Below are 115,343 nucleotides of genomic sequence, written 5' to 3' on the forward strand. Positions count from 1 at the left end.
TGAACACTGCCAGTAAATGTGGCTTAACACCTCAGTTCGAAGGATTGGAGAGCATGTATAAGAAGTACAAGGATAAAGGTCTGGTAATTTTAGGTTTTCCTTGTAATCAGTTTGCAAACCAAGAGCCGGGTGATGAAAAATCTATTTCGGAAGGATGCATGATTAACTATGGAGTTACCTTTCCAATGTTCTCAAAAATAGATGTTAATGGAGATGATGCTCATCCGCTTTATAAATATCTGAAAAGTGAATTGAAAGGAACATTTGGCAACAAGATCAAATGGAATTTTACAAAGTTTTTAGTTGATAAAAATGGTAAGCCTTTAAAGCGATTTGCTCCCACAACAAAGCCGGAAAAGATTGAGAAATATCTGGATGACATTCTTAATTAATGAAAATGAATAGGCAGGAGGCTAAAAAAATTGCAACTTTGTGATTTAGTCTCCTGCGATATAATTATGAAATACGATCAGTTAAAACTCGAAAATCAACTTTGTTTCCCTGTTTATGCAGCGTCGCGATTGATAACACGGGAATATCAACCCTACCTGGATGAGTTGGAAATAACCTATCCTCAATACCTGGTGTTAATGATTTTATGGGAAAAGGATGAAATGCCTGTTAATGATATTGCCAAGAAGCTGATATTAAATACCAATACCATTACTCCCTTGTTAAAGCGAATGGAGACTCAGGGATTGGTTAATCGTGAAAGGTCAAAGGAAGATGAGCGTAAAGTAATCGTGAAACTTACAGAAATAGGAAACGAGTTAAAAGAAAAAGCAGTATTGATTCCTGAGAGGCTGGCATCCCAGTTATTAGAAGGACCTATGGGAGTTGAAGAACTTATTCGACTCAAAGAAGACTTAGGTAAGATCATTAATCATTTATTGAGGAAGTAGTATTTTCAGCTGCGCGAATACCTAACTGACATGAATAAAAAACTGCTTTTCATTCTGCTTTCCATCATTCTTTATTGGGTGCTTATCAGGTTTGTTCCATACGGAAGTCTGATGCTTTATCCCATTACATTGCTGGTTACTATTTTTCATGAAACAGGTCATGCCTTGTTTGCGCTGATTACAGGAGGAAGTGTTCATGGAATACAAATAAATAATGATGGCTCGGGTTACGCAATGGTTGCCGGAGGTTGGGCTATACTGGTTATACCGGGCGGATACATTGGAAGTGCACTTTGGGGTAATCTGATATTGTTTGTCGCTTTGTATAAAGAGAAGTATATTAAATGGGTTTTGTATTTGATAATGGCTGTTTTGACATTCAGCGCAATTGTGTGGTTTAACAGCATTGGATCAACCGTTTTATTGTTGGTGTTTGCAGCACTTTTCTTCTGGTTGTCGAAGGCTTCCAAAACAATTCAGGTATACACTTTACTGGCTATTGGAGCCACCACATTGTTTTACATTTTCCTGGATTTTAACGGTGGACCTTCATCCGATTTAGCTCAGTTTACAAAGTTGCTCCCTTTTTTGCCTCAGTTTGTATGGGCTGTTGCTTGGTTGGTTGCGGTTTCATACATTACCTATTTAACGATTAGGAGAAGCTGGAAATAATTAAATATTACAAGGCTGAACACACATCAACTTGTCGCTTCAATCTGTTTACTTTCCTATGCTCTGTTACTATCTTTGTAGTTGAGAAGTTATTTGATTGTATGAGTCATTGTAACGGCAATGGTTGGGTTGTTTGATCTGGTGTATCGTTTGTGAATCAGTCTAAACTTGCTTAAGACAATTGCGATGATACTTGTTTCAACAGATGTTGCATTTTACTTTAAAAATGAGACAATGACAGCATTTTATATTTTCACAGGCCTTGTACTTTTTGGTATATTCTTTGCCTTTTTCTATCTGAAAAAGCATCAGCATCACACAGGTGAACACGATTAAGTTTGTTTACTTTAACAGGAACAGGGCATCTGAAAAATGCCTTGTTTGGTTTTTATAAAAACTATAAAAATTCAGATTGATTTCGAATAGATACTGGCCGAACACTTGCAAGGATTTCCGCAAACGGGACAGTCATACCCTTTTAAAATGCTCTCTTCTTTCCAATAGTCAGCAATTTCATATTCCAATTTAAAATCTAATTGATCTAAGATATTTTTGATTGCCTGATCATCATTGTGTTTCCAGATGATTGTTTTAATTGTTTGTACTTTCAATTGCTTCAGTTGAATACAGGCATCTCCAAATATATTAGTCCCTAAGCCTTTTTGGCGGAAATGTTTATGAATAGCCAATGTTTTAATGATGCCTGTTTTTGAATCATTTTCTTGATCAGCATATGAAAAATAAAAGCCTGCGATTGTATTTTGTTGAGTGGCAACCCTCAGAATTGAGTGATTGACAAAAAGATATTCGCTAAAAGAATTAAAATATCCATTGCCAAATTCATCGTCACATATTGTTTTGATTACAGGAATATCGTTTGGATTTGCATCCCGGATAATGAATTCAGACATCTCGATTGGATTATTCTTTCGAATAAAAGTAAAAAAAATCTCCCATTGACCAACGGGAGATTTTGTAGAAGTATATTTACTTCATCTTATATTTGCCAACACCCGAACCATTTGGATTGATGTAATCATCGGGCATTGCCATTGGTACGAATGGATTATCTCCTGTATTAATCACCTGAATAATCATTAGGTCGGGCCAGTAATACGACTCTTTACCAACTTCTTTTCCTTCTTCGTTATACCAATACCCGTCTATCAATTCGTAGTTGCTGTTTCGGGCGACCAATTTACGCACCTGCGACCATTTTTGATCTTTGGTATTCATTGAATAATGGAAAACTATCCAGGCGTCGGAATTAACCCAGGTTTCTGGATAAATACCATCTTTACCCAGCAAATCGGTGTTCCATTTCATTTTTAATTTACAGTCGAGTAGTTCTGGTAGCATCAAAAATCCGAAATAATCATACTTTTTAATGACTTGTTCCCAAAATTCAGGTCCTTCACCCTTGTAAACCATTGTTTTATAATGTTCCATTTCAGCAAAGGCAGGATCCCCAAATATGGCATTGATAAGATAACCATCGAATAACTGGGCCTGATAGTTAAAACCCCATTCGTCAACACCGGTTAATAGGGTGTTTGATTTAAGTTCAGCCTGATTGGGAATTGGTTGAATTTCATTCTTTTCACAGGCAAAGAATAGCATTAAGAGAACAAAAATAGCGGCAAAATAATTGAATTTTTTCATGACGTTTTGATTTAAAAAGATATGGATCAAAGTTCGTCACAAGAATGTTTCGCAGCTGTTGAATAATGTTGCAATACATGTTAAAATTGTTGCATCTATTAGACAAATAGTGCTTTGCAAATCAAATGTTTCGTTTCTTATAATTGGCGAGGTTCACTCCAATATCTTTAGCTATTTCGTTAAAGCGGGGGTGGCTGTATAAACTTTGGAAATTGGGTTTGATAATGATAAAAGGTAAGTCGAGGTGTTTGTATTGATAAGCAAATTCGATATAATCCATTGCTCCTTCAGGATCACCAACAAAAAGATGAACCATTGCTATGATAGAAGGATTGGAACAATACAGTTTTTCACCGGATGTGGTTTTATCTAACCAAAAACGGATGCTGTTATGAAAGGATTCGGTTTGGTAGTATTTAACCAGTTCGGGGTTGCCAATAATGCGGTGCAATTCGCTCCATGCCTCAATGGCCTTGGCTGTATCGCCCATCATATAATAGGCATATCCAAGTCCATCCCAGGCAAATCCGTAATCGCTGAACATTTTAATGGCATTTTGGTATTGTTCAATGGCTTCAGTATATCTTCCGGCTAATACGTAGGCATTTGCCACCGTACTTAATGTTCGGGGATTCAGAGGATCCAGCTCTTCAGCTTTTTTGGCCATTTCAATACATTTATCCAATTCTCCTTTTACCGAATAGTAATAATGTAAGGCTATGTATCCGGTTGAATTATTGGGGTTTAACCGTAATCCCTTATCAACCATTTCTTTCATGCCTTCCCAATTGTAATCGAATTTACCCAGAATATTACCTTTAGTGATGTATGCTTCGGCTAAAGATCCGTCTATTTCGATGGCTTTATCCAGCGCCTTGTCAATGGCGGCTCTGCCGTTTTGCCTGTTTTTAAGTTTCTCGTCATTGTTTCGAATAAACTTATTCAGGCTGATATAACATTCTGCCAATAAGCTGTAGGCAGGAGCATAACCCGAATCAATGGTCATCGATTGCTCAAGAAACTCGATGGCATCTCTGATTGATTGAGGTTTTTGAGTCAGCCATAAATGATGTGCTTTCAGGTAAAGATCGTAAACCCTTGGGTTTATTTGCGGAGCTTTTTTTGAATCATCAACAACCAGTTTCATTTCATTGGCAATGGCATTCGATATGTCGTTCGAAAGATGAATCATGTTCAGTGAACTTTCTTCATATTTATTGGCTCATAAATGTTTTTCCTTAGGAAATGGTTCTATCAACTGAACTGTAACGCGCATACTGTCACCATTGTAAACAATGGAGCCTTCCAGCAGAAGGTTAACGCCCAGCTGTTCTGCAATTTTGGAGTAGGGCATTACAGAATCCTGAAACATCATAGCTGAGCCTCTGGATATGACCCGCAGACTTTTAATTTTTGATAATTCCAGAATAATTGCATCGGTAAGGCCAACAGCAATGTGCTCGCGTTGAGCATTCTCCGAAAGATCCAACAACGGCATAACTGCAATGGATCGGTCTGATAATGAAGCTGCCTGAATAGATGTATTGCTATTCTTACGAATCAGAAATAGAAACAGAACAACGATAAATATTAAAACAAGAGGTAATGCAATCTTAAGTACATTATTAACTTTACCTTTTACCGGTTTTTCTGTTGATGCTTCTTTTTCAGGAACTATTTTTTGATATTCACCAGGGGCATAACCATAATGATCGTGGAAGCATTTATTAAAGTATGAAGGGCTGCTGAATCCAACTTTAAAAGCCACCTCCGAAACCGTATAACGATCTTCCTGTAGCAGCTTTAAAGCTTCTTCGAGTCGTATGTTTCTGATGATCTGATTGGCCGAATGATTGGAAATGGATTTTAGTTTTCTGAAAAGTTGAGAGCGACTCAAACCCATAGCATGAGCGAGGTCGGCAACCCCAAATGAATCATCTTCAAGATGATCAAGAATGATTGCTTTTACTTTGTTTAAAAACTTATCATCAGGCATATTTTCCCGTACACTTTCAACCTTACTCAAATTACAACTTTTTTAATTAAAAAGTAAGATCATTTTGAAATCAAAGGAAAACCCTGTTTTATTTAATATGGTTCTGAATAGTTTTACTGGCTGAAACGGGTTGTATCCCGATCGGGCATAAAAATCCCCAATACCTATAAGTGATTAACGTATGTGTATTGGGGATGGAGTTTTTTTATTTAAGGTATCAGAATTTGATATCAAATTTCCAGTGAGTTGCCAGCTTCACAGCTTCTTCTTTTGTTAACTGTATGACAGCTCCATGTTTTGGTGAAGTAAAATTGGTGGTTTTCATTTCACCTTCGTTGAAGTGACCTGAATCGCTAAAAGTGTTGAAGTCTGTTGTTTCGCAAAATCCAAAGTTGTGAGGATTAATGCTATAGATATCATACATCAAAACCCATTTATCTTCGCCAATACGTTTCCACATATTGGGTGCTTCGCATGAACCTGGTTCCAAATCAATCCATTCGTCACTGTATACATAACCACTGTTTATGCTATTTGAAAAGGCGTGTTTTATTCCGATTGGTCTTTCTTGTGCCACATAGGTCATACAGAACCTTCCATCGGGCATTGGGCAAATATCGGCATCTAATACCTGTACTTCCGGATTCGGATAATCAAACAATAATTTAGGCAACGTTGTAATTTCAGTGAAATCGTCGTTGGTATAGGCATAGTACAGTTTGGTTAGCCCGTGACCCATACGCATCGTAAAATACAGCATCATTTTATCAGTTGCTTCATCGTAAATGGTTTGCGGAGCCCAGGCACAACCAACATCTTCTAATTCAGGAAATACCTTATCAAGGTGTATATTACTGTGTGTCCAGTTGATAAGATCGAATGATTTCATCAGAACAAAACCACGATTGTTCCCCCAGTCATACTCTTCCTGTGGTCTTTCCCACTGAGTGTCGCGATATCCGGCTTCCTTTGCAAATATGTGCAAATCAGTCATAGCTACGTAAAAGGCTCCATCCTTGCCACGGGTTATATGTGGGTCGCGAATTCCTTTTTGATCAGCAATGGTATCACCTCCAACAACAGGTTGCCCGTTATTGATATCAGTGAATGTATAACCATCGGTGCTTAGGGCAAAATGTAAACTGTGTGTATTGTCTTTAAAATAAGTAAGTAAATATGCTTTCATGGCATCTTCTGTACTCTTTGACGAGCCTGTCTGACCGCATCCAAATACGAAAAGTGTCAATCCTATTAAAAATGCATTCGCTATCCGGGTATTTTTCATCACAAGGTGGATTTTATAGTTATGTTGTTTTGAAATTTGCGTTCAGGCAAAAATAGCATATGAATATAACTGATTGATGATTATGAAAGTGTTTTTACTGTCAATCATTCGGTAAATTCTGACATTAATCCACCATAATATTATAAGCTCCCTTGATGATTATTTTATCAACATTTGGATTTTCTATCACCTCCACATAATCTTTTGTGATTCTACCTTCTTGTAAATGAATTTTTTGAAATAAATAACTACTATCCGTTTCCTGCTCAAGGGAAAGAATGTAGCTTTGATCATCTGCCTGAATAACAGCATCGACCGGCAGTGCTGAAACGGTATCTGAGCTTAGAATAATTTCTCCTTCAACATATTGGTTGTTGATGTATTTATTGAGATATTCAGCCTCGATACTTGCATAACATTCAATAGATTTTGAATCCGGATCTACTGTTTTTCCAACAAAATCAAGATTGGCAAAGGCAATTTCCTGTAGGTTTCCACTGGCGTGAAATTCAACTTTTTGTCCTTTATGAACAGATGCAATATCTTTCTCGAAGACAATGAGCTGCAAACGTAACTGCTCGTTATCAACAATGGAAGTCAGGTCTTCCTGTTGATCAGTGTACTCTCCAACCACTGCTTTGATATCAGTTATAAATCCTTTGATAGGTGCGGTAATCGTATAGGATGTATACAATGAACCTTTGGCGATTCGATCTACATTCAGACCAATGTTTTCAAGCTTCATTTTTATCGCATTGTTCATTGCCAGTTCTGATTGATAGGCACTTTGAGCTGTAACAAATTCTTTTTCTGTTCCGATGTTTTCTTTATATAACAGACTAACCCGGTTGAAATCGACCTTTAATTGATTAAGTCGGGCACTCGATTCAGCAAATTCTTTTTGCAAATCGATAAATGGATTTCCACCAATCACAAACAAAGGATCACCTTTTTTAACTTCCTGACCAACATTAACCTTTATTTGCTGAACAATACCTTCAACAGGCAGTCCAACCTTTGCCCAACCATTGGTACTGGGTTTGATATAACCTGAAAAATAGAGTTTAGCAGGAAAGGCAATTTGAGCAATGGTCCCAAGCTCCATTTGTTCCGCTTCGAACTGTTGTTTACTTATTTCAATCAGATTGTTGTCTGTGGATTCCTCTTCTGTTTTTGTATGATTACATGAGCTGATAAAAAGAGAAATAAGAAGGATATATGCTGTTGCTTTCATATGATTAGTAGTTAGAGTAATATTTCATTTCAAGACTGATTCGGTTATAGTTAAATACATTTTCGAAGAAGTTCATTTGAATATTAATAGCTTCTTCGAGGTTGGCGGATAATTCATAAAAACTAACACCGCCCAGCTGGTATGCCTTCAAAGCTGTTCGCATCATTTCATCAGCTAAGGGCTTTTCAACCTGATTGTAATTATCAATCAGCGTGGCATATCTTTTTTGTTCTCCATTCATCTTCTCCAGTTCATTTCTGATCAGGTCCATTTGATTTGAGAATCTCAGTGATTGTGATTGTTCTGTTAGTTTGGCTGCCTTTATATTGGCAGAATGATTTCCAAAGAATAAAGGGATAGCTAATCCTACTTCAAAACCCTGATAATTCTGAGCATTCTCATATGAATTTGACCCAATAAAATAATTGAACGTGATATCGGGGAGCATCTTGTTTTTTTCAACTTTTACCAACGATTGAGCATGCTGATTTTGGAGCTCATACCATTTAAAAAGCAGGAGAGAATCACTAACCGATATGGTAGAAACGACCAACTCTGAACTTACAGGTATAGTAAAATCTTCGTTGTAATTCATCACCACTTTTAACCGTTTCAATGTATTATTGATGGATAAGTTCAGGTTATTCTCAGTTACCATTGCCCTGTTTTTCTTTGCTTTGATATTCAGCAAATCCAATTGGCTGATATCCTTAACTTCATATCGCCGTTCATTGAACTGTTCCAGTTTAATTAAAACCGAATCGAGTTGCCTGTAAATATTCAATTGACTTTGCAGCATCTGAAGTTCGTAATAAAGCAACGACAATTCTTTTTGAAGTGTGCTTTTCTGAATTGACATTTCTGTTTCGGCAATATCAACTTCCAGCCTGCGCATTTTACCTTGAGATACATACAATCCCGGAAAATCAATGCGTTGCTCAACACCCCAGACTTTTAGAGGATAACCATTCTCGGCTATGTTATTTTCATCGGTGCTATACGCTATGGTTGTTTTGTCGGGCGAGAAGGCTGTTCCCTTCATCACGTTGGCCTTTTCCACTTCCAGCTCGCTAGCTTTGACTTGTTTGTTGTTATTGATGGCAATTTCAATAATCTGATCCAGTTTCAATTCCTGTTTTTGTGCCGATAATGAAGTGGAGGACAGCAACATTAAACCAATAAGAACAGCTGTTCCTTTTGAACGTATCACCTTAAACGGGAAGAATTGTATTCTTTCGACATTATAAAAAATCTCGAACAAAAGGGGAAGAGCAATCAGGGTCAAAAGGGTAGAGGTGATAAGTCCACCAATAACTACAGTTGCCAATGGTCGCTGAACTTCAGCACCCGCACCTGTTGAGATAGCCATTGGCAGAAAACCCATGGCGGCTGCTCCGGCGGTTAATAAAACAGGCCGCAACCTGTCTTTTGTACCTCTGACAATAATATTTTTGATGTTACCACCATTCTCATGCAGAAGCTCTTTCAGATGTTCGATTAAAACAATTCCGTTTAACACGGCTATACCAAACAAGGCAATAAAACCAACACCTGCCGAAACACTAAAAGGCATTCCCCGAAGCCATAGCAAGAAAACTCCCCCTACAGTTGCTAATGGAATAGCCGTAAAAATCATTATTGCATCTTTCAATGATTTGAAGGCAAAATGCAGGAAAATAAAAATCAGCAGGAGTGATACAGGAACCGCCAGCATCAAACGGTTGGTAGCATTTTGAAGGTTTTCAAACTGTCCTCCGTATTCGATGTAATTGCCGGGTGTTAATTTAATATTCTGATCAATCAGAATCTGAATATCTTCAATCACCGATTGTAAATCGCGGTTTCGCACATTGACAGCCACAACTACACGTCGGCGCGTATTCTCGCGCGAGATCTTGGCCGGACCTTTGGTGTATTCAATGTCGGCAAGCTCTGCGAGGGGTATCTGATGTCCCGATGAGACAGGAACCATCAAACGACGAATATCAGCTATATCGGTACGACTTTGGTCTTGCAGTCGAACCACCATATCAAAGCGTTTTTCACCCTCGAAAACAACTCCTGAAATCTGACCGCCAAAAGCCGTTGATAAATAGGCATTAAGGGTAGCAATGTCGACACCGTAATAGGCTATCTTATCCCGTTTGTAATCCACCTTAATCTGTGGCAGACCTGTGGTTTTTTCGAGAATAATATCTCCTGCACCAGGTACATCAGCAATCAGTTTTTTTATTTCATTGGCTTTTTCGTTGATATAATCCAGGTCTTCACCGTAAATTTTAATTGCAATATCGGATCGAACACCGGTAATAAGCTCATTAAAACGCATTTCAATGGGTTGGGTAAATTCGTATTCTATTCCGGGAATGATAGATAGCGCTTCTTTGAATTTCTCAGCCAGTTCTTCTTTATCACTTGCAGCAACCCAATCACTTTTTGGATTGAGTTTGATAATCATATCCACCTCTTCCATCGACATGGGGTCGGTTGGTACTTCAGCGGCTCCAATACGTGAAACAATCTGATCCACTTCATCAGGAAACTCTTTCATGAGTATTTGCTCCATTCGGGTGGTGGTTTCAACTGTTTTGGATAAAGATGTACCGGTTTTCAAAACGGGTTGAATCACAAAGTCTCCTTCATCCAGAGTAGGTACAAACTCACCGCCAATTCGGGTAAAAATAACCCCGGTTGCAATCAATGAAAGAATCGCTAATCCCAGTACAATTTTTTTGTTTCGGCAAGCCCAAAGTATAGAAGGCTCATAGGCTATATGTAGCCTTTTCATCAAACGTTTTGAAATCGTTTTCTTGTTCTCATCCACCGGTTTTAGAAATAATGATGATGCTACCGGTAACCAGGTTAATCCCATTATCATGGCTCCGATGATGGCAAATGAGAAGGCCAATGCCATTGGGTGGAACATCTTACCTTCAACACCTTGAAGCGACAGGATAGGAATAAAAACAATCAGAATAATGATTTGTCCAAAGATGGCTGATTTCATCATTTTGGAAGCACCTTCATTGGCAATCTGATCCATTTGCTTTTGTCTTTCATCACTGTTTGATAGATTGGTGCCCAGAAGATTCATCTTCAGGGCTATGTATTCCACAATGATGACTGCGCCATCAATGATGATACCAAAGTCAAGAGCTCCCAGGCTCATCAGGTTGGCATCTATTCCAAAGATGTACATCATTGAAATGGTGAAGAAAAGCGCCAGAGGAATCATGGAAGCAATCACCAACGCTGATCGCCAGTTACCCAACAAAAGAATAACAGTGAATAGAACAATGATGGCTCCCAGAATAAGGTTTTCGGCCACGGTTGTTGAAGTCTTTCCGATTAATTCGCCACGTTCCAGAATTGGATTGATAAATACACCTTCGGGTAAACCGCCCTGTATTTCTTCCACACGATCATGTACAGCTTTAATTACTTCTTTTGAATCGGCATTCTTCAGCATCATTATCTGCCCCAGAATGGTTTCTCCTTTACCATTAGCTGTGATGGCACCAAAACGGTTGGCATAGCCAAAATGAACTTTTGCAACATCTTTAATCAGAACAGGGTGACCAGCCTTATTGGCGATCACAATTTTTTCAATGTCAGGTATGGATTTTACCTGTCCATCACCACGGATAAAGTAACTCTGATTGGTTTTTTCGATGTAAGCACCTCCGGAAATGCTGTTATTGGATTCGAGAGCATTGAAGACTTCCATCAAGGTGAGATCCATACTTTTCAGCAATGATGGATTAATGGCTACCTCATATTGTTTAAGATAACCACCCCAGCTGTTCACTTCAACAACACCGTTAATTCCCGACAAGCGTCGTTTTACTATCCAGTCCTGAATTGTTCTCAGATCCATGGGAGAGTAGCGATCTTCATAACCGGGTTTTACATCCAGAATATATTGGTAAATCTCTCCCAGTCCGGTTGAAATAGGTCCCATATCAGGAGCTCCGTATGCTTCGGGTATGTTGGTTGCTGCTACTTTAATTTTCTCGGCAATCAATTGGCGGGGCAGATAAGTGCCTAATTTATCTTCAAATACAACCGTAACCAATGAAATACCAAATTTGGATACTGAACGTATCTCTTCAACACCCGGCAGGTTCGCCATCTCCATTTCAACAGGCGCTGTAATAAACTGCTCTATTTCCTGAGTTGAAAGATTTCCGGAAGTAGTAATGATCTGAACCTGATTATTGGTAATATCAGGCACCGTCCCTACAGGAATTTTTAGTACTGAAAACAAGCCAAAGCCAACAACAGTTAGGGTAAAAAGGATGACAATAAGTTTGTTTTTAACGCTGAAATCAATGATTTTTTCCAACATTTCTTACGGTTTAGGTTGTTCATATTAATAAATTGCCAGGTGATTAAGGTGCTTATGAGTTATCATTATAACCTTTTACATCTATGTAATACAAGTGGTAATCGCGGTAAAGCCTATTTATTCAATAGGGTTAATCTTTAATAACAATGGTCATTCACTATTGTTTTGATTCTTCTTTCACAGTCTAAATCTTTATCTGTTTGTTTGTCAATTTATTTGTAAGTGGCAATGTGATAGTAAAGCAACTTCCTTCATTTTCTTTACTTCTAATGCTTATGGATCCGTCATTATATTTTATAAAATCAGACGATAGTAGTAATCCTAAACCAGAACCTTTCTCATTATCAGTTCCTATTCTACTCGTATTCTGATCGATCTTAAACAGTTGTTCAATCAGTGATTCATCCATTCCAATTCCATTATCCTCAATAGCTAAACTGGCTGTTGAATCGGTTTCCTTACCTGAGATTGTAATAGATCCTCCTTTGGGAGTGTATTTAATAGCATTGCTAAACAGGTTTGAAATGACAACACCAATGGTTTTTTGATCAACCAAAACAATAATATTGTCATCTAAATTAAGTTTAACATTGATGGTTTTTAAATATGCAGCATTTAAATATGGAGATATGCTTTGTTCAACGATATCTTTAAGTTTTGTGGGTTGCTTTTCTATTCTAATTCCATTCATTTGTGATGAAGCCCAATATAGCAGGTTGTTGAGATATGCCAACGTTGATACGGTAGCTTCTTCGATAATATTTATTCTTGCCTCAATGTCTTTCTTATTGTAATCGTTGAGGTTTATCTTTAGTTCTTCCATTAAGCTGACAACACTGGAAAACGGGCTTCTTAAATCGTGAGCAATAATGGAAAAGAACTTGTTTTTTGATTGATCTGTTTCTTCCAGTCTCTTCAAAGCAACGTCTAATTGTTGGTTAATTTCATTAAGTCGCTTATTCTGTTTCTGGGTTTTATCTTTCTCAATAACTAAATTTCTTTGTAAGTAAAATTCGTTAAATCGTTTGTTTTCATTGGAAATGCTTAAGATGATAATTCCAATAAAAACAGTCACGAGACCTGCAACTTCGGCAAAGTGATATGTGTCGAATCGTAACATTGAATAAATAAGGGTGACAACTGCCAGTATCGCACCCACTGTACCAAACAATAAAATAGATCTGTATCCTTTAATAAAGAAATGTGAGGCAATTATAAATAAGATACAAGAAATAATACCTTTAAAATTGTAGTTCGGACCCACTACAACTAGTCCAAATCCCATTAATAACAGACCTATACAATGAATGTTATTGATAGAAACAACCAACTGAATATTGTTTCTAAGTTTCGATATGGTAACAATAAGAATTAAGGTACATGTTAAGATTCCCGGAAGCCTTAGTACTGCAAATTGGGGTACATTCCAAATATAAAAATCTCCAATAATATAAAAGATAAATACCAGATACATAAAAGGTATAAGAATCCTGTTATACCTTAATATGGATTGATGCAACTCCATTTTGTATTCATAATCCAATTTTTCATTATGAAGTACATCAGTTTTTAATTTTAATAACTGAAGGAGTCTCATACAGAATATATTTTGTGTACAGGTTATTAGTGTTTCTGCTATATTTAGCCTATTGAAGCACCACAACTAATTTAGCAAATTTAGTCGATATTTTTGATTACTGTTTTTCTTTTGATAATGATCAATTATGATTATGAAATAACGTTTCAATCTTATTGACTATTTGTTACAAATGCTATTTTTTTACTGTCGGGCGACCACGAAGGCACATTCATTGTTCCCTGACCTCCATAAATGTATGCAATGACTTTTGGAGTGCCTCCTTCATAAGGCATTAAACGGATCAGGCAATGTTTGTAAAATGGATGATCACCGGGATCAATGTCTTTTGGGAAGGAAATAAATACAATCCATTTCATATCGGGACTGACATGAGGAAACCAGTCATTGTATTCATCATGTGTCAGTTGAACCTTGTTTTTGCCGTCTGGGTCCATTCGCCAAAGTTTCATTTTACCTGTACGGGAAGAATTAAAGAAGATATATTTACCATCCGGGCTGAATTCTGAACCATCATCCAGTGTTTTTTGATTGGTTAATTGTTTTTCCTTTCCTGTTCTCACGTTCACTGAGTATATGTCGTACTGACCATTTCGATCACCGGTAAAAATCATGGATTTCTTATCTGGAGACCAACCGTGCAGATACGAAGCCCCAACACCTTCTTTCGTCACCTTTACCGGAACTGAATCGCCTTTCGCTGGCAGATAATAAATGCTGGAAGCCCATCCGTCGTCATTATTATGATGGCTGATGCCAAGTAATTCACCGTCGAAGGTCAATACATGATCGTTGTTATTATTGTTGGCAAAACCAGTATTCAATGGTTCAATCAAATTATCTTCAAGATCATAAGTAAACAGCAAACCTTTTGAATTATAAATCAGTTTTTCACCATCGGGAGTCCAGTTTGGTGCCTGAATGGAGTGAGCCGAATAGTAAAGGACCTGTCTTAAACCGGTTTCAATATTCAAAAGCTCAAGGTTACTTCCGATGTATTCACTGTAGGCTGTAATGTTTTCTGGAGCCGGCTTTATAATTCGTACATTACGATAAGAAGCTGCTTCAATAACTTCGGTATTATGTGAACACATAAACAAGCCAACATAAACCTCTTTATCAAGTTCCAGCTCTTCAATTTGAACGGTAGTAAATTCTTCTCCAAAACGTGCCGTTGACATGATGAACAGGTTGCCTCGTCGTTCGAGTTGAATAACATCCGGTGCCTCATCCGGTGATTGTACTTCTTCAGTGTCATTTCCTGGTGCCCGACGGTATTGTAACGAGGTGAGTCCGTCGCCATGAACAGTAGCGCTTACATGTGCAGAATTACTGTTGAGGTTATTGCGGACCGACCAACCTGTTTTGCGGTGGGGATCAACTCCATCTCCTAAAAAGTTCACTTCGGCACGAAGGATAAAATCGCCTTGCAAGGTGGTCCATAAATATTGAAAATGATCGTTTGTTGACCACATGTTTTCACCAGAGCCAGCAATTATATACAACTGTTTATCAGCTCTGTATTGAGCAATCCCTTTGTTTTTATCAATGCCGATATCTGTATGATTATCGAATAGACCGATTTTATTTTGAGCAAGCATAACGACGGGATTTACTAAGAGACTTAGTATTACAAACAAAACAGCTGATTTCATTGGATTCAGTTATATGATTTTGTCTAAATTACTGAAATTTATTGAGGTAACTTATAGCAGTGTTAGAATTATTTCCTTGGACAGATGTAGGTGTGCACGTATTTTTAAGTAGGATATAATATGAATTTTATATGGACTAATACATTAAAAACTTGGTATACTTTCCTTTCTTATTGTTTGGCGTTTAAAAGGTGGGTTAAAATTTTATTCCAGCACTTATTGAAAAACGGTCATAATCACCTATTGCCATATCATATTTTAAATACCAACTATTACTAAATGCTATTGGGAATTCATACATTGCACCTATCATTGGAGCAAAAAGGTTTAGATTACCACTTTTGTATGAAGTAAGGTTGGAATATCCCATCATAACATCATATTCAGTTACATAACAAGTGCCCATTCCGAGTAAAATAGATGTACGTCTAAAAGCTTTATAGCCAAGGTACATTTCGATGCAAGTCGCACTAACATCCCATTCAACATGAGTACTCCTACTTCCGTCTATACCTGTGTCTTCATGTTGATCTTTCGGAGCAAAAGAAAAGTCTAACCCGATAATAAATCGCTCATTATATTCATAAAGAAAACCCAAATCAATTGCACCTTTTGTATAATTATCATGCTCGCCTTGAAATGAATTGACACCTAGACCTAAATCAAATCCGCCTTGATGTTCAATTCTTGAATTATGATTTTCTTCATCGGGTTGGCAATAAGCAATTTGAAAACTGCAAAGCGTAACAATTAATATAGCTAGGTTTTTCATTAGATTTTTTATTTAAATAATAAGATCGCATTAAGATAATCATATTATTTATTCTTTACCAACTACCTCCTGCACCACCACCACTAAAACCTCCCCCGCCGAAACCACCACCAAAACCGCCAAAGCCTCCGCCAAAACCACTTCCTGAAGCTGCGGCGTAGAGAACAATATGTGGAGAATAGGTGTATAGGCCAGTTGAAGAATCGTATGATTTATTAATATCTAATTTTAACAGTGCATTTAATGCAAATAAAGAAACGTTTACTCCTCCCAGATACTTTTTGTTTTTTCTTAGTGAGAATTGAAGAGATTCTGTAAACGAAATTAAAAAGCTAATCATAAAATAAACAACCGTAGAGGAAACCAGGCAAGCTATTAGCATGCCAATTATACCATAATAAATATAACCAACACCTGTTATTAAGAGCACTAGTAACAGCAAATATGAAAGAATTATGAGAAAAAACGGATCGATCATTTCCCAAAATAGTTTGTACCTGCTACGGCCATTTAATAAATAGCAAAACATTTGGTTATCGATCTTATCGGAGTATTTGAAGAGATTGCCTTTCGAAATGGAGTTATATCGTTTGATTAACGCCTTGAATTTAGAATATTTCTTATTGAAACGTTGCTCCATTAACTCGACCTGATCAATTAAATTTTTCTCATCATAGGCTTCTTTAACATAGAAATGTGAATACTGCTCAGAAACCTGGCGATTTTTAACATAGAATAGATAAAAAGTTGGAAGCATTAACAGAATTAAAGCAAGTATATAAATCACTTCTTTGGGAAAGAGTTTTTCAATAAAATCTTTGATTTTACTTTTTTTTAGAGTAAGAAGCAATTGAATCAATGGCCTTATCAAGACCTTCATAGAATTCATTTTGCTTTAAGTGAGGTAATAGATCAGAGTTGATTATTTGCTGAGCATCATTATTGGCAACAACATTTTCCAGTCCTGTGCCAACCGCAATATATACTTCACCTTTTTCATTGGGATATTTGGGTTTTATCATTATTAAAATGCCATTGTCTTTGTATTTCTGACCAACACCCCACTGATTGGCAAGCCTATGAGTAAACACCGAAGGTTTTAATCCTTCCAGATTTTTAACTGTTACAATAGCAATTTGCATTGAACCTGAATACTCAATTTCCTTTACTTTCTTTTCTAACAATTCAATTTGATCTTCCTGAAGCAAATAGGCATAATCGTTTATAAAATGGTCAGGAGTTGGTCTGTCAAAAATGGAATTGGCATAAAGATTACCAATAGAAAATAATAAAAGACAAGAAAGGATATACTTAGTTATTATAGAATGAAATTTCATCGGATAATTCGTTTATGTCGTTTTTTTCAATAGGAAAGAATTCAATTAATTTATCGCCAATTTTTTGTATGGCCTGAATTATTCCGATATCAAACTCTCCTTTTTTAAAATGATTAAGAATATCAGCAACTTCATTTTGCCAATAATCATCCGATGTAACTTCATTAATTCCCTGGTCGCCTATTATGGCAACTTTCTTATCATCTAAAGCAAGATAGATTAACACTCCGTTTCTTCGTTCCGTTTCATGCATTTGAAGTACATGAAACACTTCCGTTGCTCGGTTAATTAATTCTGTTTCACAATGATTTTCAATATGAACTCTTATCTCACCACTGGTTTTGCATTCAGATTCATGTATAGCGTTTTGAATAGCAATCTTTTGCTGCTTATTGAAGAATTTAACAGGGTTCATTTTTTGTATGAGTGATAGGTTTATTGTTGATTAATCAGTATAAATCTATCTAACATATTTTTACTTTCCAAACAAGTTAAGTCAATTGGCTTAAATAATCATTAAGAGAATTGTTATTGCGTAAATTACTCAGTTCTACCTAATGCGGACTTTGTATTAAATGTCACTTCATTCTTTTTATCCTTATTGATTATTACAAGATATCTGAATTGATCATCTTCTTTTTGCTTGCTTTTTGTTTTCAGCTCAATGGTTTTTCGTTCGTAGGGTTTTAATGTTGGAATGGTTCCTGTTGCAACTTCAATCATCTCTTTGTTATTGGATAAAAACACTTTAACAGACGCTTTAGCTGAGTTTACCTGTCCGAAATTTTCTATATCAATACTCATACCTGAATCGCTGTAAACTGGTTTACGTGCCGATAAAGCAGCCTCTATGTTTTCAACACCGGGTAGTTTGCTGTATCCAAATAATAGCTTTCCTTGTTTGTCTTTACCTAATAGTTTTCCTGCAAAGTTATCATCAGAAAAGCCATTGCCCTGACCATCAAATGTAAGGATGGCACCATCGTTAAGTGGCTGAATATTTTTGAGTTTACAACCCATGCCAATATCAATCACTTCAGGAGCACCAAAACGCACCGATTCAAGGTCAATATCAGTATTTGGATCAAATCCTTTTTCAGTCTGAATCAACAGTTTGATTTCCTTTGTTTTTGTTGTAATTGGTTTTTTATTTTGAACCGTTAATAATTTGCCAACCGATAAAGGAATCGTGATAAGCTTGGAGCTGTGATTATCATTGGGGAGATCCATATATTTTAGCGTATCAATCACTGCAAAATTGGCTTGCGCTGCTCTTCCATATTCGTCCTGCATTACTTTGATGCGTTCGTATTTGAACCAGTCTTCCTTGGTTCCATCAGCATAACTTGCAATACCCGGCAAATAAGCTTCACCCGAATCAACTTTCCAATGAATACCATCTTTCGATCGCAGATACCAGGCAATACGTCCTAACCAATCGTTCACTATCAGATGATATTGCACGTTGGTTTTCCAGATCAAAGGATCTTCAAAGCGACCGTCAACGGGAGGGTAGACTCTCGAATCAGTAATCTGATTCCATGCCGAAAGACCATCTTTACTCACCCATACGCCTCCACCACGGCAAATCATAATAAAAGATCCATCTTCTCTTTTGGCAAAAGTAAGGTTGGATAAGCCTTCTATAATTCCCCTATCGCGCGTATCAAATGTAAATTCTTTGCGCTCCCATGGACCGTTGATATCATCTGAAATATAATATCCACCAATCACATAAATCACATATTTACCACTATTGGTGATGTACCACTCAGGGTTATGTCCTTTACCAATCTCCTGAACCACTTTGAAAGGTCCGCATGAATGATCAGAAACCGCATGTACCACATTGGAATTTCCCCATTCCATGTGTCCCCTTGGAGAATTTTCTGCCCAACGACAAACAAATAAATGGTACTTGCCATCCGGACCTAATCGGGTATTGCCACCCCAGTAGCTCCATTCATCTTCTTCGATACCATTGGCAGTGTCACGAGGTATGACACAATCGGCACCCCATGTTGCAGTTGTCATGCCTCCAAGATGGGGCATAGGAAGAAAGCGATCCATAAAACGACCACCTAAAACCAGCTTTTCCCATCCATCAGGACGTTTTCTTTCTGTTACCTGAGAATGTACAAATGTGGCACTCAAGGTAAGTGCCAAAGTGAAGAAGAAGATTGCTTTATTCATTTAATCCGGAATTAATTGTCTGAATTTTCTGATGTACTGTAAAAATGTTTATTAAATATCAACTTACATAGTGTTTTGATAAAAAAAGAGTGAATCAGAAACAAACTGATCAGTATTTATTTACAGTTTTGTATAAACTAACTTTAAATGATAAAAATATACTTCAAAAAACACCAGGGAGTTAATAAAAACTAAATTTGCATTCTCAGCTAAAACATTTAAAAGCTCTAAATCCTTTAAAAGAGTAGTAATTGCTAACAAATTACAATGTTTTTGAATTTTAATCCCATAAGATTCATCACGACAAAATAAACAAACCTATGGCTCGACTCAAATTTCCATATCTCAACCACCTTCGTATCAAACTTTGGCGAAATCCGGATATGCTTTATTCTACAAAGGTGACGATAGCAATGGCTGTTTTGGTTATTCCTTTTGTGATTTTGGGTTTCCCATACTTTGGTTCTACCCTGGCATTGGGTGTTGTGGCTGGAGGATTGGCCGAAACAGATGACCATCCCAAAGGTCGGATCAAGGCATTGTTATTAACCTGGCTAAGTTTTCTTATCACCACCTTTTCAGTAGTTCTATTGCGACCCTATCCAATTGTTTTTGGAGTCGGCTTCGTGTTGGCAACCATCACATTTGTGTTGATTGGAGGGATGAGTGAACGATATCGGGGGCTTTCATATGGAGCCATTCTGGTGAGTATTTATGCCATGTTGGGTATGCATTACAGTCCTCAATGGTATTGGGAGCCCATTTTGCTGACGGGAGGAGCCGTTTTTTATGGATTGTTTTCATTACTGTTACTATATTTTAAGCCTTTTCGCTTACTTGATGAGCGATTAGCAAGAGGGTATTCTGCCTTGGCAGATTACCTGGATGCAAAAGCAAAGCTTTTTCCGGGTAATGACGAAGACGAAAGTGTTGTTGGTGGTCACCTCGCGATTCTTAATGTTCAGGTGGTGAATCTTTTGGAGAAATGTAAGGAGGTACTGAACAGCTATGGTGATGAAGTTAATGATGCAAAGGTGTTGATGCCCTATCTTCAGAAGTTTATGCTTCTGCAGAGTTTACATGAAAGAGCAGCATCGTCACAAGAGCGTTATGAAAAATTAGGTAAGAAGATTGAGTACAAAGAAATTCTCGAAGGGTTTGGTGAACTGTTGCATCAGCTGGCTCATGCCTGTCGCTTGGTTTCTAAAAATCTGCTTACCGGGGAAGCCTACAATCACCCTGTTTCTATTGGCTGGCTGGTGAGTGCTTTGGAATTTGAAATTGATAAGATGGCTGAGGAGGACAAGCAACTGTTAATTCTTCTTTTCCATAATCTGACCCGTTCGCATCAATCGCTGGAACATTTTAATGAGCCGGAAAAAAGTACCTCGCCTCCTCGTTTACGTCAGGATACACGAACGCTTTTTCAGCGTATTAAAGATCAGTTGAGTTTTCAGCATCCTCGTTTACGTTATGCAATTCGTTTGAGTGCCTGTTTTGCAATCGGATATTTTATTGCTACTTATTTTCAAATAGAAAAAGGAGAGTGGATTGTTCTTACGGCTTTATTTGTTAATCAACCCACTTACAGCGAAACACGCCGACGGTTGTTTCAACGTGTATTAGGGACACTGGCAGGTGTAGTAATTGGTGTTTCAGTTATTCAAATATTACCAACTGACAGTGGTCAGGTTATTATGCTGCTGGCATCTGCATTTTGGTTTTTTTATTATCGTCAGGCTAATTACGCTTTTGCGGTGATATTTATTACCATTTATGTGCTATCGAGTAATAACCTAATTACCGATTCGGGAATTGCCGTTATGTTTCCACGAATGCTTGACACTATTATTGGTGCTGCATTGGCCATTCTTTCAATCCGTATTCTATGGCCCGACTGGCAATATCGTCGTTTACCGGGATTATTATCCAATGCCCTTCGAAACAATGCCAATTATTTCTCAACGGTTGTTAAAGCTCATAAACCAAATGAAGGAGTGGATGATTACGATTATCGGGTTGCCCGTCGTGAAGCCCATAAGGCAGATAATCAATTGACACTTTCGTGGCAGAGTATGCGCCTCGAACCCAAAAAACAACGCTTTTTACTCGAACAAGCCTTTACTCTGACCTATCTTAATCATGCGCTTGTTTCTTATATATCTGCCTTTGGTGCCCGTCGTGACACAGATCCATTGATAGTGGAAGGATACAAGGAGTTTGCCGTTCAGATTAATGAAGCTTTACATCGGGCAGCCGATATTATTGAAGGGAAGGAAGATGTGGATAAACATTCGTTAAAGGAATTGTTGATGATGATGCGCGATCGCATTGATGACTTAAAGAATCAGCATGAACGTCAGCAATTGCGTTTGTTCTACAATATTGCCGGTGTTAGTAATAAGCTTTTGAAGCAGGCAAGAAGTATGAGTGAGAAAGATGAGTAGATTTTACAGTAGTAAATATTACCTGATCCGTAGATAGAATCTTCTGAACCATTGATTTCTTTTTGAATGGACAATGCTAGCCAATACCTTGGTATACATTAAAATTAAAGCCATGAAAAAAAGAATGATACTTTCGACTTTACCATTAATATCAATACTATTGGTTGTTAGTTGGTGTTCCTGTCAGGTTCAGGAGATTGATACGATCGATGGAGATGTAGAAATCGCAACAAGCACCTATTCCTATACAATTGTCGGGACTGGACAAAAGACTTTCTATAATAATTATTCAGAGATCTCAGAACCTGAACAAGGTGATGATTTCTATGGTCAGGATGCTTGTTATGCACAAAATGCTCCTGATTATGTCGACAATCAGGATGGGACCATAACTGATAAAGTCACCGGCCTGATGTGGCAACAGGATCCGGGTGAAAAGATGACATATGATGAAGCCATTAGTTTATTATCTTCGATTGAACTGGCTGGATATACCGACTGGCGTATGCCGACCATCAAAGAGCTATACTCCTTAATACAGTTTAATGGGACCGACCCAAGTGGTTACGAAAGTTCTTTTACAGATGGACTTCAACCTTTTATTGATGATAATTACTTTGTTTTTTCCTATGGAAGAGAAGAAGATGGTGATCGATTGATTGATTCTCAATTTGCTACAAGCACATTCGATGTTGGAGGATCAGCCTTTGGAGGAGGTAATCTGATGTTTGGAGTTAATTTTGCAGATGGTAGAATTAAAGGCTATCCAACAGGAGCAATGCCGGGAAGATCAGCTAAAACATTTTATGTGCTTTTTGTAAGAGGTAACACCGATTACGGAATTAATCAATTGAAGGATAACAAAGATGGTACTATCTCAGATGAAGCTACCGGTTTGATGTGGATGAAAAATGATAACGGAGTAGCAGTCGATTGGGAAGATGCCCTTACCTATGCCGAAGGACTGGTTTATGCTGACCATAGCGATTGGCGATTACCAACCACAAAGGAGTTGCAAAGTATTGTTGATTACAGTCGGGCTCCGGATGCTACACAATCAGCCGCTATTGACGAAATGTTTACATGCACATCAATTGTAAATGAAGGTGGCGATGATGATTTTGGTTATTACTGGAGTAGCACAACACATTACAATTTTCTTAATGAAGCAAGCAATGCGGTTTATGTTTCATTTGGGAGAGGATTGGGTTACTTTAATGGTGTTTGGATGGATGTGCATGGGGCCGGTTGTCAGAGAAGTGATCCAAAAGAAGGAAGTGCTGACTTTTATCCTTTTGGTCACGGACCACAAGGTGATGCCATCAGAATCAAAAATTATGTACGGTGTGTCAGATCCATTGAATAGTATTCAAATGTTGTTTTTTCAATTACGAGATTAATTAGCTTATATTCGTTTCATCAAAAGAACTACCGTGTTTAAAACCAGACCTAAATACTTACTACCGGTTATCTATACAATATTATGGATAGGAGTATTGTACGCACCATCGTTATTTGTTCCTGATGTAAGCAATCATTATTGGGGACGATTGTTCTTCGAATGGTTCAGGATTATTCCTTTTCTATTATTTTTTCTCTTGAACGCATTTGTGTTGGTTCCTTACCTTTTTAAAAAAGGAAGATATCCTTATTATTTGATTGTTACAGTTGTATTAGCTGGATTCATTAGCTTTGCTGTAACTACCAGTATTCCTGAAAAAATAACCTTGTTTGGTGTTAAGTTGGAGGGACCTATTCCAATAAATCAAAGGAGGCCACCTTTGGGGCAGAATCCATTAATGGATCGCGGTCAGATGCCTCCTCAGAGAGAAGGGCTGCAGCAATTACAAAACCAGCCTTTCCCTGGTCGACCCTTATTTGTTCGTTTAGCCGGTAATTTTATTACAGCTTTTCTTATGTTGGGATTGTTTGATGCCATTTATGCTGTGGGTCGATTAACACAAGAAGAGAAGCAAAGGATGGAGCTGGAAAAGCAACAATTAAAAACAGAACTCGATTTTTTAAAGCATCAGATCAGTCCACATTTTTTTATGAATACCTTGAATAATATTCATGCTCTGGTTGATTTGGATAAAACTGCTGCCCAGAGTTCTATCATTCGTTTGTCGCGTATGATGCGCTATCTTCTGTATGAGTCAGATAAGGGTTATACTACCATTAAGAAAGAAATAGAATTTACCAAAAGCTTTTTACAATTGATGGGTATTCGTTATCCTGAAGACAAAGTATTTATATCAGGTGATTATCCCCAAATAGATAAAGATTTTACAATACCGGCCTTTCTTTTTGTATCGTACATTGAAAATGCCTTTAAGCATGGAATCAATCCTAATGGATCGTCGTATATCCATGTTGAATTGAGAATGCTTGATGACCAGGCATTGCAATTTAGAATCTGTAACAGTAATCATCCGGTATCAGATCCTCAGGCAATTAAATCATCTGGCGTGGGTCTTGTAAATTCCTTACAACGTCTAAAATTGCTTTATGGCGATAATTTTAAATTAACAGAAACATCCATTAATGATGAATATTGTGTAAACCTTATTATTCCAATAAATGCAACTGAAAAGCTTAGTGATAGATGATGAACCGCTGGCATTAAAGCAGCTGATTGCTTATGTCAGTAAAACACCCTTTTTACAATTAGAAGGATCGTGTTCGCGTGCGTTTGAGGCAATGGATTTTTTGAAGGAGCATCCGGTGGATGTGATGTTTATCGATATTAATATGCCCGAATTAAACGGCATGGAGCTTGTAAAAGCCCTGGAAAATCCTCCGATGGTCGTTTTTACAACCGCCCATTCTGAATATGCTTTAGAAGGGTTCAAGGTTAATGCAATTGATTACCTTCTTAAACCTATTGATTATTCCGATTTTTTAAAGGCTTCTAATAAGGCTCTCGAATATTATCAATTGAAACACGATGTGAAGGATACGATTGGAGGGGATGATGATTTCTTATTTATTAAATCGGAGTATAAACTGATGCGTATCCGGTTTGAAAACATCATATATATCGAGGCTATGCGCGAGTATGTTCGAATACATCTGAAGGGGGAGAAGCCTGTGATGTCATTGATCAGCATGAAGAATCTTGAACAGCGTTTACCACAATACTCATTTATGCGAGTGCATCGTTCCTATATTGTAAATCTTAATCATATAACTACTATTGAGCGAAATAGAATTGTATATAACCGTGATGAATATATTTCGGTGAGCGATCAGTATAAAGATCGATTTCAGGAATATATCAATAAAAACTTTTTATAAAAAAACCGAAGCTTTGGACTTCGGTTTCTGGGTTATACTTTGTTATTTTTACTTTAGTAAGCGATCCATCTTTGCGGCTTCTGCTTTTTGTTCCAGTCTCAAATAGCAGTTCTTTAAATATTTGATATACGATTTGTCTTCCGGGGTCATTTCATGTAGTGTCTCAAATGTATCACGAGCTATACGGAAATCAGCTGAAACCTTTTTCAAATCACGAAGCAGGTATGCATAAGTGGTGGCGTTTTTATTTTTATTGTATTCAGCCATTTCTGCTTTGTAACGGGCTTCCGCTTTTTCGTAATAGTATTTTCCTTTCCACTCCAGTGCAGGAATATAATCTGCCTGTTCTTTAACCAACTGATTACAAACCTTGGCAGCTTCAACCTTATTATCACTTTTTTCAAGTGCACCGATATAAAGCATGGTAGCTTCATTACTTAATTTGACTTCACCTTTGTTGGAAACTACTTCAATAAGGGCATCGTAACTTTCTGTTTTGGCATAAAGAGAAATTAAACGATCTATTTTTTGGGATTGCAGCGTTTCGTTTTCAGTTTTATTCCAAAGATCAATCTCATCTTTTACACGGTTATTATCTTGCAGTAATTGCGCATATTCAGTAAACAAAGCTGAATCTTCGTTCTTCTTAAGTAAGGAAGAGTAAATCTCAATTGCTTCATCAATTTTACTCAATTTGCCTGAAGATTTTGCCAGATTGTGATAGATTTGATCACTTACTTCGGCTCCGTTTGATGTGGCAAGTTGAATATATTGCTTGTATAGGGTATAAGAATTTTGAAAATCTTTATTATTAAAAGCTTCATCGGCACTGGTTTGAAGATTGGGTAGTTTAGCCAGTGGGTTACAGGCAAATAAGAGTGCGCTGAGACTTATAATCAGAATTTTTCTCATTACTGTTTTTTTTCGAGTGTTTTTTAAATATTGTGCTAAGATACAATCAAATGGCCGGAACGACAATGTTTAAGCCGTTTTCAAGGTGAATGACACAGTAATAATAATTTTTTTAACAAAGAATTTGAAATATCAGATTTTGTCCTATTTTTGCATCCGCATTACGAAAGGCAATGCCGAAACATTAGTATTTACGGGTGTAGCTCAGTTGGTAGAGCACTGGTCTCCAAAACCAGGTGTCGGGCGTTCGAGTCGCTCCTCCCGTGCATAAATGATCCCGATAATTTCGGGATTTTTTTATTTCTTCTGGTGAACTTAATTGTTTAGAATAAGTTTCTATATTTGAATATTATTGGAGAGATGACAGAGTGGTCGATTGTGCAAGCCTGGAAAGTTTGTGTACTCGTAAGGGTACCGGGGGTTCGAATCCCCCTCTCTCCGCAAGAAGAATTGACAAACAGCTAATTACATAATTAAGGGACCAAATAAGGGACTGCAATTGGTGTCTGAATACTTATATTTGTTCTTCGGATTTTGCATCATTTTCTTCTGGGAAGAAGGTATTTTAATGAATTGTATTGGGCAAATGTTTTTGTATTGTTTTCCACCCCAGAGATTAATAAATCAGAATGGGTGATTATTGAGATTAAAATTACAAAAGATAAATGTTTAGATATAATAAATTTAGGGATTGATGAAATCGAACGAATAATTCAATCTAAATTTTATAAAAAAGGGGATATGTCTTAATGTAATAACATTCGTATTTCATACCCGAAGAATTACTATATCAAATATAAACCTATAATAACGTCAGTTCAGTACTAGCGCTTTTTAGGACCAAAGGTTTGAGTTCCCACTTTAACTATTCTATTAGGATTTGAACAAACCTTAGATGTTGATCTTGTTCCAGTATGATACACCTTATTAGCGTATGACTTGTTAACCTTAACTCCAATTGAATTTGTCAAGCTCGGCATGTTGTATTTTTTTTGATTGTGCAAATATACTAATTCTAAAATATTTATCAAGAGCATTATACATTAAATCAGCTACGGAAAAAAGAAATTCCACCTTACTTGTTTCATTTAATTCTCCCGTATTATTGTCAACTGTAAGAAAACCTAAAATATGCCTTTCATTAGAAGCGATAATCATTGATATTGGAACAACTATAGTAGCATTATAATTCTCAAACCAAAAGGGGCTACTATTTTCATACATATGTTTTTTATGCAATCCTTGTAAATCATCATTCGCGAAAAATACATTTACGTAACCTTCATTCAAGATGACATCAAAAGCAGTATTCTCATGTGTTTGATAGGCTCCGTTACCTGAATGATAATAATTATCCGTCCTCCTTCTTTTTTTTAAAGAAATTGGATCTCTGAAGTAGGTCCTGACAAATTTATATTCATCGTCTATAATTTTTATTGATATTGCGCAAACAGAACCTGAAGCCGTTGTGTAAAATTGTCTTAAACACGATGTCACATTAACAAGGAAGCTGCTGAATCGATGAACAATTTCCTTATATGATTGATCATTTAAATCTTCTAAATCTACTTTTTCAAGGAAATTTAATATATTCCTATTATAGTGAGATATATAGTGAAAACTTTCAGCCATTTGTTTATTAATTTCAAATAACTGATTAGCATATGTACGATTATTCTCTGCAATCAAAGGAAGGGAATCCATCTTTCTTAATCTCCTAGTATAGTAGCTAGCGGATACAATAAAAACAAACAAAATTGCAATTATTACATAGAATAATGTATCAACAATCTTCGCCATAGTGGCTTCAAGATGATTATAAGCATAAAAAAAACCAACTATTGTTAGAATTAGTCCTGCAACACTTGCAATTCCATAGGCATGACTCCAATAGTCAGGGGAAAAGCCATTTTTTGACATAAGATTCTATTTGAATTAGTTCATAAATTTTCAACAATTTAGTGAATATAATATATCATTTTTAAAAAGACAAAATTTCTCTTAATTCAATAAACTGTGACAATCATTATTATTCAAAAATATTTCTTGCGATAAAGTATGAACAACTTACCCCAAAAACTTATTATTTGCACATCTTTTCATTAATCAAGCCTGCCTTATAACATAATTTCACTATTTTTGAGATTAGACAGAATACAAACGCATTAATACATGACCGTTACAATCAACCAAACCCCTGAGCAAATTGCCAGAGACCGCATTGATAAGATGTTGGTGGAAGCCAATTGGGTGGTGCAATCAAAAAAGAAAGTTGATTTATCGGCAAATAAAGGTGTTGCAGTAAGGGAATACCAGACGGATGTTGGCCCTGCGGATTATGTGTTGTTTGTTGACCGTAAACCCGTAGGGATAATTGAGGCTAAAAGAGAGGAAGAAGGACATCACCTGACTGTTGTCGAAGACCAATCGAAAGGCTATGCAACTGCCAAATTAAAGTACTTAAATAACGACCCACTACCGTTTGTATATGAAAGTACTGGCATTGTTACGCGCTTTACCGATTACCGTGACCCTAAACCAAGGGGAAGAAATGTTTTTAGCTTTTATCAGCCGGAAACCATTGCCAACTACTTAAAAAACGGTCATAGCTTACGCAGTAGATTACAAACTATTCCAGAACTGGACCCAACAGGATTACGACCTGCACAAATTGTAGCCATTGAGAACTTAGAAAAATCCTTTAAGAACAACCGCCCAAGGGCCTTAATTCAAATGGCAACCGGTGCCGGAAAGACATTTACCGCAGCCACTTTTATTTATCGCTTGCTTAAACATGCAGACGCTAAACGTGTATTGTTTCTGGTTGATACAAAGAATTTGGGCGAACAGGCTGAGCAGGAGTTTATGACCTTTAAGCCAACTGACGACAACCGGAAGTTTACAGAGCTATATAATGTCCAGCGTTTATCATCAAGTTATATAGCCAATGACAGTCAGGTCTGTATTTCTACAATTCAGCGACTATATTCCATTTTAAAAGGTGAGGAACTGGATGAAAGTGCTGAGTTGGCTAGTCCAGAGGATAACACATGGCTGAAACAACAAACGAGTAAGAAAAAAGCCATTCCTGTTGAATACACGGCCAGAGTTCCCATTGAGCAGTTTGATTTTATCGTAATAGACGAATGTCACCGCTCAATATATAATCTCTGGAAGCAAGTATTGGATTATTTCGATGCTTTCCTGATTGGCTTAACAGCTACCCCAGACAAGCGCACATTTGGGTTTTTTAATGAGAATGTCGTAAGCCAATACACCTACGAGCAATCTGTGACCGATGGTGTAAATGTACCTTATGATGTTTACAGCATAGAAACCGAAATATCAAAGAAAGGTGATGTAATTAAGGCCGGATGGTATGTGGATAGACGTGATAAGTTGACTCGTAAAAAACGCTGGCAGCAAGAAGATGAAGACACGGAATATTCGAAGAATGATTTGGATAAGAAAGTAGTTAATCCCAGCCAGATTAGAAATATCGTGCGCGAATACAAACGTGCCTTAAAGGCTGAAATATTCCCTAACCGCATTGATGAAAAAGGTGAATATGAAGTGCCTAAAACACTCATTTTTGCCAAAACAGACAGTCACGCCGATGATATTATTAAAATAGTGCGGGAAGAGTTCGACGAAGGCAATGATTTCTGTAAAAAGGTAACGTATAAGATTGACGAAGACCCTAAGTCGGTTTTAAATCGCTTTCGTAATGCCTATTATCCACGCATAGCCGTAACGGTAGATATGATTGCAACCGGAACCGATGTAAAGCCACTGGAAGTTTTGCTGTTTATGCGCGATGTTAAAAGCATCAACTATTTTGAGCAGATGAAAGGGCGAGGAACCCGAACCATCGATAAAGATAAGTTGATGCAGGTTTCACGCACAGCCAAGAGCAAAACGCATTTTGTAATTGTTGATGCCATTGGTGCCACTAAGTCGAAGAAAACAGACAGTCGCCCCTTGGAACGCAAACCGTCTGTTCCCCTGAAAGACTTACTGGGTGCAGTTACCATGGGCGTTGAAGAAGAGGATTTATTCTTATCGCTGGCCAACCGCTTAATTCGTCTGGAAAAGCAGATTACCGAAAAGGAAAAAGCAAAGCTACTGGAATTTTCAGGTGGGAAAAACCTGAAACAAATGACTAAGGAACTGATTGCTGCCTTCGATGCTGACGAAATTGAAAACAAGACACAAGCGAAACTTTCTAATATACCTGTTGAAGACCAAACGCCTGAACTGCTTAACAAAGCCCAAAAGGAAGCCCATCAGGAACTGATTAGGCAAGCATCCAGCACCTTTAACGGTGAACTGAACGACTATTTAGAAAACGTACGAAAAGAGCATGAGCAAATCATTGATGGGGTAAATATCGACACCGTTACCAAATCGGAATGGGACAGCTTTACCACCGAAAAGGCCAACGAAACCATTCAGGATTTTAAGCAGTACCTCGAACAGCATAAGGATGAAATTAAGGCTTTAAGCATCTTTTACAACCAGCCTTATAACCGACGGCATATCACCTTTAAAATGATTAAGGAGGTATTGGAAAAACTATTGCTTGAAAAACCATTGCTGGCGCCCGACTACGTATGGAATGCTTATGCTGCGCTCGAAAAAGTAAAAAGTAAGCAGCCAAAGGATGAATTAACCGCATTAATTTCTTTAATTCGCAGGTCCTGCGGAATTGATGATAAGTTGAAAGCATTTGACAAGACCATTGACGAAAATTTTAAGAACTGGATTTTTAAGCAGAACGCAGGGCAGCACAACCGTTTCACACCTGAACAAATGGATTGGCTGCGAATGATTAAGGACCATGTGGTTAGCTCATATCATATTGAAATGGACGATTTAGATTACACACCTTTTGATGCCCAAGGTGGACGCGGTATGATGTACCAACTGTTTGGTAAAGAAATGACTGAAATTATTGATGAATTGAACGAAGTATTAGTAGCATAATTAATGAATAAAGACACTTTTATTGCAGTATTGAGCGTGATTGCCATCTTTGCGTTTGGATGGGCATTATCCGAAAACAAGGATAAAAAAAGAATTCAGGGTATTCTTAAAAAGAAAAATGACAACTACCTGAAGCTGTTATCACAATATATTGAAGACACCAAAGGGCAAGACGGAACAGGTGAAAAAATTAAAGAACAATTAAAGTCTCTACATGACGAATACGAAGGTGTTGACAAGGCCATTTCAAAAAAGTTGCAGACTGTTATTGAATTAATCTCTGAAAACAAGCAAGAAATAGCTATTGAAAAACTAACCCTTATTATAGAGAATATTCTTAAAGATAAATACATAGCCGAAGGACAGGCGAAAGATAAAAAATCATGCCCCTCATTATTTAAGTTACTCGAAAAAGCGAGAGATTTAAAATGGATTACAAACCACCACTTTAACTTCTCATTGTTTTTAAAGGAAAAGCGTAATCAGGAAGCGCACGAATTAACATGTGTAATTAACGAGAATGAGAAGATAATCGCCTTCTTTTCGGGCATTGAAATTATTTATCAACTTAAAGGGATTAAAAGGGCTGCATAATGAGAGAGGACTGGGTAGAAATATTGTATAAAGATGCCGTTTTTAAAGTATCCACAGTAAAACACAAACTAAAACAATCAGAATATTTACCTAAAGGTGCTTATCGGGTTGTCGATCAAGGTCAATCAATTATTGGCGGTTATACAAATTCAAAAGAGAGCTTGCTTGAGTGTAATTTACCGGTAATAGTATTTGGAGATCACACTAAAAAAATTAAACTAATTGATTTTAAATTTGCACCAGGCGCTGATGGCACAAAAGTGCTTGAGCCAAAGTCTGGTGTTGACCCAAAATATATCTCCTTATTAACTGAGATTCTTGTTTTCAAGATTAAAGATAAAGGTTACGCAAGACACTATCAACACATTGAGAAACAATACCTACCTCTACCTTCAGTCCCTGAACAACGCGTCATTGTCTCCAAAATAGAAACCCTGTTTTCTGATTTAGATAAAGGCATTGCCGACCTTAATTTGGCTAAGGAGCAGCTTAAAGTTTACCGCCAAGCAGTGTTGAAAAAGGCGTTTGAGGGAGAATTAACCCGAGAGTGGAGAGAAGAAAATAATCCAACACCCTCATATGATTTATTAAAAAAGATATCCAAAGAAAGAAAAATTAATAAACCCCCAAAGGATTCTATCTATCACAAAAAAATAACACACGATTTTGATTTTTCAAAAAGTGAATCTATATCCACATGGTCTGTTGGCACCTTGGACAAACTCGTATATATTGCTGCAAGAATTGGTTGGCGTGGGCTTAAAAAAAGCGAATACACTGATGACGGCCCTCTTTTTTTAAGTGTGCACTCCTTAAATCATGGTAAATATGTTGATTATTCAGAAGCATATCATTTATCTGAAGAAAGATATTTAGAAAGTCCTGAAATTCAATTAATAGAAGGAGATGTTTTATTATGCAAGGACGGTGCTGGTATTGGCAAAATTGGAATTGTTAAAAATTTGAACAATAAAGCTACTGTTAATTCATCTATACTAGTAATTCGTGGTTTAGAGATATTGGATCAAGATTTTATATATTATTTATTTAGTGGACCAGATTTACAAAGCATAGTATTTGAAAGAATTACAGGAAGTGCAACACCCCATTTATTCCAAAATGATATTAGAAAATTTAAGTTGCAAATTCCACCCAAGGAGGAACAACATCAAATAGTTCGTGAAATAGAATCCCGCCTGTCTGTTTGTGACAAAGTAGAACAAAACATTACTGAAGCATTGGAAAAATCAGAAGCCTTACGCCAAAGCATCCTTAAAAAAGCATTTGAAGGCAAATTGCTTAGTAAGGCTGAAATAGATAAATGCAAACAGGAAGCCGATTATGAGCCAGCCAGTGTATTATTAGAGCGTATTAAAAAGGAGAAAAAGAAGAAATAAGAATATACAGTTATGGATATTGCACCAGATAAACAAAACATTGACCGCGTCTTTTCAAATATTACCTATCACATTGACTTCTATCAGAGAGATTACAAATGGACTTCCGAGCCTGTTTTACGTCTTCTGGACGATGTGTTTTTCATGTTTAACCAAGAGTATGAAAAATATAATTCATTAGAACCAAGTACTGAAACTGTAATGGCAAAATACTCATGGTACTATTTAAACACTTATGTTACTAATGTAGTCGATGGAAAAGTGTATGTTGTTGATGGTCAACAACGGCTAACCTCACTAACCTTATTGCTTATTAAACTATACAATAAGGCAAAGGAACATGAATGTGATTCGGATTTTGTTGATTGGATTAATAGCAAAATAACTGGTTTTAGCGGTGGAAAAAGGTCTTACTGGATGAACCATGAAAAATCGCTCGGTGTTCTTAAGGATTTATTTGAAAACAAGAAAGAGCATAAAGAAATCGATACATCATCATCCATCACCTCTGTAAACTTGGTAGCTAATTATGGTACAATCTCTAAGTACATTGACAGTCAATTAGAGGATAAGCATAAGTTTGAGACATTCGTATATTTCTTCCTTTACCGTTTGGTATTAATAAACCTAACAGTGGAACAAACTGAAGTGCCAATGGTATTTGAGGTAATCAACGATAGAGGTGTTCGCTTAAAACCATATGAGATATTGAAAGGTAAGTTACTTGGGCAAATTGATAAGATAGAATTAGATAAATTCAACTACAATCACGTTTGGGAAAGCAAGGTTAAGGAGATTAATGACTTCAAGGAGGATGAGATTGACACCTTTTTTAGGTATTATTTAAAAGCCAAATATTCTAATTCGCGAAAGGAAGGAACTTTATTTGATGGTGAGTATCATAGAGAGATGTTTACCAATTCAATGAATGAAATCTTAGAATTAAACCACAACTCGGCTGCTGTGAAGAATTTTCTGGATACAACATTTTCATACTACAGCGCACTGTATATCAAAATCCTCAAAGCATATAAAACACAGTCTGAGAAATACCCTTCAGTATTCATTAACAAATTAAATGAAATGGATGGTCAGTTCTTACTTATTCTATCAGCTTGCAAATTAAACGACCCAAAAGAAGATGAAAAAATAGAAAAGATAGCATACGAAATTGACCGATTGTTTGCTCTGCTGCAGCTTCAAAATTCATATGATAGTAATGCTTTTTACGAGCTACTATATAAAATCTCTGAAGAAGTCAGAAATGGTGAATTAGATGCCATTAGAGGAGTATTTGATAAACATTTATTTACTGAGCTAGAAAAAAGAAGGAATTCTGCTGTAACCGAAGGCCTGCAATATGCTTTTTTCAGAAATACAGGAATTAATCTGAACATGCGTTTTAAACGCTACTATTTCGCCAGAATTGAGCAGTTTTTTAGTGCAAATCTTAACCTTGGTATGAAACACCCAATAGAAGACTTGGTTTCAAAAACTGGCGCAAAGACAGGTTTTCATATAGAACATATACTTTCACACAACGAGGAGAATAAAGCATTTTTCAATAATGATGATGATTTATTTGAACAAGAAAGAAATAGGTTAGGTGGTATTCTGCTGCTGAAAGGAAGGGATAATATTTCGAGTAATAATGAGCCATACGCGGAGAAGTTAAAAACCTATGCGAACACGCTTTATTGGAACGAAACTCTTCGGGAAGATGCTTACAAATCGAAGCTGGATATGAAAGACTTAAAAAGCAAGTATGGCTTAGATTTAAGAGCTATGAATAAGTTTGGCAAAGAAGAGTTGGAAATGAGACAAAGATTGCTTTTTGCTATATCTAAATACATTTGGAATTAACATGACTGAATCAACAATTATATCAAAGATTTGGAACCTCGCTAACGTAATGCGTGATGATGGTGTAGGCTATGGCGATTATCTGGAACAGATTACTTATTTGCTATTCCTTAAAATGGCCGACGAGCTAAATAAACCACCGTATAATAAAGGGTTACAATTCCCGAAGCTGAAAGATGTTGAAGGCAACGAAATTGAGGATGGTGAAATATGCAATTGGGAAACCCTGTCGAGCAAACGCGGTGCAGAACTGGAAGCCTTTTATTCGCAGATGCTGCGCAGCTTAAGCACCGAAAAAGGAATGCTGGGTCAGATATTTACCAAAAGCCAGAATAAGATTCAAGACCCTGCCAAATTGCTTCGCGTTATCAACATGATAGACCAGGAACAATGGTCAATGATGGGAGCTGACATAAAAGGTAAGATATACGAAGGTTTATTGGAGAAAAACGCAGAAGACACCAAGTCGGGAGCGGGACAATACTTCACCCCTCGCGCCTTAATAAAAACAATGGTGGCCTGTGTACAGCCTAAACCCTTAAAAACAATTGCCGACCCAGCTTGCGGCACTGGTGGCTTCTTTTTAGCGGCTTACGATTGGATTGTAGCCAATAACAAACTGGACCGTGAAGAAAAGGAGTTTCTGAAAAATAAGACTTTCCACGGTAACGAGATTGTAGCCAACACACGTCGTTTATGCCTGATGAACATGTACCTGCACAACATTGGCGAAATCGATGGCAACAGTTTTATTTCGTCAAATGATGCTTTAGTATCCGATGATGGTAATCGTTACGATTATGTACTGGCTAACCCACCCTTTGGCAAGAAAAGTAGCATGACCATCACCAATGCCCAAGGCGAAGCGGAAAAAGAAGATTTAAGTTATAACCGTCAGGATTTTTGGGAAACCACCTCCAACAAACAGCTAAACTTCTTACAGCACATTAAAACACAGCTGAAAATTACCGGAGAAGCAGCGGTTGTTTTACCTGATAACGTTTTGTTTGAAGGTGGTGCAGGTGAAGAAGTACGAAAACAGCTCATGTTGACCACTGACTTACACACAATTCTTCGCTTGCCAACAGGTTTATTCTATGCTCATGGAGTTAAGGCCAATGTGCTATTCTTCGATAATAAACCAGCCAGCAAGGAAGCGCAGACTAAAGAGGTTTGGATTTACGATTACCGCACAAACATACATCATACGCTTAAGAAAAAGCCAATGACCACGGCTGACTTAGCCGACTTTGTGAAGTGCTATAATCCTCAAAACCGTCATAAGAGAACCGAAACATGGAGTGAAGAAAATTCCGATGGACGTTGGCGTAAATTCAGCTATAAAGAGATACTGGAAAGAGATAAAACCAACCTTGATATATTCTGGCTGAAAGATAAGAGCTTAACTGATTTAGATAACCTTCCTGATCCTGATATACTGGCAAGTGAGATTATCGAAAATATTGAATCGGGCCTCAACAGCTTTAAGGAGATAATGGAAACGATTAATGGGAATGGTGAGAATTAATAGGAATTAACTGTGATACTCGAAAGGATTGACATAAAGGACCAAGCAATAAGGGATAAGCTACTTTTAAGTGAAGATGTTTATAAAGCGGAATGGCAGCATTATTACGATTGCTATCTCTATTCTAGCCAATTAGTTTATCAATCTGTTGCTAATGGTGAGATGTTAAATCCAATTGGAATAGCAAGTACTTTTTTACTAAGGCACAATTTAGAACTATTAATAAAATTTAATCTCAAGAAAAACAATATCACTTTCCCAAACACTCATAATTTTCAACACCTGTATGATATTGACACACCTTCCAATTTTTACCCTGAACATTTAAGAGAGGCTATATTGTTAATTGACAAGGATGAGGATGGATCTTGTTATCGTTATCACTCTGAGCAAATCGATGGTGTTGAGAAAAAATTCTTCCCTAGTGACACGCAAGAAGAAAGGGAATTTGCAACCTTGGAACTGCATAATTTTTTCAATAAGGACACTCTTTTGAATAACACTCAGCTATTTACAATTAATAAAGTGCACCCTGAATATATTTATGAAGGTAATAGAACAAAACTTGATTACCAGATCTAACTGTATGGCTGCATATACGTTGGTCACCTAAGGACGCAATATGACTCATTGACTACGTTACTCTTAAAGCAAGTTATGGAAAACAATGAAGATATCAACAAGCTTTATTTGCCAATTTTATTTTTAATACGACAATCTATTGAGTTAGGATTAAAGGCTAATATTTATGGTGCCCAAGAAATGTCTGATTATACTGCTCCAAATTGGGTTAGTAGAAATCATTCTCTAAAAAAGTTATTTAAACAGTTTTCCGGTGAACGCAGCTATTTCTCTATGTTAGATTTATCTTGTCTTGATGAAGAGACGATGCAAGATATATCCACCAAATCAGATAAATTAAAGTTGTTAACTGATAAAATAAGCATGTTAGATAAAGACTCTTATTATCTTAGGTATCCTGTAAATGCAGTTGGTCAAAGACGTAACATTAATTTTAAAAGGGACACGATATTGGAAATTATTTCAGCCTATTATGATATTGATAGCTTTCTAACATTTATCAATCAAGTACTTCTTGATAATGGTGTCTTAGTTGATTATTCTGAAATGAGAGACTCATTAATTCCATAGCTTCATGTAGTTTTTTGTTTTACCGGACATTATTATATCAACCGTTGGTTATACATGGTATTATAATTTTTATTTTCTTGCAGACTGACTATCTCACAAAAAATCGAAAATACCACCTAAATGAGGGAGCAATAAACTAGTTAAACTCCCCCAAAGTATTAATCAACAAGTCTTAAGATGCTTTCTGTTTTTCGTGTAATATCTTAGCCACTTGTGCCACAATTCCTATATCCGATTCATCTATTCTTTTAATTGGAATAAATGGCAAGCATTGTGTAAGCAGGTTAAATTGCTGAATAAGCTTAATAGCTGACACAGTCCATTCCGTATTAGGTATTCTATCCTGACTAATTAGATTAAGAAACTCATCTCTCCGCAAGTTAAACTTACAACCTATTAAACCCAAAGTGATTAACCGCTTTGGGTTTTGTATTTAAACTACCTGAGGCTACAATTTTTCAAATATCATACCTCCTTAAAACCTGGAGGTAGTTTCTTGTCTATGATATCATGAAAAGGAATAAACTTTGACTTACCATAGATCTTGATTTTAAGAGTCACATTCAATGAAGTTTTGGGCTTGTTGAATTGTCTCTTCCGCTGATACATTAGTATGTAGTTTTTTTACTTTCTGAATGCTACTTATCAAATAATATCTATGAGTAAGTATGTGAATGTAGTTGTATTATTGGTAGTTAAGCTAACTAATTAATTCAATTTCATTTTAAAAACTTTTTTAATCCTTTTTATGAAAAGACCTACAACATTAATTTTTTTATTGATTTTCCTTTTTATTGGAATAACATCTTTAAAAGCACAACAGCCCAATATTATCATTATTTATACAGATGATATGGGCCTGGGTGATGTTTCCTTTACCGGTGGCGCGGTTTATGACACTCCTAATATTAATCGTTTAGCAGAGTCGGGTAAAATATTTACCCAATATTACACGCCTGCTCCGGTTTGTTCTCCTTCGAGGGTAAATTTAACAACCGGTATGTATCACATCCGATGGAATATCAATACTTATCTTGATTCGCGTGCTGCAAACTACAGAAGAATGCAACAGGATTATCTAAGTTCAGATGCACCAACTATGGCTAAAACACTTAAAGCTGCCGGTTATACAACAGCTCATATTGGAAAATGGCATTTGGGTGGAGGTAGAGATGTGACTGATGCTCCTTCAATAACACAATATGGATTTGATGAGTATGTTTCAACTTATGAAAGTCCGGATCCAGATCCGGCTATTACTTCTACAAACTGGATTTGGGCAATGACCGATGATGTTAAACGTTGGGACAGGACTGCCTATTTTGTTGATAAAACAATTGATTTTCTGAAAAATAATCCGGATAAACCCTGTTTTATAAATCTTTGGCCCGATGATATGCATACTCCATGGGTACCTTCAATGGATGTTCCGTCTTCAAGCTATGAGGCATTAAGCAGTCTTCAGCCGGTTATAGGTGAGTACGATAAACAGATTGGTCGATTGTTAGACGAACTTGAGACAATGGGAATATTGGACAATACATTGATAATTTTCACAAGTGATAATGGTCCAAGTCCGACATTTACCCAGTCTCGCAGCAATAGTAAAAGAGGGGCAAAGAATAGTATTTACGAAGCGGGTGTAAATATGCCATTTGTGATAAGCTGGCCTGGTAAAGTTCCCGCCGGAGTTGTTGATGAGAATTCCGTAATTTCATCATTGGATTTATTCCCTACCTTATGTAAGATTGCAGGAACTGAGTATCCTTCTGACTTTGATGGCGATGGTGAAGATATAAGTGATTGTTTGCTTACAAATTCAGAACACCAGAGACAGGAGGATTTGTTTTTTGAGTATGGACGAAATCCAAGTTTTAATTTCCCGATTGAAGTAAACAGAAGTCTTCATCTGGGTATTCGTCATAATAAATGGAAATTATATACTTCAGCAGACGGTTTTAGAGCTGAATTATACGATTTATCTGTTGATCCTAACGAAACAAATGATTTATTCGAGACAGAAATCGAATTGGTGAACACGCTTAAAACAAAAGTCATTAATTGGTATTTTGCAAAAGATATGGAGTTTGAAGAAACTGTTAAAACAATGCCGGACCCCACACCAAAGGAACTGGTTTTCTATTGTCCTTTTGATGAGTCAGTAAATGATATGTCTGAAAACGATTACGTATTAGACAATGTTAATAATGTGCCATTAGTAGAAGGTAAATATGGAAATGCAGCAAGTTTTAACGGTACAAATCAATACCTCGATTTAAATGTAACCGGACTTGTGAATCCAGGAACAGATCAGTTTACTTTTTGTACATGGGTTCGCAATGAAGCGAATATACCGGCATCAAATTCAACCATACATTTGATTATTGGACAGAAAGACAATAATGGAACCGGCCGTGTTTTTGCACAGTCGTATGTTTATAGCGATGGTAATGAAACGTACAACAACTTTTTAGGAGGAGCATTAAATGGAACCATTAAGACACCTTATCCTAAAGGCGATTGGGTACATTTGGCAATAACCTGCGATCCCGGATATGATTCTGTTGCCTACTTTATTAATGGTGAATTGGCGATGAAGATTCAGGCACCTAATTTTGAGAATTGCACTGGGGCTCTTCGTATAGGGGCTCATAAGAGTAAGGTTAATTACTGGAAGGGTGAATTTGATGAGATGTTTTTGTTCAAAGGAATACTTAATCCGGATGAGATTCAGGATGTAATGAACAACATTACCGGACCGGAGATTATAGCTGATCGTAATTCTACTTCAATCGAATCAGATACTAAAAATGCTAATGATTTCTATGTCATTTATGATGAAGAAGCCCGTTTATTATCTTTTAAATATAATGAACCAATTAGTGAATTATCATTGTATTCCATTACTGGCAGAAAGATTGTTAGTACCGATAAAATATGGCCAATCAACACAACACGATTAACGCCGGGAACCTATATTATTAAAATGACTGATACAAAAGGAACTAACTTTTCCAGAAAAGTATTAATTAATTAGAAAGGAAGAATTTAATTTTCCACCTCAGCAAAATCAATAAGGCTGTCCAAAGTAAATGGACAGCCTTATTTTGTTATGCAAAATAAAAATTAAGGTTAGGTTCAGATACGTATATCAGTATATTTGACTTAAAACAAATTCTTTCTTTCTTCGGGATACCGGAACGGTTGAATGGTCTGACATAATTAGGTAACCACCATCTTTTTTAACAAATGACTGGATGTGTTTGGTGTTTACTACAAAGGATTTATGGGTACGGATAAATCCGGAGTCGGATATGATTTCTTCATACTCTACCAATGATTTGGATACTAAGAGTACTTCGCCTGAATCCAAAAAGAAACGGGTGTAACTCGATTCGGCCTGGCATTTGATAATTCGACTGATTTCGATGTAGTTAATTTTGTCGGCAGTTGGCAGTGCTATTCTCTTGCTTTCGGTCGATAGTGTGTTGTTACTTAAAAATATCTTGAGTCGGTTATCTTCCTTCGATTTGTTATGAATGTAACGTTTAACAGCATCTTTCAACAGAAAAATATCAATGGGTTTTAAAATATAATCAAGCGCTGTAAAACGGATGGCTTGTATGGCATAATGATCGTATGCGGTGACAAAGATGACTGAGAATTTTGGATCTCTAAAAAATTCAAGAACCTTGAATCCGTTTCCACCGGGCATTTCAATATCCAGAAACACCAGATCAGGGTTCTCTTTTCTAATGATGTCAATGGCTGCCATAGCACTATCGGCTTCAGCAATGATTTCAATTTCGGGGCAGTATTGTTGAAGAGCACCTCTCAGGTTTTCTCTTCCGTTTTGTTCGTCATCAACCAGTACGGTTCTTACTTTATACATCTCTTCTTACTCTTCAGCTATGCAAATTTCCAGTTGGGTACCCAGAGCAATACCATCATTATCTTTCTTATCAGTAATTGACAGTCGATAATCTTGCTGGTTTTTTTGTTTCATCAGTTCGAGGCGTTCTTTGCAAAAACTTAATCCCTTGCCGCTGTTGTCCGATCTATTTTGTTGCGTGGCTTCTCTTCCAATACCGTTGTCATCAATAATGATGCATATATAGCCCGAATCTGATTTAATTTCTAAAGTTAAATTTTTATCTCCTTTCTTTGGCGATAGTCCATGAAGGATTGCATTTTCTACAATGGGCTGAAGCAACAATGGAGGGATAAAAATGGAATAGGTGTCCACCTTTTCTTCAATGGATAAATTGAAATTGATTGTAAAGCGAAGGTTTTCAAGACTAACGTAGTTCTCAATCATTTGAATTTCTTCGGCCAACGAAATTTCATTCTTATCACTGTATTTAAGCACATCTCTTATCAGTTTGGCAAACTTGGAAATATATAAATAGGCTTCTTCCGATTTTTTCTGTTGCACCAGGTTTTGGATCGAATTCAGGCAATTATACATAAAGTGAGGATTCATCTGTGCGCGAATGGCGGTTAATTCCAGTTCGCGCACTTTGGTGTTGAGGTCCGACAGATTTAGTTTTCGTTTGTTAGCACGTTTGTTCAAGATCAATATACCAACAACCAACAAAAGTATTCCACCCAATGATAAAACAATTATTTTAAGAAGATAGATGGTTTTACTATTTGCCGATTCTTCTTTTGGCTTTAGTTCATCCAGTAGTATTGAAGGTTTTGGAACAATTTCATATGGTTCGGGGGCACCTCTTTTTACGATGTTTCCCTCGCGGTCGATTATGTAATGATGAGGTATTCCATCAAAATAATATTTATCTCTGATCAGCAATTCTTCATTACCACCGGCTATTAACTGCACTCCGTTTATGCCTTGTTCTTCCATAAATTTCCGGGCGCTTTCCACATCATTTTGCAAAGCAACATATAGCAATACAATGTCGGTATCTTTAAACAATTCTTCTAATTTCTTACCATGTCTTTTAATAGATCCAACACAAGGACCGCAACTGGTTGACCAGAAATCGATATACAACACCTTTCCTTTGAAATCCGAAAGTCTTACTTTTTTACCGTTAAAATCGGATAATTCAAAATCAAAAGCAGGCTCACCCGGAGCTACCGTTTTTGCCTTTTCATAAGCCTCATCCAGCAATTTTGTTTTATATGCATTGGGGTATTCTTCTTTAAATTGTTGATATAAGGTTACAAATACATCCCATGTTGCCTGATCTAAGGCATCACAAACGCTTGAATATTTTAGTGAGTATTGACTAACTCCGTTAAATGCTGAATTACAGAAGCCATACCTGCCAATATAGAGTTGATCGAAAAAATTATTAATAGTAATGGAGTTTCCCTTCCCGGTTATATCTCTTATTTTATAATCCAAAAAGAAGAATACATATTCTCTGATGAAGTGATCATATTCCGGTGAAAACATCATCATATCATTATCCGGATGGATTAACGAATAAAAATCATCATCATAAAAAGTACTTTTATTTACATGTACTGGTTCTTTGTTAGCTTGTTTTCTGTAATACTCCTGATCTCTTGGGTAATTTTTAAGAATAGATACAATATTAGTTTGTATATCCCAGAATTCTGCCAGGTATTGTTCGGGAGACAGATTTTTGCCAGACGTATTCAGAAAAGCTTGTCTTTTCTCTAAAATATCATAGAAGAAGTTTTTTAGTTCTTCAGGACTTAACTCAACACACTTTTGTCTATATAGTTGATAGATATCTCCTGATGATAAACGTTCTTTTTCTTCAAATAAAAATTTCTGCAGGCTGAAGTTTATGTTTTCCGAACCTTTGCCCGAAGCTCTGATTGTTTCATCAAAGGCATTCATGTCTACAGTTAGGTAAACATCATCTCCGGGAGCAAGATACAAGGTGGAGAATTCATTACATCTAAAAGTTACCTGTTGCATTTCATCCAGTGGTAAGTGAAGTTCAAAAGTACTGTCTTCTTTTAACTGTGTTTCAATGCTGCATCTGAGGTAACTATTTGGAGTTGACTCGCCCCAATTAATGGAGACATTGCTGTTGGGCGCTGCGTTTGTAATTTTACCCCTTACAGTAACATTGGTTTGGGTAAAAGTAGTGTCAACAGAATAGTTGTTTTTAGTAAAACGACAGCTAAAGGGTGAGTTGTTGTTAGTAATTTGTTTTATGAGATAATGGTTTTCAACATTCAGATTATTAATATATAAACGGTTTTCTTCTAATAATCCTGTTTCAATGTTATATCGATTAATTACTTCTTTGTGATTATCATCTGCTAGTGACTTATGGGTTACAATATTGTTTGTTGTATCCGATACTTTATACTTAACATCATTTTTCTCCAGTATATTGCCTTGACTTATTGATTCTGAATTGAAATTGAAAAATTGACTGATTGTATTCTGTTCATATCTTATAGCAAGGCTGTCGGGCATATTGCTCATAGCATTGGGTATGATCTTATCAACTATTTTCATTCCCGAAATTTCGCCGTTTAGAGATAAGTTAAATTCGGCCAGGTATGGACTTTTAACATACATGGTATTGGAATTGACCAGTTCTCGGTTAAAGCTGGTGTTAGTATCCCACTGCTTATCATTTGCTCCTCTATTGCGTGAATATTGAGATACAGGATCATATTTCATTTTCATTTGATAACCATCTGCTAATGTATCTTCGACTGTAAAGGTGTATTGGTCGCAATAATATCCTTCATTAAAAGATTTAATAGAATTTGTGTCTTCAGGACCTAGTTTGTTAAACGAAGAAATCAGATACGTAAAACCATCTCCTTTTTTAAGGTTGATCTTTTGAGCCTTTGATGTTATTGCAATAAGAAAGCAAAAAATTAGTAATGTCAGGGTTTTGATTGGTTGGTTTGTCATTTTGAATATTGTTAGAGTTTAAGTTCAGTTCGAAAATAGAATTAATATTTTACTGGACTAGGGTTAAATAGATAAACGGTAAGGATGAATTTATATCCGGTAGTAAATTCCGTTTTATGGATTTGAAGATTTTTAATTAGCCACATATCGATTCTATTCTAGCAATAATAGAATTTGTACAGGCCCTTCTTTCTTATAGATACTAATTTGCAATCCCAATTAATTTTGAATCTATGAAAAGAAGTTTTCGCATTTTATTTCTTGCAATCTTTATTATAAGCCTTGGCAATATTGGTTATGCCCAATCCAATGGTGATATCATCTCATATAATGGAAGTACCTATCAGATAGTGAGTGATAATTTGATTAGCAACCCAGGATTTGAAGAGGGTTTTACCGGTTGGACTGATGCAACGACTTCAGCGGCTCAACTGACAAGCACTAAATTTACAGTTTATACTTCCGGCGGTATTGATAATTCGCAATATCTGGTCGGTACAACAAACGAAAGTTCCAGTTCTTCTGGTTCTATTGGTACCGGATGGGCCATTGAAAATGGCAAGACATATTATTTTTCGTACCATGTTAAATACACCGATGCATCGGCAACAGCTGGCTCGGAACAATGGTGTAAGGTGTCGTTAACCAATAATAAAATTTCTTCAGCTGAACCGGAAATAGTAATTAATGCAACTGAAGTTAATGGAGGAGGAACCTGGACAAAAAACGAAGTTGTTTTTACCAATTCAACACCTTATAATTTTTTGGTGGCTCGCTTCAGATGGTTGAATAGCCGATTAGGCTTTGATTCATTTTCATTATTTGAAATAAGCGAAATTGCCAATACTTCATTATTGGAGGCCCTTATCACGGAAGCTGAGGCTTTATATGATGTGGAGGGAGTTGGTGCTGCCAGTTTGCTTACTGCAATTAATGCAGCCAAAGATGCATTGGCAAATCCAACAGTTGAACTGGTGAATGCAGCTCTTGAAGAGCTAGAGCAGGCCATTACTTCATATCAACTTCAAAATGCGTCTCCTGATTCGCCACTAGATATGACTGACCGAATTATCAACCAGGGATTTGATGAAAACCTGCAGGATGGTTGGAAAGGTGTTGGAACCATCAATTACCACTGTGTTGAATTTTATCAGAAAACATTTGATATGTATCAGGTTATCAGTGGTCTTCCGGCTGGTAAATACCGACTGAAAGCCCAGGGATTTGAACGACCCAAAAGCAATGACGGAGGCGCTGCATATAATGCGGGCACAGAAGTGATAAATGCTGAATTTTATGCCAAGGCTAATAGTTTCGCAAAGAAACAAGCGACTTTTAATTCACTTTATCAGCATTCTTATACAGGTTCCGGATCACTCAATGGTTTTGTCAATTCAATGACAAGTGCACAAACGGTTATGACTGCCTCTGACGATAATTACCTGATGCAGCTGGATAATATTATGCTCGACGAAGGGGATGATCTGGTATTTGGCGCACAAAGCGATTTTCAACAGAGTGGCTATTGGGTACTGTTTGATAATTTCCGTTTGGAATATCTGGGTGAGTTTGACTCCAATGATCTGGTAGCTGCTATTGAAGATCAGATTGCTCATGCCCAGACTCTCTTAGAAGAAAAAATGGAAAATACAGCGTCAGCCACTTTAACAGCTGCTATACTGGAAGCTCAACAGGTTATTACAGCTGATCCGTTGGTTTTTGATGATTTGTATGGAGTAAGTCAGAATATGAACAATGCCATTGAAACAGCAAATACATCAGTTGAGGCATATGTTAATTTGCAAACAGCCATTGATGAAGGCACTGAGGAATTACTGCTTATTTCAGGCACCAGAGCTGATAATCTTCAGGCAGCTATTGATAATGCTCAGTTATTTATCAATAATCTGGATGCTTCACTGGAAGAACTGACAGATGCTATTTCTGCTATCAATGCAATCATCAAAAAGAAAATCTATACCCCGGGATGGATGATGGGTGATGTTAATGATCCAGACAATACCTGGAGTATGGAGCGAAGCAAACAATCAAAAAACTGGATTGTATTCTGGGAACCGGGATATGGACAGGATCCAAGTGTTGTGGTGGATGGTAATTATCGTATTAATATTGATGGATTGTTGGATATTGCTGAAACAGCATATAGTTATTACACCGATTCGTTAGGATTTATTTCGCGAGATGGAGCCAAGTCGAGTCAGTACAAAATGATTATTCGTTTGCGATATACCCGCGATTGGGAAGCCAGTGGTTCGGGTGTAGATAACACGATTGGGTTACTTACACTAACTGCCTGGTCGGCACAGGCTGCGGGACATACCATGGCGCATGAGGTAGGCCACTGTTTTCAGTACCAGGTGCACTGCGATAACAACGATCAGAATGGCTGGATGTATGGCTTTGGTGCAAGTGCATCAGGTGGTAACGGCTGGTGGGAACAATGTGCTCAATGGCAAGGATATAAAATTTATCCCTCTCAGCAGTTTACGGCAAGTAATTTTACATCCTATTTAAATACCGCACATAAACATATTTTGCACGAGACTCCGCGCTACGATAATTACTTTATTCAGGATTTTTGGACTTATAAGCACGGATTGGATTTTATAGGCCGTTTATGGAATGAATCTATTCGCCCTGAAGATCCTGTAGAAACGTATAAGCGAATTACAGGTATTAATCAGTCGGAGTTTAACAATGAGATGTTTGAATGTGCAGCCCGTTTTACAACGTGGGATATTCCAGCTATAAAATCATATGCCTCAAGTAAAATATTAAGTCGACCCCAAACTGCTATGTCTGATGCTGGAAGTGATTATTGGTTGGTCGATGAGTCGGATTGCCCCGAAAATTATGGGTATAATGTTATTCTACTGAACACTCCACGCACAGCAACGCGTGTAAGCGCCTTTTTTGAAGGTAAGAGTGGGATGGATGGTTATCGTAAAAACTACGTTACTTCAGCCGGATGGCGTTATGGATTTGTAGCCATGTTGTTCGATGGAACGAGAGTTTATAGTGATATAGGTTCAGCTTCGTACAGCACACCCAACGATACCCTTCATTTTGATTGTCCGGCTAATACATTAAGATTGTGGTTGGTTGTGAGTGGTGCACCTTCTTACCATTGGCGTCATGCTTGGGATGATGATGATTCCAATGATGAGCAATGGCCCTATCAGGTTAAGTTTAATAATACCAACTTGTTTGGTTATAGTAATGTGGTTACCTCGGTAGGTACAGAAATTAAAAACACCATATTGGTTTATGCAAAGGAAAAAGAAGTTATTATCAGCAATATACCTGAAAACTCACAGGTTAGTATTTATACTCTGGCTGGCAGCCTGGTAGTTAATAAGGAAGTGAGTCAATCCAGCTTTAAAAAAGCACTTGGAAGTGGTATGTACATTGTTCATATTCAAAAAGGAACAGAAGTTTATACGCGAAAGGTTTTGATACCATAAAAACTAAAATCAACAATCGCCTGTTAACCTCAAACAGGCGATTGTTTTTATTAATGACCTAATTAGAAATGCATTGATTAATAACAGAACCCTTATTTTTCAAGGCTTTTTATTCGGAATGATTATTTTTGTCGCTTTTAATTTTTTAAAAGACTAATAAAGGAGATTGGATGGATCAAAATCAAACATCAGCTTTAATTGAAAACGATGCAGTTGTACTTGGGATATTAATGATGGTACTCGCAGGTATTTTTTATACCAGTAATTCTTCACACCCTGTATTTAAGAAGTTTTACAAAGTAGTACCCATGTTGCTGTTATGTTACTTTATTCCCAGCTTGTTAACCTCATTTGGTGTGGTGGATGGAGAACATTCTCAATTGTACTTTGTGGCTTCCCATTTTTTATTACCAGCCAGTCTGATTTTGTTAACACTAAGCATTAATCTTCGCGAAGTTTTTAAATTAGGAAGCAAAGCGCTTATCATGTTTCTAACCGGAACTGTTGGTGTGATTATAGGTGGACCTTTAGCTATTTTGATTGCATCGGCCATTAATCCGGATTTGATTGGTGGAGCCGGACCAGATGCTGTATGGAAGGGTATGACCACCATTGCCGGAAGCTGGATTGGTGGTGGTGCCAATCAGGCGGCCATGTACGAAATTTTTAAGCCGTCAGATAGGTTGTACTCCATCATGATTACTGTGGATGTTTTGGTAGCTGAGGTATGGATGGCTGTATTATTGATCGGAGTAGGTAAATCCAATCAAATTGATAATTATTTTAAGGCTGATGCCAGCAGTGTGGTATCCTTGAAAAATACCATGCATGAATTCAGTAAAAAAACGGCTCGTATTCCGTCAACAATAGATCTGATGGTGATTCTGGCCATTGCTTTGGGTTTGACCGGAATAGCTCATTTGTTTGCCGATTATTTAGCACCCTTTATTCAAAATCACGCACCTTTCTTAAACCGCTTTAGCTTAACCTCTAAATTCTTTTGGCTGATCATATTATCAACCACTTTTGGAATTGGTTTGTCGTTTACCAAATTCAGACAATACGAAGGGGCAGGAGCTTCTAAGATTGGAACTGTGTTTATTTATGTTCTGGTAGCAACCATAGGTATGAAGATGGATGTAACCAAAATATTTGATAACATTGGATTATTTTTAGTAGGAGCCATTTGGATGGCTATTCATGTAATTTTGTTATTGATAGTTGGTAAACTAATCAGGGCACCTTATTTCTTTCTGGCAGTTGGGAGTAAGGCCAATATAGGTGGAGCAGCCAGCGCCCCGGTAGTTGCAGCAGCTTTTCATCCTTCTTTGGCCCCGGTTGGTGTGTTGTTGGCTGTTTTAGGTTATGCTTTTGGTACCTATGGGGCATGGATGTGTGGATTGTTGATGCAGGCTGTGGCGTGATAAATCAATGTGATTAATGAATAATTCTCAATTATTCTTTTTAATATTTCGGTTAAATTTTTTAATTATTTTGTTTGAATTATTGAACAAGAACGTCTCATATTCTGTTTAAAATATCATACTCATTAATGAATCGGCACAAATTGAATCTTTCCTAATAAAATTGGTATAACCCATTATTTAAGATTTTATGTCTGGGAAAAATAGTATTTTAAACATTTACGATGAAGTGTTTAGTAGTAATCATGTATTATCAAAAGGGATAATAAAGCAACATATACAAAAGATCAAAGAGTTAGATCAAGTGCTGCCTCATAATTCCTCTTTCTTTATTCTTACCAATACAACGTTTAATAATTTTCCATTCGTAAGTCTTAATTTTCAGCGTCATTTGGGCCTGGATCCGGAAAAGATGAAAACCGAAGGATCACGTTATTGGTTAAGTCAGGTTCATCCGGATGATTTGCCTGTTTGGGTAAATATGTTGAATGATTTAATGCAATTTACCATGACACAAATAAAGCCAGAGAAGAGGAGATACCTGTCTTATACCTGGAATTTTAGAGTACGTAAATCAAATGGTAAGTATGTAAATTTGTATGAGCACCAATCACCCATGGAGTTGGATGAAGATGGGAAACCAATTGTAGGGTTAGGGCACATAACCGTTATAGGAAACGGTGATGAAATGCCAATTAAAGCATCGGTATGTATATTGAATGATGAAAATGAATATGAAACTATCTACAGCCGAAATTATTCTGGCCTGGCTTTAATCGAAGAAATATCAAACCGAGAAAGGGATATAATCCGATTGCTGGTATTGCGTAAATCAAGTAAAGAAATAGCTCAGCTTTTGCATATTAGTCGACATACTGTCGATACTCATCGACGTAATATTCTAAAAAAACTAAATTTAAAATCAACTGGTGAAATGGTAGCATACGCCCAGCTGCATCAGCTTTATTAAATACTCATATTGAGTATTGCTTCATATTATTTAGAATGGTTCTTTTGAAGGGTTTCAGTAACTGTTAAGAGTTTTTAAAAAATACATCTGGAATATCTAAAAGCTGTTGATTTATTAACCTAATTCAAAATAATATGAAGTTTAAGAATTATATCCAACTTGGTGTTGTGTCAATCATCTTAATTACTGCATTATATGGTTGCTCTGAACTTGGATTTAAGAATGATGATTCAGATGACTACTCAGAAGAAGAGGAAAATGGTATAACTATTCTGGATATAGATGTATCTCAACTTGAGATTGTATCATTTACATATCACGCAAAACTCAAAACAGGAGATAGTTATAATGGTGTGATTGGTCAGGAAGGAGCTATTGATATTAATATGGTTGCTACATCTGATTCAACTTTAATGTTTATAACTCCTTATGCCGCGGCTGGCGCATACCCAATTTATATGAACAATCTGGAAATTGATGGTTTGATCACTATTGCTGAAGTTGAAATTAATGATACACCTGAAAATATTTACAATGGATTTCAAAAGGAAGTATTATCAAATATTGAACAGCTGAATTCAACGGGGAAAGGAATGGAAACGGTTACAAAGGCATATAATCTTTTGGATGAATACTTTAATAACTATGCCACTGATGAAGAGAAGTATGATTTTGCAGTTTACTATTCTTCTAACCATGAACTCTTTCAAAATTTATTTCCTCTAACTAGCGTTGCTTCTTTAAAAAGTGACCAGATTGAAGGATTTAAAACATCCGTTGTTAGCTATATAACATTCCTTAAAATAGCCATTGTATCAGGTGTTGCAACGGGAGTATTAGTCGATTTCGGACAGCTTGAACTAGCAATTCCAACAGCTGTATTGACAATTATTGCAGCACAAAATGCATATGATGCTTATTTTACTGCATCCAATTCGCCTGTAAAAGTATTTGAAAGTGTTGTAGATAGGATAACCGAGGAGTTTGAGCAATCACTGAAATTATCAACAGGTGTACCGCTAATGTTTACCATTGATGAAGCAGAAGCTATTAACTTTCATTTGCGATTAAAAAGCGTATCAGAGAAAGATAGGACACAAGCAGGTTTTGGTGATTTTTTTGAAACATTTGATAGGCATAATGAATTAATTAAGGAATTGAATGGATATATAACTTATCTGAATGACTTTAATCTGGTTACAATACCCTTGTTTGATGAAGTAGATGTTTCAGAGCCTGACTCAATAGCATCTATTGGCGTTGATCAGAAAATGTATAAACAGCTCGAGTTTAGTCTTAATACAAATGTACTATCACTTAATAGTCGTTTAATAGAAGAAGGAGTACTTGAATTTACGCTTTCATCTGCTACTAATGAGGCCTTAGAAGATTCACTTGAATCATCCATTACAATGTATTATTCCGACGAATTAAATGAATACACTGAGGAGATTCCTATCAAAGTTTATCCAGTTGAAGAAACAAAAGAACATGTTTACGTAATGGATGTAGATGGTGAACCCAGATTAATTGAGGTAAGTTTAACAACAGGTAGAATTTTAAATGAACTGGTTAAGTTGGATGATGTATATGAGGATTTTATCTATTTAGATGAATCCAACCGATTGATCTGCCGTGATGGTTATAACCAATTAATTGAAATATCCTTAACCACAGGCATTGCCGAAACATTTCTGGCTAAACCATGTTCATCACTGGTATATAATCCGGCTAACAATATGCTGTATGCCGGGGCTTATGATGACCAATTGTTAGAAATTGATATTCCGGCCGGAGTAGTCAAGTCATCTATTGAAGTGGGTGATGGATTCGATCCAACTAATATTGTTTTATCAGAAGACGGCCAGAAGATAATTGGCCAAAATAATTCAGGTATTATCGCTGTGGAGATAGAGTCACAAAAGGTAATTCAGGTAAGTGAATCAATGGATTTTAATGATTATGAGTATATATTTTCTTCACCTGTAACAAAAAAGATTTATGCCATCGACAGATACTATAATTATAATGATGATTTGGTTAATTCCTTAGTTGAATTGTCCATTTCCACTACTGCAAATTCTTCTTATGTAGGTGAGACAATACTTTGTACTTTTGATGACTATTTTAGTGGCTTCGATTGTGCTGATGAGAGCGGTTTTATTGTATGTCATGATCATAGCAACCTAATAAAAATTGATATGAATACCGGCAATATTTCAGTGGTTAATAACCCCGGTACTTATTACATAGAAGATGTTTTTGTGATGAGCAAGTAACCAACTCTAAACTAAGAAACAACTCTGCTAATGTTATTGAAGCAGAGTTGTTTTTATTTTATCATCTTCTATTCCACCAAAGTATAAAACCGGTTATGGGCAGACTGGCAATAATTAAGCTGATAAGAAAGGCCAAAATTTTTCCGGGTAAACCAAGTATAGCCCCTGTATGGATATCGTAATTCATTTTTTCCAGTTTATCGGCAAAATCAGATTCATTGTATCGATCTCCTTTAACTCTTATTGGCTTTAAAGTATATTGATCGTAGAAGTATTCGTTGTGTTTATAATATTTACCTTTTATTAACCCAACCACCACTTCAATTGATTCATCTTTTTCCTTTAGGGTCGGTGACATATAAATACGCTTAGGATCTTTTTCCTGAGCAAGCGTTAAATAAAATGCCCTGTCGATTGCCGGAATACTATCAGTTTCCGCCAGATGAGCCATGTTGATATCAGAATGAGGATGTTCATGCTCTGCCTTTTGTTCACCACCTGAAGTGATGTAATAAAAGGCATCTCCAAACCAATTGAAACTCCAAACCAGTCCGGTTATGGCAAATACACATCCAAATAAGAGAATATAGAAACCCAGCACATTGTGTAAGTCCAGAATCAGCCGTTTACGGTTGTTGTTTCTTTTAAGGGTGAGACTTCTTTTTAATTGCTGTTTATTCCATTTTTTAGGCCACCACATAATCAATCCGCTTATAAGAATAATCAGAAAAATAAGTGTGCTTATTCCAATAATCTTTCTGCCGATATAGTCTGGTAACCATAAGTCCCGGTGACCATCCTCAATAAAATGAAAGAAATTGAACCTGCCTTTTCCCATGGGTTCTTCTTTTTTAATAAATCGGGCTGTGTAAGGATTCATATATACCACCTCAAAAGCAATCCTTCCTTCATCATTATAAATAAAGCCAACGGCCGCTGCTCCTTCTTTGTCTTCGTAGGTTAAACCGGTTGGTTCTATATAAGGTATATAAAATCTTGCAGTATCAATTAACTGACTGGGAGGAGCAAATGCTTGATCCTGAGCTTCCACAAATCGCCAGGGTTGAAGGCTATCTTCAATCTCCTGATGGAAAACATACAGAGCACCTGTAATAGCAACTATAAAGACAACGATACCTGAAGCCAGCCCCAACCAAAGATGAAGCCAGTTATTTATACGTTTAAATGTGGAAGGCATATATAATTTATTTTGGAGAGAACTTAAAAAGGTAACCAGCTTTAAACCTTTTATAAAGCCGGTTACCTTCAATCTGTGAAATTTTTATAATTTATAAATTCCGGCAATAAAGTTGGCTTCCAGCTCAGCGCCTTTAACAGCAGTATAGTCGTTGGTATTGATTTTATAAATATAAATACCATCATCTTCAGGTACAGACATGTAAATGCTGTTTCCATCCACTATTGAAACTGCAGCCAGTTTTCGACCAATGCCTGAGTGAACAGGAATACCATCGATGTATTCAACGGTTGCGTTATTTAAATCAAGTATTGCAGTCTGTAAAGGACTGTCTGACCAGGTTGCCTGTTCACTTCGGGTTGCGGTATTAATTTCGGTAAATACCTTTCCATTGCCCAGGTAAACCATGTGAGCAGTATTATATCCGCCTGTTACATCTTCAATATCAAAAAAGAAATCAGAATCAAATTCTGTTTCACCGCTGTTGATTTTTAAGATACCGGCTTGTTTGGTGTATTGGCTGAAGCCGTTGGCAGGGTTGGAATGTGATGTTGCATAAACATTACCGTCTTCATCCTTAATTAAACCGGCCATGGTTCCAAAACCACCAATCGGACCTACGCGAGAATCCTCGATTACTTTTACAAAAGTTAATTCAGGGTAATTAAATACAGCTACTTCGGCCATATCGGTTGATGGTGTTCCATAAGTTGACGGATCGCTGATGTAGAAGCTAACAAAAAGGTAGTCGCCACTAACCACCATTCCTGAATAAGCCGGTGAAGTTTGATCACTTAAACTGGTAACAGGGGTGTCTACTGTTTTACTAACTTCCAGGGTAGAAGTGCTGATTAAATGAAGACGAACAATATCAGATGAAGATGCCATTTCAATAGCAACCACATTGTTGTTGTCTCCTTTCACCACATCCTGAATGCTGTTATTGAAGGTAGTGAAACTTGCTGTCTCACTCAGGTTTCCTTCTGCATCTTTTTCAATTACATATAATCCGGTTGCACCTAATCCTCCGGCACAGAATATCTGGTCATCAATTTTATTGTATGAGTAATAGCCCATTTGAAGCATGTCCTCTCCAATAAAAGAAAGAGTACCACTCATAAGATCGTTAAAGGCAACTGAATAATACGAGTTATTAAAATTTTCGCCGTTGATACCTCCGGTGATAACAAAATCACCAGTTGAATTATTGTTCTCATTATCGCTGCAGGCAATCGTTGCGCCTGTTAATAATATGGCAGCAGTCAGCTGCATCATAGTTTTCTTGAAGTTGAATCGCTTCATTTTTAATTATTTATTAGTTATACATATTTCTTCAATCATAGGGTATATCTGAATTTGACCGAAAATGCCCTGCCCGGTTTTTGTAAATAATACTTATCGTAAAGTCTTGCATTTAAAAGGTTGCGACATTCGGCTGAGATATTGTATTTACCATTATCAAATGCATAGGAAAGCAAAACATCATGCGAGGTTTGTTGAGGAATGATATATTTTGGATTCTTCGACCACGACAGGTAGTAGTTTTGTGCATAGTTGAAGAAGTAATTGATGTTGAAATCATCACCTTCGTTCAGCATGTTTTTAAAATTCAAACCTGCATTGGCATTGCCAAATAAAAATGGAATATTAGGTACCCGATATTGATAATGAAAATTCTTTTTCCATCCGCCATTGGTGTAAGAATTGTCGTAAACAAATTCTGCCTGATCGGTAATATCCTGATAAGTAACGTTGGCCCCTAAATGAAAGATATCTTTGTACTGGTACTGAATATTACTTTCCACACCCATTGTCCGTGTTTGATTAAGATTGTCGTAATAGGTTACCGGACTGGCAATCTGAACAACGGTATAAATAAGATCTTTGGCTTCGCGATAAACAAAGGTGGCTCCTGTATTAATAGCATGATTAGCCCTTAACTTAAATCGATAATCGACTCCCAGGTTGAGGTTATCACTTTGTTCCGGTCCCAAATCTGGGTTGGGATCGATAAATAAACCATCCCCAAAAATCTCAAGGGGTGTTGGCATCCGATAGGTGTGCTCGTAAGATAATTTAACCTGTAATTTTGGAAGAAGGTAATACGATGAAGCCACACCATAACCTAGATTGGTTTTGTTACTTTCAACCGCTTCGGTTCGTTGTGTTTCTAGTCCAAAGTCAAAAAGTTTTGATGTTTTGGCAGTCAGATGTAGCAATTTGGCAAAAGCAGTGGTGCTCCATTTCTGGTTAATATCCAGTTTGTATGCCAATCCGGCAACATGCTTATTAAGCGATCGCTGAAAACGGTTTGGCAGGTAATCAGGATTTTCCTCATCAAAAGATTCTCTGTCGAAATAATTATAGGAGTAATTGAGCGCTATTGAATGAAGTGCATTGATGGTATAACTTGTATTAAACTGGCTTAGGAACTCTTTATCATCCAGTGTTGTATAAGTTTTGGAGTTTTCACCATCATTGCTTCCTTCAATGGTAAATGCTTCACCCAGCCAGTTAAATCTAACTCCGCCTAAGGTATCTATCACCTGCGATTTTTTGAAGTTGATAGCGCTGTACAAACTAACATCCAAACCAGGAGTAAATAAATCCTGTTTGTTATACCTAAATGTTGGGATAAGCGATTGGCTGTTTTGCACAATGCCTCCGTATACTGTTGCCATAGTTGCTCCATGCTGAACCTCTTTATCATTTGCTGAGGCCATCAAACCGAATAACAGGTTATCTGCGTATTTTTTATCTGTTAGTCCCGATTCAATTTTGATAGCTGCTGATCGGTATCTGTCATGAAAACGCTCAACTTCAGCAGTATCGATAATAGCATTATTGGAATTGGTGATGGGTACCCAAACTTTATAGTTATTATCTGAGTAGTTTATGAAAGCATTGCCTTGTAAGGTAAAGCCTGAATTAGTGTTGGTATGGGCAAAATTAACGGATGCTTTATGTGTGTTGAAGGAGCCATATGAGTAGGACAGATCCAAAAAATTCTGTTTTTTATTGGTAATGATGTTGACTGCACCTCCCAGTGCGTCTGTTCCTAACCAAACCGGCACAACACCTTTGTAAACATCAATTCGTTCAATCATATTCACCGGTATATCAGCAAAACTTAACGATGAACCAAAGTTGTCCATGGGCAGGCCATCCATAAAAAACTTCACCTGATCACCAGAGAATCCGTTGATGGTGAAGTTGGTATTCGATCCCATTCCACCTTCTTCGGTGATGCGAACTCCTGGAACCTTGTTCAGTACTTCTTTTACATTCGCAGTGCTGTTAAACAAATTCTTAGTAGAGACAGAAGTAACTGAGTAAGCCTGTTCATTGATCTGTGATACAACAGATTTACCACTCACTTCAATATCATTAATCAGATAACTCTTTTCAGTTAATGTAAATGAGAAATGGCCCGGATTAGAACCACCTAATTCAATATTTGATGAGTAAGATTCGTAGCCTAGAGAACTGGCCTTCAGAGTATATTTACCTTCTGGGATATTTTTTAATTCGTAATAGCCATCGAAGTTGGTTACGGTTCCGAATTCGGTATTTGCCAATACAATGTTAACTCCCGGCAACAGCACACCTTGAGATGATTTAACAGTGCCGGTCATGTTAAAATTACTTTGACTATACGAAAATTGAACAATCCCCAGCAATAAAAAGCAAGTAATTAAATGCTTAACACAACTTCTCTTTCCCAACAGATACAGATATTAATGTTTTTCTCGGTTGACAATTCAAAGCATTTGATAATGCTATTGTCAGATAACGTGGCAAAGTTATCTTCGGGAAAAAGACGCATCAATCCCTAAATTTGGGGAATTTACAAAGGTGTTTTGTTAAGTAAACTTACTGATTGCGTTATACAATTTAATTGCGATAGGTATCTATTCCATAGGAAAAGGAAGGTTTGCCTTCCATTTGACAGATGCTTTAGTGGTATTTAGTTCTTCGATTAATAAAAGAGCATATTTTATGGTCTGACGCATTCCTTCCAGTTCCCACTCCGGATTAAAATCATCTCTGACTGTATGATAATCCTTACCCCAGAATTCAGTGTAATTTCTCTCACCGGTTATCTCATCTTCACCTGCCGAAATCCAGACTGCAGGCACACCGTAACGGGCAAAAGAAAACTGATCAGAACGGTAAAACAATCCTTGATTCGACAATGAAAATTGTGAGTAACCCAGTCCGTCTTTTTGTGCCAGTTTTGTAATGATCTCTTCAAAATCGGAGAATCGGGCACCAATACCCATAATGCTTTTTGCAGCTGACCAAACAGGAGTTGACTCCAGATTTATATTTGCAATGATATTGCTTCTGTTGGTGTTCTGGGCATAGTATTTTGAACCAAGTAAACCTGATTCTTCGGAGTTACATCCCAATATGGTAACTGAATAATACAGTTCGTTCTGATGTTCTTTAAGTATCTTGGCTACCATCATCATTGCAGCTACAGCCGAACCATTATCGATGGTTCCGTTATAGATGTTCTCACCCTCTTTTCCGGAATTCATACCCAGATGATCGAGGTGTGCACTGATAACGATTCGCTCGTCTGTTTGTCCTTGTATGTGAGCCACAACATTATTGTTGAGAACATTTCTGAAACTGTTGTCACCACTAATGTGTGCCTGAAAACCAAGCTCCACCGGTTGAAAGTCGTTTGTTTTGGTTTTTTCGTATAACTCATTTTTGTTTAAACCTTTGCTTAGCAAGAGTTTGTCAAAACTGCTTTCCTTCATCCATCCTCTGAATTGTAAATTATTTTCCAGTTCAGACTCGATATACAATTCTTCTCCCGACCATGAGTTTTTAACTACATTCCAGTCATATCCTGCAGTTTCATCGGTGTGAATCAATAAAATACCTGCAGCGCCACGTCGGGCTGCTTCTTCTATGTGGTAAGTCCAGCGCCCGAAATAAGTAAGTGTTTTGCCTTCAAAAATATCAGGATTATAAAAACCCGGATCGTTTACTCTGGTGATAACCAGTTTGTTTTTCACATCTACATCTTTGTAATCATCCCAGTTCCAGATATCTGTTTTAATGCCAAAGCCAACAAAAACAACATCTGCCGTCAAATCAATATGTTCTTTTTCTGTAGTAAACGAACCAACAATATCATCAATGTAATTAAGTTTAATTCCATTTGCTTCGGCCATAACTCCTGTGTTTGAAAAGCCTTTCATCACAAATGGTTGCAGGTATGAATTGTTGTTACCCGGCTCCAGATCCATATATTTACAAAGACTCTGAACATAGATCTCTGCCAAATCACCACCTCTGGTTCCCGGAGCCCGACCTTCCAGTAAATCATGACCCAGAAACTCCATTACACTTTGCATCTCGTTTTTTGATAGCTGATCAGCCCTTTCTTCAATCGTTATTTTTTCAGGTTGAGAGCAGGAGCTGATAAGAAGTATTAATAACAGTGCATAAAGCGATTGTAAACTTTTCATTTGAATGGTGATTATATTTTTAAATAGAAGGTCTTAGTTTATGTTCAAATCTATGAAATTAATATTGAAGAATAACCGATTAAGCCTTATTGCTTCGAGGAGGATTAGATTATTTCCTCAATCTTTAATGTTTTACCATTAAATTGGACATCAACACCTGCCTGTTTATCCTTTAATATTTTGCCCACGGGTGAGGCAAGTGAAATAGAATAGTAATCCTGATTTTCTATTTTGATCTTTCCCAGTGCAATACTAATAAAGTAATTGCCCAGGTTGGTTTTTACCAGACTACCAAAACTTACTTTATTAGTGGAAAGGGAAGCATTTACTTTTGCAAGATCGTGGTTTGCTTGCTGAAGCTGACTCATTTGTACTCTCAGATTATTGAGTTCAATCTGCATCATTTCTCTTCCCGTTTCAAACTTATCACCGGCACTACTCTTAGTATCATTTTGCATCGATTCAATGGTTTCTTCCATTGCTTTCGACAGTGTGGTCATCTTCTCATTAAGTAGTTCCTGCATTTGATTCACAAGCTGATGTTTTATATCGATGCTGATCTTCATTTTAGTTCGTTATTCAAGGTTGTTTTTCTCAAGCCATTCAGGATAATGTTTATTGATAAGCTTTGATGGCCAGGTACCATAATAGGCATAACCGGCACGGCGTTCACGCTCAATCTCTGATAAATGATAATGAATAACCTTATCACGTCCGACGAATATGGCTTTATTGGTTTCGATCTCATAAAAACGTGCCCACAAAGGTTCAGCATCATTTTTAGGTTCTGCTTTACGATCCTTTTTTCCATCAGAGTCTTTAAAATTTGAATATTCCAGATTATTAATCTGGACTTCTTTAAACCATTCGACAGCACTTTTAATGGCAGTAATCACTTCGTCTGAAGGATTATCAATTTTCATTAAGAAGCGAACAATGTCAACACTTTCGGATCCTGATAATGATGGAGGTTCAAAGTTTCGAGCCCAAACGGGTTCAAAGCTTTCTTCATCGTGTTGCGCACACCACACGGTAAGTTTCCCGTTAACTTTAACCTGAGTTTTTAAAATGCATTGAATGCCCTTTTCGATAGCGTTCTTGGCATGCTCGCGGTATTCTGGTTTTACAAAAATAAATTCGTTTTTCCCTTTTGCGACTTTAGAGAGCAATTGCATCACATTCATCATTGCATTGTCGTTGTAGGTTATCGCTGTATAGTATCCTTCTCGTAACGGATAAAACTGTGGCCAACCGCCATTTTCATATTGCGATTCAAACAAATAATCCAAACCTTTATAAAAAGCTGTTTCGTATTTTACATCCTCACTGGCATTAATCATGAGAGCAAGGAAATGAATGGGTACAGTTGTGGCATTATTATCAATGGTATTGGAGTTTTTGCCGTGATGTGCATCGTCCAGCAGCTCATCTGATTCAGGTGTGACTGTAATATCGGTATTCTTTGGCCAGGCACCTTCGTCAGACTGGTAAAGAAGTATATTGTCAGCTATTTGAGTAGCTTCATTTGACTTATACCAGGCTGGTTTTTGTTTTAGGATATTTTTTCCGGACTCTGATTTCAGTTTTTGAGCATTGCAAAAAGCTGAAGTACCTATTAAGATTGAAAGAACTAAGGCTATTTTTTTCATAACATTTATTCGGAATCAGACATGGTCAACTTTATAAATATGTTTCAATTAAAAGAGTTAAAATTAAAACATTAAGCAGTTATTTAATCTAATGTAGATAGAAAATTTATTACATTTGAATAAACATCTTAACCTAGCTTATGTCTAATTTACTTATGATTGCTGGAATCGAATTAATAATTGTTCTCTTAGTTATTGTATTTGTATTGTTATTGCCATTATTGGCTTTAATAAGCATATTAAAAAACGAATTCAAAGGTAATAACAAAATTGTATGGGTGTTGGTCGTTTTGTTTTTACCATTTTTTGGATCCATTCTTTATTTTACGATGGGTAAAAATCAAAGAATATAAACAAAAAGCCCCAAAACAAATGCTTTAGGGCTCCTTTTCATAGATTCAGAGTAGTTTGCGCACTATCCCAATGCACAATAATATTTTATGATTCCTGGCATGTTTGGTGCGCCAGATCTTTTATTTCCAGTATAGCACCATGCAAATCACTTATTTCTTCTTCGGTGGGTTGTTTAATTGTGTATTTATCCAAAGAGCAAATCTCCTGTATGCTTTCGTATTTCAGGATGCGATCCTTTAATTCCGGATCCAGGTCTATTTCGCGTTCCAATCCGAATATTAAATCTGAAAAGGTATGATTGTCAGGTAGGTTATCCTTAAAATCAAGAATGGCCATCACATAGCTTTCAAGACCCATCGATAGCATATTATATCTGATATCCGTACCGAATTTACTTGTCTTACCCGGTTTAGGCATGCCGTTCATATACTGATCACCTTCTTTCAGCCAGCTCTTCCAGTTGTTTTCTTTTATCATCATAGCAAAAGATTTTACGTGTTATTTCAGTAGCATTACGATGCACAGTTTGATGAGCAACTTGAGCAGGCACCCATACAATCGCCTTTTACAACCGTATCTTTAGCAGTGAACAGATTTAGTTCATCAGCTTCCTGCATCTTAATGTTGTCAGTAGCACTCCCTCTCTTGGCTTTGTAAACGGTTAAACCCATATTCATACACATCAGGTAAGTTAACAAAGGCATTCCTTCGGTAATGATGGTTTTAACTCCCTGTGCCTTTAGCTGAACACATAGATTGCCAATATTCCCTATGTCGTAAGTATGAGGTTCAACAACATATGCTTTATCTTCATCATTATAAATACAACCAAAGTCGGCGCTGATCAATGGACCTACAGTTGATTCTTCAGGGGTACTGGTTCCAGTCATTGGCAAAAATACTTTCATAATTGTATTGTTTTTGAGTTCTACCTTTATTTGAGTAATTGATTACCCAAAAGAAGTGCCAAGAGGGTCTATTTGTACATTATCAAATATTTAGGCATTTATATGAAAGGTAAGTTCTACATATATGTAAGTTTTAAGAGTAGCTGATTACAATATTGTATTGAAACATTGATTCATTAATATTTCACTCTTCAAGGTGTAATTCATTGATCCTTTTTAAATCTGACTTCCGTATGGCAAACAATTGATAGAAAAATAAAAATTGTAGATTTGATGCATCAAAGCATGATTATGATTGAAAATAGAATATTGGTGGTGGATATCGAAACCACAGGTTTTTTGAATCAGGGAGGTTTAATTGTTGAGATTGGTATGGTATTGCTTAATCTCGAAAATGGTGAAGTGGAGCCAATATATGATTCATTGATTTGTGAGCCAGGGTTTAATTGGAATCATACAACAGGCGGTTTCGGTTGGATCTTTCAAAATTCAGATTTGACACCGCAGGAGGTATTCGATGCACCATCATTGGAATCACAACGGGAGTCTATACAGTTTCTGTTTGATAATCATAGAGCTACAGCCTTTAATAAACGTTTTGACTTTGATTTCCTGCGTGACCGGGGATTTCGTATAACAGAATTGCCGTGCCCAATGGTGGAAGCAACACCGATTATAAAACTTCCTTCACGAAATGGATATGGAGGATATAAATGGCCTAAGGTTGAAGAGGCATGGCAGTATTTCTTTGGCAACACGGGTTATATTGAAGCACACCGGGGAATGGATGATGCAGCTCATGAAGCTAAAATTGTATATGAACTATACAAAATGGGTGCTTTTGTAGTATAGTTTGTAAGAAATAAGAACGGTTCTTTATGAATCATCAAAATTAAAAGAACCGTTCCAATCAATTATTTATCTATTTCATTCAACTTTATCACATCGGCAAAGATCAGTCGGTCGGTTTGTTCTGATTGTTCCAGCCTGTTTTGATAAGCTGCGGGTAAATCAGGAATTCTGTTCGGACCTCTTTCGTATTCTTCAATCACAATGGAGAAAGGCGCTGTTTTATAGCGGGGGTGCAATTTAAATTCTTTCTCAATTCTGAATTTACTTCCTGAAATGTATTCTTTCCGGGTAATAGGGTAAGTAATAGTTTCTTCTTCAAGCCTTTTGTCAGTCTTACCATCAGTGATTATCCCATAAATGGGTTGAGCCATTTCAGTGTCGAGGAATGATATCTTCACAAAATTGTAATTACCATATTTGGCATTGCCCGGATTATAGATTGTACCCTCAATGGTTAAGGTGAACTTTGAATTCTGATCATCCTTTTTAAACTGCAGTGTTGTTTGTCTATCCGGAACCAATTGGGTCATTTTGGCCACAACCACCTGCGATAGGCAAACATCACTGTTATCCTCACGAACTGAATGAGGCTGATATCTGGCCAGAATTAATTTCACAAATGGGAAATACATCGATTGAGGATCAATGGCTAAATCGCAGAACCAAAGTTGACGTTCCTGATCGAAATGAACCGGATAGGCAACCACTTTAGCCAGTGCACCTGCTTTGCCCGGATACTGAAGCTTTGTGTCAATAACAGGATTCATCCTGAAGTCCTGTGGCTGAGGGGATACATTTTCAGGCCGGGTACCATACAATATCGGATCGATTCCCCAATGTGTATAGTCATTGGTATAACCTGCATTGGCCGACATCATTGTGGTAAATGTTGCATTGGATTCAGGTAAAATCACACCCAGCATCTCATCATCTCCCGATGAAAACCATGGGCGTTTCAGATAAACTCTCAAGCCACCACCCATTCGTTGATGTCTTACAGCATCTTCTGTGTGCGTTTTACGCCATTCGAAAGTAGGTATGATATAATCAATTTCGGGTGCTTTGGGTCTTGCTGAACTCAAAATGTTCACCTTTTCGAGCCATTCACTTTCGCGGGTGGTAGTCAGGTTGCTATTCGAAGCCAGTATTTTATCAAAATATTCACGATATCGCGAAGTTGCAACCAGTTTATAATCTACCCAGCGATGTTTGGTGTCTCCAAATTTATGCTCAAGAGGTTTAATTCTCAGGTTCATCTGTTTGACAAAACCAAACCGAGTTGCCTGAATATCATATCTTACTTTTTGGGCAAGGTTGGTTCGTGCCGAAACTTTGGTTTTTTGCAACTGTTTAAACTCTGTGTTTTGAGCTGCAAATAATTGATTTACTTTTCGGGCTTTAGGTTGTGGTTGGGCTTCAAAGCGTTGTGGGCTCTGTGGCTTAATACGCATGATTGGCTTAACCTTCAGATTTTCCACCGGAGCAAGTTTAAGCTCTTCTGCTTCGGGCACCGTTCCCTTGGTAATTATATCATCGTGATAATTAACATGAATGTCTGATATGGAATTTCTTCCGGTTTTTTCTTTGATTTTTATTGAAATACCATCGTCATAAGGTTCGGTCCATTTTGCCTGAAATTCAACCTTCTCAGTACTCTCGCCATGAATATCAAAACGGGTGTTGATCAATGCAAAAGTGGTATTGTAATCTCTGTCAGGTATCAATTCTTCAATAATCGGAGCGTCAACAGGCTGTTGAACAGCGTGCACCAGTTCAATCTCACGCGATGGACTCACCATCCAGTGCTGACCTGATACCGCCAGTTTTTCAAGTTCGCTGATATTGCCAGGATTATCATTGATAATCATTTGCCAAATGGCTGATAGTTGTTTCAAATCCTCTTCGCGCCAGAATGTGCTGAACTTTATTTTGGTACGGATTCCTTTGGGCAGATAGACGGTGAAAATGCTTTGTGAACCATCCCATTGGGTATTCATCTCGCCTTCTTCGAGTCTGATACGTATTTCTTTGGCATGATACCAGTCGTCGGGAATGTTGACATCATTGGTATTGCTGGCTTTTATTTCATCGTTCCTGAAGAAGCTGAATAGACGTGGATTAAACTCCTGCGTATGTGTGTTTTCATATCCTTCAGCAATAAAAAGTGCTACCCCTGCTGCCATTGGATCAGGAAGGTAGATAATCTCAACATCAGATGGTTTGTAAATCTTTTCTTTGTTTTCCTCATCCTGTTGATACAAACCTTCGTGGTTAGTTATGATCTGATAGATTTCTTTTGCTGACTGTGGATCATTCTTAAACGCCTGCTCAAACTTATTATGGGTTTCAGCCATCAACTGACTGTTTTTGGGTGGTAAAAGGAATCGTTGCGAGTAATCATCAAACTTCAGACCGTTAACCATGTGATCATTTTCATAATCAGTTGACGATTGGTCAAAGTTACTTCGGATAACCATTTCTTCCAGAAATTCTCCATCCTTCAATTCATTACCGGCCAGTACTATCGGGCTGGCCAATGGTTCGTATCGCATATATCTGATATTCTCGCGGATGGTTTGTCCGGGGGATTCACTTTCATGATCAATAGGAACACTGTTACCAGCCAGGTCAACAGCACGAACCCTAACCTGGTAATCTTTACCAAATCGAAGTTTAGGTAATGTGCCGGGTATAATTTTCGACTGGGCATTTACTTTAAACTCCAGGTCGGGATCAAACTCATATTTTTTAATCTCATCAATCTTTGATTTATTCACAAAGTCACGTTTATTTTCATCGTCTCCGTCAAAGTCATCCGATTCATTGATGGCATAACCGGGTTTGCGAACCGATAAACTCCAACCTTCCCAGCGGGCCAGTGTTTCCGATACGAAAACATCGTCCGGATCATCCGGATCTTCAGCAATACCTAATTGAATGAATCCTTCATCGGGTACAATATCTTTAATAACTTGCGCATTATTTCCCTCATCAAACCAGTAATATTCATCCTGTTTCTGATGTAACGAAAACCAACGATCGGGTTCATCATTATAGGCAATATCCATTCGGTAACCCTGAATAACATCGGTAGAGTACAGTGTTTTATCAGGTATCTTTATTTTGAGTGCAAGGTTTTGTAAGGTGGGTTTTTGTTGAAGCTGTAGATTTTCAATTTTCCCGCCAACACGTTTCAATTTTTCTTGTTTCAACTCAACTTTTTTTACCGGAGTGGCGACAAAAGCCTGTTTTAATTGAACATTTGTTTCGATGCTTCGGAAGAGGTGTTCGGCCATTCCGTTTTTGGTGATGGCAATACCTGCCGAGCGCATAAATGGCAATCCTTCATCCTCAGGAGGTTCAGGCTCTTCGATCTGTTTTATCTGCAACGCCCTGCTTTTTAGTAATTCGGCTCTTATTTCGTAAAACTGGGCAATCTCCTGTACTTTGTTTTCTGCCATGTTATTGGTCTTAAGAGCAGTACCATCAGCATCAATTTGTACAACAGAAAACTCGTTTGTATTGATTTTTACAAAGCCCTTATCGAATATCGAATCTGATTTATCACCGATGTAGAAACCTTTGTCGGTAATGTTATAAGCCGTTGGAGGTAACGAAACTGTTGTGCCTTCTTCATCAAATTCAAGTGCATTTATTACCAGTTGTATGGAACCCGAATCGGGGATAGATTTAGTGTATGGAATGGTGAAATCCAATACTAATCCCAGTTTCCGCATTATTTGAGGATAGCTGTTGACAACAGCCATGATATCATGAAATTCGAAACGTGGTTTTTCCAGTTTAACGGGAGTGAGACGTGTAATGATTTTTCGATCTACCCTATGAAACTGTCTTAGCTGACCAAAATCGTCCTGTGGTTTCATGGTTGCGGCGAACTTCATAAACTTATCACGACGAACATCGGATTTGATTTTTATGTCGTTATTATCGTTTTTGAAATACAGTTGTTCAGCCTTGATTTTTTTTACCCGTTTGGGCTTCTCCGATTCTTCAATGGTATTTACATCCAGTTTCATTCTGGAGATGGCACCAAACTTATTTTCATCGACAAAAACATCGGCAGAAATCTTTCTAACCGGATTTTGAATAGCTGTTTCCTTGTAGCTTTTCAGCACAAAATCGTTGATGTGTTTTACCGGGAAAGAGTAAATATTCTTTTTTGGAATATCTTCTTCATCTTTAAAATCATCGACCTTAATATCTTTATGAAAGATGTTTTCGAATAGCTGGGTATCGATGTTTTCTTCTGCCAGTTCAGCATCCAGAATTTCACCGTTTTTTAGCTTAAACTGAAAATCGGCATCAAGTAACTTATGCGGAAATTGGAGGATATCTTCAAATTCGGCAAGTGTAGTATCTTTGGGTGTTGATAATTTTATGGTTGTATAAACCGATAGTTTAAGAAACGATTCCCCATTTTTTTCTATTCGTTGATGAGGTAAGGTTGTAAATATTATTTCTTGTGGCATGGTTCTTCTTATTGATGGAAAAATTGAGTGTAAATTGATAAAGTGTTAGCTTGCAAAGGCGGCGCAGTATTCCTGCCAGTCGTCTTCGTCTATCATCTCAATAAATTTCGGATCGGCATCAGCTCCTTTCAATTCGCGTCGTACAGTAACTTTAACCGTTTTGCTAAAGAACAACACTTCCACTTTAACTTTTAAGGTAGCTTCACCTTCCAATTTCTGAACTTTATCGTTAATGATAACAGCGCTAAAGGCCAGATAAAACTCAAGTGATAAGGATATCAGACCAAGAATGGACAAGTGACCGTTTAAGCGGAGGTAACCGGTTAAGGTCGTTGTCTTTTCACCTTCTACAATCTCCATTTTGTAATAGAATCCTCCCATGGCTGAAACTCCACCGGAAGCGACGCCAACATTTAGCGACATGGCTGCACCAAATTCAAAGGCCGCCTCAAGCGACTGAATTCCTTGTAAAGTGGTTACCATCATAAAGTATCCGCCACCACCAAAACATGAAATGGTTAGCAAGAACGGATTCTCACGTTTACAGAAATTAAATCCCATCGTTAGCGGAGCGCCGGTAAATGGCAATGTAATATTAGCTCCTAGGCTGATGTTGGAAATCATACAGATACCCACTTCCACATTCGGAATAGCCAGATCGAAACCTGCAGTAACTCCTGTTGGTTTGAGTTTGATGTACGGACCACTGTCTGAAAATCCGTCACTCGGAATAACACTTTGCAGATTGTTGACAAAGTTAAGGACCCCTTTAAATTGTATCGGATCATTCTTATCGATATCCACTTTAACATCAGTCTTTTCCGATGATCCGGTTTTGAACTCCAGATAATTGAATTTGACTGCCAGTAATGGAACAATATCAATCCCAAATTTTTCGAAACGTGCTTTCCCGTTCATCGAGGCTGGCTTATCAGCATCAAAAGGTTTTTCAAATTTGGTTGTTATTGATAGGGCATTTGATGGATTATCTACATTTACATTCAGCAGATCCGGAATGATTTCCATTGTTTTCCCTCCCAATTCCGGTTGCCATTTATATTCGGCATAAAAGGCTTCTTCGGTCAAATAGGTTTTGAGGTTTGGAATTCGAGGAATGGCATCATTCAAAGCCTGTAACAGTTCGTTGACCTTATTTTTAATAGCTTGTTTCAGACTATTGATCTGGTCCTGTATCAATTGTTGACCATTTTCCGCTTCTTCTTCCAGCAGCAGAATCTGATTCTTGATGTCGTCAATATCTTCACGAATTGACGAAACTGCATTTTTCATTCCGTTAAAGGCACCACCCAGCTCAAGTGGAGAACCACTTTTGCCAAAAAGTAAGGAGAAAATATCAATGACTCCAAAGATTTTGGCTACCGGAAGATCATCGAAGACCTCAAAGAATTCATTGGGAACAAAGTTTAAAGCTTTTAAATCATCCAGTTTACCATTAATAGGTCCCTGTAATTTGCTAAGGCCTGAAACGCCCATGTTTGGAACCAGAAATCCTCCTGATTTATCAGAACCACCCGAAAAGTCAATTCTGTTATTACTGGTTACCCTGGCAAATACTTCGCCGTCGTTGTTGTCATCCTCCAAACCAATGATGACAGGTTCACGAATTCCAGTCAGTTCAGATATTTGTCCAACAAACACCTTGGCTTCTTTCATCTTTGGATGAAACTTAATTTCTCCGGCTGCCTGAACGGGATAAATCTGAGCATCAAACTTAATCATCTCTGTTTCGAAAGAAGTATCACCATCTACCAGAAATTCGGAATAGGCCACCTCTTGTCCGTTGAAATCTGTTTCGGTGTATGTGCTGTTGTAACTATTTGATGCATTTCCCCGGTATTTTTCAATTACCTGCTCCATTAATGAGGAGTCTCTGGCAATTCGGTTTTCCATAAAAGCCAGTGGCATTCTGAAAGCGTGTTCTTTACCTTCTTTATCAGTGGCTACAATATCAAATTGGAATGGTGCATTAGATACATTGATATAGAAATTATAGGTAGTGTTGGCTCCACTATTAGCTAATTTGAATCTATTTGAGCCGCCGCTATTCGCAGACACAGTTATCAAAGTGCTTTGTTCCGGATTGTCAATGTTAGGTGTTTTTTCGGTTTTGATTCTGATTGCCTGGAATGGGAATTCAATGAAATTACCATTTGGATCATTTCGTGAATACAATACCTCTTTTTCAAGCACAACCACAAACATTCGCTGACGATTAAGAGCAGCTTTGGTTTGAGGATGGAATTTACGTTCAGTGATTTTTACAACAGCTGCGCGGTGACCGAACGGAAATAAATAACCTTCTTCAACAATCTTTACAAAATGATCACGCCCCAGAGTAGCAATGTGTTCCCATTCAATAATATTCAGATACGTATCTTGTGGAGTTGGAACATCAAAAAAAGCATGCCAGTCGAGGTATGCCCCCAGCGTTGTAAGCATCAGGTCGTTTACAGGAACAGGAAATGGAGTAAAACCAGCCAGGTAATTAGAAGTGGTATGCACAAGCTTCTGCCGGTTGTTAGCATCTAGGGATGCCATAAAAGGGTAGTTTCGTTCCTTGGCAACTTCATAGTTCTCGTCGGCATCATCAGCCCACAGAGCCCTTATTGTTTTCAGATGAGGTAATGCCGTTCCTGAAGTTTTATTGTTTCGCAGCTTAACACCAAGCCTGGTGTGCCACAATTCCGATACTTCGCCTTTATTGGTCGAAAGACGATCCAATATCCTGAATTCTGTTTTAAGCTGTTGGTTTTTATTAATTGTCAGATCTTCAGTGTTTCGAAATTCAACCTGTGTTTTGTGGTAGAAATCATTTGTTTGATTAGGTGAAATATACATGAGGGTAGGAGCCTCTATAGAGGTGCTACTCTCCGGAATAGGTTCTACCTTCCAAACTATATTTTTAATGATTGCTGCGTTAAAAGATGGTTTTATGGTTGCAGCTGCTTCGGGTTTCAGAACTTTCTGAATTTCATTATCATCGTATACCTGCAGATTTCTGACTTTAGATGCATTGTTTTCTGCCAGCTTAATTCCAAAATCAGTGGAAGGACTATTGAGGTATTTAAGTTTTTTATTAGGCTGAATACGTGTCTTTTTATCCAATTGCAAGCGCATTGGTCTTTTGGCTACCCGCAATGTTGGCAGCTTTATCCATGCTCTTGGATGAACCCTTAAGTTGAATTTGCTCCAATCCAGTAAGGCCTCCATAATTAGAGGGAATCCTTCGCTGTTCGCAGGTAATTCATAAACCAAGCGGCTTTTACGGGCTCTAAGATGTTTGGCAGGTAGTTGAATATCTCCAGCTGATGTAAGGTGGAAACCGGGTTCTGGTATAGATGTTGATTCGTAATAAGCTTCCTCCAGGGTATGCTGACTTTGGAAATATACATAGATAACACCGGGTTTTTTAGCATTATCAAGCTCGAGATAAGAAGTTTGGTTTTTATGGATAAAACTGAAGTTATGAAATACAAACTCAAGCATCACCATATCTTCAGGTCGAAGCACTTTTATTGAAATAGCCGACTGAGGTTTGAACTTAATCTGATCATACTGGATTTCCAGTTTTTGTTGAGTAGGTTTTACTTTTCGGGTATCTTTCTGTTGAATTTGTTGTGTTGTCCTTCTAACCGGCTCCTGTGTATTGGAGCGATCTGTGAAGTTTGCAGTATCATTTGTGTTTAAGATTCTAATCGGATCAGATTGAAGATATTCTGCACTAAGGGTAGTTGCATTTTCTATTTTTGGTTTAAATGACTTTAAGTTAGGTTCCAGAATCACCTGATCGAAGTGTGAACTAAATCCAAATGCTTCAATATCCGGAATTTTATCATTTTGTTCTAACTTAAAAGCTCCCAGTTTATTTTGAATCCAGGTACCACTTTGGGGTAGACCTGCCGCAATATATTGATTGGTTTTATCTTGTTCGAGATATTCTGAGTAACAGAATATGTGATCAATTGGAATTTCGCTGTCATTAAGATTTCCAGGTTTAAAATTCAAATGAGAAACAATCGTGTTTATCCACAAAAGTTGGATTGTGCCTGTCTCAATGTTTAAAGGTACAATCTCATTCTGGCGACTGATAAATTGTCCTTCATTCAGTTTTGTTTGTGAAATATATTCCTGCCAACCCTTAAAATCATGAATGGTTATGCGTGTAGTTTTATTGATTGATGATTTAATAAATTGTGGATGGCCAGATGGAGTAATGATTAAATCAGAACAGTAATATTCAGAATTGTTTAAACAACATCTGATTCTGTTTTTTGAGTAAAGTTCTACACTCCAGTCCGGTTTCAGGTTAATGATAAATTGTCCGACTAAATCAACTTGTTCATGGGAGTTCAATCGAACTAAACTACTATGGATATTAGCAGATTTTTTGATGTCTGAGGTATCATCAATCCAATCGTTAAAACAGAATGAATTTTGATAGTCAAATTCAGGAATCGTTAGTTCGCAATGATTGCCGTTTTTACTTATCTCGGCATTTACCGAAAACCGTAGATTAGTTCCTTTAAACTTTAGTTTGGAGGCTTTAATACGGTGGTAATTGTCCGATTCGGTATGCTGTACATTGAATCCCTTCTCAAAAAAAGCATTTGAGAATTGCCATACCTTTCGGCCATTTTTTGAGACTGTTAAACCATTTCTTGTTTTCTGAACAGAAATAGATGAGGAATCCATGGCTTTTAAGGAACCAATAAAAGGATTCCAGGCTAGAGAGCCCAGACCAAGAGCTTTAACAAAATTTCGTCTACCGATTAGTTTAGGAGATGAACTGGCAGGATGCACAACAAATTGTCGTGCTTTTTTCAGTTGTAGGTGTTTAAAGCGCATTTCGTTTTGAATTAGGTCGAATCAAGTTACGCGAATAATATTTGAAAAGAAATACCTTGATGAAAATTTCAGATTTAGAATCTGTTAGTCGAATTACTACACAATATTTTTCTCTTAAGTTTTATCGTATCTTTGTGCCAACTTACAGTACTTCAAATAAGATTTATCTGTAATCAGAACGTAAAAAAGCATTATGAAATTTGAAGAATTCGGGCTTAATGCCAGAGTGTTGCAAGGAATAGAAGAATTAGGATATAAACGACCAACAGATATACAGTATAAAGCCATACCTGCAATTTTGCAAGGAGAGGACGTTTTGGGTATTGCTCAAACCGGTACCGGAAAATCTGCAGCATTTGTCATTCCTATTCTTCACCTCTTACAAAAAAAACGGGCTGCTAAAGATGCAGGTGTTCGTTGCATTGTGATGACACCAACTCATGAATTGGCTCTTCAGATTACAGATGTTTTTAAAAATTTAGGTAAGAATACAACACTGAAGTTCACTGCAATTATTGGTGGAACCGATCAGGATAAACAGATTGAACGTCTGCAGAAGGGAACCGATATAATTATTGCTACGCCGGGGCGCGTTTTTGACCTGGTGAATCAGGGGCATCTGAAGATTTATAATGCTGAGATTCTGGTTCTGGATGAAGCTGATCACATGCTTGATTTGGGCTTTTATAAAGATATTCAGGACTTGATTAAGTATCTTCCTAAAAATCGTCAGACACTATTTTTCTCGGCTACCATTGATAAAAAGATTAAGAAACTGGCTTATTCTTTGGTAAGAAAGCCCATTCGAATTCAGATATCGCCGAAAGATCCGGTTGCTAAAAACATTGAACACTCACTGGCGCACATCGAGATGGATCATAAAAGATTTTTTCTTGAGCGTATTGCAACTTCCCATCCTGATAGCAGAATTCTGGTTTTTGTTAGGACTAAAGTACGTGCTGAGCGTGTTATGAAAGCTATGGAAAGGGTGGATATAAAAAGTGTTACCATTCATAGCGATAAGTATCAGGATGAACGTACCAAGGCAATGAATCTTTTTAAGAATGGCGATGTAAAAATGCTGATTGCAACTGATGTAAGTGCCCGTGGAATTGACATTCCAAATGTTGATTATGTAGTTAACTACGATATGCCCGATCAGGCAGAAAACTATGTTCACCGTGTGGGCCGTACCGGAAGAGGAAAGCAAAAAGGTTATGCCATTTCGTTTTGTAGTCCTGATGAAAGAGAATTGTTGGATACAATTGAAAGTTATGTTGGTTACCAGTTGCCAGTAACAGAACTGGATAAAGATGATTATCTGGATACCATCGATTTTTCAGCTGAAACAAGCACCGATTGGAAGAACCTGATGAAAGAAGCTGAAGCGATGGAAGAGGAGATCTCAAAAATTAAACGCAAAAAGAAGAAACGTTAGGTTGAAGTCCGAAGCACTTAGTCCGAAGTCCAGAGTAAGATTTTGGAAAGCATTTTGTCTAGAAATCCAATCGTCTACTGGTCTAACAGTCAAAGAGTCTACGTCATGGTAAATATTCAAAATCAATTTTATTCATTGAATTAAAAAGATTAATTCTTGCTTTTGGATTCATTTCGGTCATTTGTTCAACAATTGCCCGGGCTTTGTAACGGATAGTGTGATCTTCGTATGGACACTCACGTTTAAGCGATGGAAAACCCAAAATATCGGCATAATGCTTCATTTCGTTGTTGGTTAAAAATATCAATGGACGGATAACCTTTATTTTACCATCAAACATATCCAATTGGGCTGGGATGGATGAAATATTGGCGTGTTGAGCCATGTTCATCACCAATGTTTCAACAGCATCATCCAGATGATGTCCAAAAGCCAGCTTTTTAATACCCAGCTCATTGGTTAGCTGGAAAAGCTCCTTTCGCCTGTTGCGCGAGCAGGCAAAACAAGGTTTTTTGTTTCCAGCTGTTTCTAAATTTGCTTTGGTATAAATCAGGTGAAGTGTCACATCCAGACCATCGCAGAATTCTTTTAACCATTCTACATCAATCTGATAAGGGACATCTTCCGTGATGACGTGAGCTGCATGTAAATGGTAATGGATGGGTAATGCTTTTCTTCGCGATGAAAGAATTTCAAGTAAAGCCAGACTATCTTTTCCTCCTGACACAGCTACCATTATTTGATCATCTGCACTAATCATATTGTACTGATTAATTGCCTTCCCAACGGTTTGACGAATTTTCTGAACGGTGTATTGCTTCTGCTTCTTATTTTCAAACATTCGGCAAAAATAGATAAAAACAAATTTCTCAATAAATAAACAATTAATATATTTGATGTTAAATAAAAATTCAAAAATGAAAAAACCTATACCTTTTATCTTGATGATATTCTTTGCTGTATGCTCATTTGCTCAGGAAAAGCAGCTGATATCTTCAGCTGGCATGAGTGTCAACACTAGTAATTATATAATTGATTTTGCCATAGGAGAAACAATCATTGGTGACTATAATGGAGATAATATTAGTTTCTTTAATGGAATATTGTTTTCTGAGAATAAAATTTCTACAAGTAATTCATCTCAGAAAGAATCTTCTTTGAAGCTATATCCAAATCCAGTGGATGATGTGATGATTATTGATGGTATAGATATAGCTGATGTTAATAATGTGAAAGTGTATGATTTGACAGGTAAATTAGTCAAAAACCTGAAAATAAAAACGAATCAAATCGAAGTTAAGAATATCCCTCAGGGTGTCTATATATTAATTATCCAAACAGAAAATCTGACTTATCAAGAAAAAATTATTAAAAAATAATAACCCGCTATGAAGACTATCACTACATTCTTTTATTTGTTTTTTACTGTGTTGATGATTGCCCAGTCTGGTGCCCCGCAACATTTCAATTATCAAACCCTGATACGTAATTCTGATGGAACATATGTTGCCAATACTGATGTGTATATCAGACTTTCTATTCTTGGGGAATCACCCAATGGAGCTTTGGTTTATACAGAAGTACATCAGGTAACAACCAATGATTATGGTTTAATTTCTCTTAAAGTAGGAGAGGGAAGTTCAACTGATGATTTTACATCAATTGACTGGGGGAATACAACAATGTTTGTAAAAGTGGAAGCTTCAATTGGTGATGATCAGAATTACTTTGAAGTTGGAACCAATCCATTTAGTAGTGTTCCTTATGCTTTATATGCTGAGAAAACAGGTACTGATTATAAAGTTCCAAGTGGTACCGGAATATTAAGTTTTAATCCGGAAGCACCGGAAGGTTATGGTTTTTCGGGGAATACAATTAGTACAACACGTTTAGAAGGGCAATGGGAGAGTAAATCACCATTTCAGTATCCTCGCAGGAATGCTGCAGTATGTTCAACGGGTAGTGAGATATATGTTATGGGAGGAGAAAACAGTTCATCATTTACTACCGATTATGTAGAAGTATTTAATCTTAATGATAGTACCTGGGCATCAAAAACGAGTCTACCTATTGCTCGTACACATGCGGCAGCTGCTTATTATGATGGGAAAATATATGTAATTGGAGGTTTTATTCCTGGATCTCAAACAGCAACAACTAGAGTTGATGTGTATGATTTAGAGACAGGTACTTGGTCTCAAGCTGCTGATATGAACTATGGAAGATGGGCATATTCTGTAATGATCTCAAATAACGTTTTGTATGCTGTAAGTGGATTAGAAGATTTTTCAGGAACATTAGTTGGAAATATTGAATCTTATAATTTTGACTCTAATACCTGGTCAGTTGTTACAACAATACCTGATTCAAAGGCCGGGGAAAGAAGTACAATATTAGACAATAAAATTTATGTGTTGTGTGGTTCTGAGACTGTTGGAGATTCGTATAACATTAATGAGCGCCTATTGGTCTATGATTTAGATGCAATGGTTTGGAATGCAATTGCAAATATGCAACAAAAGCGTTTAGGGTATGGAATTGGAGTTGTAAAAGATCGGATAGTTGTTTGCGGTGGCGTTAATAATGGGAATTATCTTTCTTCAACAGAAACATATGATCCAAAGTCGAATAAATGGTTTACAGAGGAAGACTTACCTTATGCAATTACATGTGTTGGAACTTTCTTTAATGATGAATTCTGGATTTTAGGAGGACAAAATTCATCTAAAAGTAAAATTAATAATGTGGAAAGATTTCTTTTAAACAATGTGAGTGAAAATGTATATTTCCATATTGCAGATTAATACAATTCTTTAGTCAACTCTAATGTCTTCTGACAAGAAAAATAGGAGATCCGCTAAATTGGATATCCAATTTTTGGCATAACTTTCTGTTTAGGGAATATATGTTCGTTTGACTAAAGAATTACAGATAATTAATGTATTTTGCAGCAACAATGTTTATTGTTGCTGTTTTTATTTTTAAGAGATGAAGATAATTCAAGGTGAATTTGGAAGATACCTCGAAGATTTTGAGGCTGGTATGATAATTAAGCATTGGCCTGGTAAAACAATTACGGAATCGGATAACAATTTGTTTTCATTGTTAACAATGAATCATCATCCGGTTCATATTGATCAGTACTATGCTTCTAATGAACAACATGGTAAGGTGTTGGTTGTGGGCACATTGGTTTTTTCGCTTACAGTTGGTCTAACCGTAAGAGATATAAGTGGGAAAGCTATTGCCAACCTAAACTATAGCGAGGTTTTACATAAAGGGCCGGTTCATATTGGTGATACTTTATATGCAGAAACGGAAGTATTGGATGTGAGGCCATCAAAATCAAAACAAGACAGAGGTGTTGTTAAAGTGACGACAAAAACATTCAATCAGAATGAAGAATTAGTTTTACTATTTACCAGAGAAGTTTTAGTCAAAAGAAGATTAAAATAATATCATGCAATACAAAGGTCGTTTTGTGGCCAGAACCTTGTTGTTTACAGCAGGACATAATTGGCACTATTTAGAAAAGGCATTTCAATCAGATGCTGATGTCATAGTAATTGATCTTGAAGATGCTGTCCCTTCAGCCAGAAAATCTGAAGCAAGAGAAAGTATTACTAAAATACTTGATTCGGACTTACCTGATAAACGTCCCGTTTTTGTCAGGATCAACCCGATGGAAACAGGTGATACGTTAAAGGATTTGGATGTTGCTGCTGATGTTCGACTATTTGGTTTTGTTTATCCAAAAGCATATAATGCAAAAGATATTGAAGTGTTTGATGCTCAATTGACGCTGAAAGAAAAGAACTTGGGAATCGAAAACGGTCATTTTAAAATAATTGTTTTATTAGAGACACCCGAATCGGTACTTAATGCACTTGAAATAGCAAAGGCATCAGAAAGGGTTGTTGGCTTATTGTTTGGAAGTGAAGACTTTTTAGCTGAAATAGAAGGAGGACATGGAGTTGGTGGTCGATCCATATTAACTCCCAGACATATGGTTGCAATGGCGGCCAGAGCGGCTGGCATTGTTCCAATAGATACTCCATATGTTAATATTGGAGATTATGAGGGGCTTAAACAGCATATTGATCAGGCAAAGGAACTTGGTTTTGAAGGAATGTTGGTAATGTCACCCAAAGAAATTGAATTGGTCAAAACAAGTTATACTCCAACCATAGAGGAAGTAGAACGAGCAGATGAAATTCTTAAATTATATGAAGAGGTTAATAATGCTGATAGAGGAATTTCAGTTAAAAAAGGATTGTTTATTTCACCACCAACAGTATCACGTGCAAGAAAGGTTTTAGCACGTATGGATAAAATTAAATCTTTTGAAGCATACATAAAGAATGAATAATAAGGATACAATAACGGAAGAAAGTCTAATTGAGGATATTAAAAAGGCAGGTGTTCCTGAAGGGTGTTTATTACATTTAAAGGTTTCGTTAAAATCTATTGGGAAGGTTGAAGGTGGGCCACAAACAGTGTTAAATGCAATACTAAAAGTTGTTGGTGATAGTGGAACTATTGTAATAGATTCGTTTGTTACTTCATATCCATTACCATTAAGTGAAAAAAATGCTTCAAATATTAGTACCAATGAATCACCATCTTTTGCAGGTGCCGTGGCTAATGCAATGGTAAAACACCCTAAAAGTGTTAGAAGTAAACATCCCATTCAACGGTTTACAGCAATAGGACCATTGGCTCATGAGTTAATGGATAATCATACACCAGAAAGTGGAGGATATGATGTTTTAGAAAGAATGGCGAAAATGAATGCTCTTAATCTTTCAATTGGTAGAAAGGTAATAGGAGTTGGCACAACGCATGTGGCAATTGAGAAAATGAAATACAAAAAGAAACCATCCAATATGGCAGTTAATTATCTGGCAGATGATGGTTCTGTTAAATGTTTTGTTGCCGATTGGAAATGGACTTGCAGTGCTGGATTTCCAAAATTTTTACCTTTGTATGAGAAAGGAGGAGCATTAAAATGGGTTAAAATAGGAAATGCAGAAGCAGCTCTGACTAATATGAATAAAACACTTGACATTGAGCAAAAAAGACTTGAAGAAGATCCTCGCTTTTTTTTCTGTGATGATCCAACATGCAAAAGCTGTAGATTAGAATGGGAACATTCAACAGGCAACTATTTTTCAGTTAAATTTTATTCTGCAATTAAGCTTCTTACAAACCCTGATGCTTTAAAATATTGGATTAAAAACAAAACAAATAAGCATTGAAAACCAATTGTATACTGTTGAATTTGTCATCAAGATAAATAGAATAAGACTTAAATGGCCAATTATATTTTCAAAGTATTACACGAAAATGATTATTACTTATGGGATAGACTGTTAAAAGAATCTCAAAGTCCAAGTCCCTTTCTGAACTCATCATGGTTTATGACTTATGCAGCTGCTTCAGGTGAAAAATATCAACTTATAGGTTGTTACGAAAAAGAAGAGCTGGTTGCTGGTTTTGGTTTTTTTTATAGACGAAAACTGGGCAAGTTCAATGTCATAATTAATCTGCTTGGTGTTGATAACTATATTTTTTATAAACCAAGAGAATCTAATTTTGAGTCGAAAAAGGAGAGTTGGTATTTTTCAATATATGAGTCCTTTATTTCTTTTCTTGAAAAAGATTTTCATCATATAGAATTGACCTTTAATACCGGTAGCCAGGATGTAAGGCCATTTCAATGGAATAAATATTCAGAGCAAATTAGGTATACATACGTTGGAGAAATTCAGCCTCCGGATGACATGATGAAATGTTTTAATCCGGATGTTAGAAATAAAATTAAAAAAGCCCATAAACTTGATTTTCGATTTGATATTTCCGGCTCTTCATCAGAGATAGAAATAAGTTATGATCTAATAGATCGTTCCCTAAAAAAGAATAGCCAACCTCATATTTTAGGTAAAAAACAGTTTAAGCTATTTTGTCAGAATCTTATTAAAGTAAATAGTTTAATTGTTGCTAATATATATCTAGAAGATGAACCGATTGCAACAAGAGTAATTGTGCACAATGATAAGTTGGCCATTGATTTTCAGGCTGGAGGAAATGAAGAGATGTTTAATACAGGTCTAAATCAGTTATTAAGTTTAAAAATATTTGAAGAATTACATGCAAAAGGAATTGAGATGTACGATTTTAGAGGTGCAAATACTCCTTCAGTTGCACGTTATAAATCATCTTTTAATATGAAGGCTCAACCGTATTATGTCCTTTCTAAGGACAAAGGGTTTTTACTTAAGACATTATTGTTTGTTAAAAACAGATTTTTGTAATGATCAGTAAACTGAAAGGCTTATTTAAACAGTCGTTTTTTTACGGTGTAGGAAACTTAATAGCAAAAGCGAGCGGACTTATTTTAATGCCACTTTATTCTTTTTATGTTTCTAAAGCTGAAATAGGTCTTTTGGCTCTTTACGAAACAGCCTATATGTTTTTGTTAATGGTTTCGGGATGGGGAGCCAAAGGTGGCTTTACACGATGGTATAACGAGATGAAAAGTGATGATGACCGTAAGTCACTTTTTTTTACAACATATTCCTTTAATGTACTAACCAGTTTTTTAGGTGTCATTATTACTGCAGTTATCCTTTATAATCTTTCTATTTTCAAAAGTGTTAATAGTGAACGGGTAATTATTATCTTTTCTATTTCAAGCTTAAGCAAGCTTTTATATGATGTACCTTTTATTTTATTAAAGTTGCAGCAAAAGGCTTTTAAGCAAACTACCTACCTGTCAGTCAATATTCTTCTAACAATTTTGTTTTCATTCTATTTTCTTCAGTTTAAAAAAATAGGATTCGAAGGAATATTCTGGGCTCAGCTTTTTGCTAATGGAATCACATTGATTTCGGTAATACCATTGATTTTAAAGAATTGTAAATTAAAATGGCATGGAAAGCTTTTAAAAGAAATGATTCATTATGGCTATCCATTAGCTATATCTAATATTCTCACATTAGTATTAACAATAAGTGATCGGTACATACTGGAGGCATATTATTCGTTGGAGGCTGTAGGTAGTTTCTCTGTTGCCATCAAAGTTGCAAATGTACTTCAAGTAATAGTTGTAGCATCATTTGTAACATCTTATACATATGAGTATTATAAATCAATTAATGATGAGGATAATTCTCGATATCATCTAAAGCTATTTACCTACTTCATGCTTTTCATGGTTGTTTCGGGTTTAGGAATTGTTCTTTTCGGGAAGGAGATTATCTATATTCTGATGGCAGGAAAAACAGAATATTTTGATGCATTACCCGTCATCCCATTATTAATTGTTGGATTGATATTCTCAGGAATGCGTCAGGTTTTTGTATTGCCATTAACCAAATACAAGCAAACCCGGTTAATTTCGATTGTAATGATCATAACCGGTATTCTTAATGTTGGTCTTAATTTTCTTGTGATACCAAGATTTGGTAAAGAAGGAGCAGCTTTTACAACTGCAATCAGTCAGTTATTTGCAGCTATCTGGTTTCTACAAAGGGTTAACAGGTTGGAAACAAATAATTATGAATGGAAAAAAGTAATCATTTTTCTTTTAACAGGTGCTGTTTTTTGTACGATCAGTTTCTATATACCTTCAGTAACAATTATTGTTGATATACTTGTTAAGCTTCTTCTTTTAGCTGGATATTTTGTTCTCCTGTATCTTTTAGGTGTATTTGAACCAATTGAATTATTGCGATTGAAAGAAGCCTATAATAAATGGAAACGCCCAGGTAATTTAATTAAAAACATCAAAAGAAAATAATGAAGGATCACTTGAGTAATAATCAAATTAATTATGTGTTGTTTCATTTGAAACAGCATGTTGATCTGCAATTATTGGAACCATTGTTTGCTTTTGGTGAAGAAGAAATTAGGTCTGGTACTATTCTGTTCCCATGTACTGAACATGAAATGAATGTGTTTAATATTCAGTTTAATTCAGATGTTATACCTATTTTATTTTCAGATACTAATAGGAGGGAAGCATATTCAATATCAGAAGGAAATTTAGTCTTTCATCACGATTTTTTAAAATCAGCATTCTATCTTTTGAGTTGTTATCAGGAAGTGGACTCTAAAAGTACTGATACTATTGGAAGATTTCTTTACAAAGGATCTATTCAGGATACTTTGAATGCTATAACTAAACCTTTAGTTAATTATTATTTTGAGATTATAATTCAAGGGTTTGAAGAATTTTATAGCATAAGTGGGATTGAGGTTAAGCGTAAGCGACTATTCAATAATTATGGGTTTATGCTTACACATGATGTTGATAGAATTGATTACTTTCACTGGAGAGAAACAGTGTATCAATGGCTTCAGGTATTTGGATTTAAACAACCTCATTATACAAAGAATCGTTTAATCAAATCTGCTTTTAAATCGATTTTACCAACCTTATTGCCAGGATTAAAAAAAGATCCCTGGTGGAATTTCAATGAGTTAAGACTTCTGGAAAAAAAGCATGGGCTAAAATCTGTGTGGTATTTTCTTAATCAGGATGGTTCGCCTCATGATGCAAAATATAGTCTGGAAGAGAAACGAATAATAGAATTGATATCGGATTTACAGGATCAAGGTTGTGAGATTGGTTTACATGGTTCCATTTCTACAGCAAATGATCTGACTGCGATGCAAAATGCTTATGATCGCTTGGCTAAGATAAAGGGTGACACAATAACTGGCACTCGTCAACACTTTTTGAAGTTTCATTATCCGCAAACTTTGATAATTCAGGAACAGGTTGGTTTAAAATATGACACAACCGTGGGTTTTGCAGAGCATGAGGGATTTAGAAATAGTTATTGCTATCCTTTCCGACCTTATGATCACAAGAATGATCGTATGATGGATATTTGGGAGTTACCTCTCAATGTGATGGATGGAACTCTATTAGGTTATAGAAAATTGGATTTTAATGAGATGGCAAGGTCAATTGAACTTTTAATATCTGAAATACGAAAGTTTGGAGGATTGTTCGTATTGCTTTGGCATAATTGCAATTTCGATGAGTATCAATATCCGGGAATCAACCAGTTTTATGAAACGATGCTGAGCGATATAGCTAAAACCAGACCAGATTCAGTAGTAGGTGAAGAGGTGCTTAAAAAGCTATCCTGAGATTAATGGGCTAGTAATTGATTTATTTTTTCATCTATTATGCTTGCTCTGTTAATGAAAGTGTGTTCATTTAATGTTCTGGCTTGTCCATTTTTTGCAATCTTTTCCAGTTCTTCAGGATGATCAAGCAAATACTTGATTTTATCCTTTGCTTCATCAAATGACTTATAGGTAACAATCTCAATTTCGTCAGTAAAGTATTTGTTGATGTCAGGTTTCCAGTCTGTCAAAAGGCAACTCCCAATACCTGTTGCTTCAAACATTCTCAGGTTAGCTGCAAAATTAGCTGCAATATCTCCATGTATATTAAATGCAATTTTTGAATCAGATAGTGCCTGAAACATCTGTAATCCGAAAACAGGATTTTTAATCTGTTCCTGTAATTGTTTAGAAACCTTGGAGGAGCTAGGAAAATACTCTAATTTACTAACTTTATTGAGAGGTGTAATTGATTGATATAAATTTTTTAAGCCAACACTATCTAAAGTCTTAGTTAATATATATCCTGCTTGCCTTGCTCTTAATCCTTTTGATGAATTCTGATTTAAATTAACTAGTAGATTAATATTAATCCGATCTTGCAATAATGACTCAATGAAGGCAATTCGTTCTTTATGAAAATGCTGATCTAAAATAATTGAACCGGTAAATAAAAAGTCATATTCAGGTTTATTTTCCTGGTTGATTTCATTTAAGATTCTACCGTCAAAGGCATGTGGTACAACAATGCATTCAGGCAGTCCTTTTGACTCCAATAAATGCTTAAAATAAGGTGCGCAAACGGTTATAAAATCAAATGATTGAAAGTCTTTGTAGTATTTTGGTGAGATAGGTGAACAACAATTGCCAATGGCGAGTTTAATGGTTGGTACTTTTCTTTTAATTGTTTTAATCAGTTCCCCATTAAATGAATAACTATCCTGCAGCCAAATTACATCTGGTTTCAATTTACTGAGTTGGGCAATCAAAATATCGATTTCATCAGTAGAGGAAAGTTGGTTTTCTTTAGCCCACTGTTTTTGCAGAACTTGTGCGTTGGCAACAATCTCATCACTTTTTTTTCCAAGTGTTTCAAAAGCTTCCGAGTAAGCATCAGACCATGCAAATCGCTGTTGCATCAGGTGTTGTTGTTGCTCTTTATAACTCTTGTTTACTATTTGTGGATGTAATTGATAATAGTAGGAAAGAAAATCTTTATAGTAGGATGTGATTTTGACAATGTGATAGCTCATCTTTCTATTTGAATTGTTGATACAAATTTGAAGAAAGATTTTTAATTTGGAGTCCTTTTGTGAAGATATTAAAAATTGAAGCAGCGGTTAATTTTTGTTAATTACACGATTAATTTGCATCTTCCTCCGCTGATCTAATGGCATTTTATATTTTTGCACTAATTTTGATACATGGCGCAGTCAAAACAAATATCAAGCGGTAAAAAACTTCGTAGTTCATATGTAACTACAACCATTAGTATTGCACTGGTTCTTTTTCTTTTGGGCATCATTGGTCTGTTGTCACTTAATGCTCAGCGTTTATCTCATTACGTTAAAGAAAATATTGGATTCACTGTGATGGTTAAGGATAATGCAAGAGAAGCTGAAGTTAAACGTTTGGAGAAAATGTTGGCAACCTCACCTTTTGTGAAGCAGACTGAATATATTGATAAAGAACGGGCAGCTAAAGAATTAAAAGAAGAACTGGGTGAAGATTTTGTTGCATTCTTAGGTTACAATCCTTTATTGTCATCAATTGAAGTAAAGTTATATGCCGAATATGCTCACCCCGATAGTATAGCCGGAGTAGAAAGTATAATAATGGAGTTTCCACAGGTAAAAGAAGTTTTATACCAAAAGAACTTAATTCATCTGGTACATAAGAATGTAAATAGAATTTCGCTTGTTTTGCTGGTGTTCGCAGTAATGTTACTTTTGATTGCAGTAGCTCTGATAAATAATACAATTCGGTTATCAGTTTATTCTAAAAGATTTCTGATTAGAACAATGCAATTGGTGGGTGCGACCAAAAGTTTTATACGTCAGCCATTTTTGGTAACCAGTATACTACATGGTTTTATTGGAGCTGTTTTGGCTATTGTGCTTCTATCAGGACTTATATATGCAACTAATCATGAATTGGCAGGAGTGGTTGGATTCCAGAATATTGATTTGATAATGATTCTGTTTGGAATTGTAATTATTTGTGGGGTTCTTATTACTCTGTTATCTACGTTTTTTGCAGTTAATAAATATTTAAACCTAAGTACTGACGATTTATATTTTTAATATATACTTGATATGGCAAAAAAAGAAAATGAGCAAAAGTTTCAGTTTGCTTTGGGAAAACAAAACTATATTCTTCTTGCGATAGGATTTGTAATTATCATCGTTGGTTTTTTGCTGATGATGGGTGGAAGGTCAGAGGATCCTACTGTTTTCAATGAAGAGATTTATAGTTTTAGACGTATCACTTTAGCGCCAATCATTGTGCTGTTTGGTTTCTTCTTTGAGATTTTTGCCATCATGAAAAAACCAAAGTTAGAAGAATAATCAACAAATTATATGGGTATTTTAGAAGGGTTAATTCTTGGAATTATTCAGGGATTAACAGAGTTTTTGCCTGTTAGTAGTAGCGGGCATCTTGAAATTGTAAAGGCATTATTCGGTTCTAATGCCATTGCAGAAGAAAGTATGTTTATGACTGTAATGTTGCATGGAGCCACGGCATTAAGTACCATAGTTGTATTCCGAAAAGAGATAGGGGAAATTCTGGGTGGATTGTTGCAGTTCAAATGGAATGAACAAACAATATTCTCATTAAAAATTATTATTTCAATGATTCCTGCAGCTTTTGTAGGAGTTGTTTTTGCCGATCAGCTTGAATCGTTGTTTGACAGTCAGATAGTGCTGGTTGGATTCATGTTACTGTTAACAGCAGCTTTATTATTTTTAGCCGATAAAGCTAAGACAACTGAAAAAGGCGTGTCGTATTCAAATGCGATAGTTATAGGTATTGCTCAGGCAATTGCAATTTTACCGGGCATTTCGCGTTCAGGGGCTACCATTTCTACTTCTGTGTTGTTGGGTATTGACAGGACGCGAGCAACAAGGTTTTCATTTTTAATGGTGGTGCCTTTGATCTTAGGTAAAATGGCTAAGGATTTGCTTTCAAGTGAATTTACTATTGTTGGTGAGTCAGCCATGCCTGTTATTGTTGGATTTATTGCTGCTTTTATTACGGGTTTACTAGCTTGTACCTGGATGATCAAATTAGTACGAAAAAGCAAGTTGACATATTTCTCAGTGTATTGTGCAATTGTTGGTATGGTCGCAATTATTTGCGGATTGTTTTGTTAGAGTTTAGAGAATGGAGTATACAGCTGAATATTTTCAGGCAGGTCAGGTCTTGCTGATAGATAAACCTTTGGAATGGACATCATTTGATGTTGTGAATAAGATAAGATATTCTCTCAAGCGATATCTAAATATAAAAAAAATAAAAGTAGGCCATGCGGGAACTCTAGACCCATTGGCTACAGGTTTGGTTATTGTTTGTACAGGCAAAGCAACCAAACAGATTGAACAGTTCTCTGGATTGGATAAACAATATATTGCGGATGTGGAGCTGGGAAGTACAACTCCTACCTATGATAAAGAATCTGAACCGGATGCAGTTTATAGTTGGGAGCATATCACAGAAGAACTGGTGCTCGATAAACTTGAAGGTTTTAAAGGCGATATAGAACAAATGCCACCCATTTACTCAGCATTGAAAATTAAAGGTGTGAAGGCATACGATTTAGCCAGAAAAGGAAAAGATGTTGAATTAAAAGCACGAAAAATTAATATCAGTAAACTTGAATTGCTGGAATTTAATGAAAAGCATTTAAAATTAGATGTTAGCTGTAGTAAGGGAACCTATATTCGTTCTTTGGCCTATGATCTGGGGGTTGCACTTCATTCAGGGGCTCATTTATCAGGCCTGGTTCGAACGAGAATTGGTGATTATCAGTTAAAAGATGCTATTTCTATCTTTGATTTTGAAAAAAAATTAGCGTCCTTTGCAACAAATTAGAAAACCTTACGTATAAGGTGGCCTATGCTTTGTGTAAAATTAAGTTTCACCTGGTTTTAATGATTGATTAATAAACACATCTTTGTTGAGTTGTGTCGGGGTGAAATGTGGATAAGAAAATAAGAATAAAATAATAACAGGAAAAAGATTACTTTATGAAGCTTTCGAAGTTTAAATATAAATTACCTGAAGAATTAATTGCTTTACATCCTGCTCCAAACAGGGACGAATCTCGCTTAATGGTTTTGAATCGTAAAGAAAAAACAATTGAGCATAAAATATTTAAGGATGTAATCGATTATTTCGATAATGAGGATGTTATGGTGTTTAATAACACCAAAGTTTTTCCTGCCCGTTTATATGGAAACAAAGAGAAAACAGGAGCTGAAATTGAAGTATTTCTGTTAAGAGAATTAAACCGTGAGCAACGTCTTTGGGATGTTTTGGTTGATCCGGCACGTAAAATTCGTATTGGTAACAAATTGTATTTTGGTGACGATGATACATTGGTTGCTGAAGTAATTGATAATACTACCTCGCGAGGTCGTACTTTACGTTTCTTGTACGATGGGCCATACGATGAGTTCAAATCCATGTTATATGGTTTAGGAGAAACTCCACTTCCAAAAATTATCAATCGTGAAGTTGTTCCAGAAGATCGTGAGCGTTATCAAACCATTTATGCAAAACATGAGGGAGCTGTCGCTGCACCAACAGCAGGAATGCACTTTAGTCGTGAGTTAATGAAGCGCCTTGAGATTAAAGGAACTGATTTTGCTGAAGTCACTTTGCATGTTGGGCTTGGTAATTTCCGTCAGGTTGATGTAGAAGACCTAACAAAGCATAAAATGGATTCAGAGCAGATCTTTATCACTGAAGAAGCTACTGAAATCATTAATGCTGGTAAGGATAAGAAGAAAAGAGTTTGTGCTGTAGGTACAACGGTAATGCGTACCCTTGAAAGTTCGGTATCTACTTTTGGTCATGTTAAGCCATTTGAAGGATGGACAAATAAATTTATTTTCCCTCCATATGAATTTCAGGTTGCAAACAGTATGATTACAAATTTCCATTTGCCATTATCAACCTTGTTAATGATGGTTGCTGCTTTTGGTGGATATGATTTTGTTATGGATGCATATAAGGTTGCCGTTAAAGAAAAGTATCGTTTTGGAACATATGGCGATGCAATGTTAATTGTTTAATAATTAACAACAATGATATTAGAAGCCGACTCACAAAGTCGGCTTTTCTATTTATATTAAACTATCTTTTTTGTAAATTGGGATGTATAACCCAATTATCATATGCAGATGGTTAGAATATATGTGCCGGTAAACTTCTCGGAATATTCAGTTAATGCTATTGATTACGCAATGACTCTGGCACAAAAACTGGATGTTGATATTACCCTTTTGCATTGTAAACATGCCTATAATGAGGATACGGAGAATGTGCTAAATGATCAACAGGTAAAGGAAAATTTCCAGGAGCTTTTGCAGAAGTATAAAAATCAATTTTCTGAAAATCTAAAGGTTCATACTCGCCATGTAAATGGATATCCCGAAGATGTATTAGTAGACCTAAGTGAGAAGGAAGAGCCGGATGTAATTGTGATGGGAACCCGAAGTAAGGGTGAGACCATTAAAGAATTATTAGGGAGTGTAACAAGTGATGTTATTAAAAATGCAAAGGTGCCTGTTCTGGCTGTTCCCGCTGAGTCTTCCATCGATTTGAATAGAATCAGTCATATCTTATTTGTTACTGATTTTGGCGATCAGGATTATCGTTCCATTCATAAATTAATTAAGCTGGTTACTCCATTTGAAACATTAATCCATGCCGTTCATTTTGCAACATCCGATCCCGACAGATGGGATAAAAAACGCCTGGAAGAGATGCGGTTATATTGTGCTGAAACCTATCGGAAGTACAAAATGGAATTTGAATTTATAACGGGTGATGATTTTATTGCTTCTCTGGATGATTATATTGGCAGGAATAGTATCGATCTGATTGCTATGACAAGAAGAAAGCGTAATATGATTTCAAAGATATTTCATCCCAGTATTACCAGAAAAATTCTGTTTCATACAGATGTTCCTCTGTTAGTATTTCATGAATGAGGTGTTTTTATGAGGGGGTGTTTAAATAAAAACATGTATTTTTAGTGTGAAGATATAATCTTGATGTTATGGGAAAAGATAAAAAAAGGGTTGGTATTCTAACAGCAGGTGGCGATTGTCCGGGTATTAATGCTGCCATCAGAGGAGTTGGTAAAACAGCTATCGTTAAATATGGAATGGAGGTAGTAGGTATTTCCAATGGATTTAGTGGACTGGTTGATATGGATGTGACAGTAATGGAAGAAAAGGCTCTTTCAGGCATTATTACTGTAGGAGGAACCATTCTGGGAACTTCCAGATTAAAACCATTTAAACCGGAAGAAGGAGAGTTAGTGGCTGAAAAGCCCAATATAATTAAAGAAAACTACGAAAAGCTGGGATTGGATGCCTTAGTTTGTATTGGAGGAAATGGCACCCAGAAAACGGCTAATTTGCTTGCGAAAGAAGGATTGAATGTAGTAGGTATTCCCAAGACAATTGATAACGATGTTTGGGGTACTGATGTAACCTTTGGTTTTGATTCAGCTGTAGGTATAGCTACCGAAGCGATTGACCGTTTACATACCACTGCCAATTCGCATAAACGAGTTATGGTTATTGAACTGATGGGGCATCATGCCGGGTGGATTTCATTGTATTCTGGAATTGCTGCCGGAGGTGATGTTATTCTGCTTCCAGAAATAGAATACGATCTTGACCATGTTGCTGAGTGTTTAATGGCTCGTAGCAGGGTTGGTAAACCCTATTCAATTGTTGTTGTAGCAGAAGGTATTGAACATCCTAAGAAAAAATCAGCAGCAAGTTATATCAGTAAGAAGATTCAAAAAATGACTGGGCTCGAAACCCGTGAAACAATATTGGGTTATATTCAACGAGGAGGATCACCAAGTGCTCAGGACAGGGTATTGGCAACCCGATATGGAGCTCATGCGGCTGATCTGATTCATCGTGGAGAATTCGGCACTATGGTTTCGTTGAAAAATGATACAATTACTTCTGTTCCTTTAGATGAAGTGGGTGGTAACCTGCGTTTGGTTAACCCTGATCATTACCTGATTCAACAGGGAAGAAGTATGGGTGTTTGTTTTGGAACCTGATTAGGGTAAATAAATCATATGAAATTACTAATGAGCCACCTCTGATTTAGATAGGTGGCTTTATTTATTATATTTGCACAAAACTGTTGTAATGACTGGTGAAGAAATAAAGAAACTGAATGAAGAACTGAGCAATACAAGTGCTCAGGAAGTAATCAAGTATTTTGCAGAACGTTTTGGCGATAAAATAGCATTGTCATCAAGTTTGGGTGCCGAAGATCAGGTGCTTACTCAGATGCTCGTTGAGGTTAGTCCGGAAACTAAAATATTTACCTTAGATACTGGTCGTTTATTCCCTGAAACCTATGATCTGATTGATCGGACTTCAAGAAAATATAAGAAGAACATTCAGGTTTATTTCCCTAAAAAGAAGAAGGTTGAAAGAATGGTGAATGAAAAAGGTATCAATCTTTTCTTCGAAAGTGTCGAAAATCGGAAAGAATGTTGTTTTGTTCGTAAGATTGAGCCATTACAGAGGGCCTTTAAAGGTTTGGATGTATGGATCTGTGGTTTAAGAGCCGGTCAGTCTGTTACACGTAAAGATATTGAAGTTGTAGAGTGGGATGAGAACAATAATTTGCTTAAAATAAATCCTTTGGCAAGTTGGAGTGAAGAACAGGTTTGGGACTACATCAAAGAAAAGAAAATACCATATAATATTCTGCATGATAAAGGATACCCAAGTATAGGTTGTCAGCCTTGTACACGTGCTATCATGGAAGGTGAAGATGTAAGAGCCGGTCGTTGGTGGTGGGAAAATCCTGACACTAAAGAATGTGGATTACACAAAAGATAATCAACCCAATAGATGGCATCCCATTTTTGAAGGATGCCTTTTTTAGTGCAAATAAAAAATGGCCTTATCTAAGAAAACAATTAATGTTATAAAACTCATTCTAAAACTGGTGTTTTCGAGTGCAGCTATTTATTACATAGTTTCTAAGCTTAATTTACGAGAGGTAGGAGACCTGATAAAAACAGCCAGACTTTGGTATGTTTTTATGGCAATGTTGTTATATGGAGTGTCTCAATTGTTAAGTTCATTTCGTTTAAACGGATTATTTAAGGCAATTCAGTTAAATATTCCTCACCTGTCCAATATTAAATTGTATTGGTTAGGAATGTTTTATAATTTCTTTTTACCAGGAGGTGTAGGAGGAGATGGATACAAAGTTTTTTATCTTCATAAGAGGTTTAAAACACCTGTAAAACAATTGCTTGGAGCTGTTTTGGCCGATAGGGTAAGTGGATTATCGATTATACTGGTTTACATACTTGGTCTGGTCTATTTTATTGAATATGATTTGCCTTACAAAGGATGGTTCTTTCTGTTAATTCCATTTGTGAGTTTTGGATTCTATCTTTTTCTGAGGATTTTTAATAAGAAGCTAACCAAGGCCTTTGGATCGGTGACTTTTTGGTCTTTAATTGTTCAGGGTATTCAAATGATTGCTGTTTTATGCCTTTTGAAAGCATTAGGAGGACAAACCAAAGGTCATTGGGATGACTATATGTTTTTGTTTTTCTTATCCACTATAGCTTCTGCAATACCTATTACTTTGGGAGGTATTGGAGCGAGAGAAGTCACTTTTTTTAAAGGTGCAATACTTTTGGGCATTAATCAGGAAATTGCAGTGGCGGTTAGTGTACTTTTTTATTTAAACTCTCTGATGATTTCCATACCAGGAATTTATTATGTCTTTAGGGTTAAGCGTATTTTTTCTGAAGTTGAAGAGGCAGATGTAGCTGTGGAAATATAGATTTGAATTTAATTATAGAATTTTTTCTATAATTAACAAACTTTCCTTTCTGTGTATTGTTTCCATTAAAACAAAAGTTAACCATGGAAAACAATTTTAATCTACCCAAGAATAATAAGAAGAGGGTTGTTATAGTAGGAGCAGGTTTTGCTGGACTGAAACTGGCCCGTAAACTCAGAAAGTCAGCCTTTCAGGTTGTGGTGCTTGACAAGCAGAATTATCATCAGTTTCAACCTTTATTTTACCAGGTGGCCACTTCCGGAATTGAGCCGAGTTCCATATCTTTTCCCGTTCGAAAGATCTTTCAAAAAAATACGAATCTTCATTTCAGACAAACTCAGTTATTAGAGGTTTTACCTGATCAAAAAAAGATTCTGACCGAAAATGGAGAACTTAGCTACGATCATTTGGTAATTGCAACAGGTGTTACTACCAATTACTTTGGTTCTGCAAATCTTGAACGACACGGTTTGCCTATGAAAACCACAGCTGAAGCAATCAATCTTCGAAACCGTATTCTGGCTTCTTTTGAAAAGGCTATACTGACAGAAGATGTAAATGAGCATACAAAACTAATGTCGGTTGTAATTGTGGGTGGTGGTCCAACAGGAGTGGAACTGTCAGGAGCTATTGCTGAAATGAGACGATTTGTTTTGCCCAAAGATTATCCGGAACTTGATTTTAGTAAAATGAAGATTTTGCTATACGAAGCGGGTCCTCGTTTATTAAATGGTATGTCGGAGAAATCGGGGTTAAAAGCCCTTGAATTTTTGAAGGAGTTGGATGTGGAAGTGCATCTGAATACTCGTATTGAAGATTATGATGGTGAAAAAATCAGTCTTTCGGATCAGACTGAAGTCTATGCCACAAATCTGCTATGGACCGCCGGAGTAAGCGGAAAATATATTAAAGGAATCGCAAAAGAAACATATACACCTTCAAACCGATTAGTGGTTGATTCTTACAATCAGGTAATTGGATTAGATGGAGTTTACGCAGTTGGCGACATTGCTTGTGTATCGGATGATAAAGAATATGAACGAGGTCATCCTCAGGTTGCACAGGTTGCAATTCAGCAGGCCAATAATCTGGCTGATAATCTGATGAGTAACAAACAAAAACCTTTTAAATATAAAGATAAGGGAAGTTTGGCCACCATCGGTCGTAATATGGCTGTTGCCGATTTACCAGGAATGAAATTCTCCGGATTCATCGCCTGGGTACTTTGGCTTTTTGTGCACCTGATGGCTATTGTGGGTGTTAAAAACAGGTTCTTCATTTTTGTTAACTGGGCACAGAGTTACATTTGGCGTGATCAATCGTTACGAATTTTGATTGCACCCTATAACAGAAATAAAAAGAAATCCACTAACCAACAGTCGGTAAGTGCTAGCTAGTCTGTCTTATTGCTAAATCCCGCTTTAATAGTGGTTGTTCCGGAGTTGGCATCGGTAATGTGTACAATAACTTCAAAAAGGTCATCTTCTTGTATTCTTTGACCTTTAAAAGGACTGAAACTGATGTGATCGATGTCAACTCGTAAATAATTCTCTAAATAGTTCTTTAACTCATCTACGTTATTGAAAATTGTTTTGGAAACATTTGCTTTAGAACTAGGTAGACGAAAGCTAATTTTACTTTCACCAATAACAGATGATCTGGAGTCCTGAAGACGATTTATTGCATTTCTAAGGTCCTTAAGTTTATCAATATCAGACTTTTTATCAAGGACGGAATCAGCAGGTTTAGGCATTAAGCCTTTTTCAATCATGTAGTCTTTGGCAAGATAGGTACGTTCTTCCGGTTCAATATCTTCATGATAGCTGAACTTGAGATTATCAAACAGTTTTAACATAAAATCAGTTTGATCTTCTGGGATTTCTACCTTAAAGGTTTTCATCTTTCTCTCTTTTATGATAATTAAGACATAAAGTGTGACACGGTTAATGCAAATATAAATAAATATTTATATTCTTATAGTCTTTAATATGAAAGTTAGCAGATTATAATTATGTTCAAGATTTAGAAATCTGAAAGACGAGCTGTAAGAGTGAAATGGTTTGAAGTTCCGGAAAGATGATATCTGGCTGAGCCATAGGCAAATTTAAACTTGTAGACTTTAAAGCCAAAACCCCAGGAATATCCAACAGTTGACATCTTTGATCCAATCGATAACTCTTTGCGACGACGATGATTATATCCAAAATCAACCCAGAAATTCTCACTTGGAATAAATTCAATTCCAATAACCATGTGACGCATGAGCTGGTCAAATCCGTTGCCGTTATTACCTTCTCCTTCTATTACATCGCCACTACCATTATTTACAGTATATTTCAAATTCCAGTCCAATAAATCCTGTGCAGTAAGTGCAAGGCGAAAAGGAGCATGTGCCAGCTTTTTAGCAATCCCAATTTGAAGATCTGTAGGAATTGATTCATAAGTGTTGTTATATGTTGTTATTTGCGATCCCAGGTTTTTTACAACCAAACCAGCAGAAAAGAGTTGATCGGTAGATTTATACATCATTCCTATATCAGCTGCCAGGCCAAAGGAATTATATTGTTCAAAGCTGGATATAATTGGTTTCATAGAAATTCCCAGATTTAGATTGGGAGAAAGCATCTTGGCATAGCTCAGTTGAATAGCATATTCAGAAGCAGAGAATGTTCCTTGCAAATTACCTTCTTCATCAGCTCTGTTGAAGGTACCATAATTGATGGAATGAATACCTACACCAAACGTTCCAATGTTTTCAATATGATGAGCATAACCTGTATAAAAAATATTGACTTCGCTTACATACGGAACGTAACTGATCGTTAGGTTGTTGCTTATTGCCGATGTTAGTACTGATGGATTGTTAAACATTAAATTTACATCATCATCTCCCATGCCTACCTGATTACCACCTAAAGCACCAATACGTGCTGAATTTGCCAGATTCAAGAAGTCATAAGTATATGTACCTGCCTGTTGAGCACTTAGACTAAGGGTTAATGTAAGAAGAGATAATATGCTTATTAATTTTTTCATCATCAGGTTCTAAAACGGCAAAAATATCATTTTAGTGTAAACTACCGGATTTTAGTTAACATTAATCGTAAATTAACTTTAATCCTTCTACTACATCAAAAACAGCAGGACAGACAAAAGTGTTTTGATAGGTTAAAGCACTGATTTGTGAAAATCTTTTTCGATCTGTATGTGGATATTCACGACAGGCCCGTGGACGCGATTCATAAACCATGCAGTAATTATCCGGCATTAAAAATGGGCAGGGTGTTTCGTTAAATACATAATCACCATCTTCATCCAAATGAAGGTATTGCTCAATAACGGCAGAGGGTTTAATACGCAGATGTTTTGCCAGACGGTCAATGTCCCGATCAATTACAATCGGACTGATTGATTTACAGCAATTGGCACATTCCAGGCAATCGGTATATGAAAATACTTCATGATGTAAACGTTGCGAATGGTCATCCAGATCTTTGGGCTTTTTCTTTTTTAATTTTGTCAAAAAAGCCTTGTTTTCTTTCGATTTATTTTGAGCATCTGCCTTAAGCTTATTCAGATCAATTGCCATATTTTCTTAATTTCAATTGCGATACAAATACGCCGCCTGTAACAATTATAATACCTATGAGTTTTTGGATGGTTAGTTCTTCCTTTAATATCCACCAGGCAAAAAAAGCTGTAAATACCGGTATCATATTTACAAATACATTGGCCTTACTGATTCCTATTTTTCTCATCCCAAAAGTAAAAAAGATGAATGCCAGCGATGATGCAAAGATAGCCAGTAAAACTACAGCAATAATGGCATTGGTTGTAATCTGTGTTTCAATAAGGTGATTCAGATCAATAGTTAAAAAGAAAGGCAGAAAGAATATGGAACCAACAATATTTTGATAGGTAATAATGCTGACAGCGTTATAGTAATCAGGGATTTTTTTCAATATGATGGCATAACCCATAGTAGAAAAAACAGCTACAAACATCAATAATATCCCATGAATAGGTGCTGTAAGACTAAAGTCTTTCTCAAAAATAAGAAATAATACTCCCATAAAAGAGATGAATATTCCAGTAAGATTAAGCCAGCTCATTCTGGAACGAAAGAAAAGTCTGTCGGTGATGGGAGCGAATAACGGAATGGTTGATACGATTACTGCTCCCATGGTTGAAGAAACAATCTTTAGACCAAAACTTTCGCCCATGAAATACAGGAATGGTTCGAAGAAAGCCAGTAATAAAAACCATTTGAGATCAACTTTTTTTAAAGGAATCAGTTTTTTAGTACTTCGTAAAATTAAAAAAAGTAAAAAAGCACTAATTACCAATCGAAGGAAAACAACTGTAATTGGATTGAAAGATTCAAAGGCTTGTTTGATCCAAACAAACGAGAAGGCCCAGCAAATCATCGAAAGTAACAGGCTTAATATAACTTTTGGTTTTTCCGGCATTGATTTTAATTAACCGCGCAAAGGTACTATTACTGTTCGTTTCATCAATGTGTTAAGTTGACTATATTTGCGACATCTAAAAAATTATTAAACCATGATTCTACGTGTCTTACTCTTAATTTTTGCTGTAACTACAGTTTCTAATCTCTTATGTCAGGATAAGCTTACCGTTGCAGAAGCTTCAGATTATTTGAAAACTTCAGATTATAATGAAGTGATGGAAATGGTACAATGGCTCGATGATCAATCGGAATATATACGTATTGAAAATATTGCCAATACTACTGAAGGTTTAGAGGTGCCTATGCTGGTTATCGCTAATCCTATGATTTCCTCGGTGGAAGATTTAAAAAAGGATGATAGGATAGTTGTTTATATTCAGGCTAATATTCATGCCGGCGAAGTAGAAGGGAAAGAGGCAAGTCTGATGTTGGCTCGCGATATCCTTAAAAAAACAAATAAAAAATATTTGAAAGATGCCATCATTTTAATCGTTCCTAATCTTAATGCCGACGGAAATGAAAAGCGAAGCGATCAAAACAGGACTCATCAAAATGGTCCTAAAGTGGTTGGTATCCGTTACAATGGTCAGAATCTGGATTTAAACCGTGATGCATTGAAGCTGGAATCTCCCGAGATAAGAGGTGTGATTGGAAAGATCTTAAATAAATGGGATCCATCCATAACAGTTGATTGCCATACTACCAATGGATCTTATCATGAAGAACCCATTACTTTTACTTGGATGATGAATCCCAATGGAGACAGACAATTAATTAACTATATGCGCGATAAAATGATGCCTGTTGTACATGAGCGCCTCGGGAATCATTATAATACATTGAACTGCTTCTACGGAGAGTTTGTTGATCGCCTGGAACCACAAAAAGGATGGATTATGTATGCATCCGAAGGCCGATACCTTACGAATTACATTGGTATTCGTAACCGACTGGCAATATTGAATGAGAACTATGTTTATGCCGATTATAAATCGAGAGTACTGGGATGTTACAATTTATTGTGGTCCATTCTGGATTATGCTATCGAGAATAAGAAAGACATTAAAAAAATGTTGAATGAAGCTGATGAAAGAACCATTGCCCGTGCTCATCAGGAAGAAGTTCGCGATTCTTTTGCCTTGACTTTTAAAGGTCAGCCAACGCCTGACCCGGTAACTATTCTGGCATTTGAATCAGAATATTCGCATACCGAAAACGGCTGGAAGCAATACAAAAAAACAGATCGCAAAATAACAGTCAGTGCGCCGTATATTGCTGATTATTTTGCAGAGTCAACTATAGCATACCCAAAAGCATATGTTCTGAATAATCCAATAAAAGAAGTTACAGATGTTTTGGATGTTCATGGAATTAAGTATGAATTGATTACTGAGGATAAAGATATACAAGTGGAAGAATTTCAGTTTTCGAATATTAGTCCGGCTAAAAGACTCAACCAGGGACATTATCCAAATGAGATTGAAGGAAAATGGGTAACACTAAACAAGACTTTTTCAAAAGGATCTCTCATGATTCCGATGGATCAACCGTTGGCAAATGTGATATCGTACCTGTTGGAAGCTCAATCAGATGATGGTTTGCTGAAGTGGAATTTTTTCGATCGATATATCGTACCACAGTGGGGAAGTAATTATTATCCTTATCCTGTTTACAGAGTTGTTCAATAAGTGATTCGAACTTCCATCTTTTAATTTTGTTTGATAAATAAGCGCTTCAAAAAGGTATAGTGGCTTATTTTGTTACATTTGTGTTCAACAATAATCCTTATGGAAACACCATTAGAGCAAAAAGACAGTAAACAATTTCTGCTTGATCAGCGATATCTGGCGATGGCCCGAATCTGGTCACAGAATTCATACTGTAATCGTCGGCAGGTGGGTGCACTTATCGTTAAAAATAAGATGATAATAAGCGATGGTTATAACGGAACACCATCTGGTTTTGAAAACGAATGTGAAGACTGTAATAATATAACTAAGCCTTATGTGCTTCATGCCGAGGCAAATGCAATAACAAAAGTGGCCCGATCTAACAATAGTTCTGATGGTGCTACTTTATATGTTACAGCATCTCCTTGCATCGAGTGTGCCAAACTAATTATTCAGGCAGGAATCAAAAGAGTGGTTTTTACCGAAAAATATCACAAGGATGACGGTATTAAATTACTGGAGCGGGCTGAAATAGAAATAGTTCATATTGAACAAGAAATAATATAAAAGTTTAGGATGAAGAATACACGTAATCAGATATTGATGCCGGTAATTTTTGCCCTGTTAGTAGTACTGGGCATTTTCATTGGCAGAAATTTTATGCCTGCACCGTCAGGTAAAGGAAATCCATTGATGATATATCCTCAAACCAGCAAATTAGATGCGTTGATGGATCATATTGTGAATGAATATGTAGATACGGTTGATCGCGAAGCCATTGAAGAATCAATTATACCTGAAATCTTAAAGGAACTGGACCCGCATACTGTTTATATTCCTGCTAAAGATTTACTCAAAGTTAATGAAGAGTTGCAGGGGAATTTTGGAGGTATTGGTGTGCAGTTTAGTATGCAGGATGATACGGTATTGGTAATTAGTGTTATTTCAGGCGGTCCCTCTGAGAAAGTGGGTCTGTTACCAGGTGATCGCATTGTAATGGTTGATGATTCAATTATTGCAGGCAAAAATATCGACAGCAATGAAGTAATGAAACGTCTCCGGGGTGAGATGGGAACCCAGGTGAAAGTTGGGGTGGTTCGTCGTCCAAGTGCAGAAATAATACCTTATACCATTACTCGTGGAAGCATTCCGATGTATAGTGTGGATGTGAGTTATATGGTTGAGGATAATATTGGATATATTAAAGTGGATCGTTTTGCACAAACAACATATCAGGAATTTTTAACCGCTTTGGCTAAGTTGAAGGCAAATAAGTGTGAAAAGATAATTGTTGACATGCGCGGAAATTCAGGTGGTTTGCTTGATATTGCCATTCAGATGTGTAACGAGTTTTTAGCCTCCAAGGAACTGATCGTTTATACTGAGGGTAAATCACAGCCTCGTCAGGATGTTTATGCGAATGGTGCCGGATCTTGTCAGGATACCAAAGTGATTGTATTAATTGATGAATTTTCTGCTTCGGCAAGTGAGATTTTCGCAGGTGCAATTCAGGATAATGACCGAGGCCTGGTAGTAGGTCGCCGTTCATTTGGTAAAGGATTGGTACAGCAGCAAATACCATTGCCCGATGGCTCAGCTCTTCGTTTGACCGTTGCACGTTATTATACACCAAGTGGACGTTGTATTCAAAAACCGTATGATAATGGTATAGAGGATTATTATCATGATTTTTATAATAGACTGCAGCATGGCGAATTATTTAATAAAGACAGTATCGAATTCGACGAATCCTTAGCCTTTAAGACCAAAACAGGACGTACCGTATACGGCGGTGGTGGTATTATGCCTGATGTGTTTGTTCCTCGTGATACAACTGTTATAACCGACTACTTTGTCAGCTTGCGTTCGAACGGAATTATTTATAGATATGCTTTACAGTATTCTGATAATCACCGTCAGGAATTGGAACAATTAAGAACGGCTGCTGCAATAAGCAAAAAGCTGGAAAGCAATGGTATGATGGCTGATTTTCTTGCCTATGCAAAAGATAAAGGCGTTAAGTTCAATAAAGAGCAGTTCGAGATCTCAAAAGTTTTGATTAAGCAGGAGATTAAAGCTTATATTGCCCGAAATATTATTGATAATGAAGGCTTCTACCCAATTATTCACGAAGTAGATGAGGTGTTTATTAAAGCACTGGAAGAAGCGAGAAACTTATAGAAGAACTATTGTTCTCTGTGGACCCTGTTTTCTCTGAAGACAGGGTTTTTTATTTTATGATATCGTTGTAAACTATATCTGTCTGAAAGGTTAATTTTTTTATTTTCATAACCTTTTGAACAAGTGGTTGTTGAAAAATTAATTTTGGGATAATTTGTAGATAGTGTAACATTATTTATTTTGTAGCAGTTAAAAACATTGTCTTAGTTGGGGGATTGAGAAATTTTAAGACAATTGAGTGGGACCAGTAGTTGCTTTTCAGGGGGCTACACAACAAAACTAGAGAATGAGAATTGCATTTTGGGTAATTGCAATGATTGCTTTGTGGGGACAAACAATCGTTGGACAAATGGATAATAAACCTTTTAAGTTAAGATCACTCAGTGGAGACACTGTATTTTTAAAGCCAAATCTTGATACTCATTTGGAGCTAAGATTGGATGATCATATAAAAATAGAACCTCAATTTGATTGGGATTATCAAATGCCCAAAGCATACCAGTTTACAACATCAAATCAAATCAGAAAGTCTTTGATTGCTCCAGCTTTGTTGTTAAGCGTTGGATTGTATTCGGGAAGTGCCGAAAATACATATTCAGGCATTGGCAAGCACACCATTAATAATAATATACAAGAAGAATTTGCTGGTTTTCACTCGTCAGTTGATGATTATTTGCAATGGGGGCCAATAGCAATGGCCTACGGATTACAATCATTCGGTTTGAGAGGGAAACATGATACATGGACCAGTACAAAACTTCTGATCAAATCTGAGCTTTTAACTGCTGCCGTGGTAAGGGTATTAAAAGAAACTACCAACAATGTTCGGCCTGATGGTAAGGGTGAAGCTTCATTTCCTTCAGGACATACAAGTCAGGCTTTTGTTGCAGCAACCTTTCTGCACCGCGAATATGGCCATATCAGTCCTTTTTACAGTATTGCAGGTTATACTATGGCAGCAACAGTAGGCACTATGCGAATGTTAAATCAACGTCACTGGTTTAACGATGTTACCGTAGGAGCGGCCATGGGAATTGCATTTACAAATTTGGTTTACTGGCAATACGACAGGAGACAATCGAAAAAGAAACACAATGTGACAGCATTTCCTGCAATAACTGACAAAGGAGCAGCTGTAGCCATGCTGGTTCAGTTTTAGCATGGTAATTGATGTTTAAAAGGCCTATATTTGTTAAAACACTCTATTATGATTGTAGGCCTTATTAGAACCATTTTCTATATTGTAGTTTTCTATTATTTATTCAAGTTTATTGGACAGTTGGTTATGCCTTTTTTTCTGAAAAAAGGTTTTGAACGAATGCAGAAACAGCAGGATAATGCTGCCAATAATTTCCGTCAGGAAGCAAAAAGAAAAGAAGGTACTGTTACTATTCAGAAAAACACAAACTCCAAGACAGATTCACATATTGAAGATAATCAAGGTGAATATGTAGATTTTGAAGATGTAAAATAATATTATTGAGCGTTCCGTTTAACTGACAGGTTATTCCCTTGTAAATTATATCCAATCAGTTTCCCGTCTTCATTGTAATATTTATCCAGACTTACTGCATCCTTAGAAAAGAAGTTCAGAACTTTAACACCGCTCTCAACTAAAGCCAGGTTTTTAGCCGGTATGGCATCATCTTTTTCAATTACCTGGTATATATCAGCCAATTCCCGACTAAGTATATTGTTTGACATATATTGTGGCATCATCACATTGAGTGCGAGTTCGTAGCCATTAACAGGTTCAACATCTCCGACATGTATCTCTTGCAGAGCAATTAATTTCTTTGCCTTAGGTGTTTCTATTCTCTCTTTTTGAATTGAGCCCTGTTTTTTACTTTCTTGGTTATTTACTCCCATCGGATCTTTTGCAATTTGCATCACACTATCCTTCGAAGGAGGACTTTTTATAATTACAGTCTTATTTCCAATGGTAGGATCTGTCTTGGCTAATAAAGTATTATCTGTGTTTTCTGTTTCCGTTAACTTATCTCCATCAGCAATAACTGTTGTTGCATCTTTGGTGAATTGTTTAGGAGTAAACCAGATGGCCGAGGCAATTAATAAAACAGCTATTACGGCAGCAACCTGCTGTATCCTAAGTTGACTAAACTGATTGATAAAAACAAATCGTTTAATTTTTGACTTTGAGCTATAATGGATTAAAAAATCTGGTTTAAGGAAACTGACAGCAAACAATTTGCGCTCTGCTTCTCGATTTGATTCATCGGGCTCTAATAGAATCTGTTCCTCTTTTTCAATGTTGGTTAATCCTTCTTCCTGTTCTTTTATGTATAAGTAATCAATAGGTGCTAATTCATATTCGTCAGCAACATGTTTCTTTAAAGAGGACTTATCAAATTTGTTAACAGGCATGGCATTAGGTAAAACAAGATCCATGCTAACGTCAAGATCTTCTTTCAGCTCTGGGTTACTATCCAGGAAAGAAAGCAATAGAGATTTATCCTCAGGGCTGATTGTTCCCTCGAGATAATCAAGTATATATGCTTCGTAATTGTTGATATCAATTTTCATAATCCCTCCTTTTAAACCACAACTTCCATTTTTCCAATATAATCTTTCAGAAACTTACGCGCTCTGAAGATATACACTTTCACCTGCGATTCCGTTAGCTTGGTTAAATCTCCTATTTCTTTGTAAGAGTATCCTTCGTAATCGCGGAGCATCACAACCATCTTTTGTATATCAGGTAAACGATCAACTGCCTGATGCAGTACTTCGTTTAAATCACTGTAGCCGTCGGAAAAAGAGTGTCTGTTGTCGTCTACTTCTTCCCATCGGGCTTGTTTTTTTTCTCGTCGGGTAAGGTCAATTAATGTATGATAGGCTGTTGAGAAAAGATAACTTTTAACTTTTTCATAATTTACCTCGGAGTGTTTTTTCCATAACTTCTCGTAGGTATCCTGCACAATGTCTTTTGCTTTGTCCTCATCTTTTATATTCTTGAGAACAAAGCGATAGACTCCGTCGGAGTATAGATCTACAGCCTGATTAAATTCTTTAACATTCATACTTTTGTCATCAAAAGACAGTGGTGTGACGCACCCGTTTTACGAAATGTTACAGCCCCATGAAATTATTTTATTTTAAACCGATCAAAGCCATAAAACGGAATGTTACTGATAAGAAAAGTGTCGACCCTTGAAAAGTTAGGTCCTTTCTTGCATTCATTCAGAAAAAGGTGAAGATTTTCACTTTCTCCTTCCGCATCTATTTCAACTCTGCCATCCGACAGATTTTGTACATAGCCTCTAATACTGTGCTGCTTTGCACCATTAGCTACATAATATCTGAAACCTACTCCCTGAACCCTTCCACCAACAATCACTTTAACGCGTTTCATATTTCCGTCCTCCATAAGTGTAAATTTATAAAACCCTTATTTAGAAGGAAAGAGTTATCAGATAAAATTTTTAATGATTAGCTTTAATCTTCAATTTTTAAATCGTATTTACCAAGTAAACCGGGTAACCCTCTGACCGAAAAACGAGCCTTTTTAAGCTTGTTGTTATCCGGATCTATGATGAACCCATATGAAGATGAAAGATCGGTTTTTTCAAGGTTTGTATGGTCAAATATTGCACCTTCTAAATTACATTCCTGGAAGATAGAATTTGAAATGTCTGTTTCTGAAAAATCAACTTCTAAAAGATGGCACTTTCTGAAGACTGTTTTTTTCATTTTTCGTTGATAGAAAGACGCAAGGTTGAGTTGACAATTCTCGAATTGAACAGAAAACATGTATGAATGACATTGATCGAATTGTAAGCCCAGTAATTTGCAGTTTTTGAACCGAACATTACTAAAGGCTGTATTATTCAGTTTTGATGTACTCAGATCACAATTTTGAAACTGACAATCTACAAATGTAAAATCAGACAGATCGAGTGATGAAAGACGACAATTAATGAATTCGCAATTTTCATATTCACCTTTTGTGAAAGTTTCATTGGTAAATTCAGTTCCAGAAAATTCTTCTTCTTCAAAATACGCTCTAATCATTGTCTTATCTGTAAAAAAATGGATGGTGAAGATATAAAAAATAAAGGCGGTAACCGTTTTATCTGCTACCGCCCGTGTATTTAGAGATGATAATTGTTTATCCTAAGAACATATCAGAAAGTTCTTCTTCAAAAAAGAATTCTTCCTGGTTAAAGGCTGGCTTAAGATCATCCATCCAAAGAGCCTTGGCGCTGTATTTAGCAAAAAACGGACGAGCTACCCAGTTGCTGTTTCTGCCTTGAATAAACTCCAGAACAAAGCTTTTTTCGCCTTTTACCTCGGTTATACCAATAATTCGAACTTTACCGGGAGTACAAGACATGCTTGGTCCCCTTACTGTGCGACATATGCCGCTAACTCTGGTATAAGCCTTCTGGAAAATCTCCCAGGCGTCAGCAAGAGTAACACCAAAATATTTTTGTGCGCCTGTATCACGTGCAATAAACATGTAATATGGAATTAATCCAAGCTGAACCTGTTTTTGCCACATTTTAGACCAAATCTCAGGTTTTGCGTTGATGTTATTCAACAATGGCGATTGAGTTCTGATTTGCGCTCCTGTAGCCCTGATTTTTTTAATTGCGTTCTGAACTGTTTCTGTTTCCAACTCGCGGTAGTGATTGAAATGAGCCATAAATGCAAGTGAGAGACCTGCGTCAGTAACTTTTTTGAATGCATTTAATACTACTTCAGCATCTTCATCGGTAAGATAACGATATGGCCAGAAACCAAGAGTTTTAGATCCAATGCGAATATTTCGTAAATGAGGTATATTGGCTTCGATAAGGGAAGTCAGGTAATGATCGATGATCTTACCTTTCATCACCATTGGATCTCCGCCGGTAATCAAAACATCGGTTATCTCAGTATGTTCCTTTAAATAGGCTATTACAGATTCAATTTCCTTCATGGCAAACTTCATTTCGTCCATGTTGGTAAATTGAGGCCAACGAAAACAGAAGGTACAATAAGCATGACAGGTCTGCCCTTGAGCAGGGAAAAACAGCATGGTCTCGTTGTATTTGTGCTGAACGCCGGTTAGTTTTACACCATTAAGCTCAGGAACATTATATTCGAGCTGTCCTGCAGGGTGTGGATTTAGTTTTTCTCTTATAATATTTGCTTCTTCCTTTATGGTTGCTTTATCGGCATTGCTTTTAATAAGTTTTGCCATGTGGTTGAAATCTGCTTCATCCAACATGTTTTTTTGAGGAAAGTTCAAAATGAATATTGGGTCTTCCTTATAGTTATCCCAATCTATCAATTCGTCAACAACATAATTGTTTGTTTTGAAAGGAAGAACAGATCCAACTACTTCAATGTTAAACTTATCCTCTTCAGAAAGTTTATCAATCTGTGGAATTTGTCGATAATTATGCAGCGCATAAATTTGATACCTCATAGGCCTAACTACTTTTTATGATGATTCGGCAAAAAGCTCGAAATATTCATCGGTTTATAATAATCGGGCTTGATCGTAAATGATTATAACAATCGAAAAAACATGTGTTTAGCCCAATGATGAGACTCTTATTTGCAACAAAAAAGAGTGCTGCAAAAGTAGTTCAAATAAAAGTTATTTCAAAGTCAATTAGTCTAAAACTATTAGTTAATATAAGTTACTGAAAAACAAATGAATAGTCAAGGTAATCAAGGTGTTTTAACAGGCAATGCTTACGATTAACAAAGATTAACGTATCAATTCGTTACGATTGGTATCAAGCTTCAAAAATACAAACAGAAGCAATGTAAAACCCCATAATGAAGACCCTCCATAGCTAAAAAATGGCAAAGGAATACCAATAACGGGAGCTAACCCTATAGTCATGCCCATGTTTATGGCAAAATGAAAGAAAAAGATGGCCGCAACACCATAGCCATATACCCGGCTAAATGTTGAATGTTGTTGTTCGGCAAGATAAATAAGGCGGAGGAACAAAGCCAAAAACAATATAACCACAGATATAGATCCAACGAATCCCCATTCCTCACCAACTGTACAGAAGATGAAGTCAGTAGATTGTTCAGGTACAAAGTCAAATTTGGTTTGTGTACCCTCTAAAAACCCTTTGCCCATAAAACCACCAGAACCAATTGCAATCTTCGACTGGGTTAAATTCCATCCAGCACCCAAAGGATCTGATTCCAAACCAAGAACTACATTAATACGGGTTCGCTGATATTCTGAAAGTACCGATTCAAAGAAATAATCGGCTGATAAGGTTAATATAATTGCACTCCATAAAATAAGGATGTAAACAGGCAGTTTTTTCAGTCGTCTTTTTACAAATGAGGTAGCCAATAAAAAGATAGATGCACCTAATAATCCAGGTAGGAGAATTAATTCGGTCTGCCAGTCTTTTTCAAGAACTCGTCTTAATAAATAACCCAGACCAAATGCAATAAGTATAATTAAAGCCGGTTTTATAAGTTCGTTACGCAAGCCTTTCAAATATAGTACAGCAAATACTCCAAAGGCAATTAATCCAATTATAGTTGAATTGGGTACCATTAAAGTTAGTGTTGTAACTATTGCTGCTATCAGTCCAAAAACAAGAAAGTAAGGAGAGAGTCCTTCGCGGTAAAAAACAAGGATGAAGACCGCAAATACAAGGGCTGAACCGGTATCATTTTGTAAGATAATAATGAGCATTGGTAGCAATATGATGCCTGCAACCTTTAATAGATCACTTACTTTATCGAAAGAAAACCCATAGCGACTAATTGCCCTGGAAACAGCCAGAGTAGTGGATAGCTTACATAATTCAACCGGTTGAAAACGAACAGGGCCTATTTCAAACCACGATTTAGCTCCGTTGACTTCCTTACCTAATAATAATACCAGGATGAGTAAAAAAATGGTGATACCATAAAAAATGTAGGAGAATTCAACATAAAACTTACTGTCAGTTATTAAGATAACTCCAATAAAAAACAGTGAAAATCCAATCCACATTAATTGTTTAAAATACTCAAACTTAGTATCGAAAAATACAGGATTCTCAGGGTTAAAATTGGCGGCATAAATATTTAGCCATCCAAAACCCACCAATAGCGCATAAAGTAACACTACTACCCAATCTATTTTCTTAGTTTGACTATTTGGCATGTATAAAATCTCCTTCCAACATTTTTTTCTCGTAAAACTTATGACGCAAAGGAATTTCTCCTGCAATATACTTCTCCATTAGCAAAGTTGCCATGGGTGCAGCCCAGGTACTTCCAAATCCCGCATTTTCAACAATTACACTGATAGCTATCTTTGGATTATCCTTTGGAGCAAATGCTATAAATACGGAGTGGTCTTCACCAAAAGGATTTTGAACAGTTCCGGTTTTTCCACACATCGGTATGGTATCATTATAATAATACCGGGCTGTTCCAATCTCACCACTAAAAACTCTCGACATTCCTTCAATAACTGAGGTGAGATTTTGAGATTCTATTGTGGTGTTAATACGATCGGTATAATTTTGAGCCAATGACTGGTTTTCGATTGCTTTTACAACGTGGGGGCTATAATAATACCCCCTGTTGGCGAATACTGCTGCCTCGTTTGCCATTTGCAAAGGAGTAACCAAGAGTTCACCTTGTCCGATACCTAATGAACGAACAGTAAGCGCAATCCATCTGCCATTGTATAATTTATCGTAGAAATCAGCAGATGGAACACTTCCGGTTATTTCATAAGGAAGATCAATGCCCAGTTTTTCGCCAAAGCCAAAACTGCGAACATGATTATACCAGGCAACATAACCATCGTGTGTTTTAACACCCGGCCGTTCAAGTGTTTGCTTAAAAGCCTGATAGAAAAATGGGTTACACGATGTTTCAATAGCTCCAACCGTTTCGATAGGAGAACGGTGATGGTGAGTACAGCGGATAGGTGTTGCCGACGGTCCGGCACATTCAAATCGGGTATAATCGTTAATAGCTCCTTCCTGAAAAGCGATGGCTGCATTTACCAGTTTAAAGGATGATCCTGGCGAGTAGGTACCCTGCAAAGCACGGTTATTTAAAGGCTTCAGAGAGTCAGATGCCAGTTTGGTAAAACCCTCACCACGACTACGGCCAACCAATAGAGAAGGATCGTAACCAGGAGCCGAAACAAAAGTTAATATTTCACCGGAAGAAGGCTCAATGGCAACAATACTGCCAATTTTATTTTGCATTAATTTTTCAGCATATTCCTGTAATTCAATATCCAGTGATAAAGTGAGGTTTTGGCCTGCAATGGCAGCAGTATCATATCGGCCTTCTCTGAAAGAGCCTTTTGAACGTCCGTGAACATCCACCATTACATAGTTTACACCTTTGGTTCCTCTTAATTCTTTTTCGTAGGTTAATTCAATTCCGCTAATTCCAACATAGTCACCTTTTTCGTAGTAGGTATCCTGATCCAGTTGATTCTGGTTTACTTCACCCAGGTATCCCAATACATGGGCTGCTAAAGGATATTCGTACTTTCGAACCGAACGGCCCTGAACAAAGAATCCTTTGAATTTGTATAATTTCTCCTGAAAGCGACCGAATTTCTCTGCTGAGAGCTGTTTGTAAAAAACAGATGGTTTATAACTTGAAATCTTTCTGGTGCGCATATTTGATCTCATCTCCACAAACATCTCCCGCAGATCTTCTATTGTGATATCCAGCGATTCACAGAAATCGATTGAGTCGAAGGCTGCCAACTCCCGTGGAACAACCATCACATCGTACACAGCCTGATTAGATACCAGTAATTTACCGTTACGATCATAAATTAACCCCCTGGAAGGATACTGGGTAACCTTTCTACGGGTATTACTTTCGGCTGAAAATTTATATGAGGGATCGTATACCTGCAGTACAAATAATTTACCGATATAAAGCAAGCCAATGGCAAGCATGATGGATGCTACTACGATTGTTCGATTATTGATTCCTCCCACAACTTACCTCCCTCTTGTTTTACCGCGGCCAAATAGCTGCGTAAGAAAGATTAATAGCATGGTAAAGGTGGTGCTTGCCAGTATTCTCCATAGTGTGGAAAAGAAGTGAGTGATGGAAAATACTTCGATAAAAAACAGGAAAACATGATGAAGAAGTACCAGTATTAATGCGTAGCGCAAGAACCATGCAGCACCGTAAAATGCCATGGTTGGGATGGTACCGGGCTGATAATCATCACGTGGAGCAAAGGCTCGGAGAATTGTTGGTCGGAAAAAAGCCATAAATACAGTTGCGGAAGCATGCATCCCCAGTGTATTACTAAAAATATCAATACTAAAGCCAGATAAAAACGCCAGAACCAGCAGAAGCCATCCGGGTATTTCAAAAGGCAGCGTGATAATAAACAGAACATACAGGTAGGGATTAACAAATCCGCTGAACTGAATATTGTTTAGCACCAACACCTGAATCAGTGTTAGAAAAAAGAAATTGAAGATATATCTTGGTAAATAACTAATCATTCTCTGTCTCTTGTTCCAGTTCTACTTGTTCTTTTTTCAAAGGGTGACCAATCACCTCCACGTACGACAAGTTCTTAAAATCAACCGAAAGTTTTACTTTAATGTCATAAAAACTCTCTCCTTGATTAAGATTTACTTCTTCCACATGACCAATTAAAATGTCGCTGGGGAAGATGGATGAATAACCACTGGTTACCACCAAATCGCCCACATTTACATTGGCATGTCGTGGTATCTCTTTCAAATGTGCAAACTGATAATTGCCTCCGTTCCATTCCAATGCTCCAAAATAACCGGATGATTTCAGTTTAGCTGAAATTTTCAGTCGCGTATTAAGAATGGAAATAACGGTGGAATAATTATCAGAAATATTTTTAACAATGCCTACCACACCCTTGGATGAGATGACTCCCATTTCAGCTTCCAGACCATGGTTGCGTCCTTTGTTAAGTGTAAGGTAGTTAAGTCGTTTGTTGGTTGAGTTGTTAATTACTTTGGCAGCACGATAGATGTATTCCTGTTGACTAAGACTATCAAATACCAAGTTAAAGTAGTCGCGTGATGCTTTAAATGATTCGGGTAAGCGGCTTCGGAGATAAGCATTTTCCTGTGCCAACTCATTATTGATCTGTTTCAGCATCAGGTATTCGGTACTGTTGCTGTAGCTTTCGTATAATCCACCGGTAACATGATTGGATGATGATAGAAAGACTGATCGTTGATATGAGTTATAATTGAAGACAAAAAGAAGAGATATCAGTTCTATAAGGATAAAAAGAATGGTAAAATGATTCTTGATGATAAAACGGATAATACTTCTCATTACAAGTGGTAGGTGTTTTCAGTAATAAAACAAAACTGCCTTGCCTGATAAGCAAGGCAGTTAAGGTGAATTAATTTTATTTGATAAGGTATGGTAATACCCTATGACGGTTTTTCAGTGCAATACCTGTTCCACGAGCTACCGCATGTAACGGATCTTCGGCAATGTGGAAAGGAATATTGATTTTATCCGATAAACGTTTGTCTAAACCTCGAAGAAGAGCACCACCACCGGCAAGGAAAATACCATTCTTTACGATGTCGCTGTATAGCTCAGGAGGTGTTTGCTCCAATGCTGATAATACAGCTGTTTCGATTTTTGAAATAGATTTCTCCAGACAGTGCGAAATTTCCTGATAAGATACAGGAACTTCAATAGGTAAAGCTGTCATCTGGTTAGGACCCTGCACAATAAAATCTTCAGGTGGATTCTCCAGCTCAGGAAGGGCAGAACCAACCTGGATTTTGATTTCTTCTGCAGTACGTTCACCAACCTTAATATTATGCTGACGACGCATATATTCCATGATATCGGCTGTTAAATCATCACCTGCAATACGGATCGATTTGTTGGTTACAATACCACCCAACGAGATAACTGCGATCTCGGTAGTACCACCACCTATATCAACCACCATGTTTCCTTCAGGAGCTTCAACATCTAAACCAATACCAAGGGCTGCAGCCATCGGCTCATAAATCATGTAAACTTCACGTCCACCGGCATGCTCTGATGAGTCGCGAACAGCACGAATTTCAACCTCGGTACTTCCGGATGGGATACAAACAACCATGGTCAGCGAAGGCGTGAATAATCGTGATTTATTATTGGTCATCTTAATCATTCCCCTGATCATCTGCTCGGCAGCATTAAAGTCAGCGATAACACCATCTCTCAGCGGTCGGATCGTATAAATGTTATCGTGTGTTTTACCGTGCATCTGACGAGCTCTTTCGCCTATAGCTTCCAGTTTGTCTGTCTTGCGATTCAATGCCACAATCGAAGGTTCGTCCACCACAATTTTATCACCGCTGATGATAATGGTATTGGCCGTTCCCAGGTCAATGGCTATTTCTTGCGACAAGAATGAAAATAGTCCCATCCAATTAGTTTTTTAATGTTTAAAGTGTCTTTTTCCTGTAAAAATCATGGCCATGTCAAACTCGTTACAAGCTTCGATAACCTCTTCATCGCGAATACTTCCTCCCGGTTCAACAATGTATTTTACACCGTATTCGTTGGCAGCCTCAATACTGTCACGGAATGGGAAGAATGCATCTGAAATCAGAACAGCTTCTTTAATGTCGATTCCTTCCTTCAGATTAAAGCGAGGAATAGTCAAATGACGCAAGCTGTCAAGTCGGTTAGGTTGCCCCATACCGGCTCCGGTTAACCAGAATGCACCGTCTTCGTTTTCGGTTACTAAAGCAATGGCATTACTCTTAAGGTGTTTGCAAGCTGTGATTCCGAATTTAGCCAGATTCATCTTGTTATCGGCAAACTGACGTTTGGTTACAGTCTCAAATTTCTCGTCAACACCTTCGTCTTCATCCTGAACCAAAATACCTCCACTCACAGAACGGATCAGTTTTTCGCCAGTGATAGCCTCCTTGATAGGAGTTTCAAGCAAACGAAGATTTTTCTTCTTAGCAAATATTTCTAATGCCTCGTTGGTAAACTCAGGCGCAATGATAATTTCAACAAATCGTTTTGCAAACCAATCGGCGATGTTTGCATCAACTGTATCGGTAAAACAAATAATACCACCAAAAGCTGAGATTGGATCACCGGCCCAAGCCAGTTCCAACGACTTCATAATATCGTCACTTACAGCTAAACCGCAAGGGTTTAAGTGTTTGATAACTGAAACTGCCGATTTTTTCTCAAGGTGAGTTACCGAATGGTAAGCATCGCTGGCCGATTTCCAGGCAGCATCGGCATCCAACATGTTGTTGTATGACAACGCTTTTCCCTGTAAAACTTTGGCATCAGCCAGAGCAGCACCTTGCTTGGTGTTATTGAATTTATAAACAGTTGCTTTTTGATGTGGATTCTCGCCATAACGAAGTACATCACCATTATTCAGGCTGATGCGCTCCATATCATCCTTGTCTTTGTTAAAGAAGTTGGAGATGGCAGAATCGTAATGTGAAGAAACTCCGAAAGCTGCTGCAGCAAATTGCATACGCTCTTCCAAAGTAGATTCTCCGTTCTTTTCTTTCAGGATGGTTAATAAATCAGCGTATTGATCTTTTGACGGAACGATGATTACATCCTTATAGTTTTTGGCAGCACCTCTGATTAATGAGATTCCACCGATATCAATTTTTTCGATAATGTCCTGTAACGGAGCACCTGAAGCAACGGTAGCTTCAAACGGATATAAATCAACAATTACAAGGTCAATTTCAGGAATTTCGTATTGAGCCAATTGCTCCAAATCACTCTCGTTATCACGACGAGCCAAAATTCCACCAAATACTTTTGGGTGTAATGTTTTTACTCTACCACCTAAAATAGATGGGTAACTTGTAAGATCTTCCACTCTTTCGCAAGGAACATCTAAACTTTCGATAAAAGCTTGCGTTCCACCAGTAGAGTAAATGGTTACTCCCTTCTCGTGTAAAGTCTTAATAATTTCATCCAAACCGTCTTTGTGAAAGACAGATACCAATGCCGATTTGACCTTTTTTAACGTATTCATTTATATCCAATTAGTTCTTTAGCGCAAAAGTAAGAAAATAAGCCTTTATGGCAAAGGAGCTTTTGGCATTAAAAACGCTTATAATATTACGGATTTTTGCCCGTATAAATATGCGGCTTACATATTTATTTTTCCGGAAACCATAATTAATGGGTTATTATTTGAAGGTAAGGTTTCTGGTAGAGATTGCTTTTGCATTGAAAAGGGGTAAATAGGGATTAACAACAAAAGAGCGGATCTTATTTTAACATCTTGCAAATCAAGATCCGATCCTTTGCAGGGTTCGAATTGACTTGATTGATCACACAGAATTTACGTACTGTGGTGTTACAGGTGTCCCTACGGGACATTTCCATGGATATGGAATAAAAACGAAAAAAAGCTCACCCTAACCCTCTCCAATTTGGAGAGGGAATTATACAGGTCAATTTAGTTTGTGCCATAACCAGAAAGTTAAAAAGATTGTCTTCCTCTCCTTCAAGGAGAGGGCAGAGGAGAGGTGTTGAATATTGTAATTCAAATTCTTAACTTCAATCTGTAAAGATAAGTTTATGTCTCAAGAGAATTTTGATAACTTGTTTTATGGTGCAAATGCTACTGTTAGGCAATATGCTAAAGATTTACGTTCTCAAATGACTCCTGCTGAAAAAGTCTTATGGTTTGAGCTACGAAGTAGAAAGTTGAAAGGTCTCAAATTTAGGCGACAACATCCAATCTATTGCTTTATTGCTGATTTCTATTGTCACGAAAACAAATTGGTAATTGAGATAGATGGTGAGATTCATAAATATCAGAAACAATATGATATCAATAGAACTGCTGAATTAGAACGTTACGGAATAACAGTTATTCGATTTGAAAATGAAGAAGTATTATTTCATGTTTCAAAGGTACTAAAGAGGATAATTGAGGTTGTAGAGGAGATTCCCAAATACTAACACATCCCAACTTTCTCCTAAAGAAGAAGGAGATGTTGTTGGTGATATATATGCTTTATCTTCCTCTCCTTAAGGAGAGGAAAGAGGAGAGGTATTGATTTCTAACTTCACCAAATATTTACTCAGAACTGTCATCTGCTAAATGATGATAATGTATACAAAATGATTTACCGTGTTTTGCTTATGATAATTTAATTCATAAAATTTGAACACGATGAAAAAACTAAACTTAACCATTTTATCCATTGCCATATTCTTACTGGCTTCAAGTAACCTATCTGCTCAAAACAACGAAGGACGTTTTAATCTTAATGTAGGCGATTGGTTTAAGTATAGGGTAGATCAAACAGCAGACATTAATCCTGCAGATTCAAGTTCTGTAACCAGTCTGTTGTCATTGATGGCTGACACCAAATTTGCAATTGATGTATCCTATCAACTACAGAAGCAAGATGATAATGGAAATCAATTTTTTAAAGTAGAAGTGGAGAGGATTCGAAGTAAGGTGTATTCTGGTCAGATGGATATGTGGTTTGGTTATGATTCCTTTTATCCACCATTTACTGATGAAAAAAGGGATTTAGACCAAAAACATCAATTTTTACTTGGGATTAATCCTAATGGTGAAATTTTTCAATTGGATACGATTCATATTAATAATTCAACCATTCAATTATCAAAGATAAATGCCCAAAAGAAAAGAGGTATAGCAATAAGTTATACATTCAATTTCCCAATAAAATATCT

Annotated in this window: 92 protein-coding genes and 2 tRNA genes (2 of these 94 only partly in view); 49 read left to right on the forward strand and 45 right to left on the reverse strand. The window is 36.8% G+C overall.

Annotated features, from left to right (window positions below):
- The 3 genes from ACRD62_RS00705 to ACRD62_RS00715 form a co-directional block, all read left to right on the forward strand.
- Positions 1-392 carry the 3' portion of a glutathione peroxidase gene (locus ACRD62_RS00705; protein ID WP_430818199.1) on the forward strand. It extends 88 nt beyond the left edge of the window, so the window shows 392 of its 480 coding nt (coding positions 89-480); its start codon lies off the left edge, out of view; its stop codon occupies positions 390-392.
- A 66-nt stretch (positions 393-458) separates the two neighbouring features.
- Entirely contained in the window at positions 459-902 is a 444-nt protein-coding gene (locus ACRD62_RS00710) for a MarR family winged helix-turn-helix transcriptional regulator (protein ID WP_430818200.1), read from the forward strand.
- Positions 903-932: 30 nt separating this feature from the next.
- Positions 933-1,574 carry a M50 family metallopeptidase gene (locus ACRD62_RS00715; protein ID WP_430818201.1) on the forward strand — a complete coding sequence of 214 codons (642 nt, stop codon included), beginning with the start codon at positions 933-935 and terminating at the stop codon, positions 1,572-1,574.
- Between the two features lie 407 nt (positions 1,575-1,981).
- Here ACRD62_RS00715 and ACRD62_RS00720 read toward each other — a convergent pair whose 3' ends face one another.
- From ACRD62_RS00720 to ACRD62_RS00785, 14 genes are all read right to left on the reverse strand, one after another.
- On the reverse strand, positions 1,982-2,485 hold the full coding sequence (locus ACRD62_RS00720) for a GNAT family N-acetyltransferase (RefSeq protein WP_430818202.1): 504 nt from the start codon (positions 2,483-2,485) through the stop codon (positions 1,982-1,984).
- Positions 2,486-2,561: 76 nt separating this feature from the next.
- Positions 2,562-3,236 (reverse strand): hypothetical protein, encoded by a 675-nt coding sequence (locus tag ACRD62_RS00725; protein WP_430818203.1) that lies wholly within the window; start codon positions 3,234-3,236, stop codon positions 2,562-2,564.
- Between the two features lie 121 nt (positions 3,237-3,357).
- On the reverse strand, positions 3,358-4,428 hold the full coding sequence (locus ACRD62_RS00730; protein ID WP_430818204.1) for a tetratricopeptide repeat protein: 1,071 nt from the start codon (positions 4,426-4,428) through the stop codon (positions 3,358-3,360).
- A 30-nt stretch (positions 4,429-4,458) separates the two neighbouring features.
- A complete protein-coding gene (locus tag ACRD62_RS00735; protein ID WP_430818205.1) occupies positions 4,459-5,262 on the reverse strand; it encodes a helix-turn-helix domain-containing protein in 804 nt (267 codons plus the stop codon).
- 187 nt (positions 5,263-5,449) lie between these two features.
- Complete coding sequence (locus tag ACRD62_RS00740) at positions 5,450-6,517, reverse strand: glycoside hydrolase family 43 protein (protein ID WP_430818206.1); 1,068 nt, start codon at positions 6,515-6,517, stop codon at positions 5,450-5,452.
- A gap of 124 nt (positions 6,518-6,641) precedes the next feature.
- Entirely contained in the window at positions 6,642-7,751 is a 1,110-nt protein-coding gene (locus ACRD62_RS00745) for an efflux RND transporter periplasmic adaptor subunit (RefSeq protein WP_430818207.1), read from the reverse strand.
- A 4-nt stretch (positions 7,752-7,755) separates the two neighbouring features.
- On the reverse strand, positions 7,756-12,099 hold the full coding sequence (locus tag ACRD62_RS00750) for a CusA/CzcA family heavy metal efflux RND transporter (protein ID WP_430818208.1): 4,344 nt from the start codon (positions 12,097-12,099) through the stop codon (positions 7,756-7,758).
- 184 nt (positions 12,100-12,283) lie between these two features.
- Positions 12,284-13,696, reverse strand: a complete 1,413-nt coding sequence (locus tag ACRD62_RS00755) for a sensor histidine kinase (protein WP_430818209.1) — start codon at positions 13,694-13,696, stop codon at positions 12,284-12,286.
- Positions 13,697-13,848: 152 nt separating this feature from the next.
- Positions 13,849-15,351 (reverse strand): TolB family protein, encoded by a 1,503-nt coding sequence (locus ACRD62_RS00760; protein WP_430818210.1) that lies wholly within the window; start codon positions 15,349-15,351, stop codon positions 13,849-13,851.
- A 196-nt stretch (positions 15,352-15,547) separates the two neighbouring features.
- A complete protein-coding gene (locus ACRD62_RS00765) occupies positions 15,548-16,123 on the reverse strand; it encodes a hypothetical protein (RefSeq protein WP_430818211.1) in 576 nt (191 codons plus the stop codon).
- A gap of 55 nt (positions 16,124-16,178) precedes the next feature.
- On the reverse strand, positions 16,179-17,003 hold the full coding sequence (locus ACRD62_RS00770) for a hypothetical protein (RefSeq protein ID WP_430818212.1): 825 nt from the start codon (positions 17,001-17,003) through the stop codon (positions 16,179-16,181).
- Positions 16,948-17,460 (reverse strand): TPM domain-containing protein, encoded by a 513-nt coding sequence (locus tag ACRD62_RS00775; RefSeq protein WP_430818213.1) that lies wholly within the window; start codon positions 17,458-17,460, stop codon positions 16,948-16,950. Before ACRD62_RS00775 ends, ACRD62_RS00770 begins: the two co-directional genes overlap by 56 nt.
- Positions 17,435-17,875 (reverse strand): TPM domain-containing protein, encoded by a 441-nt coding sequence (locus tag ACRD62_RS00780; protein WP_430818214.1) that lies wholly within the window; start codon positions 17,873-17,875, stop codon positions 17,435-17,437. Before ACRD62_RS00780 ends, ACRD62_RS00775 begins: the two co-directional genes overlap by 26 nt.
- 125 nt (positions 17,876-18,000) lie before the next feature.
- The gene (locus ACRD62_RS00785; protein ID WP_430818215.1) at positions 18,001-19,653 is read right to left on the reverse strand and encodes a glycoside hydrolase family protein; all 1,653 of its coding nucleotides are present in this window, start codon (positions 19,651-19,653) and stop codon (positions 18,001-18,003) included.
- Positions 19,654-19,973: 320 nt separating this feature from the next.
- Here ACRD62_RS00785 and yccS point away from each other — a divergent pair, with 320 nt between their 5' ends.
- The 4 genes from yccS to ACRD62_RS00805 all read left to right on the forward strand — a co-directional run bounded on the left by yccS (position 19,974) and on the right by ACRD62_RS00805 (position 25,397).
- On the forward strand, positions 19,974-22,100 hold the full coding sequence (gene yccS / locus ACRD62_RS00790; protein ID WP_430818216.1) for a YccS family putative transporter: 2,127 nt from the start codon (positions 19,974-19,976) through the stop codon (positions 22,098-22,100).
- Positions 22,101-22,212: 112 nt separating this feature from the next.
- Positions 22,213-23,466: an Lcl C-terminal domain-containing protein gene (locus ACRD62_RS00795; protein WP_430818217.1), complete on the forward strand. Its 1,254-nt coding sequence runs from the start codon at positions 22,213-22,215 to the stop codon at positions 23,464-23,466.
- 67 nt (positions 23,467-23,533) lie between these two features.
- A complete protein-coding gene (locus ACRD62_RS00800; protein WP_430818218.1) occupies positions 23,534-24,709 on the forward strand; it encodes a sensor histidine kinase in 1,176 nt (391 codons plus the stop codon).
- Positions 24,681-25,397 (forward strand): LytR/AlgR family response regulator transcription factor, encoded by a 717-nt coding sequence (locus ACRD62_RS00805; protein ID WP_430818219.1) that lies wholly within the window; start codon positions 24,681-24,683, stop codon positions 25,395-25,397. The genes ACRD62_RS00800 and ACRD62_RS00805 overlap by 29 nt, the downstream gene beginning before the upstream one ends.
- Positions 25,398-25,445: 48 nt before the next feature.
- On the opposite strand, the gene ACRD62_RS00810 is transcribed toward ACRD62_RS00805, so the two are convergent.
- Entirely contained in the window at positions 25,446-26,309 is an 864-nt protein-coding gene (locus tag ACRD62_RS00810) for a tetratricopeptide repeat protein (RefSeq protein WP_430818220.1), read from the reverse strand.
- A 193-nt stretch (positions 26,310-26,502) separates the two neighbouring features.
- Between ACRD62_RS00810 and ACRD62_RS00815 the strand changes: the two genes are divergently transcribed.
- Together ACRD62_RS00815 and ACRD62_RS00820 are read left to right on the forward strand one after the other, a co-directional pair.
- Positions 26,503-26,575, forward strand: a tRNA-Trp gene (locus ACRD62_RS00815).
- An 88-nt stretch (positions 26,576-26,663) separates the two neighbouring features.
- Positions 26,664-26,750: transfer RNA gene (locus ACRD62_RS00820), tRNA-Ser, on the forward strand.
- A 507-nt stretch (positions 26,751-27,257) separates the two neighbouring features.
- On the opposite strand, the gene ACRD62_RS00825 is transcribed toward ACRD62_RS00820, so the two are convergent.
- Positions 27,258-28,229, reverse strand: coding sequence for a hypothetical protein (locus ACRD62_RS00825; RefSeq protein WP_430818221.1), 972 nt, complete (start codon positions 28,227-28,229; stop codon positions 27,258-27,260).
- A gap of 252 nt (positions 28,230-28,481) precedes the next feature.
- On the opposite strand from ACRD62_RS00825, the gene ACRD62_RS00830 reads away from it, so the two are divergent.
- The 8 genes from ACRD62_RS00830 to ACRD62_RS00865 all read left to right on the forward strand — a co-directional run bounded on the left by ACRD62_RS00830 (position 28,482) and on the right by ACRD62_RS00865 (position 40,866).
- Entirely contained in the window at positions 28,482-31,295 is a 2,814-nt protein-coding gene (locus ACRD62_RS00830) for a type I restriction endonuclease subunit R (protein WP_430818222.1), read from the forward strand.
- A 3-nt stretch (positions 31,296-31,298) separates the two neighbouring features.
- On the forward strand, positions 31,299-31,889 hold the full coding sequence (locus ACRD62_RS00835; protein WP_430818223.1) for a hypothetical protein: 591 nt from the start codon (positions 31,299-31,301) through the stop codon (positions 31,887-31,889).
- A complete protein-coding gene (locus ACRD62_RS00840) occupies positions 31,889-33,286 on the forward strand; it encodes a restriction endonuclease subunit S (protein ID WP_430818224.1) in 1,398 nt (465 codons plus the stop codon). The genes ACRD62_RS00835 and ACRD62_RS00840 overlap by 1 nt, the downstream gene beginning before the upstream one ends.
- Positions 33,287-33,298: 12 nt before the next feature.
- Positions 33,299-35,149 carry a DUF262 domain-containing protein gene (locus tag ACRD62_RS00845; protein ID WP_430818225.1) on the forward strand — a complete coding sequence of 617 codons (1,851 nt, stop codon included), beginning with the start codon at positions 33,299-33,301 and terminating at the stop codon, positions 35,147-35,149.
- A 1-nt stretch (position 35,150) separates the two neighbouring features.
- Positions 35,151-36,677, forward strand: a complete 1,527-nt coding sequence (locus tag ACRD62_RS00850) for a class I SAM-dependent DNA methyltransferase (protein WP_430818226.1) — start codon at positions 35,151-35,153, stop codon at positions 36,675-36,677.
- A 12-nt stretch (positions 36,678-36,689) separates the two neighbouring features.
- Positions 36,690-37,259 (forward strand): hypothetical protein, encoded by a 570-nt coding sequence (locus ACRD62_RS00855; protein WP_430818227.1) that lies wholly within the window; start codon positions 36,690-36,692, stop codon positions 37,257-37,259.
- A gap of 75 nt (positions 37,260-37,334) precedes the next feature.
- Positions 37,335-37,829, forward strand: a complete 495-nt coding sequence (locus ACRD62_RS00860; RefSeq protein WP_430818228.1) for a hypothetical protein — start codon at positions 37,335-37,337, stop codon at positions 37,827-37,829.
- Positions 37,830-38,577: 748 nt separating this feature from the next.
- Entirely contained in the window at positions 38,578-40,866 is a 2,289-nt protein-coding gene (locus ACRD62_RS00865) for a sulfatase-like hydrolase/transferase (RefSeq protein ID WP_430818229.1), read from the forward strand.
- 114 nt (positions 40,867-40,980) lie between these two features.
- On the opposite strand, the gene ACRD62_RS00870 is transcribed toward ACRD62_RS00865, so the two are convergent.
- Together ACRD62_RS00870 and ACRD62_RS00875 are read right to left on the reverse strand one after the other, a co-directional pair.
- The gene (locus ACRD62_RS00870; RefSeq protein ID WP_430818230.1) at positions 40,981-41,721 is read right to left on the reverse strand and encodes a LytR/AlgR family response regulator transcription factor; all 741 of its coding nucleotides are present in this window, start codon (positions 41,719-41,721) and stop codon (positions 40,981-40,983) included.
- 6 nt (positions 41,722-41,727) lie between these two features.
- On the reverse strand, positions 41,728-44,709 hold the full coding sequence (locus ACRD62_RS00875; protein ID WP_430818231.1) for a histidine kinase: 2,982 nt from the start codon (positions 44,707-44,709) through the stop codon (positions 41,728-41,730).
- A gap of 233 nt (positions 44,710-44,942) precedes the next feature.
- On the opposite strand from ACRD62_RS00875, the gene ACRD62_RS00880 reads away from it, so the two are divergent.
- The 4 genes from ACRD62_RS00880 to ACRD62_RS00895 all read left to right on the forward strand — a co-directional run bounded on the left by ACRD62_RS00880 (position 44,943) and on the right by ACRD62_RS00895 (position 52,867).
- Positions 44,943-48,194: a DUF6055 domain-containing protein gene (locus tag ACRD62_RS00880; RefSeq protein WP_430818232.1), complete on the forward strand. Its 3,252-nt coding sequence runs from the start codon at positions 44,943-44,945 to the stop codon at positions 48,192-48,194.
- Positions 48,195-48,364: 170 nt separating this feature from the next.
- Positions 48,365-49,618 (forward strand): DUF819 family protein, encoded by a 1,254-nt coding sequence (locus tag ACRD62_RS00885; RefSeq protein WP_430818233.1) that lies wholly within the window; start codon positions 48,365-48,367, stop codon positions 49,616-49,618.
- Between the two features lie 190 nt (positions 49,619-49,808).
- Complete coding sequence (locus tag ACRD62_RS00890; protein ID WP_430818234.1) at positions 49,809-50,588, forward strand: LuxR C-terminal-related transcriptional regulator; 780 nt, start codon at positions 49,809-49,811, stop codon at positions 50,586-50,588.
- 134 nt (positions 50,589-50,722) lie between these two features.
- Positions 50,723-52,867: a YncE family protein gene (locus ACRD62_RS00895; RefSeq protein WP_430818235.1), complete on the forward strand. Its 2,145-nt coding sequence runs from the start codon at positions 50,723-50,725 to the stop codon at positions 52,865-52,867.
- 61 nt (positions 52,868-52,928) lie between these two features.
- On the opposite strand, the gene ACRD62_RS00900 is transcribed toward ACRD62_RS00895, so the two are convergent.
- The 6 genes from ACRD62_RS00900 to pelA all read right to left on the reverse strand — a co-directional run bounded on the left by ACRD62_RS00900 (position 52,929) and on the right by pelA (position 61,203).
- On the reverse strand, positions 52,929-54,065 hold the full coding sequence (locus tag ACRD62_RS00900; protein ID WP_430818236.1) for a PepSY-associated TM helix domain-containing protein: 1,137 nt from the start codon (positions 54,063-54,065) through the stop codon (positions 52,929-52,931).
- Positions 54,066-54,149: 84 nt separating this feature from the next.
- On the reverse strand, positions 54,150-55,367 hold the full coding sequence (locus ACRD62_RS00905) for a DUF4374 domain-containing protein (RefSeq protein ID WP_430818237.1): 1,218 nt from the start codon (positions 55,365-55,367) through the stop codon (positions 54,150-54,152).
- A gap of 35 nt (positions 55,368-55,402) precedes the next feature.
- On the reverse strand, positions 55,403-57,700 hold the full coding sequence (locus ACRD62_RS00910) for a TonB-dependent receptor (RefSeq protein WP_430818238.1): 2,298 nt from the start codon (positions 57,698-57,700) through the stop codon (positions 55,403-55,405).
- Between the two features lie 276 nt (positions 57,701-57,976).
- A complete protein-coding gene (locus tag ACRD62_RS00915) occupies positions 57,977-59,554 on the reverse strand; it encodes a M28 family peptidase (protein ID WP_430818239.1) in 1,578 nt (525 codons plus the stop codon).
- A gap of 104 nt (positions 59,555-59,658) precedes the next feature.
- On the reverse strand, positions 59,659-60,120 hold the full coding sequence (locus ACRD62_RS00920; RefSeq protein ID WP_430818240.1) for a hypothetical protein: 462 nt from the start codon (positions 60,118-60,120) through the stop codon (positions 59,659-59,661).
- Between the two features lie 9 nt (positions 60,121-60,129).
- Complete coding sequence (pelA, locus tag ACRD62_RS00925; RefSeq protein WP_430818241.1) at positions 60,130-61,203, reverse strand: pectate lyase; 1,074 nt, start codon at positions 61,201-61,203, stop codon at positions 60,130-60,132.
- Positions 61,204-61,343: 140 nt separating this feature from the next.
- Between pelA and ACRD62_RS00930 the strand changes: the two genes are divergently transcribed.
- The gene (locus ACRD62_RS00930) at positions 61,344-61,556 is read left to right on the forward strand and encodes a PLD nuclease N-terminal domain-containing protein (protein ID WP_430818242.1); all 213 of its coding nucleotides are present in this window, start codon (positions 61,344-61,346) and stop codon (positions 61,554-61,556) included.
- An 85-nt stretch (positions 61,557-61,641) separates the two neighbouring features.
- Here the strand turns inward: ACRD62_RS00930 and ACRD62_RS00935 are convergent, their stop codons facing one another.
- On the reverse strand, positions 61,642-62,037 hold the full coding sequence (locus ACRD62_RS00935) for a hypothetical protein (protein WP_430818243.1): 396 nt from the start codon (positions 62,035-62,037) through the stop codon (positions 61,642-61,644).
- A gap of 32 nt (positions 62,038-62,069) precedes the next feature.
- Positions 62,070-62,465 carry a NifB/NifX family molybdenum-iron cluster-binding protein gene (locus tag ACRD62_RS00940; protein WP_430818244.1) on the reverse strand — a complete coding sequence of 132 codons (396 nt, stop codon included), beginning with the start codon at positions 62,463-62,465 and terminating at the stop codon, positions 62,070-62,072.
- A 291-nt stretch (positions 62,466-62,756) separates the two neighbouring features.
- Here ACRD62_RS00940 and ACRD62_RS00945 point away from each other — a divergent pair, with 291 nt between their 5' ends.
- A complete protein-coding gene (locus ACRD62_RS00945) occupies positions 62,757-63,317 on the forward strand; it encodes a 3'-5' exonuclease (protein WP_430818245.1) in 561 nt (186 codons plus the stop codon).
- Positions 63,318-63,379: 62 nt separating this feature from the next.
- On the opposite strand, the gene ACRD62_RS00950 is transcribed toward ACRD62_RS00945, so the two are convergent.
- Together ACRD62_RS00950 and ACRD62_RS00955 are read right to left on the reverse strand one after the other, a co-directional pair.
- Positions 63,380-67,807: a hypothetical protein gene (locus ACRD62_RS00950; RefSeq protein WP_430818246.1), complete on the reverse strand. Its 4,428-nt coding sequence runs from the start codon at positions 67,805-67,807 to the stop codon at positions 63,380-63,382.
- A 45-nt stretch (positions 67,808-67,852) separates the two neighbouring features.
- Positions 67,853-72,673: a hypothetical protein gene (locus tag ACRD62_RS00955; RefSeq protein WP_430818247.1), complete on the reverse strand. Its 4,821-nt coding sequence runs from the start codon at positions 72,671-72,673 to the stop codon at positions 67,853-67,855.
- Positions 72,674-72,866: 193 nt separating this feature from the next.
- On the opposite strand from ACRD62_RS00955, the gene ACRD62_RS00960 reads away from it, so the two are divergent.
- The gene (locus ACRD62_RS00960) at positions 72,867-74,111 is read left to right on the forward strand and encodes a DEAD/DEAH box helicase (RefSeq protein ID WP_430818248.1); all 1,245 of its coding nucleotides are present in this window, start codon (positions 72,867-72,869) and stop codon (positions 74,109-74,111) included.
- Positions 74,112-74,214: 103 nt separating this feature from the next.
- On the opposite strand, the gene ACRD62_RS00965 is transcribed toward ACRD62_RS00960, so the two are convergent.
- Positions 74,215-74,952, reverse strand: coding sequence for a tRNA lysidine(34) synthetase (locus ACRD62_RS00965; protein WP_430818249.1), 738 nt, complete (start codon positions 74,950-74,952; stop codon positions 74,215-74,217).
- Between the two features lie 76 nt (positions 74,953-75,028).
- On the opposite strand from ACRD62_RS00965, the gene ACRD62_RS00970 reads away from it, so the two are divergent.
- From ACRD62_RS00970 to ACRD62_RS01005, 8 genes are all read left to right on the forward strand, one after another.
- A complete protein-coding gene (locus ACRD62_RS00970) occupies positions 75,029-75,490 on the forward strand; it encodes a T9SS type A sorting domain-containing protein (protein ID WP_430818250.1) in 462 nt (153 codons plus the stop codon).
- 9 nt (positions 75,491-75,499) lie between these two features.
- Positions 75,500-76,915, forward strand: coding sequence for a Kelch repeat-containing protein (locus ACRD62_RS00975; protein WP_430818251.1), 1,416 nt, complete (start codon positions 75,500-75,502; stop codon positions 76,913-76,915).
- A 184-nt stretch (positions 76,916-77,099) separates the two neighbouring features.
- Positions 77,100-77,567, forward strand: a complete 468-nt coding sequence (locus ACRD62_RS00980; protein WP_430818252.1) for a MaoC family dehydratase — start codon at positions 77,100-77,102, stop codon at positions 77,565-77,567.
- A gap of 4 nt (positions 77,568-77,571) precedes the next feature.
- A complete protein-coding gene (locus ACRD62_RS00985; protein ID WP_430818253.1) occupies positions 77,572-78,480 on the forward strand; it encodes an HpcH/HpaI aldolase/citrate lyase family protein in 909 nt (302 codons plus the stop codon).
- Positions 78,473-79,369, forward strand: coding sequence for an AAC(3) family N-acetyltransferase (locus ACRD62_RS00990; protein WP_430818254.1), 897 nt, complete (start codon positions 78,473-78,475; stop codon positions 79,367-79,369). Before ACRD62_RS00985 ends, ACRD62_RS00990 begins: the two co-directional genes overlap by 8 nt.
- A gap of 54 nt (positions 79,370-79,423) precedes the next feature.
- Positions 79,424-80,425: a GNAT family N-acetyltransferase gene (locus tag ACRD62_RS00995; protein ID WP_430818255.1), complete on the forward strand. Its 1,002-nt coding sequence runs from the start codon at positions 79,424-79,426 to the stop codon at positions 80,423-80,425.
- Positions 80,425-81,912: a lipopolysaccharide biosynthesis protein gene (locus tag ACRD62_RS01000; RefSeq protein ID WP_430818256.1), complete on the forward strand. Its 1,488-nt coding sequence runs from the start codon at positions 80,425-80,427 to the stop codon at positions 81,910-81,912. Before ACRD62_RS00995 ends, ACRD62_RS01000 begins: the two co-directional genes overlap by 1 nt.
- The gene (locus ACRD62_RS01005) at positions 81,912-83,273 is read left to right on the forward strand and encodes a polysaccharide deacetylase family protein (RefSeq protein WP_430818257.1); all 1,362 of its coding nucleotides are present in this window, start codon (positions 81,912-81,914) and stop codon (positions 83,271-83,273) included. The genes ACRD62_RS01000 and ACRD62_RS01005 overlap by 1 nt, the downstream gene beginning before the upstream one ends.
- Before the next feature lie 2 nt (positions 83,274-83,275).
- On the opposite strand, the gene ACRD62_RS01010 is transcribed toward ACRD62_RS01005, so the two are convergent.
- Complete coding sequence (locus ACRD62_RS01010; protein WP_430818258.1) at positions 83,276-84,505, reverse strand: CgeB family protein; 1,230 nt, start codon at positions 84,503-84,505, stop codon at positions 83,276-83,278.
- Between the two features lie 171 nt (positions 84,506-84,676).
- Here ACRD62_RS01010 and ACRD62_RS01015 point away from each other — a divergent pair, with 171 nt between their 5' ends.
- The 10 genes from ACRD62_RS01015 (at position 84,677) to ACRD62_RS01060 (ending at position 93,724) form a co-directional block, all read left to right on the forward strand.
- Complete coding sequence (locus ACRD62_RS01015; protein ID WP_430818259.1) at positions 84,677-85,555, forward strand: cell division protein FtsX; 879 nt, start codon at positions 84,677-84,679, stop codon at positions 85,553-85,555.
- Between the two features lie 12 nt (positions 85,556-85,567).
- Positions 85,568-85,819, forward strand: a complete 252-nt coding sequence (locus ACRD62_RS01020) for a DUF3098 domain-containing protein (RefSeq protein WP_321406537.1) — start codon at positions 85,568-85,570, stop codon at positions 85,817-85,819.
- Between the two features lie 12 nt (positions 85,820-85,831).
- A complete protein-coding gene (locus ACRD62_RS01025) occupies positions 85,832-86,626 on the forward strand; it encodes an undecaprenyl-diphosphate phosphatase (RefSeq protein WP_430818260.1) in 795 nt (264 codons plus the stop codon).
- 10 nt (positions 86,627-86,636) lie between these two features.
- On the forward strand, positions 86,637-87,344 hold the full coding sequence (gene truB, locus ACRD62_RS01030) for a tRNA pseudouridine(55) synthase TruB (RefSeq protein ID WP_430818261.1): 708 nt from the start codon (positions 86,637-86,639) through the stop codon (positions 87,342-87,344).
- 155 nt (positions 87,345-87,499) lie between these two features.
- Complete coding sequence (queA, locus tag ACRD62_RS01035; RefSeq protein WP_430818262.1) at positions 87,500-88,549, forward strand: tRNA preQ1(34) S-adenosylmethionine ribosyltransferase-isomerase QueA; 1,050 nt, start codon at positions 87,500-87,502, stop codon at positions 88,547-88,549.
- A gap of 108 nt (positions 88,550-88,657) precedes the next feature.
- Positions 88,658-89,470, forward strand: coding sequence for a universal stress protein (locus tag ACRD62_RS01040; RefSeq protein WP_430818263.1), 813 nt, complete (start codon positions 88,658-88,660; stop codon positions 89,468-89,470).
- A 68-nt stretch (positions 89,471-89,538) separates the two neighbouring features.
- Positions 89,539-90,567 (forward strand): 6-phosphofructokinase, encoded by a 1,029-nt coding sequence (locus ACRD62_RS01045; RefSeq protein ID WP_430818264.1) that lies wholly within the window; start codon positions 89,539-89,541, stop codon positions 90,565-90,567.
- 91 nt (positions 90,568-90,658) lie between these two features.
- Positions 90,659-91,363: a phosphoadenylyl-sulfate reductase gene (locus ACRD62_RS01050; RefSeq protein WP_430818265.1), complete on the forward strand. Its 705-nt coding sequence runs from the start codon at positions 90,659-90,661 to the stop codon at positions 91,361-91,363.
- Between the two features lie 58 nt (positions 91,364-91,421).
- Complete coding sequence (locus ACRD62_RS01055; RefSeq protein WP_430818266.1) at positions 91,422-92,327, forward strand: lysylphosphatidylglycerol synthase transmembrane domain-containing protein; 906 nt, start codon at positions 91,422-91,424, stop codon at positions 92,325-92,327.
- Between the two features lie 83 nt (positions 92,328-92,410).
- Positions 92,411-93,724, forward strand: coding sequence for an NAD(P)/FAD-dependent oxidoreductase (locus ACRD62_RS01060; RefSeq protein ID WP_430818267.1), 1,314 nt, complete (start codon positions 92,411-92,413; stop codon positions 93,722-93,724).
- Here the strand turns inward: ACRD62_RS01060 and ACRD62_RS01065 are convergent.
- From ACRD62_RS01065 to ACRD62_RS01080, 4 genes are all read right to left on the reverse strand, one after another.
- Positions 93,721-94,227: a hypothetical protein gene (locus tag ACRD62_RS01065; RefSeq protein WP_430818268.1), complete on the reverse strand. Its 507-nt coding sequence runs from the start codon at positions 94,225-94,227 to the stop codon at positions 93,721-93,723. The two genes, ACRD62_RS01060 and ACRD62_RS01065, sit on opposite strands and share 4 nt — an antisense overlap.
- Before the next feature lie 122 nt (positions 94,228-94,349).
- Complete coding sequence (gene porQ / locus ACRD62_RS01070) at positions 94,350-95,366, reverse strand: type IX secretion system protein PorQ (RefSeq protein ID WP_430818269.1); 1,017 nt, start codon at positions 95,364-95,366, stop codon at positions 94,350-94,352.
- Positions 95,367-95,424: 58 nt separating this feature from the next.
- Positions 95,425-95,916, reverse strand: coding sequence for a YkgJ family cysteine cluster protein (locus ACRD62_RS01075; protein ID WP_430818270.1), 492 nt, complete (start codon positions 95,914-95,916; stop codon positions 95,425-95,427).
- Positions 95,906-96,796: a DMT family transporter gene (locus tag ACRD62_RS01080; RefSeq protein ID WP_430818271.1), complete on the reverse strand. Its 891-nt coding sequence runs from the start codon at positions 96,794-96,796 to the stop codon at positions 95,906-95,908. The genes ACRD62_RS01075 and ACRD62_RS01080 overlap by 11 nt, the downstream gene beginning before the upstream one ends.
- 94 nt (positions 96,797-96,890) lie before the next feature.
- On the opposite strand from ACRD62_RS01080, the gene ACRD62_RS01085 reads away from it, so the two are divergent.
- The 5 genes from ACRD62_RS01085 to ACRD62_RS01105 all read left to right on the forward strand — a co-directional run bounded on the left by ACRD62_RS01085 (position 96,891) and on the right by ACRD62_RS01105 (position 102,123).
- Positions 96,891-98,486, forward strand: coding sequence for a M14 family metallopeptidase (locus tag ACRD62_RS01085; protein ID WP_430818272.1), 1,596 nt, complete (start codon positions 96,891-96,893; stop codon positions 98,484-98,486).
- 99 nt (positions 98,487-98,585) lie between these two features.
- Complete coding sequence (locus ACRD62_RS01090; RefSeq protein ID WP_321406522.1) at positions 98,586-99,035, forward strand: deoxycytidylate deaminase; 450 nt, start codon at positions 98,586-98,588, stop codon at positions 99,033-99,035.
- A gap of 9 nt (positions 99,036-99,044) precedes the next feature.
- Positions 99,045-100,649, forward strand: coding sequence for a S41 family peptidase (locus ACRD62_RS01095; RefSeq protein WP_430818273.1), 1,605 nt, complete (start codon positions 99,045-99,047; stop codon positions 100,647-100,649).
- A gap of 286 nt (positions 100,650-100,935) precedes the next feature.
- Complete coding sequence (locus tag ACRD62_RS01100) at positions 100,936-101,808, forward strand: phosphatase PAP2 family protein (RefSeq protein WP_430818274.1); 873 nt, start codon at positions 100,936-100,938, stop codon at positions 101,806-101,808.
- Positions 101,809-101,856: 48 nt separating this feature from the next.
- Positions 101,857-102,123 (forward strand): DUF4834 family protein, encoded by a 267-nt coding sequence (locus tag ACRD62_RS01105; RefSeq protein WP_430818275.1) that lies wholly within the window; start codon positions 101,857-101,859, stop codon positions 102,121-102,123.
- Positions 102,124-102,125: 2 nt separating this feature from the next.
- Here the strand turns inward: ACRD62_RS01105 and ACRD62_RS01110 are convergent, their stop codons facing one another.
- The 11 genes from ACRD62_RS01110 to purH form a co-directional block, all read right to left on the reverse strand.
- Positions 102,126-103,193 (reverse strand): hypothetical protein, encoded by a 1,068-nt coding sequence (locus ACRD62_RS01110; RefSeq protein WP_430818276.1) that lies wholly within the window; start codon positions 103,191-103,193, stop codon positions 102,126-102,128.
- Between the two features lie 11 nt (positions 103,194-103,204).
- Entirely contained in the window at positions 103,205-103,690 is a 486-nt protein-coding gene (locus tag ACRD62_RS01115) for an RNA polymerase sigma factor (RefSeq protein ID WP_321406517.1), read from the reverse strand.
- A gap of 65 nt (positions 103,691-103,755) precedes the next feature.
- The gene (locus tag ACRD62_RS01120; protein ID WP_430818277.1) at positions 103,756-104,037 is read right to left on the reverse strand and encodes an acylphosphatase; all 282 of its coding nucleotides are present in this window, start codon (positions 104,035-104,037) and stop codon (positions 103,756-103,758) included.
- A gap of 68 nt (positions 104,038-104,105) precedes the next feature.
- Positions 104,106-104,681: a pentapeptide repeat-containing protein gene (locus ACRD62_RS01125; protein ID WP_430818278.1), complete on the reverse strand. Its 576-nt coding sequence runs from the start codon at positions 104,679-104,681 to the stop codon at positions 104,106-104,108.
- Between the two features lie 97 nt (positions 104,682-104,778).
- Positions 104,779-106,083: a KamA family radical SAM protein gene (locus ACRD62_RS01130; protein ID WP_430818279.1), complete on the reverse strand. Its 1,305-nt coding sequence runs from the start codon at positions 106,081-106,083 to the stop codon at positions 104,779-104,781.
- A gap of 288 nt (positions 106,084-106,371) precedes the next feature.
- Entirely contained in the window at positions 106,372-107,790 is a 1,419-nt protein-coding gene (gene rodA, locus ACRD62_RS01135; RefSeq protein WP_430818280.1) for a rod shape-determining protein RodA, read from the reverse strand.
- Positions 107,780-109,609, reverse strand: coding sequence for a penicillin-binding protein 2 (gene mrdA / locus ACRD62_RS01140; RefSeq protein WP_430818281.1), 1,830 nt, complete (start codon positions 109,607-109,609; stop codon positions 107,780-107,782). Before mrdA ends, rodA begins: the two co-directional genes overlap by 11 nt.
- A gap of 3 nt (positions 109,610-109,612) precedes the next feature.
- Positions 109,613-110,131: a rod shape-determining protein MreD gene (mreD, locus tag ACRD62_RS01145; protein ID WP_430818282.1), complete on the reverse strand. Its 519-nt coding sequence runs from the start codon at positions 110,129-110,131 to the stop codon at positions 109,613-109,615.
- Positions 110,124-110,954 (reverse strand): rod shape-determining protein MreC, encoded by an 831-nt coding sequence (gene mreC / locus ACRD62_RS01150; protein WP_430818283.1) that lies wholly within the window; start codon positions 110,952-110,954, stop codon positions 110,124-110,126. The genes mreD and mreC overlap by 8 nt, the downstream gene beginning before the upstream one ends.
- A gap of 76 nt (positions 110,955-111,030) precedes the next feature.
- Positions 111,031-112,056: a rod shape-determining protein gene (locus ACRD62_RS01155; RefSeq protein ID WP_321406509.1), complete on the reverse strand. Its 1,026-nt coding sequence runs from the start codon at positions 112,054-112,056 to the stop codon at positions 111,031-111,033.
- A 12-nt stretch (positions 112,057-112,068) separates the two neighbouring features.
- Positions 112,069-113,658, reverse strand: a complete 1,590-nt coding sequence (purH, locus tag ACRD62_RS01160) for a bifunctional phosphoribosylaminoimidazolecarboxamide formyltransferase/IMP cyclohydrolase (protein ID WP_430818284.1) — start codon at positions 113,656-113,658, stop codon at positions 112,069-112,071.
- Between the two features lie 551 nt (positions 113,659-114,209).
- On the opposite strand from purH, the gene ACRD62_RS01165 reads away from it, so the two are divergent.
- Both ACRD62_RS01165 and ACRD62_RS01170 read left to right on the forward strand, forming a co-directional pair.
- On the forward strand, positions 114,210-114,596 hold the full coding sequence (locus ACRD62_RS01165; protein WP_430818285.1) for an endonuclease domain-containing protein: 387 nt from the start codon (positions 114,210-114,212) through the stop codon (positions 114,594-114,596).
- A 214-nt stretch (positions 114,597-114,810) separates the two neighbouring features.
- Positions 114,811-115,343, forward strand: partial view of a sensor histidine kinase gene (locus ACRD62_RS01170; RefSeq protein ID WP_430818286.1) — the 5' end (the start) only. Its footprint extends 2,404 nt past the window's final position; the window shows 533 of its 2,937 coding nt (coding positions 1-533); it begins with the start codon at positions 114,811-114,813; its stop codon lies beyond the right edge, outside the window.

This window comes from Carboxylicivirga caseinilyticus, from assembly GCF_050589785.1.
GTDB classification, from domain to species: domain Bacteria; phylum Bacteroidota; class Bacteroidia; order Bacteroidales; family Marinilabiliaceae; genus Carboxylicivirga; species Carboxylicivirga caseinilyticus.

Excerpts from the sequence above, each read along its gene's own strand:
- ACRD62_RS00710 (WP_430818200.1), top strand. The coding sequence starts at position 459 with ATGAAATACGATCAGTTAAAACTCGAAAATCAACTTTGTTTCCCTGTT.
- ACRD62_RS00715 (WP_430818201.1), top strand. The coding sequence starts at position 933 with ATGAATAAAAAACTGCTTTTCATTCTGCTTTCCATCATTCTTTATTGG.
- ACRD62_RS00720 (WP_430818202.1), bottom strand. The coding sequence starts at position 2,485 with ATGTCTGAATTCATTATCCGGGATGCAAATCCAAACGATATTCCTGTA.
- ACRD62_RS00725 (WP_430818203.1), bottom strand. The coding sequence starts at position 3,236 with ATGAAAAAATTCAATTATTTTGCCGCTATTTTTGTTCTCTTAATGCTA.
- ACRD62_RS00730 (WP_430818204.1), bottom strand. The coding sequence starts at position 4,428 with ATGATTCATCTTTCGAACGACATATCGAATGCCATTGCCAATGAAATG.
- ACRD62_RS00740 (WP_430818206.1), bottom strand. The coding sequence starts at position 6,517 with ATGAAAAATACCCGGATAGCGAATGCATTTTTAATAGGATTGACACTT.
- ACRD62_RS00745 (WP_430818207.1), bottom strand. The coding sequence starts at position 7,751 with ATGAAAGCAACAGCATATATCCTTCTTATTTCTCTTTTTATCAGCTCA.
- ACRD62_RS00750 (WP_430818208.1), bottom strand. The coding sequence starts at position 12,099 with ATGTTGGAAAAAATCATTGATTTCAGCGTTAAAAACAAACTTATTGTC.
- ACRD62_RS00755 (WP_430818209.1), bottom strand. The coding sequence starts at position 13,696 with ATGAGACTCCTTCAGTTATTAAAATTAAAAACTGATGTACTTCATAAT.
- ACRD62_RS00760 (WP_430818210.1), bottom strand. The coding sequence starts at position 15,351 with ATGAAATCAGCTGTTTTGTTTGTAATACTAAGTCTCTTAGTAAATCCC.
- ACRD62_RS00765 (WP_430818211.1), bottom strand. The coding sequence starts at position 16,123 with ATGAAAAACCTAGCTATATTAATTGTTACGCTTTGCAGTTTTCAAATT.
- ACRD62_RS00770 (WP_430818212.1), bottom strand. The coding sequence starts at position 17,003 with ATGAAGGTCTTGATAAGGCCATTGATTCAATTGCTTCTTACTCTAAAA.
- ACRD62_RS00775 (WP_430818213.1), bottom strand. The coding sequence starts at position 17,460 with ATGAAATTTCATTCTATAATAACTAAGTATATCCTTTCTTGTCTTTTA.
- ACRD62_RS00780 (WP_430818214.1), bottom strand. The coding sequence starts at position 17,875 with ATGAACCCTGTTAAATTCTTCAATAAGCAGCAAAAGATTGCTATTCAA.
- ACRD62_RS00785 (WP_430818215.1), bottom strand. The coding sequence starts at position 19,653 with ATGAATAAAGCAATCTTCTTCTTCACTTTGGCACTTACCTTGAGTGCC.
- yccS (WP_430818216.1), top strand. The coding sequence starts at position 19,974 with ATGGCTCGACTCAAATTTCCATATCTCAACCACCTTCGTATCAAACTT.
- ACRD62_RS00795 (WP_430818217.1), top strand. The coding sequence starts at position 22,213 with ATGAAAAAAAGAATGATACTTTCGACTTTACCATTAATATCAATACTA.
- ACRD62_RS00805 (WP_430818219.1), top strand. The coding sequence starts at position 24,681 with ATGCAACTGAAAAGCTTAGTGATAGATGATGAACCGCTGGCATTAAAG.
- ACRD62_RS00810 (WP_430818220.1), bottom strand. The coding sequence starts at position 26,309 with ATGAGAAAAATTCTGATTATAAGTCTCAGCGCACTCTTATTTGCCTGT.
- ACRD62_RS00825 (WP_430818221.1), bottom strand. The coding sequence starts at position 28,229 with ATGTCAAAAAATGGCTTTTCCCCTGACTATTGGAGTCATGCCTATGGA.
- ACRD62_RS00830 (WP_430818222.1), top strand. The coding sequence starts at position 28,482 with ATGACCGTTACAATCAACCAAACCCCTGAGCAAATTGCCAGAGACCGC.
- ACRD62_RS00835 (WP_430818223.1), top strand. The coding sequence starts at position 31,299 with ATGAATAAAGACACTTTTATTGCAGTATTGAGCGTGATTGCCATCTTT.
- ACRD62_RS00840 (WP_430818224.1), top strand. The coding sequence starts at position 31,889 with ATGAGAGAGGACTGGGTAGAAATATTGTATAAAGATGCCGTTTTTAAA.
- ACRD62_RS00845 (WP_430818225.1), top strand. The coding sequence starts at position 33,299 with ATGGATATTGCACCAGATAAACAAAACATTGACCGCGTCTTTTCAAAT.
- ACRD62_RS00850 (WP_430818226.1), top strand. The coding sequence starts at position 35,151 with ATGACTGAATCAACAATTATATCAAAGATTTGGAACCTCGCTAACGTA.
- ACRD62_RS00860 (WP_430818228.1), top strand. The coding sequence starts at position 37,335 with ATGGAAAACAATGAAGATATCAACAAGCTTTATTTGCCAATTTTATTT.
- ACRD62_RS00865 (WP_430818229.1), top strand. The coding sequence starts at position 38,578 with ATGAAAAGACCTACAACATTAATTTTTTTATTGATTTTCCTTTTTATT.
- ACRD62_RS00870 (WP_430818230.1), bottom strand. The coding sequence starts at position 41,721 with ATGTATAAAGTAAGAACCGTACTGGTTGATGACGAACAAAACGGAAGA.
- ACRD62_RS00875 (WP_430818231.1), bottom strand. The coding sequence starts at position 44,709 with ATGACAAACCAACCAATCAAAACCCTGACATTACTAATTTTTTGCTTT.
- ACRD62_RS00880 (WP_430818232.1), top strand. The coding sequence starts at position 44,943 with ATGAAAAGAAGTTTTCGCATTTTATTTCTTGCAATCTTTATTATAAGC.
- ACRD62_RS00885 (WP_430818233.1), top strand. The coding sequence starts at position 48,365 with ATGGATCAAAATCAAACATCAGCTTTAATTGAAAACGATGCAGTTGTA.
- ACRD62_RS00890 (WP_430818234.1), top strand. The coding sequence starts at position 49,809 with ATGTCTGGGAAAAATAGTATTTTAAACATTTACGATGAAGTGTTTAGT.
- ACRD62_RS00895 (WP_430818235.1), top strand. The coding sequence starts at position 50,723 with ATGAAGTTTAAGAATTATATCCAACTTGGTGTTGTGTCAATCATCTTA.
- ACRD62_RS00900 (WP_430818236.1), bottom strand. The coding sequence starts at position 54,065 with ATGCCTTCCACATTTAAACGTATAAATAACTGGCTTCATCTTTGGTTG.
- ACRD62_RS00905 (WP_430818237.1), bottom strand. The coding sequence starts at position 55,367 with ATGAAGCGATTCAACTTCAAGAAAACTATGATGCAGCTGACTGCTGCC.
- ACRD62_RS00910 (WP_430818238.1), bottom strand. The coding sequence starts at position 57,700 with ATGACCGGCACTGTTAAATCATCTCAAGGTGTGCTGTTGCCGGGAGTT.
- ACRD62_RS00915 (WP_430818239.1), bottom strand. The coding sequence starts at position 59,554 with ATGAAAAGTTTACAATCGCTTTATGCACTGTTATTAATACTTCTTATC.
- ACRD62_RS00920 (WP_430818240.1), bottom strand. The coding sequence starts at position 60,120 with ATGAAGATCAGCATCGATATAAAACATCAGCTTGTGAATCAAATGCAG.
- pelA (WP_430818241.1), bottom strand. The coding sequence starts at position 61,203 with ATGAAAAAAATAGCCTTAGTTCTTTCAATCTTAATAGGTACTTCAGCT.
- ACRD62_RS00930 (WP_430818242.1), top strand. The coding sequence starts at position 61,344 with ATGTCTAATTTACTTATGATTGCTGGAATCGAATTAATAATTGTTCTC.
- ACRD62_RS00935 (WP_430818243.1), bottom strand. The coding sequence starts at position 62,037 with ATGATGATAAAAGAAAACAACTGGAAGAGCTGGCTGAAAGAAGGTGAT.
- ACRD62_RS00940 (WP_430818244.1), bottom strand. The coding sequence starts at position 62,465 with ATGAAAGTATTTTTGCCAATGACTGGAACCAGTACCCCTGAAGAATCA.
- ACRD62_RS00945 (WP_430818245.1), top strand. The coding sequence starts at position 62,757 with ATGATTGAAAATAGAATATTGGTGGTGGATATCGAAACCACAGGTTTT.
- ACRD62_RS00950 (WP_430818246.1), bottom strand. The coding sequence starts at position 67,807 with ATGCCACAAGAAATAATATTTACAACCTTACCTCATCAACGAATAGAA.
- ACRD62_RS00955 (WP_430818247.1), bottom strand. The coding sequence starts at position 72,673 with ATGCGCTTTAAACACCTACAACTGAAAAAAGCACGACAATTTGTTGTG.
- ACRD62_RS00960 (WP_430818248.1), top strand. The coding sequence starts at position 72,867 with ATGAAATTTGAAGAATTCGGGCTTAATGCCAGAGTGTTGCAAGGAATA.
- ACRD62_RS00965 (WP_430818249.1), bottom strand. The coding sequence starts at position 74,952 with ATGTTTGAAAATAAGAAGCAGAAGCAATACACCGTTCAGAAAATTCGT.
- ACRD62_RS00970 (WP_430818250.1), top strand. The coding sequence starts at position 75,029 with ATGAAAAAACCTATACCTTTTATCTTGATGATATTCTTTGCTGTATGC.
- ACRD62_RS00975 (WP_430818251.1), top strand. The coding sequence starts at position 75,500 with ATGAAGACTATCACTACATTCTTTTATTTGTTTTTTACTGTGTTGATG.
- ACRD62_RS00980 (WP_430818252.1), top strand. The coding sequence starts at position 77,100 with ATGAAGATAATTCAAGGTGAATTTGGAAGATACCTCGAAGATTTTGAG.
- ACRD62_RS00985 (WP_430818253.1), top strand. The coding sequence starts at position 77,572 with ATGCAATACAAAGGTCGTTTTGTGGCCAGAACCTTGTTGTTTACAGCA.
- ACRD62_RS00990 (WP_430818254.1), top strand. The coding sequence starts at position 78,473 with ATGAATAATAAGGATACAATAACGGAAGAAAGTCTAATTGAGGATATT.
- ACRD62_RS00995 (WP_430818255.1), top strand. The coding sequence starts at position 79,424 with ATGGCCAATTATATTTTCAAAGTATTACACGAAAATGATTATTACTTA.
- ACRD62_RS01000 (WP_430818256.1), top strand. The coding sequence starts at position 80,425 with ATGATCAGTAAACTGAAAGGCTTATTTAAACAGTCGTTTTTTTACGGT.
- ACRD62_RS01005 (WP_430818257.1), top strand. The coding sequence starts at position 81,912 with ATGAAGGATCACTTGAGTAATAATCAAATTAATTATGTGTTGTTTCAT.
- ACRD62_RS01010 (WP_430818258.1), bottom strand. The coding sequence starts at position 84,505 with ATGAGCTATCACATTGTCAAAATCACATCCTACTATAAAGATTTTCTT.
- ACRD62_RS01015 (WP_430818259.1), top strand. The coding sequence starts at position 84,677 with ATGGCGCAGTCAAAACAAATATCAAGCGGTAAAAAACTTCGTAGTTCA.
- ACRD62_RS01020 (WP_321406537.1), top strand. The coding sequence starts at position 85,568 with ATGGCAAAAAAAGAAAATGAGCAAAAGTTTCAGTTTGCTTTGGGAAAA.
- ACRD62_RS01025 (WP_430818260.1), top strand. The coding sequence starts at position 85,832 with ATGGGTATTTTAGAAGGGTTAATTCTTGGAATTATTCAGGGATTAACA.
- truB (WP_430818261.1), top strand. The coding sequence starts at position 86,637 with ATGGAGTATACAGCTGAATATTTTCAGGCAGGTCAGGTCTTGCTGATA.
- queA (WP_430818262.1), top strand. The coding sequence starts at position 87,500 with ATGAAGCTTTCGAAGTTTAAATATAAATTACCTGAAGAATTAATTGCT.
- ACRD62_RS01040 (WP_430818263.1), top strand. The coding sequence starts at position 88,658 with ATGGTTAGAATATATGTGCCGGTAAACTTCTCGGAATATTCAGTTAAT.
- ACRD62_RS01045 (WP_430818264.1), top strand. The coding sequence starts at position 89,539 with ATGGGAAAAGATAAAAAAAGGGTTGGTATTCTAACAGCAGGTGGCGAT.
- ACRD62_RS01050 (WP_430818265.1), top strand. The coding sequence starts at position 90,659 with ATGACTGGTGAAGAAATAAAGAAACTGAATGAAGAACTGAGCAATACA.
- ACRD62_RS01055 (WP_430818266.1), top strand. The coding sequence starts at position 91,422 with ATGGCCTTATCTAAGAAAACAATTAATGTTATAAAACTCATTCTAAAA.
- ACRD62_RS01060 (WP_430818267.1), top strand. The coding sequence starts at position 92,411 with ATGGAAAACAATTTTAATCTACCCAAGAATAATAAGAAGAGGGTTGTT.
- ACRD62_RS01065 (WP_430818268.1), bottom strand. The coding sequence starts at position 94,227 with ATGAAAACCTTTAAGGTAGAAATCCCAGAAGATCAAACTGATTTTATG.
- porQ (WP_430818269.1), bottom strand. The coding sequence starts at position 95,366 with ATGATGAAAAAATTAATAAGCATATTATCTCTTCTTACATTAACCCTT.
- ACRD62_RS01075 (WP_430818270.1), bottom strand. The coding sequence starts at position 95,916 with ATGGCAATTGATCTGAATAAGCTTAAGGCAGATGCTCAAAATAAATCG.
- ACRD62_RS01080 (WP_430818271.1), bottom strand. The coding sequence starts at position 96,796 with ATGCCGGAAAAACCAAAAGTTATATTAAGCCTGTTACTTTCGATGATT.
- ACRD62_RS01085 (WP_430818272.1), top strand. The coding sequence starts at position 96,891 with ATGATTCTACGTGTCTTACTCTTAATTTTTGCTGTAACTACAGTTTCT.
- ACRD62_RS01090 (WP_321406522.1), top strand. The coding sequence starts at position 98,586 with ATGGAAACACCATTAGAGCAAAAAGACAGTAAACAATTTCTGCTTGAT.
- ACRD62_RS01095 (WP_430818273.1), top strand. The coding sequence starts at position 99,045 with ATGAAGAATACACGTAATCAGATATTGATGCCGGTAATTTTTGCCCTG.
- ACRD62_RS01100 (WP_430818274.1), top strand. The coding sequence starts at position 100,936 with ATGAGAATTGCATTTTGGGTAATTGCAATGATTGCTTTGTGGGGACAA.
- ACRD62_RS01105 (WP_430818275.1), top strand. The coding sequence starts at position 101,857 with ATGATTGTAGGCCTTATTAGAACCATTTTCTATATTGTAGTTTTCTAT.
- ACRD62_RS01110 (WP_430818276.1), bottom strand. The coding sequence starts at position 103,193 with ATGAAAATTGATATCAACAATTACGAAGCATATATACTTGATTATCTC.
- ACRD62_RS01115 (WP_321406517.1), bottom strand. The coding sequence starts at position 103,690 with ATGAATGTTAAAGAATTTAATCAGGCTGTAGATCTATACTCCGACGGA.
- ACRD62_RS01120 (WP_430818277.1), bottom strand. The coding sequence starts at position 104,037 with ATGGAGGACGGAAATATGAAACGCGTTAAAGTGATTGTTGGTGGAAGG.
- ACRD62_RS01125 (WP_430818278.1), bottom strand. The coding sequence starts at position 104,681 with ATGATTAGAGCGTATTTTGAAGAAGAAGAATTTTCTGGAACTGAATTT.
- ACRD62_RS01130 (WP_430818279.1), bottom strand. The coding sequence starts at position 106,083 with ATGAGGTATCAAATTTATGCGCTGCATAATTATCGACAAATTCCACAG.
- rodA (WP_430818280.1), bottom strand. The coding sequence starts at position 107,790 with ATGCCAAATAGTCAAACTAAGAAAATAGATTGGGTAGTAGTGTTACTT.
- mreD (WP_430818282.1), bottom strand. The coding sequence starts at position 110,131 with ATGATTAGTTATTTACCAAGATATATCTTCAATTTCTTTTTTCTAACA.
- mreC (WP_430818283.1), bottom strand. The coding sequence starts at position 110,954 with ATGAGAAGTATTATCCGTTTTATCATCAAGAATCATTTTACCATTCTT.
- ACRD62_RS01155 (WP_321406509.1), bottom strand. The coding sequence starts at position 112,056 with ATGGGACTATTTTCATTCTTGTCGCAAGAAATAGCCATTGACCTGGGA.
- purH (WP_430818284.1), bottom strand. The coding sequence starts at position 113,658 with ATGAATACGTTAAAAAAGGTCAAATCGGCATTGGTATCTGTCTTTCAC.
- ACRD62_RS01165 (WP_430818285.1), top strand. The coding sequence starts at position 114,210 with ATGTCTCAAGAGAATTTTGATAACTTGTTTTATGGTGCAAATGCTACT.